Origin of the sequence: Pararhodobacter zhoushanensis (assembly GCF_003990445.1) — a bacterium.
Lineage (GTDB): Bacteria > Pseudomonadota > Alphaproteobacteria > Rhodobacterales > Rhodobacteraceae > Pararhodobacter > Pararhodobacter zhoushanensis.
The window spans coordinates 1-99,927 of sequence record NZ_REEZ01000017.1 but is presented as its reverse complement, the minus strand read 5'-3'; the positions used below and the strand labels follow the sequence as shown (position 1 = coordinate 99,927).

Annotated in this window: 92 protein-coding genes, 2 tRNA genes and 1 pseudogene; 44 read left to right on the top strand and 51 right to left on the bottom strand. The window is 65.1% G+C overall.

Features of this window, described 5'->3' with window-relative positions:
• The first annotated feature begins 255 nt into the window (after window positions 1–255).
• A pseudogene (locus EAE28_RS22875) lies at window positions 256–1,241 on the top strand (IS481 family transposase).
• Window positions 1,242–1,272: 31 nt separating this feature from the next.
• Here the strand turns inward: EAE28_RS22875 and EAE28_RS22870 are convergent.
• The 7 genes from EAE28_RS22870 to EAE28_RS22840 form a co-directional block, all read right to left on the bottom strand.
• Window positions 1,273–1,938 (bottom strand): response regulator, encoded by a 666-nt coding sequence (locus EAE28_RS22870; protein ID WP_127110667.1) that lies wholly within the window; start codon window positions 1,936–1,938, stop codon window positions 1,273–1,275.
• A 117-nt stretch (window positions 1,939–2,055) separates the two neighbouring features.
• Window positions 2,056–2,820 carry a sensor histidine kinase gene (locus tag EAE28_RS22865; RefSeq protein ID WP_164736756.1) on the bottom strand — a complete coding sequence of 255 codons (765 nt, stop codon included), beginning with the start codon at window positions 2,818–2,820 and terminating at the stop codon, window positions 2,056–2,058.
• A gap of 92 nt (window positions 2,821–2,912) precedes the next feature.
• Window positions 2,913–4,118: a sensor histidine kinase gene (locus tag EAE28_RS22860; RefSeq protein WP_127110665.1), complete on the bottom strand. Its 1,206-nt coding sequence runs from the start codon at window positions 4,116–4,118 to the stop codon at window positions 2,913–2,915.
• Window positions 4,115–4,756: a SpoIIE family protein phosphatase gene (locus EAE28_RS22855; protein WP_127110664.1), complete on the bottom strand. Its 642-nt coding sequence runs from the start codon at window positions 4,754–4,756 to the stop codon at window positions 4,115–4,117. Before EAE28_RS22855 ends, EAE28_RS22860 begins: the two co-directional genes overlap by 4 nt.
• Entirely contained in the window at window positions 4,744–5,160 is a 417-nt protein-coding gene (locus EAE28_RS22850) for an anti-sigma regulatory factor (RefSeq protein WP_127110663.1), read from the bottom strand. Before EAE28_RS22850 ends, EAE28_RS22855 begins: the two co-directional genes overlap by 13 nt.
• Window positions 5,157–5,519, bottom strand: a complete 363-nt coding sequence (locus EAE28_RS22845) for an STAS domain-containing protein (RefSeq protein ID WP_220443989.1) — start codon at window positions 5,517–5,519, stop codon at window positions 5,157–5,159. The genes EAE28_RS22850 and EAE28_RS22845 overlap by 4 nt, the downstream gene beginning before the upstream one ends.
• A 3-nt stretch (window positions 5,520–5,522) precedes the next feature.
• Complete coding sequence (locus EAE28_RS22840) at window positions 5,523–6,437, bottom strand: protoglobin domain-containing protein (RefSeq protein ID WP_127110661.1); 915 nt, start codon at window positions 6,435–6,437, stop codon at window positions 5,523–5,525.
• A gap of 257 nt (window positions 6,438–6,694) precedes the next feature.
• On the opposite strand from EAE28_RS22840, the gene EAE28_RS22835 reads away from it, so the two are divergent.
• The 9 genes from EAE28_RS22835 to EAE28_RS22795 all read left to right on the top strand — a co-directional run bounded on the left by EAE28_RS22835 (window position 6,695) and on the right by EAE28_RS22795 (window position 17,133).
• Window positions 6,695–7,270, top strand: a complete 576-nt coding sequence (locus tag EAE28_RS22835) for a hypothetical protein (protein WP_127110659.1) — start codon at window positions 6,695–6,697, stop codon at window positions 7,268–7,270.
• Window positions 7,271–7,366: 96 nt separating this feature from the next.
• Window positions 7,367–8,683, top strand: coding sequence for a coiled-coil domain-containing protein (locus EAE28_RS22830; protein ID WP_127110657.1), 1,317 nt, complete (start codon window positions 7,367–7,369; stop codon window positions 8,681–8,683).
• 66 nt (window positions 8,684–8,749) lie between these two features.
• Entirely contained in the window at window positions 8,750–9,616 is an 867-nt protein-coding gene (locus tag EAE28_RS22825; RefSeq protein WP_127110655.1) for an O-fucosyltransferase family protein, read from the top strand.
• Between the two features lie 309 nt (window positions 9,617–9,925).
• Entirely contained in the window at window positions 9,926–11,050 is a 1,125-nt protein-coding gene (gmd, locus tag EAE28_RS22820) for a GDP-mannose 4,6-dehydratase (protein ID WP_127110653.1), read from the top strand.
• A 138-nt stretch (window positions 11,051–11,188) separates the two neighbouring features.
• The gene (locus EAE28_RS22815) at window positions 11,189–11,761 is read left to right on the top strand and encodes a hypothetical protein (protein WP_127110651.1); all 573 of its coding nucleotides are present in this window, start codon (window positions 11,189–11,191) and stop codon (window positions 11,759–11,761) included.
• Window positions 11,758–12,732: a GDP-L-fucose synthase gene (fcl, locus tag EAE28_RS22810; protein WP_181954515.1), complete on the top strand. Its 975-nt coding sequence runs from the start codon at window positions 11,758–11,760 to the stop codon at window positions 12,730–12,732. The genes EAE28_RS22815 and fcl overlap by 4 nt, the downstream gene beginning before the upstream one ends.
• Before the next feature lie 337 nt (window positions 12,733–13,069).
• Window positions 13,070–14,509 (top strand): mannose-1-phosphate guanylyltransferase/mannose-6-phosphate isomerase, encoded by a 1,440-nt coding sequence (locus tag EAE28_RS22805; RefSeq protein WP_127110649.1) that lies wholly within the window; start codon window positions 13,070–13,072, stop codon window positions 14,507–14,509.
• Entirely contained in the window at window positions 14,506–15,864 is a 1,359-nt protein-coding gene (locus EAE28_RS22800; protein ID WP_127110647.1) for a phosphohexomutase domain-containing protein, read from the top strand. Before EAE28_RS22805 ends, EAE28_RS22800 begins: the two co-directional genes overlap by 4 nt.
• 102 nt (window positions 15,865–15,966) lie before the next feature.
• Window positions 15,967–17,133 carry a nucleotide sugar dehydrogenase gene (locus EAE28_RS22795; RefSeq protein ID WP_127110645.1) on the top strand — a complete coding sequence of 389 codons (1,167 nt, stop codon included), beginning with the start codon at window positions 15,967–15,969 and terminating at the stop codon, window positions 17,131–17,133.
• On the opposite strand, the gene EAE28_RS22790 is transcribed toward EAE28_RS22795, so the two are convergent.
• From EAE28_RS22790 to cysD, 8 genes are all read right to left on the bottom strand, one after another.
• Window positions 17,116–17,445 carry a hypothetical protein gene (locus EAE28_RS22790; RefSeq protein ID WP_127110643.1) on the bottom strand — a complete coding sequence of 110 codons (330 nt, stop codon included), beginning with the start codon at window positions 17,443–17,445 and terminating at the stop codon, window positions 17,116–17,118. The genes EAE28_RS22795 and EAE28_RS22790 overlap by 18 nt on opposite strands.
• Window positions 17,442–17,759, bottom strand: coding sequence for a hypothetical protein (locus EAE28_RS22785; protein WP_127110641.1), 318 nt, complete (start codon window positions 17,757–17,759; stop codon window positions 17,442–17,444). Before EAE28_RS22785 ends, EAE28_RS22790 begins: the two co-directional genes overlap by 4 nt.
• 10 nt (window positions 17,760–17,769) lie before the next feature.
• Window positions 17,770–19,362, bottom strand: a complete 1,593-nt coding sequence (locus EAE28_RS22780) for a DUF2793 domain-containing protein (RefSeq protein ID WP_164736755.1) — start codon at window positions 19,360–19,362, stop codon at window positions 17,770–17,772.
• 99 nt (window positions 19,363–19,461) lie between these two features.
• Window positions 19,462–20,346, bottom strand: coding sequence for a transglutaminase family protein (locus EAE28_RS22775; protein WP_127110637.1), 885 nt, complete (start codon window positions 20,344–20,346; stop codon window positions 19,462–19,464).
• Between the two features lie 9 nt (window positions 20,347–20,355).
• Complete coding sequence (locus tag EAE28_RS22770; RefSeq protein ID WP_127110635.1) at window positions 20,356–22,782, bottom strand: circularly permuted type 2 ATP-grasp protein; 2,427 nt, start codon at window positions 22,780–22,782, stop codon at window positions 20,356–20,358.
• A 15-nt stretch (window positions 22,783–22,797) separates the two neighbouring features.
• Window positions 22,798–26,247, bottom strand: a complete 3,450-nt coding sequence (locus EAE28_RS22765; protein ID WP_127110633.1) for a transglutaminase family protein — start codon at window positions 26,245–26,247, stop codon at window positions 22,798–22,800.
• A gap of 193 nt (window positions 26,248–26,440) precedes the next feature.
• Window positions 26,441–28,342 (bottom strand): sulfate adenylyltransferase subunit CysN, encoded by a 1,902-nt coding sequence (gene cysN, locus EAE28_RS22760; protein WP_127110631.1) that lies wholly within the window; start codon window positions 28,340–28,342, stop codon window positions 26,441–26,443.
• A gap of 47 nt (window positions 28,343–28,389) precedes the next feature.
• Window positions 28,390–29,337 carry a sulfate adenylyltransferase subunit CysD gene (gene cysD / locus EAE28_RS22755; RefSeq protein WP_281279620.1) on the bottom strand — a complete coding sequence of 316 codons (948 nt, stop codon included), beginning with the start codon at window positions 29,335–29,337 and terminating at the stop codon, window positions 28,390–28,392.
• 70 nt (window positions 29,338–29,407) lie between these two features.
• Here cysD and EAE28_RS22750 point away from each other — a divergent pair, with 70 nt between their 5' ends.
• From EAE28_RS22750 to EAE28_RS22715, 8 genes are all read left to right on the top strand, one after another.
• Window positions 29,408–30,418, top strand: a complete 1,011-nt coding sequence (locus EAE28_RS22750) for a helix-turn-helix transcriptional regulator (RefSeq protein ID WP_127110628.1) — start codon at window positions 29,408–29,410, stop codon at window positions 30,416–30,418.
• 175 nt (window positions 30,419–30,593) lie between these two features.
• Complete coding sequence (locus EAE28_RS22745) at window positions 30,594–31,568, top strand: KpsF/GutQ family sugar-phosphate isomerase (protein WP_127110626.1); 975 nt, start codon at window positions 30,594–30,596, stop codon at window positions 31,566–31,568.
• Window positions 31,569–31,647: 79 nt separating this feature from the next.
• Window positions 31,648–32,211: a dTDP-4-dehydrorhamnose 3,5-epimerase gene (gene rfbC, locus EAE28_RS22740; protein ID WP_127110624.1), complete on the top strand. Its 564-nt coding sequence runs from the start codon at window positions 31,648–31,650 to the stop codon at window positions 32,209–32,211.
• The gene (gene rfbB, locus EAE28_RS22735) at window positions 32,208–33,245 is read left to right on the top strand and encodes a dTDP-glucose 4,6-dehydratase (RefSeq protein ID WP_127110622.1); all 1,038 of its coding nucleotides are present in this window, start codon (window positions 32,208–32,210) and stop codon (window positions 33,243–33,245) included. Before rfbC ends, rfbB begins: the two co-directional genes overlap by 4 nt.
• A 79-nt stretch (window positions 33,246–33,324) precedes the next feature.
• Window positions 33,325–34,173 (top strand): dTDP-4-dehydrorhamnose reductase, encoded by an 849-nt coding sequence (rfbD, locus tag EAE28_RS22730; protein ID WP_127110620.1) that lies wholly within the window; start codon window positions 33,325–33,327, stop codon window positions 34,171–34,173.
• Entirely contained in the window at window positions 34,170–35,075 is a 906-nt protein-coding gene (gene rfbA, locus EAE28_RS22725) for a glucose-1-phosphate thymidylyltransferase RfbA (protein WP_127110618.1), read from the top strand. Before rfbD ends, rfbA begins: the two co-directional genes overlap by 4 nt.
• Before the next feature lie 64 nt (window positions 35,076–35,139).
• The gene (locus EAE28_RS22720) at window positions 35,140–36,021 is read left to right on the top strand and encodes an N-acetylglucosamine kinase (RefSeq protein WP_127110616.1); all 882 of its coding nucleotides are present in this window, start codon (window positions 35,140–35,142) and stop codon (window positions 36,019–36,021) included.
• The gene (locus tag EAE28_RS22715; protein WP_127110614.1) at window positions 36,018–36,896 is read left to right on the top strand and encodes an N-acetylmuramic acid 6-phosphate etherase; all 879 of its coding nucleotides are present in this window, start codon (window positions 36,018–36,020) and stop codon (window positions 36,894–36,896) included. Before EAE28_RS22720 ends, EAE28_RS22715 begins: the two co-directional genes overlap by 4 nt.
• Window positions 36,897–36,931: 35 nt before the next feature.
• Here EAE28_RS22715 and EAE28_RS22710 read toward each other — a convergent pair whose 3' ends face one another.
• The 3 genes from EAE28_RS22710 to EAE28_RS22700 all read right to left on the bottom strand — a co-directional run bounded on the left by EAE28_RS22710 (window position 36,932) and on the right by EAE28_RS22700 (window position 40,374).
• Complete coding sequence (locus EAE28_RS22710; RefSeq protein WP_127110612.1) at window positions 36,932–38,767, bottom strand: M3 family oligoendopeptidase; 1,836 nt, start codon at window positions 38,765–38,767, stop codon at window positions 36,932–36,934.
• 110 nt (window positions 38,768–38,877) lie between these two features.
• A complete protein-coding gene (gene bmt / locus EAE28_RS22705; protein ID WP_127110610.1) occupies window positions 38,878–39,921 on the bottom strand; it encodes a betaine--homocysteine S-methyltransferase in 1,044 nt (347 codons plus the stop codon).
• Window positions 39,922–40,059: 138 nt separating this feature from the next.
• Window positions 40,060–40,374, bottom strand: a complete 315-nt coding sequence (locus tag EAE28_RS22700; protein ID WP_127110608.1) for a DUF1476 domain-containing protein — start codon at window positions 40,372–40,374, stop codon at window positions 40,060–40,062.
• A gap of 219 nt (window positions 40,375–40,593) precedes the next feature.
• Here EAE28_RS22700 and purC point away from each other — a divergent pair, with 219 nt between their 5' ends.
• Together purC and purS are read left to right on the top strand one after the other, a co-directional pair.
• On the top strand, window positions 40,594–41,355 hold the full coding sequence (gene purC, locus EAE28_RS22695) for a phosphoribosylaminoimidazolesuccinocarboxamide synthase (RefSeq protein ID WP_127110606.1): 762 nt from the start codon (window positions 40,594–40,596) through the stop codon (window positions 41,353–41,355).
• Between the two features lie 11 nt (window positions 41,356–41,366).
• A complete protein-coding gene (gene purS / locus EAE28_RS22690; RefSeq protein WP_127110604.1) occupies window positions 41,367–41,606 on the top strand; it encodes a phosphoribosylformylglycinamidine synthase subunit PurS in 240 nt (79 codons plus the stop codon).
• A gap of 233 nt (window positions 41,607–41,839) precedes the next feature.
• On the opposite strand, the gene EAE28_RS22685 is transcribed toward purS, so the two are convergent.
• The 21 genes from EAE28_RS22685 to EAE28_RS22585 all read right to left on the bottom strand — a co-directional run bounded on the left by EAE28_RS22685 (window position 41,840) and on the right by EAE28_RS22585 (window position 63,098).
• Entirely contained in the window at window positions 41,840–42,202 is a 363-nt protein-coding gene (locus EAE28_RS22685) for a hypothetical protein (RefSeq protein ID WP_127110602.1), read from the bottom strand.
• 74 nt (window positions 42,203–42,276) lie between these two features.
• Entirely contained in the window at window positions 42,277–43,926 is a 1,650-nt protein-coding gene (gene recN, locus EAE28_RS22680; RefSeq protein WP_127110600.1) for a DNA repair protein RecN, read from the bottom strand.
• A gap of 18 nt (window positions 43,927–43,944) precedes the next feature.
• On the bottom strand, window positions 43,945–44,790 hold the full coding sequence (locus EAE28_RS22675) for an outer membrane protein assembly factor BamD (protein ID WP_127110676.1): 846 nt from the start codon (window positions 44,788–44,790) through the stop codon (window positions 43,945–43,947).
• Between the two features lie 181 nt (window positions 44,791–44,971).
• Window positions 44,972–45,886 (bottom strand): UDP-3-O-acyl-N-acetylglucosamine deacetylase, encoded by a 915-nt coding sequence (gene lpxC / locus EAE28_RS22670; protein WP_342773131.1) that lies wholly within the window; start codon window positions 45,884–45,886, stop codon window positions 44,972–44,974.
• Window positions 45,887–46,126: 240 nt separating this feature from the next.
• Complete coding sequence (gene ftsZ / locus EAE28_RS22665) at window positions 46,127–47,908, bottom strand: cell division protein FtsZ (RefSeq protein WP_127110596.1); 1,782 nt, start codon at window positions 47,906–47,908, stop codon at window positions 46,127–46,129.
• 247 nt (window positions 47,909–48,155) lie between these two features.
• Entirely contained in the window at window positions 48,156–49,490 is a 1,335-nt protein-coding gene (ftsA, locus tag EAE28_RS22660; protein WP_127110594.1) for a cell division protein FtsA, read from the bottom strand.
• Window positions 49,487–50,770 carry a cell division protein FtsQ/DivIB gene (locus EAE28_RS24285; protein WP_246022573.1) on the bottom strand — a complete coding sequence of 428 codons (1,284 nt, stop codon included), beginning with the start codon at window positions 50,768–50,770 and terminating at the stop codon, window positions 49,487–49,489. Before EAE28_RS24285 ends, ftsA begins: the two co-directional genes overlap by 4 nt.
• Window positions 50,758–51,636, bottom strand: coding sequence for a D-alanine--D-alanine ligase (locus tag EAE28_RS22650; protein ID WP_246022568.1), 879 nt, complete (start codon window positions 51,634–51,636; stop codon window positions 50,758–50,760). Before EAE28_RS22650 ends, EAE28_RS24285 begins: the two co-directional genes overlap by 13 nt.
• Window positions 51,637–51,770: 134 nt before the next feature.
• Window positions 51,771–52,697 carry a UDP-N-acetylmuramate dehydrogenase gene (murB, locus tag EAE28_RS22645; protein ID WP_246022576.1) on the bottom strand — a complete coding sequence of 309 codons (927 nt, stop codon included), beginning with the start codon at window positions 52,695–52,697 and terminating at the stop codon, window positions 51,771–51,773.
• Window positions 52,698–52,929: 232 nt separating this feature from the next.
• Window positions 52,930–53,235 (bottom strand): hypothetical protein, encoded by a 306-nt coding sequence (locus tag EAE28_RS22640; RefSeq protein WP_127110588.1) that lies wholly within the window; start codon window positions 53,233–53,235, stop codon window positions 52,930–52,932.
• 64 nt (window positions 53,236–53,299) lie between these two features.
• Window positions 53,300–54,709 (bottom strand): UDP-N-acetylmuramate--L-alanine ligase, encoded by a 1,410-nt coding sequence (gene murC, locus EAE28_RS22635; protein WP_127110586.1) that lies wholly within the window; start codon window positions 54,707–54,709, stop codon window positions 53,300–53,302.
• An 8-nt stretch (window positions 54,710–54,717) separates the two neighbouring features.
• Window positions 54,718–55,830, bottom strand: a complete 1,113-nt coding sequence (locus EAE28_RS22630) for a UDP-N-acetylglucosamine--N-acetylmuramyl-(pentapeptide) pyrophosphoryl-undecaprenol N-acetylglucosamine transferase (RefSeq protein WP_127110584.1) — start codon at window positions 55,828–55,830, stop codon at window positions 54,718–54,720.
• A 2-nt stretch (window positions 55,831–55,832) separates the two neighbouring features.
• Window positions 55,833–56,999 carry an FtsW/RodA/SpoVE family cell cycle protein gene (locus EAE28_RS22625; protein ID WP_127110582.1) on the bottom strand — a complete coding sequence of 389 codons (1,167 nt, stop codon included), beginning with the start codon at window positions 56,997–56,999 and terminating at the stop codon, window positions 55,833–55,835.
• Between the two features lie 120 nt (window positions 57,000–57,119).
• Window positions 57,120–58,025: an EamA family transporter RarD gene (gene rarD, locus EAE28_RS22620; RefSeq protein ID WP_127110580.1), complete on the bottom strand. Its 906-nt coding sequence runs from the start codon at window positions 58,023–58,025 to the stop codon at window positions 57,120–57,122.
• Between the two features lie 54 nt (window positions 58,026–58,079).
• Window positions 58,080–59,468 carry a UDP-N-acetylmuramoyl-L-alanine--D-glutamate ligase gene (gene murD / locus EAE28_RS22615; protein WP_127110578.1) on the bottom strand — a complete coding sequence of 463 codons (1,389 nt, stop codon included), beginning with the start codon at window positions 59,466–59,468 and terminating at the stop codon, window positions 58,080–58,082.
• Between the two features lie 228 nt (window positions 59,469–59,696).
• Window positions 59,697–59,773 (bottom strand) — tRNA-Asp (locus tag EAE28_RS22610).
• Between the two features lie 385 nt (window positions 59,774–60,158).
• Window positions 60,159–60,235: transfer RNA gene (locus tag EAE28_RS22605), tRNA-Asp, on the bottom strand.
• A 58-nt stretch (window positions 60,236–60,293) separates the two neighbouring features.
• The gene (gene pssA, locus EAE28_RS22600) at window positions 60,294–61,052 is read right to left on the bottom strand and encodes a CDP-diacylglycerol--serine O-phosphatidyltransferase (protein WP_127110576.1); all 759 of its coding nucleotides are present in this window, start codon (window positions 61,050–61,052) and stop codon (window positions 60,294–60,296) included.
• A 6-nt stretch (window positions 61,053–61,058) separates the two neighbouring features.
• On the bottom strand, window positions 61,059–61,769 hold the full coding sequence (locus EAE28_RS22595) for a phosphatidylserine decarboxylase (protein WP_246022566.1): 711 nt from the start codon (window positions 61,767–61,769) through the stop codon (window positions 61,059–61,061).
• 301 nt (window positions 61,770–62,070) lie between these two features.
• Window positions 62,071–62,514 (bottom strand): GFA family protein, encoded by a 444-nt coding sequence (locus EAE28_RS22590; RefSeq protein WP_127110574.1) that lies wholly within the window; start codon window positions 62,512–62,514, stop codon window positions 62,071–62,073.
• Window positions 62,514–63,098 carry a (d)CMP kinase gene (locus EAE28_RS22585; RefSeq protein WP_127110673.1) on the bottom strand — a complete coding sequence of 195 codons (585 nt, stop codon included), beginning with the start codon at window positions 63,096–63,098 and terminating at the stop codon, window positions 62,514–62,516. The genes EAE28_RS22590 and EAE28_RS22585 overlap by 1 nt, the downstream gene beginning before the upstream one ends.
• 94 nt (window positions 63,099–63,192) lie before the next feature.
• On the opposite strand from EAE28_RS22585, the gene EAE28_RS22580 reads away from it, so the two are divergent.
• Window positions 63,193–64,170, top strand: a complete 978-nt coding sequence (locus tag EAE28_RS22580; RefSeq protein ID WP_127110572.1) for an MBL fold metallo-hydrolase — start codon at window positions 63,193–63,195, stop codon at window positions 64,168–64,170.
• Between the two features lie 125 nt (window positions 64,171–64,295).
• Here EAE28_RS22580 and EAE28_RS22575 read toward each other — a convergent pair whose 3' ends face one another.
• From EAE28_RS22575 to EAE28_RS22555, 5 genes are all read right to left on the bottom strand, one after another.
• Complete coding sequence (locus tag EAE28_RS22575) at window positions 64,296–64,790, bottom strand: hypothetical protein (protein WP_127110571.1); 495 nt, start codon at window positions 64,788–64,790, stop codon at window positions 64,296–64,298.
• Window positions 64,791–64,794: 4 nt separating this feature from the next.
• Entirely contained in the window at window positions 64,795–66,141 is a 1,347-nt protein-coding gene (gene aroA / locus EAE28_RS22570; RefSeq protein ID WP_127110569.1) for a 3-phosphoshikimate 1-carboxyvinyltransferase, read from the bottom strand.
• Between the two features lie 51 nt (window positions 66,142–66,192).
• Window positions 66,193–67,437 carry a chromate efflux transporter gene (gene chrA / locus EAE28_RS22565; protein WP_127110567.1) on the bottom strand — a complete coding sequence of 415 codons (1,245 nt, stop codon included), beginning with the start codon at window positions 67,435–67,437 and terminating at the stop codon, window positions 66,193–66,195.
• A complete protein-coding gene (locus EAE28_RS22560) occupies window positions 67,419–67,691 on the bottom strand; it encodes a hypothetical protein (protein WP_127110565.1) in 273 nt (90 codons plus the stop codon). The genes chrA and EAE28_RS22560 overlap by 19 nt, the downstream gene beginning before the upstream one ends.
• A 103-nt stretch (window positions 67,692–67,794) precedes the next feature.
• A complete protein-coding gene (locus EAE28_RS22555) occupies window positions 67,795–68,247 on the bottom strand; it encodes an Lrp/AsnC family transcriptional regulator (RefSeq protein ID WP_127110563.1) in 453 nt (150 codons plus the stop codon).
• Between the two features lie 93 nt (window positions 68,248–68,340).
• Here EAE28_RS22555 and EAE28_RS22550 point away from each other — a divergent pair, with 93 nt between their 5' ends.
• On the top strand, window positions 68,341–68,943 hold the full coding sequence (locus EAE28_RS22550; protein WP_127110561.1) for a LysE family translocator: 603 nt from the start codon (window positions 68,341–68,343) through the stop codon (window positions 68,941–68,943).
• A gap of 192 nt (window positions 68,944–69,135) precedes the next feature.
• Here the strand turns inward: EAE28_RS22550 and rpoH are convergent, their stop codons facing one another.
• The 3 genes from rpoH to EAE28_RS22535 form a co-directional block, all read right to left on the bottom strand.
• Window positions 69,136–70,026, bottom strand: coding sequence for an RNA polymerase sigma factor RpoH (rpoH, locus tag EAE28_RS22545; protein ID WP_127110560.1), 891 nt, complete (start codon window positions 70,024–70,026; stop codon window positions 69,136–69,138).
• A 156-nt stretch (window positions 70,027–70,182) separates the two neighbouring features.
• Entirely contained in the window at window positions 70,183–71,607 is a 1,425-nt protein-coding gene (gene cls / locus EAE28_RS22540; RefSeq protein WP_127110558.1) for a cardiolipin synthase, read from the bottom strand.
• A 21-nt stretch (window positions 71,608–71,628) separates the two neighbouring features.
• A complete protein-coding gene (locus tag EAE28_RS22535; protein WP_164736754.1) occupies window positions 71,629–72,828 on the bottom strand; it encodes a cupin domain-containing protein in 1,200 nt (399 codons plus the stop codon).
• A gap of 139 nt (window positions 72,829–72,967) precedes the next feature.
• Here EAE28_RS22535 and EAE28_RS22530 point away from each other — a divergent pair, with 139 nt between their 5' ends.
• Both EAE28_RS22530 and EAE28_RS24000 read left to right on the top strand, forming a co-directional pair.
• Entirely contained in the window at window positions 72,968–73,270 is a 303-nt protein-coding gene (locus tag EAE28_RS22530; protein ID WP_127110554.1) for a hypothetical protein, read from the top strand.
• 196 nt (window positions 73,271–73,466) lie between these two features.
• Window positions 73,467–73,805, top strand: coding sequence for a hypothetical protein (locus EAE28_RS24000; RefSeq protein ID WP_181954514.1), 339 nt, complete (start codon window positions 73,467–73,469; stop codon window positions 73,803–73,805).
• A 9-nt stretch (window positions 73,806–73,814) separates the two neighbouring features.
• Here EAE28_RS24000 and EAE28_RS22520 read toward each other — a convergent pair whose 3' ends face one another.
• Window positions 73,815–74,846, bottom strand: a complete 1,032-nt coding sequence (locus EAE28_RS22520; RefSeq protein WP_127110552.1) for an RluA family pseudouridine synthase — start codon at window positions 74,844–74,846, stop codon at window positions 73,815–73,817.
• Here EAE28_RS22520 and EAE28_RS22515 point away from each other — a divergent pair.
• Window positions 74,845–75,147, top strand: coding sequence for a DUF6476 family protein (locus EAE28_RS22515; protein WP_127110550.1), 303 nt, complete (start codon window positions 74,845–74,847; stop codon window positions 75,145–75,147). The genes EAE28_RS22520 and EAE28_RS22515 overlap by 2 nt on opposite strands.
• On the opposite strand, the gene EAE28_RS22510 is transcribed toward EAE28_RS22515, so the two are convergent.
• Complete coding sequence (locus EAE28_RS22510) at window positions 75,148–78,747, bottom strand: hydantoinase B/oxoprolinase family protein (RefSeq protein ID WP_127110548.1); 3,600 nt, start codon at window positions 78,745–78,747, stop codon at window positions 75,148–75,150.
• Between the two features lie 78 nt (window positions 78,748–78,825).
• On the opposite strand from EAE28_RS22510, the gene EAE28_RS22505 reads away from it, so the two are divergent.
• The 17 genes from EAE28_RS22505 to EAE28_RS22425 all read left to right on the top strand — a co-directional run bounded on the left by EAE28_RS22505 (window position 78,826) and on the right by EAE28_RS22425 (window position 96,658).
• Window positions 78,826–79,320 (top strand): winged helix DNA-binding protein, encoded by a 495-nt coding sequence (locus EAE28_RS22505; RefSeq protein WP_127110546.1) that lies wholly within the window; start codon window positions 78,826–78,828, stop codon window positions 79,318–79,320.
• Window positions 79,321–79,381: 61 nt separating this feature from the next.
• Window positions 79,382–79,774 carry a YbaN family protein gene (locus EAE28_RS22500; protein WP_342773129.1) on the top strand — a complete coding sequence of 131 codons (393 nt, stop codon included), beginning with the start codon at window positions 79,382–79,384 and terminating at the stop codon, window positions 79,772–79,774.
• A gap of 66 nt (window positions 79,775–79,840) precedes the next feature.
• The gene (locus tag EAE28_RS22495; RefSeq protein WP_220443988.1) at window positions 79,841–80,332 is read left to right on the top strand and encodes a TRAP transporter small permease subunit; all 492 of its coding nucleotides are present in this window, start codon (window positions 79,841–79,843) and stop codon (window positions 80,330–80,332) included.
• Complete coding sequence (locus tag EAE28_RS22490) at window positions 80,329–81,870, top strand: TRAP transporter large permease (RefSeq protein ID WP_127110544.1); 1,542 nt, start codon at window positions 80,329–80,331, stop codon at window positions 81,868–81,870. Before EAE28_RS22495 ends, EAE28_RS22490 begins: the two co-directional genes overlap by 4 nt.
• Before the next feature lie 11 nt (window positions 81,871–81,881).
• Window positions 81,882–82,943, top strand: coding sequence for a TRAP transporter substrate-binding protein (locus EAE28_RS22485; RefSeq protein WP_127110542.1), 1,062 nt, complete (start codon window positions 81,882–81,884; stop codon window positions 82,941–82,943).
• A gap of 93 nt (window positions 82,944–83,036) precedes the next feature.
• Window positions 83,037–83,813: an exodeoxyribonuclease III gene (gene xth, locus EAE28_RS22480; protein WP_127110540.1), complete on the top strand. Its 777-nt coding sequence runs from the start codon at window positions 83,037–83,039 to the stop codon at window positions 83,811–83,813.
• 370 nt (window positions 83,814–84,183) lie between these two features.
• Window positions 84,184–84,921: a GntR family transcriptional regulator gene (locus EAE28_RS22475; RefSeq protein WP_127110538.1), complete on the top strand. Its 738-nt coding sequence runs from the start codon at window positions 84,184–84,186 to the stop codon at window positions 84,919–84,921.
• Entirely contained in the window at window positions 84,918–85,337 is a 420-nt protein-coding gene (locus EAE28_RS22470; RefSeq protein ID WP_220443987.1) for a rhodanese-like domain-containing protein, read from the top strand. Before EAE28_RS22475 ends, EAE28_RS22470 begins: the two co-directional genes overlap by 4 nt.
• A 3-nt stretch (window positions 85,338–85,340) precedes the next feature.
• Window positions 85,341–86,294, top strand: coding sequence for an ABC transporter permease (locus tag EAE28_RS22465; RefSeq protein WP_127110536.1), 954 nt, complete (start codon window positions 85,341–85,343; stop codon window positions 86,292–86,294).
• The gene (locus tag EAE28_RS22460) at window positions 86,291–87,166 is read left to right on the top strand and encodes an ABC transporter permease (RefSeq protein ID WP_127110534.1); all 876 of its coding nucleotides are present in this window, start codon (window positions 86,291–86,293) and stop codon (window positions 87,164–87,166) included. Before EAE28_RS22465 ends, EAE28_RS22460 begins: the two co-directional genes overlap by 4 nt.
• A gap of 42 nt (window positions 87,167–87,208) precedes the next feature.
• Window positions 87,209–88,819, top strand: a complete 1,611-nt coding sequence (locus EAE28_RS22455; protein ID WP_127110532.1) for an ABC transporter substrate-binding protein — start codon at window positions 87,209–87,211, stop codon at window positions 88,817–88,819.
• Entirely contained in the window at window positions 88,816–89,841 is a 1,026-nt protein-coding gene (locus tag EAE28_RS22450; RefSeq protein ID WP_127110530.1) for an ABC transporter ATP-binding protein, read from the top strand. Before EAE28_RS22455 ends, EAE28_RS22450 begins: the two co-directional genes overlap by 4 nt.
• Window positions 89,831–90,790, top strand: coding sequence for an ABC transporter ATP-binding protein (locus EAE28_RS22445; RefSeq protein WP_127110528.1), 960 nt, complete (start codon window positions 89,831–89,833; stop codon window positions 90,788–90,790). Before EAE28_RS22450 ends, EAE28_RS22445 begins: the two co-directional genes overlap by 11 nt.
• A 21-nt stretch (window positions 90,791–90,811) precedes the next feature.
• The gene (locus EAE28_RS22440) at window positions 90,812–91,666 is read left to right on the top strand and encodes an alpha/beta fold hydrolase (protein ID WP_127110526.1); all 855 of its coding nucleotides are present in this window, start codon (window positions 90,812–90,814) and stop codon (window positions 91,664–91,666) included.
• 20 nt (window positions 91,667–91,686) lie between these two features.
• Window positions 91,687–93,354, top strand: a complete 1,668-nt coding sequence (locus EAE28_RS22435; protein ID WP_181954513.1) for an acetate--CoA ligase — start codon at window positions 91,687–91,689, stop codon at window positions 93,352–93,354.
• Window positions 93,351–95,255 (top strand): CocE/NonD family hydrolase, encoded by a 1,905-nt coding sequence (locus tag EAE28_RS22430; protein ID WP_220443986.1) that lies wholly within the window; start codon window positions 93,351–93,353, stop codon window positions 95,253–95,255. Before EAE28_RS22435 ends, EAE28_RS22430 begins: the two co-directional genes overlap by 4 nt.
• Before the next feature lie 2 nt (window positions 95,256–95,257).
• Window positions 95,258–96,658 carry an amidohydrolase gene (locus tag EAE28_RS22425; RefSeq protein WP_127110524.1) on the top strand — a complete coding sequence of 467 codons (1,401 nt, stop codon included), beginning with the start codon at window positions 95,258–95,260 and terminating at the stop codon, window positions 96,656–96,658.
• A 4-nt stretch (window positions 96,659–96,662) separates the two neighbouring features.
• On the opposite strand, the gene EAE28_RS22420 is transcribed toward EAE28_RS22425, so the two are convergent.
• Window positions 96,663–97,832: an alpha-hydroxy acid oxidase gene (locus EAE28_RS22420; RefSeq protein WP_127110522.1), complete on the bottom strand. Its 1,170-nt coding sequence runs from the start codon at window positions 97,830–97,832 to the stop codon at window positions 96,663–96,665.
• Between the two features lie 147 nt (window positions 97,833–97,979).
• On the opposite strand from EAE28_RS22420, the gene argC reads away from it, so the two are divergent.
• Complete coding sequence (gene argC / locus EAE28_RS22415) at window positions 97,980–98,897, top strand: N-acetyl-gamma-glutamyl-phosphate reductase (RefSeq protein WP_127110520.1); 918 nt, start codon at window positions 97,980–97,982, stop codon at window positions 98,895–98,897.
• Window positions 98,898–98,915: 18 nt separating this feature from the next.
• Window positions 98,916–99,200, top strand: coding sequence for a DUF427 domain-containing protein (locus EAE28_RS22410; RefSeq protein WP_127110518.1), 285 nt, complete (start codon window positions 98,916–98,918; stop codon window positions 99,198–99,200).
• A 7-nt stretch (window positions 99,201–99,207) separates the two neighbouring features.
• Here EAE28_RS22410 and EAE28_RS22405 read toward each other — a convergent pair whose 3' ends face one another.
• Window positions 99,208–99,849: a DUF3742 family protein gene (locus tag EAE28_RS22405; protein ID WP_164736753.1), complete on the bottom strand. Its 642-nt coding sequence runs from the start codon at window positions 99,847–99,849 to the stop codon at window positions 99,208–99,210.
• Between the last annotated feature and the right edge of the window lie 78 nt (window positions 99,850–99,927).

The window sequence follows — 99,927 nt, the reverse complement described above, 5'->3', positions numbered from 1 at the left end:
TCATTGCCCCCATCAGTTCGCGAGCATGAATCACGCAGCCAAGCAGTCCGCAAGACGATTAATGGGTCCTGAGCCTAAGAATTAGCCCCGGCTGCGTCGGTGCACGCGAACCGGGGCCAGTTGCCCTTGGCACCAGGTGTCTGATCCCACGGTTTGATGGTGCGATCCCTTCTCAGGAATGGAAGGAAGCAACAAGGGACAAGTTCGTCACGGCTGCGCCACGCACTGTTACCCGGCAGGCGATTTGCAAGGCAAATCTGCCGAGAGGGCACGCACGCTGGCCGAGCAGCAATACAGCGATCGCAAGCTTCGCTCGCGCAGCCGAGCCGGGAATTGGGCATCAATCCCAAGACGGTTGCGAAGTGGCGCAAGCGCGTGACAGTCGAGGATATGAAGACCGGGCCGACGGAACCGCGCTCAACGGTGCTGACGCAAGCCGAGGAGGCGGTGGTCGTCGCGTTCCGGCGCCAAACGCTGCTGCCGCTGGACGACTGCCTCTATGCCCTGCAACCGTCGATACCGCATCTGACGCGGTCTGCACTGCACCGTTGCCTTCAGCGTCATGGGATCTCACGATTGCCGGACGTGGAAGGTGACAAGCGCAAGCGCCAGAAGTTCAGGCGCTACCCGATAGGCTTCCTCCACATCGATATTGCTGAGGTGCAGACCGCCGAAGGCAAGCTCTACCTGTTCGTCGGCATCGACCGGACGTCCAATTTCGTCGTCACTCAACTCGTTGCTACAGCTGACAGAAAGTCGGCCTGGGAGTTCCTGCAGCACATGCTCGAGGCCGTGCTCTATTAGGTCCACACCATTCTCACCGATAACGGTATTCAGTTCGCAGAGCAGCTGCGGAACCGCAACACCATTACCTCCCGGCCGATGCGCTTCGACATGATCTGTGAGGCCAACGGCATCGAGCACCGCCTGACCAAGCCCAACCATCCTTGGACCAACGGCTAGGTCGAGCGGATGAACCGCACGATCAAGGACACAACCGTCAAGCGATTCCACTATGACAGCCACGACCAGCTCCGCACACACCTTGCCGACATCAACTTGCGTCGGGGGCAACAGTCCACAGGACTGTCGCCTGTTCCCTCCTCACCTACAACTTCGCAAGCAGGCTGAAGACGCTGAACGGCCTCACGCCCTACGAATACATCTGCAAAATCTGGACATCAGAGACAGATAGATTCATCCTAAACCCGATCCACCAGATGCCGGGACTAAACACTTAGATCGACAATTCGAAAAAACTTCCTTTCTCCCTTACCGAAACAGAAAACTGTCTGGTTGTTCGGAATCGAGCAAAAACTGAGTCATATCCGCACCAGGGGGCAGACCGAAGTTCACGCCAATGGCGCGCACAGCGTCGCGCAGGCCTTCCTGAAGTGTCTCCCGCAAGATTGAGCGAACATATGTATCTTCAAGCGCGATCTGCATGAAACTTCGAATCTCCTCCAGATTCAAAACGGGTTTTGGGTCACCAAAGTATTGAGAGAACTGGCGCAAGCCCCTTAGTGCAGAAAGGACGGTCCCCCGCAAGTAGTCTGGTGAAATATCTGATTTCAGAATGAAATCCTGGCATCCGCTTTTCATCGCACTCACGGCGATGCGTTGATCGGCCTGCCCCGATATCATGATGGAAACGGCCTCTGACTGGTTCTTGTGGCTGCGAATTACGTCAAGCGCAGCAAGTCCATCCGATTCTGGCATCTTGTAGTCAATGAGAAACAGGTCAAAATTCTGCCGATCTAAACACTCCTTCAAGCCAGCAACCGAGGCCGCCTCTTCGATGCGCAGCTTAAAGTCGAGGCCATTTCCCATTCGGCAGATGCGTTTGCGATCAAAACTGCTGTCGTCCAGCACAAGTGTGCGGATTTCGGGTAGCTTTGCCAGGTTAGCAGAGGAGAATTCAGGTGATTTTGGCGCCACGTTGATTGCTCCCTCTCGCTCTTACTTCGCCTCGAGTCTGTGCAAAATGTCCTTAAGAACCGTAAAGAAGTCCGCCGACTGCCGCGTATCTTCATCCATCGATCCGACAGGTTTTCCTCAAATTCGCGGCGCTTCTTCGCAACCCGTGTCCGAAAACCACAGTTCGAAACCCACACCACGCCCGTCCGGCTGATCGACCCAGGCAAGGCGACCGCCATGGACTTTCAAAATCTTCTGGACATGCGCCAAGCCCATGCCGCTGCCCTCCACCTCATCGCGCGACTTTAATGTTGTCATTACCTGAAAGATTTTTTCGCGGAACTCAGGCCGAACGCCGGGACCATCGTCGCGAAACGACAGAACGGTTCCGCCCCCCTCTGCGCGGGAACCGATCGTGATATGGCGCATGTCAGCGTCGCGGTGGCGCAGGGCGTTGGATAGCAAGGCGCCCAGCAAGGTTAAAAGGTCACCGTCGCGCATGACTATTGTCGGCGTCTTCAAGACAACGTCCATCCGCACGTCCGGCGGAATTTTCTGTTCGGAACAGACAGTGGCAATCGCTGCCGCCAGATCATTTTTGCAGATTTCTTGCCCTCGACCGATGCGCGAATAGACCAAGAGATCGTGAAGCATCTGATCCAACCGCCTTGCGTGCGCATTCAGAAGATCCAGATTTTCGCCGAGCGTGCCTTCAACGCTGTGTCCGGCAGCTTCGAGATCCTCAGCGATCCATTGCGGCACCTCGATCAAAGCGCGGATGGAATTGCGCAGGTCATGGCTGATCACATAGACGAAGTCATCGAAGTCGCCGCTCTCATTTGCGGGCGGCCCTGCCCCATAACTGACGCTCGATTTGCTGTGCACGGTCGAAACCTTATTCAAGCTTTCGTCCCGGTATACGCTGGAAAGTGTTATGAAACCATTACCAGGAACGATGCGCTTGAAGCGCGCAGCGGTTCGATTAAGCCGCTGGCTTATTCCACCCATCTTTTCAAGGCTATCGAAAAGGAACTTCCGACACCCTGTCGCGACGTAAGACTGAGTTCGCCGCCTAGGTTGGCTGCAATTCGCTTGCACAGGGCAAGCCCGATGCCGCTTCCCGGATAGGCGTCATAGGTATGCAGGCGCTGAAACAGGGTAAAGATCCGCTCGAAATGTTGCGGGGCTATGCCGATGCCATTGTCACTGACCGTCACCCTGACTTGCGTGGGCTGAATCTTTGCCGTGATCAGGACGCGTGGCGGCCGACCGGGAGAGCGATACTTTATCGCGTTTGAAATCAGGTTCTGAAACAAAAGCTTGACCTGCATCGGGTCGCCAATGATCGACGGAACGTCGGCTACAGTGACTGTCGCCTCCGACCGGATGATGTCGAAACGCAGATCTTCAAGTATATCGCGCAGGACTTTGTTAACATCGACCCGCGCCAGAGGCGCTTGATGATCGAGGCAACGCGAATACGCCAGAACGTCATCGACCAGCCTGCCCATCCGCACAGACGTCATGCGGATCAGCGACAAGAGTTCTGCCGCATCCGCATCCAGGCGCTCGCTCAAGGAAATTTCCAGTTCATCCGAGAGCATGGTGATGGTGTTGGAGGGCGATTTCAGATCGTGGGAGATCGCATAGGTGAACTCGGCCTGCTCACGGTTTGCCTGCCGCAAATGGTCCAAAGTCTTGTCCAGAACTTCAGTTTTTTTCAACAAATCGCGCGTACGGTCGGCGACGAGCTTGTCGAGCGTATCTCGCTGGGCGGCCAGTTGTGCCGACGCCTGTCGCAATTCGGCCTCTGCCTTCTGGCGGTCGGCGACCTCTTGCAGCAATCGTGGGACGCTCGTTTTGTACCCTTTCAGGGCCATGTCATACACTGACAGAAATTCGACCACGAAACTCTCGATCTGGTCGCGGCATTGTTGTGAGTGACCGTGGTCGACAAGAAGCGCCTGGGAGGCCGCGAAATGTATGTCCATGATTTCCGTTAGCTGGATATCCAGTGGCAGGGCTTCACGCGCCAGCGAATAGGCTGCCATCAGCCCGGCTTCGCTGTCCTCTTCAACGCACCCGCGCAACGCCTCCTCATACCGCCGGGCAATGGCCTGCGGCTCGGCACCTGTTGGATCGAGGCGCGCCGGGTCGGTCGCGTCCGCAAAGGCCTCGTGTGGGGGCTGTGACTTTGTCATTGCAGGGCCCGCAGTTCGATCGCCAGAACGAGGGAATCATCGTCGGGGCGGCGGAACGCGTGCAGGATCTGCTCGGCGGCCGCTGCGGCCGTCAGGTCGGGGGCAATGTCCTGCGCGAACTCACGCCGCACCCCGTCGGTTGTCAGCACGATCAGAGAACCGGGCCTGAGCAACTGCGATTGCGGCGCAGCTCCGTTGAAGGTGAGACCCAGCGTGCCACCGATCCGGGTAAGCCCGCCTGCCGGTGTCCGACGGCCAGCCGTGTGAGCAAACAGCGTGCCGTCAACATCGCCCACCGCGGCCCATGTCATCATGCCCGTCTCATCATTGATCCTGATCAAGGCCAGCGCGGCGCCGCGGCCGCGTTTGAGAGCCTGATGGCAACGCTGAAAATCCGCGTCCAGATGCCCGGTCGATGCTTCCAGCGTTTTCAGACACAGATCGGTTGTCTCGGCCGCCTTTTGCCCACTCCCCGAGCCATCGGCGACGGCGACCAACAGACCATCCGGTTGTCGCCAGATGCCATAGCCGTCACCGCTGGGCTCATAAGTTTTCCTGGCGATGGCCATCACCGCCCAGCTGAGCATCAAACCACAGCCGGCAAGCTTGATGTCGCCCCCGGCGTTCAATGCAACCATTTGACAACCGTCACCCTGACGCCTTTGCCCGGCTCCGAGACGATATGGAAGTCATCGACCATCCGCCGCGTCCCCGGCAGACCAAGCCCCAGTGATCTGGTGGTCGAAAACCCGTCAGTCATGGCGGCTTCGAGGTTTTCGATCCCCGGCCCGTTGTCATTGGCGACGACCTGCAAGCCACGCTTGCGGCCGCGGTCCACCAGCGACAGTTCGATTGTTCCGGTTTTGGCGTAGTTGACGATGTTGCGCGCCAGCTCGGAAATGGAGGTGGCGATCAGCGCCTGATCCGGTCGGCTGAAGCCCATATCGGCAGCGACCGTGCGCCCCCGTTGGCGGGCCGAGACGACATCGGCATCGGACGTGATCTGACAGGCCATGACGATATCGCTTTCTACCGTGCTCATGCGACATGCCTTTGGCCCAGCAACGCCATGCCCGCCTCAAGGTCCAGCGCAGTGGCCACCCTCGGCAGCGACAACCCCAAGAGCACCATGGACATGGCGACATCGGCCTGAATGCCGACGATCACGGTCTTTGCCCCGCGCAACTGGATCGCGGCGGCAATATCGGACAAGGTCCGCGTGCCAAAACTGTCGAGCACGTCCAACGCGCTCACGTCGATGACGACCCCTGTGGCGTTGACCGAAAACACCTTGTCCAGAAGGTCCTGTTGCACATTCAGCAGGTCGCTGTCTGACAGCGCATCCTGCACCGACACGATCAGCACCTTTCCTTGCTGCAAAACCGGCACACGGATGGTCATGTTCTACCTCACCAGGATCGCTTCGGCTGCGATAATGCCGGATTCCAGATCGCCGGCGGTGTTCAGATCAGCCCCCGTCACGCCAATCTTGACCAAGGATTGCGCCACATCTGACGACACCCCGGTCAGGATCGAGCGCGCGCCCATCAACCGCGCGGCCTGCATGGACTGGATCAGGTGGTTGGCCACCGAGCTGTCCACGTCGGCCACCCCGGTAATGTCGAGCACCACCGCGCGGGCATGGAACTGGCGTATACCTTCAAGCAGCGACACGGTCAGACTGCGCGCCCGTGATCTGTCCAGCATCCCGACGACGGGGATCAACAGCAGCCCCGGCTTGAGTTTGAGCACCGGCGTGGGCAGTTCGCTCATCTGGCGTTGTTGCCGCTCGATCGTTGCTTCGCGCGTCTCGACATAGCTTTCGAGCGCCAGCGCCATGTCGAAATGAGCGATCTTGGCCAGCGACAGGAACAGCCGGAAGGCCGTTGCCGGATCTTCGGCCATCATGTCGCCGATCAGGGTGCCCAGCCGGTGCAAGTAATAGGCGTAAGAGCCGATATAGAGTGTGGGGGTGATCCCCGCCACCTCATGGATTCCGCCGATGCGGCGACGGTCGGCAACGTAGGCGTCGTCAAGTTCGGCCGAGATCAGGTCAGTGAAGTACTTTTTCTGCCCCGCCTTCACCTGATCGATCTGATCTTTGGACGAGAATTTCTGTGCTGCGTGGTCAAAGCGCAGAATATGGGCATAGAATTCCTCAATGATCTGGTCGGCCACCTGATCGCTGATCGGACCGAGCCTTGCTGCCTGATCCCGGTCGACCTGCCCCAGATCGAACCACGCCAACGCATCATGGGTGGCGTTGCTTGTCGCGCTGCTGCGGTGAGCCCTGTGAGACCCGGAGAGGAGTTCATTCATCTGCTTACCTGTCTTTGCCGAAAGCCTCGGTTCACGCACAGAGTTTAGACGCCGTTCATGAACACCCGCTTAATTCCGGTCAGGTTTTGACAGCGACCCCGTGCCCGGGGCCAGTTCGTGTCACCCTGCCCGCTCTGACCGCCCCACCCATCGGCGCGCAGCCGCCAAGGGCCCGCCACGCAGACCAAAAGAGCGTGTACGCCGCGCCCCGGGCTGATAGTGTCCAACTCATCCGACCGCTCACAGGTGAGGTCACCGTGTCCGACATTTTCGACGTCTTCACGCGCGGCCCGCTGGCCGCCCTGCGCGCGGCAGAGCTGAGCGAGACGTTGGTGAATGACGCTCAGTTCACACCGAAAATCTATCCCAGCTGGGACAATGAGGCTGCGCAGGTCACCCTGACTGCGACAAGCGCCCGAGACGAGCTTGTGCAGATTGCCGGTGCCGTGACCGGGGCACCGCGCTGGTTGACGCTCAATTTCGATCTTGGTTCCACGACGCTGCAGGTCGGAGACGTGCTGTGTCTGCTGGTCGAAGGCAGCATGGATCAGACAACGGACGTCGCGCTCTTTCTGCGCAGCGCGACCTCGTGGGGGACGGAAGACACGCCATGGCTGGAACCCTTGCGCCTGAACACCGAGAACCGCGTGACAGCAGCGTTTCACACGCTGGCGCCCTTCGACGCGATCTGCGGGAACGAGGGGTATCACACCCTTGCCTTCGACCTGCCAGCCGCCGATTTCTCACTGCATCTGCGCGCCATGCGGCTGTTTTGCATTCCGGCAAGCCGCGGGTTGGCGAGCGTACCCTATACCCTTTCCAGCGAGGCCTGACACTGCCACCTCAGCCGCACGGCTTCGTGGCTGGATTAAGCGAGTCGGATGTGTTTCAAGATATGATTGTCAGAATTTTGGTACCTTGATCTCTGGATGAAACGGACACGCAGCGACACGCCGACATCGGCGCAACCGGCGGTTTTCTTCCTGGATACGCCGGGACGTGCCACCCTGACCCGCATTTGCGACGCGCTTGGACCGGGAACGCGGCAAGCGCCTTCGCTTGACGGGTTGCTCGACGGTGACGGTCCGGTGCTTGTTGTTACCCTGAACCCGCTGGACAGTCTGGCGCTGGCGCTCGGCGAACACCAAGACACGGCACAGGCCTATCAGAACTGGCTGGCCACGCGCCGCGATCTGGCCGCGCATCTGCGCAAGGCACGTCGGCGACTGACGCTGATCGATCTGAGCAGTCTGACACAACCCGATGCCACCGCACTGTGGTCCGAGATCGCGCGGCGCTGTGGCCATGATGGCCCCGTTGCGGCACCTGCGATCGACCCGCCTGCCCTGCCGGATGCGATTTATCGCGTTGCAGCCCAAGCCCTGCTGCAAAGCGACGAGACGGTGACGGCGCTGATCGAAGAGCTCTCGGCCGGCACACTGGCCCCCGCTGCCCCCACCGATACCCTGAATACCGTGATCAGCGCGCTGACCCAGCGGCGCGCGCTTGAGGCGCAGTTCCGGCACTTGCAGGCAACCGTCGCACAGCAGACCGAAGCCGACCGCCACATTCGGGACAGCCACGACCACGCCCGGTCAGAGATCGGGCAGTTGAAGAAAGACAGCGCCGGGCAGCGGGCCGCGCTGGAAAAAGCGCGCGAGGCACAACGACAGAGCGCTGCAGACCTTGACGGCAAGACCCGTGCGCTTGGCGATGCACTGGCGCAGTCGGACCTGCTGACCCAACAACTGGTGCAGCTTGAAACGGCCCTCGTGCAAGCAAGCCGCGACACCGACCAAGCCCGCGCCAAGGTAACTGCGCTGGAAAAAGCCCTGACGCAGCACCGAAAAGAGCTGGCGCAGCACGCCGAGCAGGACCAGCAGATGGAGGCCGATGCCGCGCGTCACCGCGCCCGGATCGCCACGTTGACGGACCGGTTGGCTGATCGGCTGATGCTCAAGGCTACGAACGAGGCGCTCGAGCGTGCGCTGACCGAAGCGCATGACAGCGAACGGCGCAAGATCGCGCTGCTCTCCGCGCAGCTCCTTGCCGATTCAGCCACCGCTCAGGCCAGTGCCGATGCGCTTGCGGCAGCGCAGGCCGAACGTGACCGTCTGCGCCTCCAACGCCGCGAGCTGAGCGACGAGCTGACGCGCGTCTACGGCTCGGCCTCGTGGCGGGTGACGGGGTTGGCGCGGGCCGCACGCCATCATCTCGGGCCGAAATCGCCCGGCGCAAAAGGCTGATCGCCGGTGCGTCGTTCGGCATCCCCCCCTGACGGTGGCCCCAAGAGACCGGGCGCACCGTCTCTTGTGCGACGACGTCGGCCCCGCCTGTACCTTGACGCCCAGCATGGGCTTTGCAACCGGCTGCGCGCGCTCGCCTCGGGCGCGGTCATTGCGCACAACACCGGGCGCGATCTGGTCACCGTCTGGCACCGTGACGAGCATTGCAAAGCGACCTTGCACGATCTGCTCGCCTATGACGGCACCGTCATCGACGGCGAAGCGGGCGCGCTGATGCGCGAACGGGCTGCCCGGGTTTACAACTACATGGAAATCGAACCCGGCTCGCAGTTCCGCGAGGTGTTGAATGCCCGCGACTGGCCCGACGATGGCGATGTCTATGTGCGTTCCGCCTATACGCTGCACAGCCCCCACCGGACGATTCAGGCGGAAAACCGCTTCCTGCGCGCGCTGCGCCCCTCGCCCGAGGTGCGCGCGCTGGTCGCACGCGTTGATCATCCGGTCGATGTTGCTGCACATATCCGCATGGGCACCGGCCCGGAATTCGACCATCTGCCCTATGAAGCCCCCGACAACTGGCCACAAAGCCGTCACGCCGAACTGGTCGCATGGCGGCGGAAAAGCGATGTCAGCCGTTTCATCACGCGGCTTGACCGGATGCTGATCATCAAGCCCGACCTCAGCGTGTTTGTCGCCGCCGATCTGGCCGCAACCTATGGCGCACTACACCAACGCTACGGCACGCGGGTGCGGTTCTTGCGACGCGAGCGGTTCGATCGTTCGCCACAGCAAATGCAGTATGCGCTGGCCGATCTGATCCTTCTGACCGCCGCGCCACATTTTCTGGCAAGCGAATGGAGCTCGTTCTCCGAGGTCGCACAGCGTCTGGCGCGACCGTGGCGAACGCTGGAACGCAGCGGGATAGATTTTTGAGTGCGATGCGCAAAAAGGTGGCCGGAACGCCCACCGGGACGGCAGGTGCGGACCGGGTCGGCCCGGCCGATCCGGGAGGCCGCGCACCGCCACTTCGCGGTTGCACTGACCCTCGTTCCGCGCCACGATTGCTGCACCTGCATCCCCGCAGCGTCATGCGGCCAAACGGGCTGCAAAAGACGCCAGTATTTAGCTTCAATATAGGATTTCCAGCCGATCCCATCCTTTGTTGCACATGCAGCACCCCACCTGTAAAACGGCGCAAAGCGAAAAATTTCATGTTCGCCCGCCTCAAGGTTGCGTAGGAAAATGACAGTCAAAAAAGCGCTTATCACCGGCATCACCGGCCAGGACGGTTCATATCTGGCCGAATTTCTTCTTGAAAAAGGCTATGAAGTTCACGGCATCAAGCGCCGGGCTTCTCTGTTCAACACCCAGCGTGTCGACCACATTTACCAAGACCCGCACATCGACAACGCACGGTTCAAGCTGCACTACGGCGACCTGACCGACACCTCGAACCTGACGCGCATCCTGTCCGAGGTGAAGCCGGACGAGGTGTATAACCTCGGCGCCCAGAGCCACGTCGCGGTCAGCTTTGAAGCCCCCGAATACACCGCCGATGTCGACGGCATCGGCACGCTGCGCCTGCTCGAAGCCATCCGCTTTCTGGGGCTGGAGAAAACCTGCCGGTTCTATCAGGCCTCGACCTCGGAACTCTACGGGCTGGTGCAGGAAATCCCGCAGCGCGAGACGACGCCGTTCCACCCGCGCAGCCCCTATGCTGTGGCCAAGATGTACGCCTACTGGATCACGGTAAACTACCGCGAGGCCTATGGCATGTATGCGTGCAACGGCATCCTCTTTAACCACGAAAGCCCGCGCCGCGGCGAGACCTTCGTGACGCGCAAGATCACCCGTGGTCTGGCCAATATCGCGCAGGGCCTCGAGAACTGCCTGTATATGGGCAACATCGACAGCTTGCGCGACTGGGGGCACGCCAAGGACTATGTCCGGATGCAATGGATGATGCTGCAGCAGGACGCGCCGGACGACTTCGTCATCGCGACCGGCGTGCAGTATTCGGTGCGCGAGTTCATCACCTGGTCGGCCCGCGAGCTGGGCATCGAACTGGCCTTTACCGGCACGGATGTTGACGAGACAGCAACCGTGGTGTCGGTCACCGGCGACAAGGCTCCGGCCGTGAAACCCGGCGATGTGCTGGTCCGCATCGACCCGCGCTATTTCCGCCCGGCCGAAGTGGAAACCCTGCTGGGCGATCCGACCAAAGCCAAGGAAACATTGGGCTGGGTTCCTGAGATCACTGCTCAGGAAATGTGCGCCGAGATGGTCGCCGAAGACCTCAAAACCGCCAAACGCCACGCGCTTCTCAAGGCACATGGCATGGATCTGCCGGTATCGGTGGAAAACTGAGGTCCTGAAAGCTATTGTCCCTCCGGTGCTCGGTTAACCCAAGAGCATCTGAGGGACTTTTCAGAACTGAAGGTCGTTGCAGAAGGAAATCGTGACCTCAGATGTCTTGTCGTAAAGATAAAAGGATAGCGAATTCCAATGGATATTGCCCGTTTTGAGAGCTTAAGCGACAACTGCGAGTTCGGGTTTGTCATGGCGCGCCATCTGTCCGAAAATCTGGAACCGACCAGTCCCAAGATGTTGCTGGACCGGGGTACGGGTGTCCGGTTTCACACAGACAAGGTCCGCGACAGTGTCTTCATAGAGGATCACAAAGCGGTCTACTCAAAAGAGATCCACAAGGTGTCGCATCTGCGGCAATGTCTGGAAGAACAGCTGCAGAACCCGGATATGATCTTTGTCTACAAGGGTCGCCAGGAGCTGCCCAAGGCAGAGCTTCAGACCCTTGCCGATCTGGTGTCCAGGCGGGGAGGCGCGCAGCTTCTCTATGTGACTGACAAAGGCAATCTTCTGCCGGGGACCGTCGAAGCCTATGGCGACAATTTACACATCGCCCGGATCGATCGATTTGCCGATTATGCGACCGCCAATGTCACATCTGAGGCAGTCTGGGATCAGATCCTTGAGAATGCATCCAACAAGATCGCCCCGCGTACACGCTCAGCCAGCGACATGCCCGGGAGCAAGCCAGCAGGACAGGAAACTTCGTGAAAATCTACATCGCCGGACATCGAGGCATGGTTGGCGGCGCGATTTTGCGTCGGTTGAAGGCACGGCAGGAGGCAGGTGAGGATCTGACGCTGATCACCCGCACGTCTTCAGAACTTGACCTGACCGACCAGCCTGCCGTGCGCGACTTCATGCAGGCCGAGCGGCCCGACGTGGTGATCCTGGCCGCCGCCAAGGTTGGCGGGATCATGGCCAACAACACCTACCCCGCTGATTTCATTTACCAAAACCTGATGATCGAGTGCAACGTGATCCATCAGGCTTTTGCTGCCGGGGTCACGCGTCTGCTGCAACTGGGCTCATCGTGCATCTACCCCCGGGCCGTGCCGCAGCCCATGCGGGAGGATGCGCTGCTGACCGGCGTTCTCGAACCCACCAACGAGCCCTACGCCATCGCCAAGATTGCCGGGATCAAGCTGTGCGAAAGCTACAACCGCCAGCATGGCACCGATTACCGGTCGGTAATGCCGACCAACCTGTACGGACCGGGCGATAATTTCCACCCGCAGAACAGCCACGTCCTGCCCGCCCTGATCCGCCGCTTCCACGAAGCCGCACAGGCCGGGACCGAGGTGGTGACGATCTGGGGCTCGGGCAAACCGATGCGCGAATTCCTGCATGTCGACGACATGGCCGAAGCCAGCCTTTTTGTGCTCGACCTGCCGCAAGACGTTTACGCCGCGAACACACAGCCGATGCTGAGCCATATCAATGTCGGCTCGGGCACCGATGTGACGATCCTTGAACTGGCGCAAACCGTGGCGGCGGCGACCGGGTTCAAGGGCCGGATCGACACCGATCCAAGCAAGCCCGACGGCACCATGCGCAAATTGATGGATGTCAGCCGTCTTGCCGATATGGGCTGGCGCGCGCGGGTCGGCTTGGACGAGGGGATCGCCGGGACGTATCAGTGGTTCCTTGAGCAGGATTCTGGTAGCATCCGGGACAAGTAAGATGCGTCTGACCGCCCCAAGATCCTGCAATGATCGGGACCGCAAGGCGCTGAGGAACGACACGATGGGACAGACACCCAGTTTCTGACCGGCATGTTCAGGAGGCTACTTTTTGGGCAAAACCAGCGACAATTGCGTTCGAAGGGCCCGGCACCGTTCACGGACACCCCTCAACGGCCGACCCATCACCACGCGCGCCGGCGAACGCGACCGAACATCTGCAAATTTCGTCTGATTTCTTCCACCGCTCAGACACTTAGTTCTCTGAGTGCATCGGATAAGGCTCTCTTCGGATCACTCGGGCACACCACCAATTCTTTTTGAGGCTGCAACTTCCATGATTCATCCTGTTCTTCTGTGTGGCGGCTCGGGTACGCGCTTGTGGCCCCTGTCGCGCAAATCATACCCCAAGCAATTCTCGTCGCTCGTCGGGGACGCCAGCCTGTTTCAGACCTCGGCGCAGCGCCTGTCCGGCGACGGGTTCGCGCAACCCGTGGTCGTGACCGGCTCGGACTTTCGCTTTATCGTCACCGAGCAGCTGACCAGTGCCGAGGTAACGCCCGCCGCCATCCTGATCGAACCCTCGGCGCGCAACACTGCCCCGGCGATTCTGGCAGCCGCGCTGCAGATCAGCGCCAGCAATCCCGACGCGCTGATGCTCGTAGCCCCCTCGGATCATGTCATCCCTGACGCGAAGCATTTCCGCGATACCGTGCAGGCTGCGACTGAGGCGGCGCGCGCCGGGCAACTGGTCACCTTCGGCATCCGCCCCGACCGCCCCGAAACCGGCTATGGCTGGCTGGAGCTGAGCACCGCCCCCGACGCAGGATTTGCCCCCGTCGTGCAGCCGCTGGTGCGCTTTGTCGAAAAGCCGGACCTTTCCACGGCGCAAAGCATGCTCGACGGCGGTTTGCATCTGTGGAACGCCGGGATCTTCCTGTTCGAGGCCCGCACCCTGATCGCCGCTTTCGAGGCTTATCAGCCCGCCATTCTGGCACTGGTACGCGACGCGCTGGACCAGGCGCAGGCGGATCTGGGCTTTACCCGCCTTGCCCCTGATCCCTGGGCCGCGATCGAGGATATCTCGATCGACTATGCCGTGATGGAAAAGGCCGACAACCTGTCGGTCATCCCCTATGGCGGCGTGTGGTCGGATCTGGGCGGCTGGGAAGCCGTCTGGCGCGAGGGCGGGCCGGATGCGACGGGCGTCGTAACCTCGGGCGCGGCACTGGCGATTGATTGCCAGGATACGCTGTTGCGGTCGGAATCCGACGCGGTAGAGCTGGTCGGCATCGGCCTGAAGGACATCGTTGCCGTCGCCATGGCCGACGCTGTGCTGATTGCCCACAAGGACCGCGCGCAGGACGTCAAGAAAGCCGTCACCGCGCTGAAAGCCAAGGGGGCCAAGCAGGCCGAAAGCTTCCCGGTCGATCACCGCCCCTGGGGCTGGTTCGAAACGCTGGTGCTGGCCGACCGCTTTCAAGTCAAGCGCATCCACGTCCACCCCGGCGCGGCCCTGTCGCTTCAAAGCCACCATCACCGTTCCGAGCACTGGATCGTGGTGTCGGGCACGGCCAAGGTGACGGTCGATAGTGAGGTCAAGCTGGTGACGGAAAACCAGTCGGTTTATATCCCGCTGGGCGCCGTGCACCGCATGGAGAACCCCGGCAAGGTGCCGATGGTGCTGATCGAGGTGCAGACCGGTGCCTATCTGGGCGAGGATGACATCATCCGCTACGAGGACGTCTATTCGCGCGGTCAGGGGGCCAAGGGATGAGCCTGACCTGCTTCAAAGCCTATGACATCCGTGGCAAGCTGGGCATTGATCTGGACGAAGAGATCGCCTTTCGCATCGGTCGCGGCTTCGCCCGTGCGCTGGGGGCCAAGAAGGTTGTGCTTGGCCGCGACATCCGCGCCAGCTCCGAGGCCTTGGCGGCCTCGGTCGCCAAGGCGCTGGTGGCCGAGGGGTGCGAGGTTCTGGACCTTGGCCTTTCGGGCACGGAAGAGATGTATTTTGCCACCACGCAGTTCGGTGCGGATGGCGGGATCTGCGTGACGGCGTCGCATAATCCCATGGATTACAACGGCATGAAGATGGTCCGCGCAGGCTCGGCCCCGCTTGACGCCGCGACCGGCCTGTCGTCGATCAAGGCACTGGCCGAGGCGGATGATTTCGGCCCTGCCCTGCCCGGTGGCAGCGTCACCGACATCGCGGGGCCCGCCCGCGCGGCCTATGTCGAGCGGGTGCTCAGCTTTGTCGACGTCTCGGCGCTCAAGCCGCTCAAGATCGTGGTGAACGCTGGCAACGGCGCCGCAGGTCCGACCTTTGACGCAATCGCCGAGGCACTGGCCGCCAAAGGCTCGCCGCTGACCTTCATCTGCATGCACCACACGCCGGATGGCAGCTTTCCCAACGGCATCCCCAACCCCTTGCTGGTCGAAAACCGCCCGGTCACTGCCGACAAGGTGCTGGCCGAGGGGGCCGACATGGCCGTCGCCTGGGACGGCGATTTCGACCGCTGCTTCTTCTTCGACCACACGGGCGGCTTTGTGGACGGCGAATACATCGTCGGCCTGCTGGCCGAGGTTTTTCTGACCAAGGAACCCGGTGCCAAGATCATCCATGACCCGCGCGTGATCTGGAACACGCAGGACGTAGTTGCCAAGGCAGGCGGCACGGCGGTGCAATCGCGCACCGGACATGCGTTCATCAAGCAATCCATGCGCGATGAGAACGCCGTCTACGGCGGCGAGATGTCGGCGCACCATTATTTCCGCGACTTCGTGTTCTGCGACAGCGGCATGATCCCCATGGTGCTGATGGCCGAGCTGGTCAGCCGCAAGGGCGCGCTGGCCGATCTGGTGGCGCAGCGCCGCGCGGCCTTTCCGTCCTCGGGCGAGATCAACTTTCACCCGACCGACCCCAAAGCGACCATCGCCGCCGTGCGCGCCCGCTATGAGCCCGACGCCCGCGGCGTGGATGAAACCGACGGTATCAGTCTGGATATGGGCGACTGGCGCTTCAATCTGCGCTCGTCCAACACCGAACCGGTGGTGCGGCTGAACATGGAAAGCCGGGGCGTTCCGCTGGACGCATCGCTGGCCGCGATTACCGCAATGCTACAGGACTGACGCGGACCAGCCTTGCATTTGCCCGATTGAACCGGCAGGTCTGCCCCTGTTCTCAAAGGGTCAGACCTGTCGGGTGTGGCGCACAAATGCAGGTACTGTGCGATGAAAATTGCTGTTGCGGGACTTGGCTATGTCGGCCTGTCGAACGCCATTTTGCTGGCGCAGGGCAATGAGGTCTGCGCGCTGGATATCTCGGCCGAGAGGGTGCGCGCCGTCAACGAGCGCCGCTCGCCCCTCGTGGATGCCGAGGTTCAGGCGTATCTGTCGCATCACGCGCTGGACCTGACAGCGACCACCGATCCGGCGCAGGCCTTCACCGGCGCGGCCTATGTCGTCGTCGCCACTCCCACCAATTACGACACGCTGACCAACGCTTTTGACACCGCCAGCGTCGAGGCCGTAGTCCGCGACGTGCTGCGCTATGCGCCGCAGGCGGTTGTGGTGATCAAATCGACGATCCCGGTGGGCTATACCCTGCAATTGCGCGCCCGGACCGGGCATGACGCAATCCTGTTCTCGCCCGAATTCCTGCGCGAAGGCCGCGCGCTGTATGACAACCTGCACCCGTCGCGCATCGTCGTCGGCGAACGCAGCGAGCGCGCGCGGGTTTTTGCCGGTCTGCTGCGCGACGGGGCGATCAAGCAGGATTGCCCGATCCTGTTCACCGATCCGTCCGAGGCCGAGGCGATCAAGCTCTTCGCCAACACCTATCTCGCCCTGCGCGTCGCCTATTTCAACGAACTGGACAGCTACGCCCTGTCACGCGGGCTGGATACGCGGCAGATCGTCGATGGCGTGGGGCTGGATCCGCGTATAGGCGGGCATTACAACAACCCGTCCTTCGGCTATGGCGGCTATTGCCTGCCCAAGGATTCCCGGCAGTTGCTGGCCAATTATCAGGATGTCCCGCAAAACCTGATCGCCGCCGTAGTCGAGGCGAACCGCACCCGCAAGGACTTTATCGCCAACCAGATCATTGCCCGCGCCCCGCGCGTTGTCGGCGTCTACCGGCTGGCGATGAAAGTGGACAGCGACAATTTCCGCGAAAGCGCCGTGCATGGCATCGTGGAGCGGCTGCAAGAGAGCGGCATCACTGTCATCATCCACGAACCGGCGCTTGCGCAGGACAGCTTCAACGGCGCGCGGGTCGAGCGCGATCTCGCCGCGTTCAAGGCGCAGTCCGATGTCATCATCGCCAACCGCCACGCCGCCGATTTGAGCGACGTGGCGGACAAGGTTTTCACCCGTGATCTATTCGGGGTCGATTGAGCCCCAGACCGGCAAGTCAGCGAGCACTGCGTCCAAGCTCAGCGTCCCGCCTTCCTGCACCAATTGATCCTGTGCCTGATACATCGCTAGCCAGACGGCATCGCGCCACGCGATGAACGCCTGCGCTTCGGCGGCCCACTGCCCCACTGTTGAATTGGCATACCCGGCGCAGGCGGCGGCATCGTTGTAGCCCAAGGCGCGCGCTTGCGCCTCAACCCGGGCGTCCACCGCCGCGACGATCTGCGCCTTGAGCATTGCCAGAGCCTCGGCTGCGCGGTCTTCGGCGGTCTTTATGGTCAGGGTGAAAGTCATTGGCCTGCCTCCACCCGCACCGCCGGAAGGGCAACGGCCCCCGCCGACGCGCTCAGGCTCCAGCCGCTTTCCGGCTGATCGCGGGCAGCATCATCGCCCAAGATCACCCGCACCGTGCATCGGATCTCACCGCCCTGTCGGGTCACGACACCGATAAAGGGATGATCGCCGCCCACGGGCCTGCCTTCGCCACCTTCGGGCACGCCTGAAAGGTCATAAGCCACGCCGTCAACGGTCAGAACCTCGTTCATCACCGAGACAGTTGTTTCAGCGGCACCGGGCAGACCCTGACAGGGAGAGAGTGTGATATGCATGCGTTCCTCCTTAGAACCACAGACCAAGGGCAAAGACATCCGCCGCTACGGCCGTCGCATCGGTGCCACTGCTGGCGCGGTGCGCGCGGATGTAGGTCACGGCGGTTGTCGTGAGCGTCGCGTAGCTGATGTTGAAAATGCGATCACCGATCGGCGCCGGTGCCCCCTGACACGCAAGGCCCATGAATTTGGGCGCCACCGCAAAAGCTGCAGGCAAACTCCAGTCGGCGCTGTTGGTGTAGAACGGTGCAGCACGCGTGCCCGAGCCGTTGGCGGTTGGCCCGCCAAGGCTCAGCGTATGCCAGCAAAGCTGCAATCCGTTGGCCAAGCGGACATATTTGCCGTTGGCATTGCTGCCATACTCCATCACCGCCCCCGTCGGCACCCCGCCGACCTGCGAGACCGCACCCGCGATGTTGCGGGTATGCAGCAAACGCGCCCAGGCGCCAAAGACGCTTGACCCTCTGTTGCGCACGAAGGCCTCGGTTGCATCGGCGCCATTGGCCCGAACGGCAAACTGTGCTCCCGAGCCAACGGACGCCGGCATGTACTGGATCGCCATCCCGCTATAGGCAGCGGGCAGTCCCGTCGCGCCGCTGTTCGCCCCGTTCGTGGCAAGGCCACCATAGAGAAAGGCGTCCAGATCCGAAATGGTCGGTGCCGTCGCGCCCAGCACCCCGGCATCCCCGGTCTTGAGCAAACGCCCCGCCGTTGTGTCGACCGCGCTCTGCGTCACCGCCGTCCCGGTGACGCCCGTGTTGATCACCGGCGCGCTCAGGGTCTTGTTGCCAAGCGTCTCGGTCCCGTCGCGGGTCGCCAGCGTGCCCACAGTCGGCAGTGTCAGCGACGTTGCCGCCGTCGTGGTCAGCGTCACGGCATGATTGCCCACCCGCGTCAGGGTTGCGGCCAGATCATTGGCGACACCGGTGCCGCCTTGAGCCGGGGACAGAGCGCTGCCCAGAAGCAGCTGGGCCACCGTCGTGGCATTGGTGGCGGCATCGACGCTGAGCGCGGTTGTCCAGGCCGTGCCGTCCGGGCTGACCTTGACGCCGAAACTGTCGTCACCCAGCGTTCCCATCTCGGCACGGCCTGAAAAGCCGGTCTGGAACACCAGCGATGCCGTGTCGCCACTCGCCGCCTTGTTGACCTTCAGCTGGTGGCCCGCGCCGTCATGGGTCATCAGCGTCGCTGCTGCCGCCACGGCCAGCTTGTTGGTGCTGTCATAGCTGGTGTTGACGCCCACACCCGGCACATTCTGCAAATCAGGCAGATCGGGCGCAACCCAGCCCGCGCCGTCCCAGACCCGGATCTCGGTCTCTAGGGTCGCGCGCCAGCCTGTCTGGGGTGCCAGAAACAGCCAGCCGCCATTGGCATAGGCTGCCAGGACACCCGCCTGCCCCGCCCAGTCGTTGACCGGCGCCGGGCCGACAGCCCAGACCTGCCCTTCTTGAGGCGTCAGCGGCGGCGTGTTTTCGGAAAAACTTTGCACGCTCAACTGGACGATCACGTCCAGTTTTTCCAATGCAGCATTGTGGGTCAGGTGCTTTTGCGCCTGCGCGGCCTGCAAATACGGCAGGCTCAGATTGGTGGATGTCTCGTCCATGTCGGCCTCCTTGTCGAAGGCGGACCATAGGGTCAGACCCGCTAGGAAGCGTGGAGTGCCCGACCCGACGCAACACGGCCCCATGCAACAGACCGGATGTCAGCTTTCGTCAGCTGGCACCACATCGACCGAATGGCGGCTGTCCTGCCCGCCCGTGGTGCGCATCACCCCCATAACCGGCGACACATCGCGGTAGTCCCGCCCGCGCGCAACGGTGATGTAATCCACGCCGGCGGGCTGGTCGTTGGTCGGGTCAAACTCGATCCAGCCGGTCACCGGCCCGGCCCAGGCCCGCACCCAGGCGTGCATCGCATCCGCGCCCTCCAGCCGGGGTTCACCGGGCGGCGGCAAGGTGCGCAGAAAGCCCGAGACATAGCCCGCGGGGATCCCCAGCGCGCGCAGCCCGGCGATCATCACATGTGCAAAGTCCTGACAAACCCCGCTGCGCTGCGCGAATGCCTCGGCCGGGCCGGTCTCGACCGAGGTTGCCTCGGCGTCGAACGCCATCGCTTGATGCAGCGCACCGCCCAGCGCCTCGATTGCCTGCCGCGTTGTCATGCCCTTGCCGACGGTCTTGCGTGCAAAGGCCGAAATCTCAGCCACTTCAGGCACCCGGGCAGACGGACCACGAAAATGATGCGGCGAGTCGGGCCCGAGATCTGTGCACCCCGCCAAGGCGTCATCCAGATCGCGCAGCAGCGGCGACAGGTCTGCGCCCTCGACAGGGACCAGTCGCTCGATCTTCAGGGCCAGAGTCAGCGCCAACGCCCCGATCGGGCGGTGCCAGACGGCCGTCGTCGTGGCGTTGCCGAAAAAATCTTCCATCTCCCGCTGTTCGTCGGGCCGGGGCTCAAGCGTCAGGCGCTGCGACAGCACCTGCTGTTCGCCCGGCAGGCTGGGTGCCATCAGCCGCACCAGGGTGCGCGAGCGGTCCGACGGAGCCGCATAGTCATAGTCAATCGTCAGGGCGATGTCATAGATCATGACGCATACTTAACGCAGATACGCCGCCGTGATCAGGTCAGAAATGCCTGCCAGCTCGGCGCGAATGTGCAAAAGCTGATCCGCGTCGATCTTATCGGGGCTGACCACGCTGAGCAGCGAGTCCAGCGGCACGATGCCGCGCAGAAGCGGCGACAAACGCCCGTTATCCATCGCGTTCGGCAGCGCCGACGCCTGCGCACGCATCACCTGCATCTGAAACAGCACCGAGCGCGGGTTATCCGCATCCAGCGCCAGCAGGTCGATGACCGTATCGCGCGAGGTTTCCACCGAATAGCGCCGCCGGTGGGTGATCACGCTGTCAGCCACCTCGACCGCCAGATCCAGCGCCCCCTCAGGCGCCTCGGCATCGGTCAGCCCGTGCAGCAACGCGGTCAGCGCATCGGCCCGCTCCAGCGCACGGCCCAGCGTCAGGAACCGCCAGCCCTGAAAGCGGTACATATTGTCCTGCACCAGCCCCGAGAAGCCCGAGAGCTTGCGCACCAGAACGCCCATCGCCCGCGCCGCGTCATCGCCGGGCTTGATATCACGCAGTGTCGTCTTGGCCGTGCGGTCCAGATCGACCACTGCGGCCCAGCCATCAACCGAAAAGCGATCACGCACCTTGGCCGCACACGACCGCGCCACGCTGATCCGGTCCAGCAGCGCATCGGGCATGGGTTGCGCAATATCGACACCGTAGCCGCCCAGAAATGCCCTGAGCCGCCGCAGCAGCGGGTCCGCCGAGTTGTCCGTGGCCGCCAGCCGCAGGTGATAGGCACGGATCAGCCGCGCCGCATCCTCGGTCCGCTCGATATAGCGGCCCAGCCAGAACAGATTGTCCGCCGCCCGCGCCGGCACCACGCCGGGGCTGGCCCGTCGGAACGGCGCCCCTGCGCTGGGTTGCAGCGACACTTTGGGCACCAGCCGGTCCGAGACGATCCACACATCGGCGACCGAGCCACCCTTTTGCATCGCCAGCGCCGTCGCATCGCCCGAACGCCCGATCCGCGCATAGCCGCCCTTCATGAACCGCCAGCCCTGCGGCGTGCGCGTGGCAAACACCCGCACCGTCATCGGGCGCGGTTGCAGGCGTCCTTCGGCCAGCGTCTCGCCCGGCTCGGTCACCCAGGCGGGCGTCGTGGACAGCGCTACCGCTTCTTGCCCGACCAGTGCCGCGCCCTGCGCCTCGATCCAGTCGGCCAGTTTGCCCTCGACCCCGCCCGCGAACTGCCCGCCCAGCGCCGAACGCGCGGTGACATCAAACGGCAGGTCAATGGTCGAGGCCGGACCGATCAGCATCTTGTGCGCGTTCTGGCGCACATAGGCGCGCTCCTTGGCCCCGCCGCACCACCATGTCGCGATGTTGGGCAGCGCCAGCGGCTGCCCCAGCAACACCTGCGCAATGCGCGGCAAAAACGCCATCATCGCGCGCATCTCCAGCACGCCCGAACCCAGCGCATTGACCATCGCCAGCTTGCCCTGCCGCGCGGCCTCGACCAGCCCAGGCGTGCCGATGTGGCTTTCGGCGTTCAACTCAAGCGGGTCAGCAAAGCTGGCGTCAATACGCCGCCAGAGCACGCCCAGGGGCTTTGGCCCCTCGATCGTGCGCACCATCGCCTCGCCGTTCTCGACCAGCAGATCCTCGCCTTCCAGCAGCATCAGGCCGAGATAGCGCGCGATATAGGTATGCTCGTAATAGGTATCGTTCGACGGCCCCGGCGTCAGAATTGCCGCCCCGGCCAAGGGGTTACCCCCAGCCGTCGCCAGCCGGTCCAGCGTCGCGCGGAAATCGAGGAAGAAACTGGCCAGCCGGTGAATATAGGCGCGCGGGAACCGCTCAGGGAAGATCCGCCCGGTCGCCATGCGGTTTTCCAGCGCAAAGCCAGCCCCCGACGGCGCTTCGAGCCGGTCACCTAGCACCAGCCACGAGCCATCCGGCGAGCGCCCGATCTCGAAGGCCAGATGATGCAGGAAATGCCCGCCCGCAGGCTCGACCCCGACCATGGGCCGCAGCCATTGCGGCGATCCGGCGATCAGCGAGGCTGGCAGATGCCCCTCGCTCACCAGCCGACCGGGGCCGTAAAGATCCGCAACGACCGCTTCAAGGAGATCGGCCCGCTGCTCCAGCCCAGTGCAGATCTCGTCCCATTCGCTGTCGTGCAGGATCACCGGGATGGGCGCGAGCGGCCAGTCCCTCTCGGCCAGCGGGTCGCCGGTGTATTGCCGGTAATAGACCCCGGTGTCGCGCAGATACGCATTGCCACGCTCGAACCGAGCGGCCAGATCCGTCACGCTCAGCCGGGCAAACCGTTCGACAAAACGCTGCCAGACCGGGCGCATTTGCCCGGCCCCGTCAAACAGCTCATCGGCGACGCCGGGCGTCAGCCCGTAATCGGCAAAGATGTCGCGCGTCTTTTTCACAGCGGACGGTGGCATAGGGCACCTGACGTGTCAGTGCAGACCCGCTGGACGGCGCAAGTCCAGCGTGAGTGGGAATTCCGGATGCGGCGTCTCGGGCGCCGGGCGATACGATCCTGCGGTGTGCCCGAAGGGTTCGAACCGCGCAAGACGCCGCGCTTCCGCCTCATAAGCATTGACCGGGAACGTGTCATAATTACGCCCCCCCGGATGCGCCACATGATAGGTGCAGCCCGCCAGCGCCCGCCCGGTCCAGTCATCGTAGATGTCAAACACCAAGGGCGTATTAACGGGCAACACCGGATGCAGCGATTCCGCCGGTTGCCACGCCTTATAGCGCACCCCGCCGACCGACACGCCCGAGGTCTGCGTGCGCGCCAGCGGCACCGGCCGCTGGTTCACCATCACCCGGTAACGGTCCTGATGCAGCGTCGTCAGCTTGACCTGCAGCCGCTCGACCGAGCTGTCGGTATAGCGCACCGTGCCGCCAATCGCGCCCGTTTCGCCCAGCACATGCCACGGCTCCAGCGCCTGACGGACCTCCAGATGCACGCCCTCGACTTCCAATTGACCGCAGAACGGGAAGCGGAACTCGGATTGCGCCTCGAACCAGACGGGATCGAAATCGAACCCGTTCTGGCGCAGGTCGCCCAGCAGGCTGAGCAGGTCTTCCCACAGGTAATGCGGCAGCATGAAGCGGTCATGCAGCACCGTGCCCCAGCGCACCGGCTTGCCCACCACCGGGCTGTTCCAGCAGCGCGCGATGATCGCCCGCAGCAAGAGTTGCTGCGCCAGCGACATGCGCGGATGCGGCGGCATCTCAAAGCCGCGGAACTCGACCAGACCCAGCCGCCCCGTGGGACCGTCGGGGGAATAGAGCTTGTCGATGCAGATCTCGGCGCGGTGGGTGTTGCCGGTCACATCGGTCAGCATGTTGCGCAGCAGCCGGTCGATCAGCCAGGGCGGCGGCAGATTGCCGCCCTGCACCGGATCGCCGATCTGGTTCAGCGCGATTTCCAGCTCATAGAGCGTATCGTGCCGTGCCTCGTCGATACGCGGGGCCTGAGAGGTCGGCCCGATGAACAGCCCTGAGAACAGGTAACTGAGCGACGGATGCCGCTGCCAGATCAGGATCAGCGATTTGAGCAGATCGGGCCGCCGCAGGAACGGCGAATCCGTCGTCACCGCACCACCCACGACCACATGGTTGCCGCCGCCGGTGCCGGTATGGCGCCCGTCGATCATGAATTTATCCGCGCCCAGCCGCGAGTTGCGCGCTTCCTCATAGATCGCCTCGGTCGTTGCCACGCAATCGTCCCAGCTGTGGGCCGGGTGAATGTTAACCTCGATCACGCCCGGATCGGGCGCGACACGGATCACGTTCAGGCGCGGATCATTCGGCGGCGCGTAGCCTTCGATATGGATCGGCAGGTTCAGCTCCTGCGCAGTCACCTCAGCCGCGGCCAACAGCTCCAGATAATCCTCAAGCGTATCACAGGGCGGCATGAACAGGTTGAGCCGCCCGTCGCGCGGCTCAATCGCAATCGCCGTGCGCACAGCGCCCGTCACCGGGTCCACCCCCTGCTCGTTGACCGCCTGCTTGTCGCTGTCATCCTCGGCGCTGCGCGTCACCTTCTGGTCATGCTGGTCGGTAACGCCGGGCAACATCGCCTTGCGCTCGGCGGCTTCCAGCGCGTCGCGCTCGGCCTCTTCGGCGGCCAGCCGGTCGATTTCCTCCTGCACCTTGCTGCGCCGCGCCTGAATCGCCTCGTGGAAATCGGGCAAGGCGGCATAGGGCAGCGTGGTGTCGGCGGGATAGGAATAGGGATACTGCGCGGGCGGCACATAGGGCAGCGCGCCCAGCGGCAGGCGGAAGCCGACAGGGCTGTCGCCGGGCACCAGGAACAGCTTGCCGCGCCGGGGTTTCCACATCTCGGAGCGCCAATGCGAGGCCGTGGCCTTGCTCTGCCAGCGCTGGATCGGCAGCACATAGCCCGACGCTTCGGTCAGGCCCCGGTCAAACACCCGGGCATAGCGCGCGCGGTCCTCGGGGTTTTTCAGCTTGGAGTTCTCGGGCGTCACGTTCGGCGGCAGCTGCGCTTCCTTCAGGATCCACTCGGCCGGATCTTCATAGGCGGGCTGCGCGTAATGCTTCTGGATGCCCAACTGCTCGGCAAAGCGCTCCATGAACTGCCCCGCCTCGACCGAGCCATGCGGCTTGGGCTGGCTTTCGCGCGCCACCAGCTCGGGGTTCTTCCACACCGGCTGCCCGTCGCGCCGCCAGTACAGCGAGAAGGTCCAGCGCGGCAGGCTTTCGCCCGGATACCATTTGCCCTGCCCGTAGTGCAGGAACCCGCCCGGCGCGAACCGCCCGCGCAGCCGGCGGATCAGATCATCGGCCAGCGCGCGCTTTTGCGGGCCGACGGCGTCGGTGTTCCACTCGGCGCTCTCGAAATCATCGACCGACACGAAAGTCGGCTCACCGCCCATGGTCAGGCGCACATCGCCCTTGGTCAGGCTTTCATCGACCTGCTTGCCCAGCGCGTTCAGCCGGTCCCAGCTTTCATCCGAGAACGGCTTGGTGATACGCGGATGCTCGGCCACGCGGGTGACGGTCATGTCAAAGGCGAAATCGGTCTTGAGCGTCCCTTCCGCCGTATACCCGCCACTGATCGGCGCGGCGTTCTGGTAATGCGGGGTCGCGGCCAGCGGGATGTGGCTTTCGCCGGTGAACAGGCCCGAGGTCGGATCAAGACCGATCCAGCCCGCGCCGGGCAGGAACACCTCTACCCAGGCATGCAGGTCGGTAAAGTCGTTTTCGGTGCCCGAAGGACCGTCCAGCGATTTCACATCCGCTTTCAGCTGGATCAGATAGCCAGACACAAACCGCGCCGCAAAGCCCAGATGCCGCAGCACCTGCACCAGCAGCCACGACGAGTCGCGGCACGAGCCCGAGCCGATCCCCAGCGTCTCCTCAGGCGTCTGCACCCCCGGCTCCATGCGGATGGTGTAATTGACCACCCCGGCGATCTTGGCATTCAGCCCGACCAGCATGTCCACCGTGCGCTGGCGCGAATAATCCAGGCCCCCGATCAGCTGCGCCAGCAGCGGGCCTTCCGGCTCAGGCTGACGGTAGATCGACAGATCGGCGCGCAGTTCTTCGGGATACTCGAACGGCCAGTGCTCGGCGCTTTCCTCAACGAAAAAGTCGAACGGGTTGTAAACCGTCATGTCGGCGGTCAGATCAACCTCGATCTTGAACTCGGTCACCGGCTCGGGGAACACGAACCGCGCCAGCCAGTTCCCATAGGGGTCTTGCTGGTGGTTCACGAAATGCCCCGCCGGGCTGACCTTGAGCGAATGCGAGATTACCCGCGTGCGCGAATGCGGCGCGGGCCTGAGCCGGATGATCTGTGGCCCCAATGTGACCGGACGGTCATAGGTGTAGTGGGTCAGATGGTGGATGGACGCGTAAATGGCCATGTTTCAACCTTGTCGGTGATTTGCCTTTACCTTAGGCCCCCACGCGCCCTGTGCCACCGGGAAACGCAAAACTCGGCCCGTTACCGCCAACTTCCCGGGCATTTGCGCAGAATTGCGGCATGTCCACAGCCCCCACCGAACGCAAAACGCCGCCGGGGCGTAACCCGGCGGCGGTTCTTGCAGTGTGCAATCCTCAGGGGATCAGGCGTTCGATGATCTTGTCCGCAGCCTCATCCGCCGTCATCGCGGTCGTATCAATGCGGATTTCAGCATTGTCGGGCGCTTCATAGGGCGAATCGATGCCGGTGAAGTTCTTCAGTTGACCCGAGCGGGCCTTGGCATACAGCCCCTTCACGTCGCGCTCTTCCGCCACGCTCAGCGGCGTGTCGACGAAGACCTCGATGAATTCCCCCGGCTCCATCATCCCGCGCACCATGTCGCGCTCGGACCGGAAGGGCGAGATGAAGGCCGTAACGACGATCAGCCCCGCATCAGTCATCAGACGCGCCACTTCCCCGACACGGCGGACGTTTTCCACCCGGTCGGCCTCGGTAAAGCCCAGATCCTTGTTCAGCCCGTGCCGCACATTGTCGCCGTCCAGCAGGAAGGTATGCCGGTTCATCCGCGCCAGCTTTTTCTCCAGCGCGTTGCCGATAGTCGACTTGCCCGACCCCGACAGACCCGTCAGCCAGACCACCGCCGGTTTCTGGTGTTTCATCGCCGCGTGGTGATCACGGCCGATGTCCGTCGCCTGCCAATGGATGTTCGACGCCCGGCGCAGCGAGAAGTGGATGATCCCGGCAGCGACCGTGTGGTTGGTGATCTTGTCAATCAGGATGAACCCGCCCAGATCGCGGCTTTCAGCATAGGGCGCAAAGGGGATCTCGCGGTCGGTGGTGATCGTCGCCACCCCGATCGAGTTCAGATCCAGCGTCTTGGCCGCCAGATGCTCCTGCGTGTTGACGTCCACCTCATACTTGGGCTGCGCGACCTTGGCCGAGACCATCTGCGCGCCGATCTTCAGCCAATAGGCCCGACCGGCGACCATCTCGTGCTCGTCCATCCAGACGACGCTGGCCTCGAACTGGTCGGCCACTTCCAGCGGAGCCTTAGACGCCACAATGACCTGCCCACGCGAGCAGTCGATCTCGTCGGCCAGCGTCAGCGTGACGGATTCGCCCGCTACCGCCTCATCCTTGTCACCGCCGAAAGCCACAACGCGCGCGATGGTCGATGTCTTGCCCGACGGCAGCACCCGCACCGCATCGCCCGGTTTGACCGTCCCGCTGGCAATCATCCCCGAGAAACCCCGGAAATCGAGGTTCGGCCGGTTCACCCACTGCACGGGCATGCGGAACGGCTGTTCCTGATCGGCGGTGATGTTGACCTCGACCGCCTCAAGATAGGGCAGCAGCGACGGGCCGCTGTACCACGGCGTATTCTCGCTGGACGCGGTGATGTTGTCACCCTTGAAGCCCGAAATCGGAATCGCGGTGAAGTCCTTGATGCCAATGCTGGTGGCAAAGGCCCGGTAGTCGGCAACGATCCGGTCATAGGTAGCCTGATCATAGTCCACCAGATCCATCTTGTTCACCGCCAGAACGATGTGGCGGATGCCCAGCAGGTTCACCAGATAGCTGTGACGCCGGGTCTGCGTCAGCACGCCCTTGCGCGCGTCGATCAGGATCACCGCCAGATCGGCTGTTGAGGCACCGGTCACCATGTTGCGGGTGTATTGCTCGTGGCCGGGCGTGTCGGCGACGATGAATTTGCGCTTTTCGGTCGCGAAAAAGCGGTAGGCCACGTCAATCGTGATGCCCTGCTCGCGCTCGGCGGCCAGCCCGTCAACCAGCAGAGCAAAGTCGATCTCTTGGCCTTGCGTGCCCACCCGCTTGCTGTCGGCTTCGAGTGCTGCCAGCTGGTCCTCAAAGATCATCTTTGAATCGTAGAGCAGCCGCCCGATCAGCGTCGATTTGCCGTCATCCACCGACCCGCAGGTGATGAAGCGCAGCATGGTCTTGTGCTGGTGGGTTTCCAGATAAGCGTCGATGTTTTCCGCGATCAGCGCGTCGGTCTTGTAGATAGGATCGGTCATGTAGTCACCTCAGAGGGTGTTGAAATTGCTAAGAAGAAAGCGGCGGCTCAGAAATAGCCTTCCTGCTTCTTCTTCTCCATCGAGGCGGCCTGATCATGGTCGATCGCCCGGCCTTGCCGTTCCGAGGTGGTGGTCAGCAGCATCTCCTGAATGACCTCGGGCAGCGTCTTGGCCTCGCTCTCGACCGCGCCGGTCAGCGGGTAGCAGCCCAGCGTACGGAACCGGATCGAGCGCATCACCGGCACCTCGCCTTCACGCAGCGGGAAACGTTCGTCATCAACCATCAGCGTCAGCCCGTCGCGGACCACCGTCGGACGCGGCGCGCTGAAATAAAGCGGCACGATTTCAATGCCCTCCAGGTGGATGTATTGCCAGATGTCCAGTTCGGTCCAGTTCGAGATCGGGAACACCCGCATGCTCTCACCCTTGGCCTTGCGGGCGTTGTAGAGGCGCCACAGCTCGGGCCGCTGGCTTTTCGGATCCCAGCGGTGGTTGGCCGAGCGGAACGAGAACACCCGCTCCTTCGCCCGGCTCTTCTCCTCATCGCGCCGCGCGCCGCCAAAGGCCGCATCGAACCCGTACAGATCCAGCGCCTGCTTCAAGCCTTCGGTCTTCCACATATCGGTGTGCAGCGCGCCGTGGTCGAACGGATTGATCCCGCGCTCTTTGGCCTCGGGGTTCTGGTACACCAGCAACTCCATGCCCGCCTCGGCCGCAGCCTTGTCGCGCAGCTTGTACATGTCCTGAAATTTCCAGGTGGTATCGACGTGCAGCAGCGGGAACGGCGGCGGCGACGGATAGAAAGCCTTCTTCGCCAGATGCAGCATGACCGCGCTGTCCTTGCCGACGCTATACAGCATCACCGGCTTGTCCGCCTGGGCGACGACTTCGCGCATGATGTGGATGCTTTCGGCTTCCAGCCGCTGCAGGTGGGTCAGAGTCTTCGCGGGCATTGCCGGATCCTTGTCGTTTGACGCATCGTTGTTGACCCCCACCTAACAGCGGCACTACAAGGCGGAACCCCCCATATGGGAGGCTTGCCTTCACAAAAGCGAAAACCCCCGCATGCTGGGACGCAGCCTAGACGTCGAAACCCTGCGCCTGCTCTATTCTTGTGCAGCGCAACCCGCCGAGACCGCGCCCCCCTGGGGCGCGTTTCTTGATGCGCTCATCGCCCTGACCCGTGCGCATGCCGCCCATCTGCGGATCGCGGCCGGCAGTGACACGCTCACCTACAGCACCGACCCCACCGCCACGGTGCCGCCACTTGAGGGGCTGCGCACGGACCGGGTCTATGGGCAGGGAGAGATCGCAGGGGCAACCACGCCCCTGCGCGCCCTGCGCGTCTCGCCGCGCGGGGACGTGCAGGTGTGGCTGGTCATCACCACTACCCGGCCCGAGTTTGACGCGATCGACGGCGTGAAACTCAGCAATCTCGCGCCCCACCTTGCTCAGGCGGTAGAGACATGGCTGGCACTGGCGGGCGAACGCGCCCGCGCCCACCAAAGCGCCCGCGCCGCGCAGGATCTTGGCGCGGGTTGGCTCTGGCTCGATGCCACCGCCCGCATCAGCGCCAGCGACGACGGCGCGCGCGCGCTGATCGCCGCCTCGCCCGCGCTGCGCCTGACGCTCGACAACCGGCTGGACTTTCGCGACGCCACGCTTGCCCGTGACCTGCGTCGCAGGATCGACAAGGCGCTGCTCCCAGACGCCGACCCGCAGATCCTGACACTGGAACGCGCCCCGCTGTTGCAACTGTCGCTGCTCCCCGGCCTTTCGCCCCGCGCCCCGGGGCTCGAGCCGACCCTGCGCGCGTTGTTGCGCTTGGCTCCCAGCGCCCGGCACCTCGCGCAGCCTGCCCTTGGCGCTGCCTTCGACCTCAAACCCAGCGAAACACGGCTGGCGGCCCTGCTCTGTGACGGGCTGTCACTGGCGGAATGCGCCGCCCGGCTCGGCTGGACCATCGAGACCACCCGCAGCTGCTCGAAGTCGCTCTTCGCCCGCACCGGCACGCGCAGTCAAAGCGATCTGATCCGACGAATGCTCAACAGCGCGGTCTGGTTCAGCCCGGACTGACAGCCGCCGATCGCGCCCTGCGCGCACCGCAGCCTCTACACCTCGTCGCTCAAACATGCGAGGAACAGCAGGCCGTCGCCCGTCGTCATCGCCCGGAAGCCCGGGCGGGACTCTGAAGGCGTCCAGACAACGCAGGCCCCACCCGGGCCTTCGTTCTCGCTGTAAGGATTGAGAAATGGCTTTGAACACGATTGTTTCGGTTGATACCGCTGCCGTCGCGCGGCGCGTCCTTCAGGTCGAAGCCGAGGCCCTGATGGCCCTCTCGACCGACTTGCCTGCGGACCTGCCAGCCGCTGTGCAACTGATCCTGGACCGCACGGGCCGAGTGATCGTGTCGGGGATGGGCAAATCCGGCCATATCGGCCGCAAGATCGCCGCCACGCTTGCCTCGACCGGAACGCCGTCCTTCTTTGTCCATCCCGCCGAGGCCAGCCACGGTGATCTGGGCATGGTGACGCCGCAGGACACCTGCATCCTGATCTCGAACTCGGGCGAGACCTCGGAACTGGGCGATATCATTGCCCATTGCGTCCGCTTCAGCATCCCGATTGTCGGCATCTCAAAGCGCGACGACAGCTCACTGATGCGCACCGCCACCTGCAAGCTGACCCTGCCTGATCTGCCCGAGGCCTGCTCGATCGGCATGGCCCCCACAACCTCGACCACGCTGACGCTGGCCCTGGGCGATGCGCTCGCCGTCGCCCTGATGGAGGCCCGCGCCTTCAAACCTGAACATTTCCGCACCTATCATCCCGGTGGCAAACTGGGTGCCCGGTTGGCCAAGGCCGCGCAGCTGATGCACGGTGCCGACAGCCTGCCGCTGGTGAACACCACCCAACCGATGACCGAAGTGATCCTGACCATGACGTCACGCGGGTTTGGCGTTGCCGGGGTGGTCGATGCCGCCGGCGCGCTGACCGGCGTGATCACTGACGGTGACCTGCGCCGCAACATGGACGGGCTGATGGGACGCACAGCGCAAACCGTGGCCACCCGTAACCCGATCACCGTGCGCCCCGAGACGCTGGCAGCCGAGGCACTGGCGGTGATGAACGCGCACAAGATCACCGCGCTTTTTGTCACCGATGCGACTGGCACGCCGCTGGGCATTCTGCATCTGCACGACTGCCTGCGCGCCGGGGTCGTCTAGTGCTCACCGATCACCATCGCGCCTTGTTCACACGCGTGCTCTCGCGGTAGACTTAAGCGCCCAAGCCAAAGGCCTCCTGATGCAGATTGAAGAAACCGCGCTTCCCGGCGTCCTCATCCTGACCCCACGCCGCTTTGGCGATGCCCGCGGCTGGTTCAGCGAAAGCTGGAACCGCAAGACGCTGCGCGCCGCAGGGCTGGATCTGCCAGAGTTCGTGCAGGACAATCATTCGCTGAGCGCCCGCGTCGGCACGTTGCGCGGCCTGCACTATCAATCCCCGCCGCATGCGCAGGGCAAGCTGGTACGCTGCGGTCGTGGGCGGCTGCTGGACGTAGCGGTGGACGTCCGCCGCGGCTCGCCGACTTACGGGCAATCGGTGAGCGAAGAGTTAAGCGCCGAGAATGGGCGCCAGCTGTGGATCCCTGCAGGCTTTCTGCACGGTTTTGTCACGCGCGAACCCGACACCGAGATCATCTACAAATGCACCGACCATTACGCACCCGAGTGTGACGGCGCCGTGCATTTTGCCTCTGTCGGCGTGGATTGGGGCTTTAAAATGTCAGATATTCAATTGTCTGACAAAGACAGCGCCGCCCCCACCCTCGCTGACTGGACCTCACCCTTCACCTGGGAGCCCGCATGAAACTGCTTGTAACCGGGGGTGCGGGCTTTATCGGCTCTGCTGTTGTTCGGCGGGCAATTGAACAGGGCCACGGGGTGGTCAATGTCGATTGTCTGACATATGCGGCCTGCCTGGAGAACGTCGCCAGCGTCGATCAGAACCCGGCGTATTCATTTGAAAATGCAAACATTTGCGACGCCGAAGCGCTCACGGATATTTTCCAGCGCCATCGCCCTGATGCCGTGATGCACCTTGCAGCCGAGAGCCACGTGGACCGATCCATCGACGGCCCCGGCGCGTTTATCGACACCAATGTGACGGGCACCTACGCGCTGCTGCAAGCGGCTCGGGCCTATTGGCAGGAAAGTAGAAAGTCAGACAATTTCCGTTTCCACCACATCTCTACGGATGAGGTGTTCGGCTCGCTGGGGCCGACAGGGATGTTCACGGAAACCACCCCCTACGACCCACGCAGCCCCTATTCCGCATCCAAGGCCGCCAGCGATCATCTGGTCCGCGCCTGGGGTGAGACCTATGGCCTGCCGGTCGTGCTGACCAATTGCTCGAACAACTATGGCCCGTTTCACTTCCCCGAAAAGCTGATCCCCGTGGTGATCCTGAACGCCATCGCCGGGCTGCCGATCCCGGTCTATGGCGCCGGAGAGAACGTGCGGGACTGGCTTTATGTCGAGGATCACGCCGAAGCGCTGCTGCTGGTTCTGCAACAGGGCAAGACCGGGCGCAGCTATAACATCGGTGGCGAGAACGAGGCGCGCAACATCGACATCGTACGCCTGATCTGCGCCCTGCTCGACGAGATGCGCCCCGCCGCGCAGCCCTATGCCGAGCAGATCACCTTTGTCACCGACAGGCCGGGCCATGACCTGCGCTATGCCATCGACCCCTCGCGCATCCGCGACGAGCTAGGCTGGCGTCCGTCCGTCACGCTCGAAGAAGGGCTGCGCCGGACGGTGCGCTGGTATCTCGACAACGATGCGTGGTGGCGGCCGCTGCAGGCGCGGCAAGGGGTCGGCAAACGGCTCGGCACAGCGTAACGCCGCCCTGTCGCCCCGCCCCGGCCTCAGCGCTGCCGCTTTCGCGCGCGACGCTCAGAACAGCAAGAAAGGTCATACGATGCGCATCCTTGTTTTCGGCGAAACCGGTCAGGTCGCGCGGGCCCTCGCCCCGTTGCTGCCCAAGGACGCGGTCTGCCTGAACCGGGCGCAGGCCGATCTGCTGGACCCTGCCGCCTGCGCCGCGGCGATCCATAGCCACGCCCCGGATGTGGTGATCAACGCCGCCGCCTGGACCGCCGTGGACAAGGCCGAGAGTGAAGAGACCGACGCGCTGACCGTCAACGCGCTTGCCCCCGGCGCGATGGCGGCGGCCTGCGCGTCGCGCGGCATTCCCTTTCTTCACGTCTCGACCGACTATGTCTTTGACGGCTCAGGCGATGCGCCCTGGCAGACAGACGCCCCCACCCGCCCGCTCAACGCCTATGGCCGCACCAAACTGGCCGGCGAACAGGCGATCCGCGCCGCCGGAGGCCGCGCTGCGATCCTGCGCACCTCGTGGGTGTTCTCGACCCATGGCGCGAATTTCCTCAAGACCATGCTGCGCCTGTCCGAAACCCGCGACGCGCTCAGCATTGTCGATGACCAGATCGGTGGCCCCACACCAGCCGAGGCCATTGCGCGCACGCTGATCACCATGGCCGAAGCCCTGTTCAACGGCCATCCTGGCGGGACATGGCACATCGCCGGCGCGCCCTTCGTCAGCTGGGCCGATTTCGCCCGCGAAATCTTCGCCGCCGCAGACCGCAGCGTGACCGTGACCGGCATTCCCACCGCCGACTACCCAACCCCGGCGCCGCGCCCGCTGAACTCGCGGCTCGACGGCACCACGCTTTTGCGCGACTTTGGCCTGCCCCAGCCCGACTGGAAGGCCCAGACCCGTGCCGATGTCAGGAGATTGATCCCATGACCGCCGCAACGCCCCGTCAACGCAAGGGCATCATTCTGGCCGGAGGATCGGGCACCCGCCTGTTTCCGATCACCATCGGTGTCTCGAAACAGCTGATGCCGATCTACGACAAGCCGATGATCTATTACCCGCTGTCGGTCCTGATGCTGGCCGGGATCCGCGAGATCGCGGTGATCACCACACCGCATGATCAAGAGCAGTTCCAGCGCGCGCTAGGGGATGGGTCACGCTGGGGCCTCAGCTTCACCTATATCGTGCAGCCCTCGCCCGACGGTCTGGCGCAGGCCTTCATTCTGGCCGAAGAGTTCCTTGATGGCGCCCCGTCGGTCATGGTGCTGGGCGACAACATCTTTTTCGGCCACGGCCTGCCGGAATTGCTGGCCGAAGCCAACGCGCGCCCAAACGGCGGCACGGTGTTTGGCTACCGCGTCTCGGATCCTGAACGCTATGGCGTCGTCGGGATGGATGACACCGGGCGCGTCACGCAGATCGTTGAAAAGCCCACCGTCCCGCCGTCGAACTATGCCGTCACCGGCCTGTATTTCCTTGACGACACCGCGTCAGAGCGGGCCCGCGCGATCAAACCCTCACCGCGCGGCGAGGTCGAGATCGTGGACCTGCTGCAAACCTATCTCGACGAGGGCGCGCTGGATGTGCAGCGCATGGGCCGGGGCTACGCCTGGCTCGACACCGGCACGCATGGCAGCCTGCTGGACGCGGGAAATTTCGTGCGCACGCTGCAGGCCCGGCAGGGCTTGCAGACCGGCTGTCCCGAGGAAATCGCCTTCCAGCAGGGCTGGATCAGCGCCGAAGACCTTCAGATCATCGCCCGGCCGCTGGCCAAGAACGAATACGGCAAATACCTGCTGAACCTGATCGCCGAAGGCCGCGCCTGGGACTGATGCAGGCTGTTGGCGCGGACGGGGCACCGGTCTATCGTCGCCCGATGAAAGCAGGAGCGCGGGCATGAGCTGGCTGGGCGTAGACATGGGCGGCACCGCGACGCGCTGGGTGCTTTGCGATGGGCCTGGTGCGGTGCTCGCGCGCGGCAAGACATCGGGCGCGAACGGGATGGTCTTTGATCCCGCCGAGCGTGCCGCCTTTGACGCGGCCCTGACCGGCATCCGGGCCGCCACCGGTCCCTTGTCCGGTGCGTATCTGGGCGTCACCGGCGCGGGATTTGCCAAGGATCCCGCCCTGTTGCACGCAGCGGCGCAAGCGTTGAGCCTTACCCCGGACCGCGTGCGCGTGGTCAATGACATGGTGCTCGCCTGGCACGCGGTCTGGCCGCGTGGTGGCGGGCATGTGGTGACGGCGGGCACGGGATCGGTCGGCTTTTCGCTGGCGGGGGGGACGACCACGCTGGTCGGCGGACGCGGCATGTTGCTCGACGATGCGGGCTCGGGCGCTTGGATCGGCTTGCAAGCCGTGCGCGCGCTCTGGCGACTGGTTGAGGATTACGGCAAGCCGCAGGGTGCTGAAACCCTCGCCCGGCTGGTGTTTGACGCGATGGGCGGCAGCGACTGGGAAGACACGCGCCGCTATATCTATGGCCATCACCGCGGAGGCATTGCCGCCCTCGCCCGCCCGGTGGCCGAGGCCGCCGCACAAGGCGACCCGCTGGCGCTGGACCTGCTGACCCGCGCAGGCGATGAGATCGCGCGCCTGTGCCGCACCATCGTCACCCATGCAGGCCCCGGTCCGGTCGCGGTCTTTGGTGGCATCATCGCGCTGCACCCGAGCATACGCGCAGCGATAGAAGCGGGGTCACCCGGCCTGACCCTCAGCTTCCCCCATCCTGACGCGGCGCTCGCCGCCGCCGCCCTCGCCCGATCGGAGATCGCATGAGCAGCACCGAACACGCCGCCGCCCGCTTCGCCGGGATCGAGGACTGGCCGACCGCCGACCTCGCCAGCGCTCTGCTGGAAACCCAGCTTGCCGCCGTTTCCGCCGCTGCCGGCGCGCAGGCAGCCCTCGCGCAAGCCATTGACGCCGCTGCCGAACGCCTCGCGAAAGGTGGGCGGCTGATCTATCTGGGGGCTGGCACCTCGGGCCGTCTGGCGGTGCTCGACGCCGCCGAATTGCCGCCCACCTTCAACTGGCCGCCCGAGCGCGCCATCGCCCTGATGGCGGGCGGTCCCGGTGCGGTGGTGAATGCCGTCGAGGGAGCCGAGGACAGCGTCACCGAGGCCCCGGAGGCACTCAAAGCCTTGCACCTCACCGCTACGGATGTTGTCATCGGCGTCGCCGCCTCGGGCCGCACGCCCTATGTCCGCGCGGGCCTCGCTGCCGCCAAGGCCATCGGTGCGCTGACCCTCAGCATCACCAATGCCCCCGAAGCGCCGCTCGCAACCGAGGCCGACATTGCCCTGACCGCCGCCACCGGGGCCGAGATCATCGCAGGCTCGACCCGCATGAAAGCGGGCACCGCGCAAAAGGTGCTGCTGAACTGCCTGAGCACCGGGATCATGATCCGGCTGGGCTTCGTCTACCGGGGCCGCATGATCGAGATGCGCCCGACCAACGTCAAACTCCACGCCCGCGCTGTCGCCATGATTGCCGACCTCACGGGCGAGAGCCTTGAGGCCGCCGAAAAGGCGCTGAAGGCCGGGGGCGACATCAAGACCGCGGTGGCAATGCTGGTGCTGACCCTCGACGCCGAGGCCGCAACAGCCCGCCTGACGGCCACCGGCGGAAAGCTTTCGGCCGCGCTCAAGGACTGAGCGCGGCCGAGCAAGCCGTTCAAAAGCCGGGAAGATTACTCTTCCATCGCCTCCAGCTCGTCGATGAAGCCCGAGATCATGTTCAGCCCCTTGTCCCAGAACGCGGGGTCCGAGGCATCCAGACCAAAGGGCGCCAGCAGCTCCTTGTGGTGCATCGAGCCACCCGCCGAGAGCATGGCGAAATACTTGTCCTGGAACCCTTCGGGCGCGTCGCGGTACGCGGCATAGAGCGCGTTCACCAAGCCGTCGCCGAAGGCATAGGCATAGACGTAGAACGGCGAGTGCACGAAATGCGGGACGTAGGACCAGAAGGTCTCGTACCCGTCCATGAAGGTGAACACCGGCCCCAGACTTTCCGCCTGCACCGACATCCACAGTACGTTGATGTCATCCGGCGTCAGCTCACCTTCACGGCGGGCGGCGTGCAGCTTGCACTCGAAATCATAGAACGCGATCTGCCGCACGACCGTGTTGATCATGTCCTCGACCTTGCCGGCCAGCAGCGTCTTGCGCTCGGCCTTGGTGGTCGCCTTGGACAGCAGGCGCTGGAAGGTCAGCATCTCGCCAAAGACCGAGGCCGTCTCGGCCAGCGTCAGTGGCGTCGAGGAGAGCAATTCGCCCTGCCCGGCTGCCAGCCGCTGGTGCACGCCATGCCCCAGCTCATGCGCCAGCGTCATCACGTCGCGCGGTTTGCCCAGATAGTTGAGCATCACATACGGGTGCACGGTGGTCACCGTCGGATGCGCAAAAGCCCCCGGCGCTTTGCCCGCTTTCACGCCCGCGTCGATCCAGCCGTCCGAGAAGAACGGCTTGGCCAGCTCGGCCATGCGCGGGTCGAAATCGGCATAGGCCGAAAGCACGGTTTCCTGCGCCTCAGGCCAGCTGACCAGCCGCGTCGTCTCCATTGGCAGCGGCGCGTTGCGGTCCCAGACTTCCAGTTCCTCCAGACCCAGCCACTTGGCTTTCAAGGCATAATAGCGGTGCGACAGGCGCGGATAGGCGGCAACCACGGCGTCGCGCAGGGCCTGCACGACCTCGGGCTCGACATGGTTGGACAGGTGCCGTCCGTGTTGCGGCGTCGGCATTTTGCGCCAACGGTCGCTGATCTCCTTTTCCTTGGCCAGCGTGTTGTGCACGCGGGCAAAGAGCCGGATGTTGGCCTGAAACACCGCCGCCAGCGCATGCGCTGCGGCCTCGCGCCGGTCGCGCGACGGATCGGTCAGCAGGTTCAGCGTCGATTCCAGCGGCAGCGGATCTTCCTCGCCCGGTACCTCGAACGACAGGCTCGCCATCGTCTCATCGAACAGCCGGTTCCACGCCGCAGCACCCACGGTCGACTGGTCGTGCAGGAATTTCTCCAACTCGTCCGACAGCTGGTGCGGGCGCATGGCGCGCATCCGCTCGATCACCGGGCGATAGCGGTTCAGCTCGTCATTGGCCGACAGCATCGACTCCATCGCCGCGTCGTCAATCCGGTTCAGTTCCAGCGAGAAGAACACCAGCGGCGTCGTCGCCACCGTTACCCGGTCCTGCGCGTCGGCCATGAACTTGGCGCGGCTGGAATCGGTGGTCATCTGGTAATAGCGCAGGCCCGCGTAGCTCATCAGGCGGCCCGCGGTGATGTCGATCGCCTCATAGTCACGGATGCAGGCCAGAAGCCCGCTCGCGTCCAACGCCGCCAGCTTGCCCTCATAGGCGCTGGCGAAGGCGGCGCAGGCACTGTCGAGCCAGTCAAAATCGCGGGTGATCTCGACGCAATCCTCAGACGGATACAGATCGCTCAGATCCCATTCCGGCAGATTGCCCAAGCCCTTGCCCGATGCGTTGATGTCAAAGCGGCGAAGGTCGGTCAATGCAGGCAGTCGGAACATGGGTCACCTTTTCTCTTGTCGACCAAGATGTAATCATACCGGTCCGGCGGTGCAAGTTGCGCCCCCAAGCCAATGAAAACGCCCGGTCCTGAGGACCGGGCGCAAAACTCTCAGCTGGCAGGACGCCGACGACCGCGACGCTCGCGCCCGTGGTTGTGCGAGGGATCGCCGCAGCCCGCCTCGGTCCCGTCCGAGGCCGACGACAGCGGCCCCAGCGCCGCGGTGATCTGCTCCAGCGTCGGACGCTCGCCCATCGGACGGGTGTCCAGTGCCTCGCGCATGGCGCGCAAATGCTCGGGCATGGTGCCACAGCAACCACCGATGATCTTCGCCCCGGCGTCACGGGCCAGCATCGCATAATCGGCCATCAGCGCGGGCGTGCCATCATACTGGATCGCGCCGTCGACGTATTTCGGGATCCCCGCGTTGCCCTTGGCAATCACCGGCAGTTCCGGCCCTTGGGCCATGAAGCCCAGAATGGTGCGCATCAGATCCGACGCCCCCACCCCACAATTCGCCCCGAAGGCCACCGGCGCATGCTTCAGCTTGCCAACCAGCTTGACGAAATCGGCCGAGGTCACGCCCATCATCGACCGCCCCGCCGTGTCAAAGCTCATCGTCCCGGCCCAGGGCATGCCCGCCAGCGCGCAGGCCTCGGCAGCGGCGCGGTATTCCTCGGGGGCTGAGATCGTCTCGACCCAGAGCACATCCGCCCCGCCCTCTTTCAGACCTTCGGCCTGCTCGTGGAACATCTCGACCGCCAAGGCATGCGTCAGCGCGCCGATCGGCTCGAAAATCTCGCCCGTCGGGCCCATCGAGCCGGCAACCAGCACCTTGCGGCCCGCCTTGTCGGCCACCGCGCGGCCAATCTCGGCCCCGAGGCGGTTTAACTCCCGCACGCGGCCCTGCGCCTCGTGCAGTTTCAACCGGCTGGCGTTGCCGCCGAACGTGTTGGTCAGGAACAGATCCGACCCCGCCTCGACCGCGTCGGCGTAGAGCTTGGTGATCCGGTCCGGGTGATCGACGTTCCAGAACTCGGGCGCATCGCCCGAGGAAAGCCCCATGTTGAACAGGTTCGTGCCCGTGGCCCCATCGGCCAACAGCACACCGCGTTCGGCCAGAAGAAGGCTCAGAGGATCGGACGGGCTCGTCATGGGGGAAACCTCGGTAAATGCAAAACGCGCCGCAAAGCGCGGCGCGTCGATCTTTTCGCATATCCCGAGGCGCGGCGCAAATGCAGCCCGCTCATCATGGTTATGCAGCCGGTAACAAAGCGGCTAGCAAAGGGGCGTTCAGCCCTCTTTGACCATCTTGTCTTTGACCTCGAGCATCACGGCGGCCATCTTGGTGCGGATCTCGGCTTCGGTCGCCTTGCCGTCCAGATCGCGGACCAGCTTGCGGATCACATCCTCGTCGCCTTCTTCTTCGAAGTCGGCAGAGATCACTTCCATCGCATAGGCGTCGACCGCATCGCCGGTCTTGCCCAGCAGCGCAGCGGCCCATTGGCCAATCGCCTTGTTGCGGCGTGCCGAGGCCTTGAACGCCATTTCGGCATCATGGGCATACTTGGCTTCAAAGGCATTTTCGCGTTCGTCAAAGGTCGACATGGGGCTGGCCTCTCGTGCAAATCCGTGGGGTCGTTTCCGCCTCAGATATGGGGGGAGACGCCGCGCGCTGCAAGCCTTGTTTGCACGCACACAGTGCCGCAGGGCCGGGCAACGCAGGCATTCGGGGGCTGCGCTTGCGGGTTGCGACAGCTTGGCGTATAGCCAGCGCTGACTTCAGCAGCCCGCGCCAGCAGCGGGCCCTTCGGGGAATCACCTGACATGGCGAGACGCACCAAGGTTTACGAGGGCAAGGCCAAAATCCTTTACGAAGGCCCGGAACCCGGAACCTATATCCAGTATTTCAAAGACGACACCAGTGCCGGCGACGGCGCCAAAAAGGCGCAGATCGAGGGCAAGGGCGTTCTGAACAACCGGCTGTCCGAATATTTCATGACCGGCCTGAACGAGATCGGCGTGCCGACGCATTTCATCCGCCGGGTGAACATGCGCGAACAACTGATCCGCGCGGTCGAGATCATCCCGCTCGAGGTTGTCGTGCGCAACGTCGCCGCTGGCTCGATCTCGAAACGGCTGGGCATTGACGAGGGCACGCCGCTGCCCCGCCCGATCGTGGAATACTACTACAAGAATGACGAGCTGCATGACCCGATGGTCAGCGAGGAACATATCCTCGCCTTTGGCTGGGCCACGCATCAGGATCTCGACGACATCATCGCGCTTGCGCTGCGCGTGAACGACTTCCTGTCGGGCGTGATGATGGGCGTCGGCATCAAGCTGATCGACTTCAAGATCGAAATCGGCCGGATCTATGAAGGCGACTTCCAGCGTCTGGTGATCGCCGACGAGATCAGCCCCGACAGCTGCCGGCTGTGGGACGTCAAGACCGGCGAAAAGCTGGACAAGGACGTGTTCCGCCGCGATCTGGGCAACTTGTCGGAAGCCTATACCGAAGTGGCGCGGCGTCTGGGCGTGATGCCAACCAACGCCACGCCGATCACCAAGCCGAAACTGATGAACTGAGGGACGATCCTATGAAGGCGCGCGTGCATGTGATGCTGAAAACCGGCGTTCTGGACCCCCAGGGCGAAGCCATCCGCCACGCTCTGGGCGCTCTGGGCTTCGCCGGGGTCGAGGGCGTCCGTCAGGGCAAGATGATCGAACTGGATCTGACCGAGACTGACCGCGAGGCTGCAGAAGCGGCGGTCAAGGCGATGTGCGACAAGCTGCTCGCCAACACGGTGATCGAACGCTACGAGATCGAACTGCTCTAAGCGCAGCGCGGGATCACGGATCGGACAAAGGGGGGCTTTCAGCCCCCCTCTTCGCTTTCAGCGAATTCACCCCCTGAGGATATTTGAAGAGCAAAGAAAGCGCGGTTAACCCTTCGTTAACGCCCCTCTTTGCTCCGTAAGTATCCCGGGGGGCGGGCCGGAACGGCCCGGTGGGGGGCAGCGCCCCCCGCGCGCGATGAGGGGGCTCGATGCCCCCGAAGCGCGCCGCCTGCTTACAGCGTCATGATCCGCGCCGAGGCCGTGTCATAGGCATAGCTGCAGCGCACCTGCAGGCTCTGCCCGCTGCGGTCGACATCCAGCATCACATCGCGCGACACGGCCATGCCATCGGCCCCTGTCACCTCATGCGTCCCCACGACCCCCTGCACGTTGAAGCCCGCGTTGCTGCCCGCCGCCATGCAGGCCTGCTCGGCGTTGCTTGACGCGGGGGCCATCGTCGTCGGCCCTGCGCTGATCGGCTCGGACATCCCGCCGCCGCCCAGATGAGGCATCCGCCCCCGCATGTCGGGCATTTCCCCGCAACCCGCCAGCGTCAACCCGGCCAATACCGCGCCTGTCGTGATGATCTTGTTCATTGTCCCTGCTCTCCAGCGTTTTTGACCTAACGCGCGAAACAGGCACCAGTTCCCCGATCCCTGCCGCCGCCGGCTCAGGCGCCGATAAGCGCCCGCGCCGCGCCGCGCGCTGCGTCGGTGATGGTATCACCCGAGAGCATGCGGGCAATCTCATCCACGCGTTGATCGGCGGAAAGCGGCATCACATCGCTGAGGGTCTGGCCATCCTTCACGCGCTTTTCAACGCGCCAATGGTGCGCACCCAGCGCCGCGACCTGCGGCGAGTGAGTCACGACCAGCACCTGCGCCCCCTCGGCCAGCGCCCGCAGACGCCGACCGACGGCATCGGCTGTCGCCCCGCCCACACCCCGGTCGATCTCGTCGAAGATCATCGTCACGCCGGTGACACCCCGGCTCAGGCAGACCTTCAGCGCCAGCAGGAACCGCGACAACTCACCGCCCGAGGCGATCTTGTTCAGCGCCCCCGCCGGTGCACCAGGGTTGGTGGCAACCTCGAAGCTGACCGCATCGGCACCCTCGGGCCCCGGATCCGCCGGGGTCAGCACGGTCTGGAACACCGCGCGCTCCATCTTCAGCGGTGCCAGTTCAGCCGCCATCGCCTCATCCAGCGCCTTGGCCGCCCCACGCCGCAGCGCGGTCAGCGCATCGCAGGCTGCATCGTAGCGCGCCCGTGCTGCGGCCTCGGCCTGTGCCAGCTTGGCCACGCCATTGTCGCCCGCATCCAGCGCTTCCAGCCGCTCGCGCAGACCGTCGGCATGGGTGCCCAGATCATCGGCCTGCACACCGTGCTTACGGGCCAGCGCACGCAGGGCGAAGAGCCGCTCTTCGACCCGCTCCAACTCACCCGGATCCGTGTCCAGCGCGCCCAGACAGGCCTCGACCCCCGCCGTCGCCTCGGCCAGTTCGCCCATCGCGCGACCCAGCGCCTCGATCGCCGCGTCCAGCCGCCCCTCGACGCCGTCCGCCGCGTCCTCAAGCCAGCGCAGCGCGTCAAGTGTCAGGCGCTCGACCCCATCCTCGCCCAAGGCGGCGCGGGCCCGGTGGATGTCGCCGGTCAGGCGCACGGCGGCCTGCATCAGGCGGCGGCGACTGTCGAGGACGGCCTCTTCACCCGGTTGCGGGTCCAGCTGGTCCAGTTCCTTGACCGCGTGACGCAGAAAGTCTTCCTCGGCGCGCAGCGTGTCAAGCCGCGCCGCCGCGCCCTCACGGGCGCGCCGCGCCTCGGCCAGCGCGCGCCAGTGGCCACGCACCTCGGCCAGCAGGGTCTCGGCCCCGGCATAAGCATCGAGCAACTGGCGGTGGCCGCGCGGGTTCAGCAGCCCGCGGTCGTCGTGCTGGCCATGCAATTCGACCAGCGTTTCCGACAGCAGCCGCAACACCTCGCCCGAGGCGCGGCGGTCATTGATCCACGCCGTCTTGCGCCCCTCGGCGGTGTTCACACGGCGCAGGATCAGGTCGTCTTCAAAGGGAATACCGGCCTCGGCCAACACCGCGCGTCCGGGATGATCCTCGGCCAGTTCGAAAACCGCCTCGACCTCGCCCTGCGCAGCCCCTTGACGGACCAGTTCCGCCCTGCCCCGCCAGCCCAGCACAAAGCCCAGACTGTCGAGCAGGATCGACTTGCCCGCCCCGGTCTCGCCGGTCAGCACATTGAGCCCCGGATGAAACTCCAGGTCCAGCCGCTCGATCAGCAGCATGTCGCGGATCGCGAGGCTACGCAGCATGGAGGCTATCCTATCGGATCAGATCCACTCGCCGCGCACTGTCCGGCGATAGATCTCGCTCAGCCAGCTCTCGCCCGAGGCTTCATCGGTCAGACCTGCGCTCGACAGCAGACGGAAGCTGTCCTCGTAGAACGGGTTCGAACGGAAGTTGTGGCCCAGAATGGCCCCCGCCGTTTGCGCTTCACCGCGCAGACCCAGCGCGAGATACGCCTCGACCAGACGGTGCAGGGCTTCGGGGGTCTGGCTGGTGGTCTGGTAATCCTCGACCACCACGCGGAAACGGTTGATCGCCGACTGATAGTTGCCGCGCGCCAGATAATAGCGCCCGATCTCCATCTCTTTGGCGGCCAGACGGTCAAAGGCCAGATCGAATTTCAGCACCGCCGAGCGGGCATATTCGGTGTTCGGGTATTGCTCGATCACGTAGCGCAACTGCGTCAGCGCCTGAAAGGTCAGGCCCTGATCGCGGCCCACGTCTTCAATCTGATCGTAATAGGTCAGCGCGACGATATAGGCAGCCCAGGCCGCATCGGGATCGCCGGGGTACTGATCAAGGAAACGCTGCGCGGTGGCGCGCGCTTCTTCATATTGCTGGTCACGGTGCAGCGCATAGGCCTGCATCACGATCGAACGGCGCGCCCAGTCGGTATACGGGTAAAGGCGCTCGACCTCGCGGAAATAGCGCAGCGACGCATCCGTGCGTGCGCTGTTTTCCAACACGTATTCACCGCGGGCAAAGATCTCTTCTGCGGTGAAGGCGTCCAGCGGCTCATCCGCGCCGACGTTATTGGAGCATGCCGACAGCGCCAGAACCAGCGCCCCCGTCACCGCCAGCGAAGCGTATTTGCGCCCGGTGCCGCCCATGCCGTCCCTCATCTTTCACTTCAACAATGCGGGCCATGGTCGCGCCATCGCTCCGAATCCCACCCACCCCTCTTGGGGGCTTCAGGGCGTCTGTTAGCACGTTTGCCAAACGCACGCAAAACGGCAATGCAGGGAAAATCGCGCGGCGTGTCGGGGAGTTGACGGCTGCGCGGAGCCTTGCTCAGGCCGCAGGCAGCAGGTCGGCGGCGCAGACCCCGGCGCCCGGCATCGAATGCGCCTGCTCGCTGTCCACGGTGACCCATTCCCAGGCCAGCGGATCAGCCATCAGCGCCCGCACCAGACGGCCCGTGACGGTATGTCCCGCCCGGTGGCCGATGTAGCGGCCCAGAATCGGCGCACCGGCGACAGCCAGATCGCCCATCGCATCGAGCATCTTGTGGCGCACCGGCTCATTGGCGCGGCGCAGGCCGCCGGGGCTGAGAACAGCGTCGCCCTCAACCACCACGGCATTCTCATAGGTGCCACCCAGCGCCAGCCCGTTGGCGCGCATGAAATCGACATCCGCCTGACGGCAGAAGGTGCGGCAATTGCTCAGCTCACGCACGAATGTGCCATTGCGCAGTTCCAGATCATAAACCTGATGGCCGATGGCCGCATCGGGGAAGTCGATCTCGAACGCGATCGACAGCGAATCCGCCGGCTCCAGTCGGGCCCAGGCGTCGTTCATGCGCACTTCGACAGGCTTGAGCACCCGGATCGCGCGCAGCGGTGCGTTCAGCGTGGTAAAGCCAGCCGCGACAAAAGCCGCGACATAGGCACGCGACGACCCGTCAAGGATCGGTACTTCCGGCCCGGTCAGCGTCACCAGCGCATTGTGGATACCGCAGCCCGCAAAGGCCGCCATCAGATGTTCGATGGTTGCCACAGTCGTGCCATGATCGTTGCCGATCTTCGTGCACAGATTCGCCTCGATCAACGCATCCGGCGTTACCGCCACGCGACGCGCCGCGACCGGCAGATCCAGATCGAGGCGCTCGAACACGATGCCATGCCCGGCCGGGGCCGGGTACACCGTCAGCGTCACGGCATCGCCTGAATGCAGGGCGGTACCGTCGAAGCGCGTAAGAGTGGACAAAGTGGTCTGCACGAGGGGTCCTCGGGACGTTAGGCATATCTTCACAGGGTATCTATGGAGCGAGCCTTCAGAGGTAAAGTCACGCTTTGTAACACGATGTAACAGACAGATCACCGCTGCGCGACATTCCGCGCACGTAAAGTGAACAGGTCTAAATGCCTTGAAAACAAAAGAAAAGAACCGGCTCTCGCCGGTTCTTTACGTCTTGGTCATCGGTGCGATGTGATCACCACCGTGATCTTAATTCGCCTGACGACGCAGGAACGCCGGGATCTCGATCTGATCCTGAGCGCGGTGATGCGGGTCATCATCATAGGCCTGAACAGCAGGCTGCTGGCGCACGGCGCGGGCCGTCTGTTCACCATGACCACCATGCGAGGCCTGCGCGCCGGTCATCCGGTTGATCAGGCCACCGACAAGACTGCGGCGCTGTTCGGGCTGCTGGGCAACTGGCTGCGGCGCGGGCGCCGGGACCGGGCGACGCTGGGTCGCCTGCTGCTCGGGCTGCTTTTCGACCACACGACGCAGACGGGCCAGAACCTCGGGCGACGGCTCACCGACTGGGCGGCTGGGCCGCGGCGCGGTGTATTGCGCTTCGGGCTGTTGCTGCACGGGTTGCTGCTGAACCGGCTGCTGTTGCACCGGGGGGGCCATGCGGGCCGGCTGCGGTGCCGGGCGCTGCTGGGCGCGCGGCTGTTCGCGCAGGATGTCTTCCAGGAAGAAATCGTCCTGCACCGGTGCCGGAGCGGAAGGCGCTTCACGCATCTGCTCGTGACGCGGTTCCTGGCGCTGTTCGTGACGGGGTTCTTCGCGATAGGCGGTCTGCTGACGCGGCTCGGGCTGCGGCTCGTAGCGCGGCTCATAAGCCTGTTCGTCATACTGCGGCTCATAGGCAGCCTCTTCGTAGCGCTCTTCGCGATACTGCGGCTCCTGCGGCGCTTCGAACATCGGCGGCTCATAGGCGGCGGGCTCTTGCACCGGTGCCGGAGCAACCGGAGCGGCCTCAACCGTGAGCGGCTCGGCCAGACGACGCCGCGGGACTTCAACGGTCTGCTCGCGCGCTTCGATGCCGGTCGCGACGACCGAGACACGGATCGCGCCTTCCATCGTTTCGTCCAGCGTCGAGCCGACGATGATGTTGGCCTCGGGATCGACCTTTTCGCGGATCAGGTTGGCGGCTTCGTCCAGTTCGAACAGGGTCAGATCGTGGCCACCGGTGATGTTGATCAACACACCCTTGGCACCATGCAGGCTGATCTCGTCCAGAAGCGGGTTGGCAATTGCCTTTTCAGCGGCCTGACGCGCGCGGTCTTCGCCGGTCGCTTCGCCCGTGCCCATCATGGCTTTGCCCATCTCGTCCATCACCGCGCGAACGTCGGCGAAGTCGAGGTTGATCATGCCCGGACGGACCATCAGATCGGTCACACCCTTGACGCCCTGATAGAGCACGTCATCGGCCAGCGCGAAGGCTTCGGTGAAGGTCGTACGCTCGTTCGCCAGCCGGAACAGGTTCTGGTTGGGGATGATAATCAGCGTGTCGACGACCTTTTGCAGCTCTTCGACGCCCTCTTCGGCCTGACGCATGCGCTTGGCGCCTTCAAAGGCGAAAGGCTTGGTCACGACGCCGACGGTCAGGATGCCCATCTCACGCGCGGCATGCGCGATGATCGGCGCCGCGCCCGTGCCCGTGCCACCCCCCATACCGGCGGTGATGAAGCACATATGCGCGCCGGTCAGATGATCCATGATCTCTTCGAGCGTCTCGGCAGCGGCGGCAGCCCCGACCTCGGGGCGCGCACCGGCCCCCAGACCTTCGGTCGCCTGCACACCCAGCTGAACCCGGATCGGCGCGCGCGACTGCTGAAGCGCCTGCGCATCCGTGTTGGCGACGACGAAATCAACGCCCTCGAGGTTCTGCTCGATCATGTTGTTGACGGCATTCCCGCCCGCTCCGCCCACACCGAAAACGGTGATCCGCGGAGTCAAATCTTTCTTCTCGGTCGCGATAAAGGTGAGTGCCATGCCTGTCCGCCTGTATTTTTCTGCCGGATTTTCCGGTCCGATGTGCTCGGGTTCGTCATCCGGTCGTTGGTGATTTGCCAGATTTATAACAATCTTAACCCGGCTGCGACTCCTCGTCATCAAAAAAACGAATCGGAACAGACAACTGGGCGATTTCCGTGCGGGAAATCGCCTGTCGCCGGGCGCAGACGCCTGAATTCAGAGCAAATTTATTGGGCTTTTCGGCGCACACGGGCTGTCGAAAGGCTTACCAGTTATCGCGGAACCACTTCATCGCGCGCTTGAGGGGACGCGCCGCAAAGCGCTGTGCGGGAATGTCGAAATCCCACCATTCGTCCTGCGGATGCGCCGCAAACTGGCACAGCCCGACGATGGCGGCATATTCCGGCCCGGTCGCGGCCTGCGGCAGCCCCGGCACGCGGATCGGACGGCCCAGCCGCACCTGCGGCCCCAGAATGCGCGAGGCCATGCCGTCCAGTCCCGGCACCTGGCTGCCGCCGCCGGTCAGCACGATCTGTTGGCTGGGCAAATGGTCGAACCCGGCAATGTCCAGCCGCGCGCGCACCTCTTCCAGAATCTCGGCCATGCGCGGACGCATGATGCCGATCAACTCGCTGCGCGTCACGGTGCGACGGTCCTTGTCCCAGTCGCCGCTGTCGCCGCCGATCTCGATGCGCTGACGGTCATCCTGACCCGTGGCATGCAAGCCGCCGTAGAAGGTCTTGATCCGCTCGGCGGTCGAATAGGGGATCTGCAAGCCTTTGGCGATGTCGCCGGTGATGTGGTCCCCGCCCAGCCGCACCGCGTCCGAGAAGACCATGTGACCCTTGATGAAAATCGACAGGCTGGTGGTGCCGCCGCCCATGTCGATGGCCGCAGCGCCCAGCTCCTGCTCATCCTCGACCAGCGACGACCGGCCGGCCACATAGGACGCAGCGGCCAGCCCGGCGACTTCGACGTCGCAGCGCTTGAGGCAATGCACAAGGTTCTGCACGACATCCGTATCGACGCTGAGCAGATGCATGTCGCAGCCCAACTGCCGCCCCGCCTGACCGCGCGGATCGGCCAGACCTGAGCGGTGATCAAGCATGAAGTTCACCGGCTGTGCGTGCAGCACTTCGCGGCCCGAGCCCAGATCCGGCACCAGACAGCTGTCGAGCACCTGCGCGATGTCATTTTCGGACACGCGCTCGGACTCCAACTCAACCAGACCCTCCAGCCCGTAGCTGCGCAGATCCCCGCCCGAGAAGGTCAGGATCGCATGATCTACACGGGTCTGCGCCATCTTCTGCGCGTTCTGCAACGCGGTGCGCACAGCGCGCTCGGTCTCGCGCATTGCCGCGATCTCGCCAAAACGCACCCCGCGCGAGCAGGTCGTGCCCGCCCCGATCACCCGGAACGCCGCCTGCCCGGCCATCGCGCCGACGCCCGAGCCTTCGCGCGGGCCGTCGGACACGCCGAATTTCAGGATCAGACAGGCAACCTTGTGGGTGCCGATGTCCATCACCGCGATAACGCCCCGCTGCATGGCTTGGCTCCGCATGCTCCGCATGGCGCGCTGCGATTGGTAGAGGTCGGTCATCGTGTGGGGGCTCCTCTTGCCAGGGTGCGGTTTCGGGTCAGTTCGGCCATCGCGTCTTCGGTCAAACGCAGGGTCGGCCGGTCGGGGTTGCGCATGTCGACAACTGTGACATCGCGTGAAAGCAGTTGCTGGGCGCCTTCGGTCATCGCCACGACCAGCTCCAGCGCCGGGACAGCGCCCGTCGCAGGCAGCTGGATACGCTGGTTGCGGTCCAGCACCACATCCCAGCGGCGGTTACCAACGCGGACCAGCCCGCGAATGCGCGGCAGGATCGGCGCGGCCGAGGCCAGCAGCGCGCGGGCTTCGGCGATGGCCTCGGGCGCACCGTCACCGGCAATCAGCGGCAGATCGGCACGGGCCGCACGCGTCGCCAGACGCGCCACGCGGTGCCCGGTCGCATCGACCAGATCCAGCCCGCCGGCATTACGCCAGACCATCGCCGGCACGCGCTCGGTCACGCGCACTTCCAGCACGCCGCCGGTGCGGACCTGTAGCCAGGCGCGCTCGACCGCGTCCAGTTCCTCGGCCCGGGCGCGCAACGCCCCCAGATCGAGATCCCAGCTCGACACCGGGAAACTGACCCCCAACATCTGTGCCACCCCCTCGGCCACTTCGGGCGAGCGGGCCTGCACATCCATCGACGAAACTTCGAACATCGGCTGGTTCTGGATCGTGGTCTTGACCCCCTCGACCCACGTCACCAGCGCCGTCCGGTTCTCTTCTTGCGAGAACCATCCCCCGGCAAAGGCAGCGATCAGCATCACCGGCAAGCCGATGCGCACGAAATGCCGCACCATCGGCGTCAGCCACAACCGGTTCAGCCGGTACGACAGACGGCTCGGCGACGGATCGTTCACCGGACCGCGCGGCTCGGCCGCGTCGGGGATCGTCCACTCAAGCGACGCAATCGTTGGCGCTTCGGCCCGGTGGTCAGGCTCCAGCAGATCGGACTCGGGCTGCACGCGGCGCGCAGGCCCCGGCGCCGGACGCACAGGCCCGCGCCCAGTCACCGGCGGTGCAACCGGATCATTCGCGGGCAGCTCCGCACGGCGCGGCGCGCGCGCGTGGCGCTCGGCGTCGGGCAGCGGCGGCCAAGAATATTCCGGCATCTCATCGGGCCATTGCGCGGGCATCGGCTTGGCCGCCCGCAACACCCGCCCCGCCGCAACCGGCGGCGGCATCATTTCGTGGCGGTCGGGCCATTCACGCTGGCTGGTGTCGGCGCGACGCGGCGTGGCATCGACCCGCTCGCCCCGTGCATCCCGGATCACCGTTGACATGAGGCATCCTCGACCAACCAGCGCATCAGCTCGGGAAAGCTGATGCCGCAATACGCGGCCTGCTCGGGGCTGAGCGATGTCGGCGTCATGCCGGGCTGGGTGTTGGTCTCCAGCAGCACCAACCCTTCCAGGCCGCGCGTCTCGTCCCAGCGGAAATCGGTGCGGCTCAGGCCCCGGCACCCCAGCGCCTGATGGGCACGCAACGCATAGTCCATGCAGGCATCGAAAATCTCTTGCGGCAGCTGCGCCGGGATCACATGCGACGAGCCGCCGGGCTTGTATTTCGCGTCGTAATCATACCAGCCCTCGGTCACGATATCCGTCACCGTCAGCGCCCGGTCGCCCAGCACGCTGGTCGTCATCTCGCGCCCCGGCGCATAGGCTTCGACCATCACCACCTCGGGCATGGCGTCATCCAGCTGCGGCGGGCCGTTGTTCTCTTCCATCACCAGCCAGACGCCGACCGATGAGCCTTCGTTGAAGGGTTTGACCACATAGGGCGGCGGCAGCACATGCCGCGCGCGCACCTCGTCCTTGCAGGCCAGACGGCTCTCGACCACTGGCAACCCGGCGGCGCGGTACGTGTCCTTGGTGCGCTGCTTGTCCATCGCCAGAGCCGAGGCCAGCACGCCAGAATGCGTGTAGGGGATCTTCAGCCATTCCAGCAGACCCTGCACACAGCCGTCTTCGCCCCAACGCCCGTGAAGGGCGTTGAACACGACATCCGGCTTCATCGCGATCAGCTTCTCAGCCAGATCGCGGCCGGCATCGACCTCAACCGTTGTGAATCCGGCCTCCCGCAGCGCGATGGCGCACATGTGCCCCGACGACAGGGAAACCTCGCGCTCAGCCGAGGGTCCGCCCATCAAAACCGCTACTGTAGGGGGCGTCCTGCTCGACGTGCCCACCAACTCTGCCTCTCGTGGGGCTTTTTGCCCCATTTTTATACGTGGAGGGCTGCTCAGGCCCCTTGATCCACGGTGCCGGGTCTATCGCCCGGTCAGTCCTGCGACGGGGCTGCTTCGCCCAACCGCATGATTTCCCATTCTAGCGTAATCCCGCTGTTTTGGAACACCCTTTTTCGGACCTCCTCACCCAGTCCCTCCAGATCGGCGGCCGACGCCCCCCCGGTGTTGACCAGAAAATTCGCGTGCATCGGCGACATCTGCGCCCCGCCCCGCGTCGCGCCGCGCATGCCAGCCGCGTCGATCACAGACCACGCCTTGAGGTCATGAACGTCATCGGCCCTACCGGTAGAGCTGAACCCCGCCGGATTGCGGAAGGTCGACCCCGCCGTGCGGTCCTTTGTCGGCTGCGAGGCATCGCGTTTTGCCAGCTGTTCGTCCATCCGCGCGGCCAACGCAGCGGGTTCCCCCTGTGGCGCATTGAACACGGCTTCGACGATCACCCAGCCGTCGGGCAACGTCGTCTGGCGGTATTGCATCGCCAGTTCAGCCGCTTTGAGGCTGCGCGCCTCGCCGTTCCGCGTGATCACCCGCACCGACTCGAGCCGGTCGGCGACATACTGCCCGTAGCAACCCGCGTTCATCCTGACCGCGCCGCCGATGCTGCCCGGAATGGTGCGCAGGAAGGTCAGATCGCGCCCCGCCTCTGCCGCCTTTCGCGCCACATGCGCGTCGAGCGCCGCCGCGCCTGCAAAGACCTGTCCGCCCTCGACCCGGATGCCGTTGAACCCGCGTCCCAGCCGGATCACCACCGCCCGTATGCCGCCATCGCGCACGATCAGGTTCGATCCCACGCCCATCGGGAACACCGCCACATCAGCGGGCAATGCCGCCAGAAACGCCGCCAGATCCTCTTCATCCGCCGGTTGAAACAGCCAATCTGCCGGCCCACCAACGCGCAGCCATGTCAGATCGGCAAGCGCCCGATTGGGGGTCAGCGCGCCGCGGGGGGTGTAGCTCAGTTCTTTCACGCAATGGCCTCATTCGTCGGAACCAGCGCTTCACAAACGCGTTCCTTCTGCAAAACACTCATAAAAGCGGTAAACATTATGCAAACCCTCCACCCAGTTTTGCGCGCAGCGATGCCCACTCTCGTTGCGGCAGCGGTCGCTTGCTCTGTCGTTCTTATCGGCCTGAATGCCGGTGTCTATGATGGCCGGCTCATGGCCGTGGCCGTCGTCATCGGCCTGTCAGTCAACGCCGCTCTGGATCTGTGGCGCGTCTGGCAGCAGCGCGTGCCCGTCGCCGCCCAAACCACGCAAGCGCGCCAACCGCTGTCGTCGCCAGCGCCATAGGGGCGAGCAACAGCGCGCCCACGATGGTATAGCCCATGCCATCCCATCCCTGCTGCCCCGCGCCGATCAGCAGCGATACCGCCGCCGCCACAGCCAAAGCCAGCCCGCCGATCATCGCGGCGCGCGGCGAGGCGAACCGCGCCAACAGACCGCCCAGGATGCCCCCGCAACACAGCGCGCCAAAACCAAAGACCAGTATTTCCATGCGTCCTCCTCAGGTTGCCGTTGGCTGAGTATGCCCGGCTCCCCCTTAAAAACAAGGCAGACGCTCACCCCTCGGCCAGCCGCCCCGGCAGCGCCTGCGCCCAGGCGCTGATCGTCCCGGCGCCCAGACAGACCACCATGTCACCCGGTTGCGCCTCGGCCCGCACCAATGCCTCCAGATCCGCCTCGCGCAGAAGCGCGTGGGCGGATTTGTGGCCATGCGCCGTGATCGCCGCGACAAGGCTGTCGCGATCCGCCCCGGCAATCGGCTCTTCGCCCGCCGAATAGACCTCGGCGATGGCCACGACATCGGCACCGTCAAAACAGGTGGTGAAGTCAGAGAAAAGCGCGCTCAGCCGCGTGTAGCGGTGCGGCTGGTGCACGGCGATCACCCGCCCCGTGCCCCCCAGCGCCTGCCGTGCGGCCTTGATAACAGCCGCAATTTCCACCGGATGATGGCCGTAATCGTCGATCACCGTGACGCCGTTCACCTCACCGACCCGCGTAAACCGCCGCCCGACCCCGGCGAACCCGGCCAATGCGGCGCGGATGGCGTCGTCGCTCATCCCCAGATGCAGCCCCACCGCCACCGCGCTCAGCGCGTTCGACACGTTATGATCACCCGGCATCGGAAGTGTCAGACTTTCAATTTTCCGACATTCGGCACCATGTCCCAGCGCAATATCGAAAACGGCCTGTCCCTTTTCGTACCTTAGCCCCTCAGCCCGCACGTCAGCACGGGCGTTGAAACCAAAGGTCACAACCCGCCGGTCATGCACCCGTTCGGCCAGCGCAGCGACTTCGGCATGATCCGTACACAGCACCGCCAATCCATAGAACGGAATACCCTGCACAAAGCGGTCGAACCCGGCGCGCAGGGCGTCGAAGCAGCCCCAGTGTTCAAGATGTTCCGGGTCGATGTTGGTCACCACGGCAATCTGCGTCGGCAACAGGTTGAACGAGCCGTCGCTCTCATCCGCCTCGACCACCATCCACTCGCCCGCCCCAGCCCGCGCGTTCGAGCCGTACGCGTGGATCACCCCGCCGTTGACCACCGTCGCATCGAACCCGCCCGCGTCCAGCATCGCCGCCATCATCGTGGTGGTCGTCGTCTTGCCATGCGTCCCGGCGATGGAAATATTGCGCCGCAAGCGCATGAGTTCGGCCAACATTTCCGCCCGCCGCACCACCGGCAGACCCAGACGCCGCGCCTCGGCCATCTCGGGGTTGCTGGGCTTGATGGCGGTCGAGGCGACGATCACCGCCGCCCCCGCCACGTGCGCCGCATCATGCCCGACATGAATCACCGCACCCAGACCGGCCAGCCGTTCGGTGATCGCACTGCCCTTGGCGTCCGAGCCCTGTACGGCGAAGCCCTCGCCGAGCAGGATTTCGGCGATACCGGACATGCCGATCCCGCCAATGCCGATGAAATGGATCGGGCCCAGACCCGGCGGAAGCATCAAGCGCGTCATCGGAACTCTCAGTGTTCGGGGGGACCGGCGAGGCGCTCGGCCAGATCGGCCAGCGCCATCGCAGCGTCGGGCAAGCCCAGCCGCGTCGCGGCGCGCGCCATGCGCGCGGCAGCCTGCGGGGTGGTCAGGATCGTCGAAATCGTCGCCGCCAGCGCCTCGGGCGTGAACATGCTTTCGGGCATCAACACCGCCGCCTCGGCCTCAACCAGACCGCGCGCGTTGGCCTCCTGCTCACCGCGGATCGCGGCGGCATAGGGCACCAGAATCGACGGCCGGCCGATCACCGTCAGATCCGCCACCGTCGACGCGCCCGAGCGTGAAATCACCAGCTGCGCTTCGGAAAACCGGCGCGGGATGTCAGCGAAGAACGGCTCGACCTCGGCCGGAATGCCCGCGGCCTCATAGGCCGCCGCCACCCGGTCCAGATCCTCGGGTCGCGCCTGATGCGCCACGCGCACATGCTGGCGCAGACTGTCAGGCAAACCGGCGAGCGCCGCCGGCACCACGTCCGACAGGACGCGCGCGCCCTGAGAGCCGCCAATGATCACCAGCGACATCGGATAATTGCCCGGCTCGATATAGGGCGACGCCGCGCGTTCACGCACCGCGCCCCGCACCGGGTTGCCGATCTGGTGCCCGGCAACGCCCTTGGGCAGTACCGTCGGCCAGGTGCCGCAGGCGACAGCCGAAACACGCTTGGCGAACAGCTCATTCACCCGGCCCAGCACGCCGTTTTGTTCGTGGATCAGCCGTGGAATGCGCAACACGGTCGCTGCTGTCAGGGCCGGGATCGACGGATACCCGCCGAACCCCGCCACCACAGCGGGCCGGTCGGAAACCATGCCCGCGACCGCCTTGACCACGCCGCCCAGAATACGAAAGGGCACCGCCAGCTTCGCCACCGCGCCACCGCGCGCAAAGGTCGCCGAGCCGACGACGCGGCGCTCGACCGCATCGGGAAACCCGCCCGCGTACCGCGCGCCGCGCGCGTCGGTAGACAAAACGACGCGCCAGCCGCGCGCCAGTAGCTCTTCGGCCAATGCCTGCGCCGGGAACATATGCCCCCCGGTCCCACCTGCCGCGATGACCGCAAGCGGGGCCTTTCCTGCCGGGTTAGCCATGATTATCGCCCCCGTGTTTGCATCAGATCGCCGATTTCACCCTGCGGCCGTGTGCGCGTCAAGGCCAGCAGCATGCCCACCATCAGCCCCATCGCCAGCAGCGACGAGCCGCCCTGACTGACAAACGGCAGCGTCATCCCCTTCGCAGGCAGCAGCCGCACGGCCACGCCCATGTTGATCATCGCCTGCGCCGAGATCATCGCCACCAGACCGGTTCCGGCCAGCCGGATGAACGGATCGCGCTCACGCGTCAGGCGCGACAGGGCGCGCAGGCAGATCACCGCGTAAAGCGTGATGATGATCAACACCATCATGAAGCCGTATTCCTCGGCCGCGACGGCGATCACAAAGTCGGTATGCGCATCGGGCAGCTGCCATTTCACCTGCCCTTCGCCCACGCCCAGCCCGAACAACCCGCCCTCTTGAATGGCCGAGGTCGCATAGCCCAGCTGTGAGCGTGCATCCAGCTCCGACGACAGAAAGGCGTCAATCCGGCGCGCGAAGTGCTCCGAGAACATATAGGCGACGAACCCGCCGCTCACCGCCGCGGCGGCCAGCCCCAGAATGATCACGATCGACGCGCCCGAGACGAAATACATCGCACCCCAGCCAAACAGCACCAGCACCGACTGGCCGAAATCCGGCTGGATCACCAACAGACCGACGGTGGTCAGCACAACGCCCAGCGACAGCAGCCGACCCGGCGGTCCGTTCAGATCCTGCCCCGCCGCCAGCAGCCAGGCGGCCGTCACCGCCAGACAGGGTTTGACAAATTCCGACGGCTGGACGCTTGTGAACCCAAGGCTCAGCCAGCGCACGGCGCCCTTGCCAAAGTCGGTGCCGATCACGGGCAACGCCAGCAGCGTCGCAAATCCAAGGCCAAAGCCCAGCACACCCCATCGGCGGATCGTTTCTGGATTACGCATCGAGACGAAGAGCATCACTGTGACGCTCAGACCCGCGTAGATCGCGTGTCGCTCGAAATAATGGAACGGGGGCAAATGGTTGCGCGCGGCCAGCGGCGGCGACGAGGCCAGAGCCAGCAGCAATCCAACTGCGACAAGCAACAGGACGCTCGAAATCGTCCAACGATCTACCGTGCGCCACCAACGCGACAGCACCGGCTCGCCCACATGGGCGGGCATGCTGCCATGAACCATTTCCGTCATGGGGGTCTGCTCACTTTGCCTGTTATAAGCCCGTTTGCCGGGTCTTCAGGCAAGAATAGCGCGAATGCGGAATCTTGGCCAGAGACTTGCGATCACATCGGCGAGTCTCGGCGTTGCGGATCAGCGGCGGCGGCGCAATGTGTCGATGGTATAGACCACCAGAGCCGCCCAGATCATCGGAAACGCGATCAGCTTTGCCCCGTCGAACGTCTCGCCGAACACCCACACGGCCGCCAGAAACACCAGCGTTGGCACGATGTATTGCATCAACGCCATCGTGCTCAGCGTAAGCCGTTTCGCCCCGTTGGCATAAAGCATCAGCGGCACCGCTGTGATCACACCCGCGCCCATCAGCAATGCGGTCAACCCAGCACCCGCGTACCCAAAGCTCATCGAGCCTTGCGACCACAGCCACGCCAGATAGGCCAGCGCCACCGGGCTGAGCAGGATCACCTCCAGCGTAAACCCTTGATTTGGCCCGATCGGCAGCGCGCGCTTGAAAAAAGCATACAGCCCCCAACTGCCCGTCAACGCCAAGGAAATCAGCGGCAGACGCCCCGCCTCGACTGTCAGGACAACCACCGCCGCGACGGCCAGCGCCACGGCCAGCCCTTGCCACAGGCTCAACCGCTCGCGCAGGAAAACGGCGGCCAGAAAGACCGAGAACAGCGGGTTGATGTAATAACCCAGCGCCGCGTCCAGGACCTGATCGGTCTGGATCGCGTAAAGGTAAACGCCCCAGTTCACCGTCACCAGCATTGCGGTCAGCCCGGCCATGGCCAGCAGCCGCGGCGAGACCAGCGCGCGCCGCAGATCGCCGGTTCGGCCCAGTCCTAACAGGATCATCAGCGCCACTGGCACCGACCAGATCACCCGGTGCGCCAGCACCTCGACCAGCCCGACGCTGTCGAACAACGACAGGTACAGCGGCAGGATGCCCCACAGCAGATAGGCCGAGAGCGCCAGAAGAAAGCCTTTGAGGCTGTCGCCCTCTTCGGCCAGACCCGTTTCCGCCTCAACCGCCATGCGCCCGCCCCTGATTGCCGGAAAATCCGCAGGCTTCACGCCCCGTCCGCCGCCTTAGCGCCCCAGCAGGTCCTGCACAAGCGCTGCAAAAGCCTCGCCGCGTTTCTCGAAATTCGGGTATTGATCAAAGCTTGCCGCGGCTGGGGCCAGCAACACAACATCCCCCGGTTCGGCCTCTTCGGCCGCGCGCGCCACAGCACGCTCCATCGTTTCGCAGATCTCATGCGGCGTGTCGCCCAGCTGAAGCGCAAAGTCGCGCGCCGAGTGGCCGATCATATAGGCCTTGCGCACCGCGCCCAGATGCGGGGTTAGCGCGGCAATGCCGCCCTCTTTGCCCAGACCGCCGGCAATCCAGCGGATCTTGGGGAATGCCTGCAGCGCCTTGGCCGCCGAGTCCACATTCGTCGCCTTGGAATCGTTGACGAAAGCCACGCCATCCTTTTCGCCAATCAGCTGGCTGCGATGCGGCAGGCCTTGGAAGCTCGCCAGCCCCGCCTCAATCTGACGCGGGGCCAATCCCAATGCGCGCACGGCTGCGTAGGCGGCACAGGCGTTCTGGTGGTTATGAGCACCCGGGAGTCCCGCCATCGGCCGCAGGTCAATCGAATGCGCCTGTTTGCCGCCGCGCCATTCCGACAAGAACCCCTTGCGCGCCGAGACTGACCAGCCCGGCCCGTTCAGTTTTTGCCCTGACGACACCCGGATCACCCGCGTATCATCGACGCTTTGCGCCAGTTGGGTGGCCAGGTATTGCCCCTCCACCTCATCAACGCCAATCACCGCCCGTGCGGGTGCTCCCTCGGTGAACAGCCGCTTTTTGGCAGCGAAATAGCCGCCCATACCACCGTGGCGGTCCAGATGATCGGGGCTCAGATTGGTGAACACCGCTACATCCGGGGCCAAGCGACGCGCAAGGTCGGTCTGGTAGCTGCTAAGCTCCAGCACCACCACGCCCCCCTCGCCCGGCAATTCGATCGACAGCACACCTGTCCCGATGTTGCCCGCCATCCGCACATCGCGTCCCGCCACCGTCAGCAGATGCGCAATCAGCGCGGTGGTGGTCGATTTGCCGTTCGAGCCGGTGACGCAGATCACCTTGGGCGGCTCATCGCGATTCTCAAGCGACTGGAAGAACAACGATATATCATTGTCCACCGGCACACCGGCCGCCAAGGCGGCTGCGATCACCGGATGCGGCGCGGGATACAGATGCGGGATCCCCGGCGAGGTGATCAGCGCATCCAGCCCCTCGACCGTGCCCTGCTTGGTCAGATCGACCGTGCCGTAGCCCTCGGCATTCGCCTTGTCGCGTGCCTCGGGGCTGTCATCCCAGGCGCAGACCTCGGCTCCGCCCTCCATCAGCGCCGCACAGGTCGCCAAACCCGACCGTCCCAGCCCCAACACGCCCACGCGCAGCCCCTGGTATCCCTCGACAGCGATCATGTTCGTCCCCGACTAGCCGTTTCGCCCGCACGCTATCCCAGCGTCGGATCAAGCGAAAGGTCTGCCCTGCGGGGCTGCGGCTGCCAGCTGTTTGAAACGTCCTCCTTTCTATACGCAAGCGTCACCCAAGGCTAAGGCCCGACGGTTAAGAATGCGTTGAAGGAAGAAGGATCCCAGAACGAAAAAATCCCCCCAGAGGGGAGGATTATCATTCAAATCTAAGGAAAGTGGCGCGGTTGACGGGGCTCGAACCCGCGACCCCCGGCGTGACAGGCCGGTACTCTAACCAACTGAGCTACAACCGCGCGATGAGGGTGATCTATGGGGTCCGGCGCAGGGCGTCAAGCGCGAAAACGGCAAAACTTGCGCAAAGTTTTCTGACGTCGCGGTCCCACACGCCCGACAGCCCTGGTGCATGCCAAACCCCGGCCATGACTGGATAATTCCTGCGATTGCGCTGCAACTAGACGCCCATGGCCCTGCCCTGTCGGCCTGCAACCATGGCGCGGGCTTGGCGGTGCGAGAGCCCCGGGTCCACAGCGTCCCCGACAGTCCCCGGTCGAACGTGGGACGGGATCGTAGGTCCGTCGACGCAGCCGCGCACAACGCGCGCCATACCTTTGATTTTACGCAACCCAGCGGGAAACAGCGCAAAAAGAAAGGCCCCATAAGGGGCCCTGAGGAAGAAAGTGGCGCGGTTGACGGGGCTCGAACCCGCGACCCCCGGCGTGACAGGCCGGTACTCTAACCAACTGAGCTACAACCGCGCATGAGGGGTGCAATACCGACACCCATCGGTGAGGTCAAGCGCCTATGTGACGGTTTTTACGCCAACGCACGACGGTCGCGCCAACTGCCCCAGGCCAGCACCACCAGATAGGCCAGATCGGTCAGCACCAGCACAGTCCACGGCTTGGTCGCCAAAGCGCCGGCAAAAACCGCGACGCCTACCAATACCAGCACCGCGCGCTTGCGCGGCACGCGCCAGGCCTTGGGCGACGGGGTTGGCAGGCGCGAGATCATCAACAAACCGATTGCCGCCATATAGAGCGACGACAGCACCGGCCAATGTTCGGTCTGAACCCAGCCTGAAAGCGAAAGATAGACCGGCAACAGCCCCAACAGCGCCCCGGCGGGTGCCGGAACCCCGATGAAATGCGCCCGGCCCGGCGGTGGCGGCGCGTTGCGGTTCACGTTGAAACGCGCCAACCGCAGGCAGGCGCACAGCACGTAAACCAGCACCAAAAGCCAGCCGGTGCCCGGCCAGTCCTGCGCAACGAAGTGAAAGACGAAGATCCCCGGCGCGACCCCGAAGCAGACGAAGTCGCTGAGCGAATCAAGCTCGGCTCCGAAATGGCTGGACGCGTTCAGCTTGCGCGCCAACAGCCCATCCATCCCGTCCATCAAGGCCGCCAGAACGATCAACGCCGCGGCGGTCTGATACCAGCCGTCCAGCGCGTAGCGAATCGAGGTCAGTCCGGCGCACAGCCCCAGCAATGTCACCAGATTGGGGATCAATTGCACCAGCGGCAGCGAGCGGCGGTCCGCCACCTCGCCGTCATCGTCAAGGCGTGGCTCATCCATCATCGCTCAACGCACCTCGGCCAGACGTGCAGGCTCGCCCAGCATCAGGTCCGCCAACACCGTTTCGCCCGCAACCATGGTTTGGCCAAGAGAGACCATGGGTTGCACGCCCTCGGGCAGGTAAACATCCAGACGGCTACCGAATCGGATCATGCCGAACCGTTCGCCGGCCTCCAGAACCGCGCCGGGCTTGACGTCACAAACGATGCGCCGCGCCACCAGTCCGGCGATCTGCACCACGGCGATCTGCCGCCCGTCGGCGATCCGCACCGCGACCGAGTTGCGCTCGTTATCGGCGCTCGCCTTGTCCAGCGAGGCATTGAAGAACTTGCCGGGACGATAGCTGACCGCCGTGATTTCACCAGCGATCGGCAGGCGGTTCACGTGGCAATTGAACACATTCATGAAGACACTGACGCGGGTCATCGGCGTTTCGCCCATGCCCAGCTCGACTGGCGGCACCGCCGGTTCGATCAGCGAGATGACGCCGTCCGCCGGGCTGATGATCAGCCCGCTGCGCTGCGGCGTATAGCGGTCAGGATCACGGAAGAAATAGTAGCACCAGATGGTGAGCACCACGCCGACCCAACCCAGTGGCTGCCAGATCAGGAACAACACCAACGTCACGGCGGCGAACAGCCCGATAAACGGATAGCCTTCGCGGTGAACCGGCTTGATCACCGTAGAAAGCATGGAATCGTGCGAGAGGTCGGGCATCGGGTCTCCTGTGGGCTGGCGCTTGCACCGCTATAGCCTGCATTGGGGGGCAAGGGAAAGCTCGGCGACAGCAGGGTCTTGCCTCAGAGAACGTGTCAGGTGCCGATCGAGTTCCCCGCCGTCGCGTCCCATCGTTTTGCCGGCGAACACCGGGGGCACAGCCAGTGCCGCGGCCGTCGCAGCGGGTCACGCAACCGGGGCCGGGCAGGATCGCTGCGTCGTGCAACCTTGAACGTGCCGACAGGCAGCCCGCCGTTCTCAACCCGCCGGAACCTCCGCGCCCTGCTGCCCCGCCTAAGCGTCAGCCGCTCAAACCGCGTCCATCCAAACCGCTCTCATCTTCGATCTCTCGCCAACCCTCTACGCTATCAGGGCTTTCCCGGTTCCGCGGTATCTGAACCATGTCCGGAAACTCCGGCAACCATGGTAACCGACGCACAGTCCAAAGCTCATACTGCGGCACCAAGGACTCAGCCGCCTCCATCGCGCCCAGATGAAGGTCGATCTCATCGCCGCTTTGCGCAAACACCGACGAGCCGCAGCGCGGACAGAAATGCCGCCCCTCATAGGACTTGGTCTCTCCAGCGACCGTCACCGCCGCCTGCGCAAAGATCGCCGCCGCGAAAAACAGCGTCCCGTGATGCCGGCGGCAATCGAGGCAATGGCAGATCCCCACGCGCACAGGCTCGCCCAGCGCCGTCACGCGCACCTCCCCGCACAGGCACCGCGCGGTCCACCCTCCCATCAGCCCAGCCGCGCCGCCACCAGCGTCGCCGCCTGCGCCACGGCCTCGTCGATGCTCAGCGCCGACGTATCAACCCGCACCGCATCGGCTGCCGGTCTCAGCGGAGCGTCGGCCCGGCCCATATCCCGCTCATCACGCGCGACCACTTCGGCCAACACCTGCGCCGCATCGCCGCCCACCTCCAGCCAGCGCCGATGCGCCCGCACCTCGGCACTGGCGGTGACGTACAGCTTCACCTCCGCCTCAGGGCAGATCACCGTCCCGATATCGCGCCCGTCCAGCACCGCCCCGCCCTCACGCCGGGCGAAGTCGCGCTGAAACTGCGTCAGCGCCGCGCGCACGGCGGGAATGGCCGCGACCCTGCTCGCCGCTTCGCCCGCCGCGAGGCTGCGCAAATCATCCCGCGCCAGATCCTCCGGCGTCAGGCCCTGCGCCGCCGCCACCGGATCGCCGCCTTTGGCCCCGACCGCCCGGTACAACAGCCCCGTATCCAGATGCGCCAACCCGAAGCGGTCGGCCAAAGCCTTGCTGATCGTTCCCTTGCCCGCCGCCGCCGGGCCATCCACTGCGACTGTGAAGATCATCATCACCCTCATTCGTTTCGATTTGCCTAACGCAGCCCCTGCGCGGTTGAAACCCCCGGTGCCAGCCCAATATAGCACCAACAGGAGGGACCACATGCCCCGCAACCCCTATTACGCCGGCCCGATCACCGACCATTTCGACGGCACGCGGTTTTTCAACCCGCAGGGTCAGGGCCCGACCGGCATTCGCGATGCGCTGCGCTGGCAGTTCGGCGGCACCCGCCAGAAATGGCCCAAACGCCTCCCCGCGCCCGCGACGGCCCGGCCCGAGCCCGCCGTAGACGATCTGACCATCACCATGGTCGGCCACGCCACCCTGCTCATCCAGACCGCCGGGCTCAACCTGCTCACCGATCCGGTCTGGTCACCGCGCGCCTCACCGACCCAGCTGGCCGGTCCGCGCCGGGTCATCGACCCCGGGATCGGCTTTGACGATCTGCCGCGCATCGACGCGGTGCTGCTCAGCCACAACCATTACGACCACCTCGACCTCGCCACCCTCAAACGCCTCAAGGCCGCGCATGATCCGGTGGTCATCACCCCTCTTGGCAATGACACCATCCTGCGCCCTACCGGCCTGCGCTGCCTGACCGGCGACTGGGGCGAGAGTGTCTCGCTCGGCCCGCTCAGCGTCGATTTCGAACCCTGCCACCACTGGTCGGCGCGCGGCACCCGCGACCGCTCCATGGCGCTCTGGGCCAGCTTCGTGATCAAGGGGCCAGCGGGGGCGATCCTGCATATCGGGGACACCGGCTTTGACGGTGGCAAACCCTACGACAGCCTCTCCGCCCGCCACGGCAAGCTGCGCGCCGCCATCCTGCCCATCGGCGCGTACGAGCCCCGCTGGTTCATGCGCGCCCAGCACCAGAACCCGGCCGAAGCCCTGCACGGCTTCCAGCTCTCGGGGGCCAGCTGGGGCATCGGCCACCACTGGGGCACCTTCCAGCTCACCGATGAAGCCCGCGAAGCCCCCCTCGCCGCCCTCGACGAGGCCCTTGCCGAGCAGAACATCCCCGCCGACCGCTTCCGCGCCCTCGCCCCGGGCGAAGCCTGGGCCATCCCGCCAGCCTGAGCTATCAACTTTATGCTGAAAATATCCCACAGGGGGTGAGGCCGAAAGGCCGAGGGGGGCGTGAAGCCCCCCTGCGCGGGCACCGCGCACCGGCGCGAGGGGGCTCGACGCCCCCGAGCACGGCCCTACCCGCGCAGCCGCCGCACACTCTGCCGCACCGCCAGCACCGCTGCCAGCGCCGCAACCGCGAACTTGCTCAAAGTGAACGCACTCCCGCCCCACACATCGCGCGGGTTCACCCAGTCACCGCCGCTGTCGAGCAAACGCTGCACCCACATGTTCTCGCCCCAGTCCAGCGCCACATAGCTCATCGCCACCAGCACGCAGACCATGCCAAAGGCACCCCGGAACGGCCGCATCCACCACATAAAGCACGCGCCCATCAGCGCCGGAAACACCGTATCGACCCAGAAGACCGGGCCTTGATACAGCGCATACCCCGCCGGTCGCAGCGTGTGCAGATAGCTGCGCGTGTCGTGCAGATCATAGCCGAAAACCCGCAGATCGAACGGCAATTGCCCGTCCGCCAAGGCACCCAGCTGTCGACCCAGATACACCGCCAGATAAAGATACACCGCCAGCGTCAGCAGCGGCAGGCCCCAGCTGATCGCGCGGTTCATACGCTTAGCCGTTTGCCCGGCTGATCGCGGCACCCAGCCCCGCCATCAGCGGCTCGAACAACGGGAAGGACGTGGCAATCGGCCCGCCATCATCCACCGTCACCGCCCGCTCCGACACCAGCCCCAGCACCAGAAACGCCATCGCAATGCGGTGATCCAGCCGGCTCTCCACCGTCGCCCCGCCCGGCACCGACGCCATCCCGTGCACGATCAGCGTGTCCTCGTCTTCCTCGATGCGCACGCCGCAGGCTTCAAGCCCGCGCGCCATCGCGTCGATGCGGTCGCTCTCCTTGACCCGCAGCTCTTTCACACCGCGCATTACCGTCGTGCCGCCCGCCAGCGCGGCCACCACCGACAGCACCGGGAATTCGTCGATCATCGAGGCCGCGCGCTCGGGCGGGGTCTCAACCCCCTGCAGCCCCGGCGAAAAGCGCACGCGCAGATCCGCCACCGGCTCACCGCCCTCGACCCGCGGGTTCTCGAACACGATATCCGCGCCCATCTCCAGCAAAGTCACATACAGCCCGTCCCGCGTCGGGTTGCGCGACACGCCCGGCACAGTGATCTCGGACCCCGGCACCAGCAGCGCCGCGCAGACCGGAAACGCCGCCGAGGACGGATCGCGCGGCACCGCCACGCGCTGCCCCACCAGCTCGGGCTGGCCTTTCAGCGTGATCACCCGGCCCTCCGCCGTCTCCTCGACCGTCACCTCAGCCCCGAAGCCGCGCAGCATCCGCTCGGTATGGTCCCGCGTCGCTTCCGGCTCGATCACCACCGTCTCACCCGGCGCGTTCAGACCGGCCAGCAGCACCGCCGATTTCACCTGCGCCGAGGGCATCGGCAGCGTGTAGCGCACCGGCACCGGCTCGTCCGCGCCGACCAAAGTCATCGGCAGACGTCCGCCCTGACGCCCCACCGCCCGCGCGCCAAACAGCGCCAGCGGATCGGTGATGCGCGCCATCGGCCGTTTGTTCAGGCTGGCATCGCCGGTAAAGGTCGCCGAAATCGGCGTCGTTGCCATCGCGCCCATGATCAGCCGCACCCCGGTGCCCGAGTTGCCGCAGTCGATCACCTGCGACGGCTCGGCGAAGCCGCCGACGCCGACGCCTTGCACGGTCCACTCGCCTTGCCCCAGTTGCGTGACCGTCGCCCCAAAGGCCCGCATCGCACTGGCCGTATCGAGCACATCCTGACCCTCCAGCAGCCCCGTCACATGGGTCTCGCCCACCGAAAGCGCACCCAAAATCAGCGCGCGGTGGCTGATCGACTTGTCGCCGGGGATCTGCGCCTCGCCCTTCAGCGGGCCAGAGCGGCGCGCAACCATCGGAATCGGGGTGTCATGGGCGGACATGGGGGAGCCTCCAGCGCAAATTTCGCCCGGGTGATAGCGCAGCCGCTGCGTTCACGCCAGCCCCGCCAGGCGCAACACCACCCCCGCCAGCGCTGCCCCAAGGATCAGCGCCCCCGGCCCGGCTTTCAGCCCGATCGCCGCCAGCAGCGCCAGCGCTGTCAGCCCGGCGGCCCACAGGTCCAGCGTCGCCCAGACCGGCCAGCCGCTTTCGACCTGCCCGAACAGCGCATGGATCGCGAACCACAGCGCCAGATTGGCGATCACGCCGACGACCGCTGCCGTCACCGCCGCCAAGGCCCCGGCCAAAGCGGGGTTGCCGCGCAGCCGCTCGGCATGCGGCGCGCCCGCGAAGATCCATAGAAAACACGGCGCAAACGTCGCCCAGACGCTCACCAGCGCCGCCGCCGTCGCCATCGCCAACCCACCCGCGCCCCAGCCTGCCATGAAGCCGACGAACTGCGTCACCATGATCAGCGGGCCCGGAGTCGTCTCGGCCATCGCCAGCCCGTCCAGCATCTGCGGTGCGGTCAGCCAGCCGAACTGTTCGACCGCCGCCTGCGCCACCCAGGCCAGCACGGCATAAGCCCCGCCAAAGGTCAGCACCGCCATCTGGCTGAAATACACCGCCACCTGGGCCAGCACATGATCGCGCCCCAGCACCAGAACCAGCGCCAACACCGGCCCCAGCCACAGGCCAAGCCAGACCAGCGCCACCTTTGTTGTCGACACCCGTGCCGGGGGCAGCGCGACCGCCTCCCCCTTGGCGGTCAGGAACCCGACCAGCGCCGCCGCCAGCACCACCAGCGGAAACGGCACACCGAACACGAACAACGCGCCAAACGCCGCGACAGCAATCGCCCGCGCGCCCCATGTTTTCAACGCCTTGCGCCCGATCCGCACCAAGGCCTGCGCGACAATCGCAATCACCGCCGCCTTCAGGCCAAAGAACACCCCCTCGATCCAGCCGACATTGCCCGCCAGCACATAGACCCAACTCAGCGCCATGATCGCCACGATGCCGGGCAGCACAAACAACCCGCCCGCCAGCATCCCGCCGCGCCACCCGCTGCGCAGCCAGCCAATGTAGGTGGCCAGTTGCATCGCCTCGGGTCCGGGCAACAGCATGCAGAAATTGAGCGCATGCAGGAACCGCGCCTCATCAATCCAGCCGCGCGTCTCGACCAGTTCGCGGTGCATCAATGCGATCTGACCCGCAGGCCCGCCGAAACTCAGCAGCCCGATCTTCGCCCAGACCGCCACGTCGCGCTCGCCCGCGCTCACCGTTTGACCGTCCATGTCTGCAGCTCGCCCCGTGCGTCGCGCGCCCGGCGATAGCGCGCGTCAGAAGCCACCTCGGCCGCGTCAGGCTGCGCCAGATCATCGGTGTGCATCCGCGACCGGCCCAGCGAGACGCCCAGCAACCCGGCGACCTCGGGCACACGATCAGGGTGCGCGGTATCGGCCCAGCGGAAAACCCTGATCACCGGCGCGCGCGGCGTGCCGATCAGCGTTAACGAGGGGTCTGGTAAAGAGGCATGCGGCGCCAGCATGGGCGTTCCCTCATGGTTGATGACTTGGAACGCGGTATTTCGGCTGGGGACTCGTGACGAAATCGCCCCCATGCTCAAGGCAGGGAGTGTTTGGCCGTATCCGTCAAGCGCGTTCATCCTTGGGCGACCCCATGACGACAAAACTGGTGATCGACGAGACTTGCGGCAGTGTGCCCAGAATCTCGGTGTGGAAATGCTTGTAGGCGGCCAGATCGGCCACCTCGACCCGCAACAGATACTCGACATTCCCTGTCACATTGTGACACTCGATCACTTGCGGCGCGGCGCTGATCGCGCGCTCGAACCCCTCCTGCGCGGCCTTGGTGTGCAGCCCCAGCCCGACGTTGATATAAGCGACGAAGCCTATGCCGGTCTTGGCCGGATCGAGCACCGCGCGGTAGCCCCTGATCACCCCGCGCCGCTCAAGCTCCTGCACCCGGCGCAGGCAGGCGGACGGCGAAAGCCCCACGCGATCCGCCAGCTCCAGATTCGAGATCCGGCCGTCGCGCGTCAGCTCGCGCAATATCTTGTCGTTGAGGGGATCGTTCTCGGTCATGGATTGCGGAATTATCGCATGGAAAGCCCAATAAGCAATCCCATGCCGTGAAAGACGCGATATCGTTGCGCAAGACTTTCAAGAGCCCGAACCATGCCCCTTCCCGCCCATCTGCTCACCGCCCTCGCCCTTTACGCCTTTGTCGCTTCGATCACGCCGGGACCGAACAACCTGATGCTGCTGGCCTCGGGCGCAAATTTCGGCTTTGCGCGCACGATCCCGCATATGCTGGGCATCGCGCTTGGCTTTACGGCGATGACGGCGATCGTGGGGTTTGGGTTGGCGGGGTTGTTCCTGACCTTTCCGCTCGCACGCGCGGTTTTGACCGTCGCTTCCGTCGCGTATCTGCTTTGGCTTGCGTGGAAAATCGCCAACGCCGCCCCGCCGGATGCCCGCGCCCCGGCGACCGGCAAACCGATGACCGGATTGCAGGCTGCGGCGTTCCAATGGGTCAATCCGAAAGCCTGGAGCATGACGCTTACCGCCAATACCCTCTACGCGCCCAACGCCGACTGGCCGTCGGTCGCGGCGGTGGCGGTGGTGTTTGGACTGGTCAACCTGCCGTGCATTTCCAGCTGGGCACTGATCGGCACCGCCCTGCGCGGCTGGCTGCGCAATCCGCGCACGCTGCGGCTGTTCAATCTTGGCATGGCCGCGCTTTTGGTCGCCACGCTCTATCCGGTGTTGGCCGGGTAGCAAGAAGGGGGGCCTTGCCCCCCTCTGCGCGTGCCGCGCATTCACCCCCCAGGATACTTGGGGACAGATGATAAGGTCTTGTTAACCAAGCCCATTTTCTGTCTGAAAATATCCACGGGGGAAGTCCAGAAGGGGGAGCGTGCTTCCCCTTCTGGCGAGGGGGGTTCGGGGGGGCGCGCAGCCCCCCCGAACTTACGCGGGGATCATGCCCTTTTCGCGGGCGATTTCGGTCATGCGGGCCTGCAGCTTTTCGAAGGCGCGGACTTCGATCTGGCGGATACGTTCGCGCGAGACGCCATATTTGCTGCTCAGGTCTTCCAGCGTCACCGGCGGTTCGGCGAGCCGCCGTTCGGTCAGCACGTCGCGCTCGCGCTCATTGAGCACGTCCATCGCTTCCATCAGCATCGACTGCCGCGCTTCGAATTCGTCACGCTCGGCATAGTCGCCCGCCTGATCGGCGTCGGTATCCTCAAGCCAGTCCTGCCACGAGGCCGCGCCCTCTTCGCCGCCCACCGTCACGTTGAGCGAGGCATCCGAGCCCGCCAGACGGCGGTTCATGTCGACGACTTCTTTTTCGGTGACCGACAGATCTTCGGCCAGTTTCGTCACGTTCTCGGGGCGCAGATCACCCTCTTCGATCGCACCGATCCGGGCCTTGGCCTTGCGCAGGTTGAAGAACAGCTTTTTCTGCGCCGAGGTCGTGCCCAGCTTCACCATCGACCACGAGCGCAGGATGTATTCCTGGATCGAGGCGCGGATCCACCACATCGCATAGGTCGCCAGGCGAAAGCCCTTTTCGGGGTCAAAACGTTTGACCGCCTGCATCAGGCCGACATTGGCCTCAGAGATCACCTCGGCCTGCGGCAGCCCGTAGCCGCGATAACCCATCGCAATCTTCGCCGCCAGACGCAGGTGCGAGGTGACCAGCTTATGCGCCGCCCCGGTGTCCTGATCTTCGACCCAACGCTTGGCGAGCATGTATTCCTCTTCCGGCTCAAGCATGGGGAACCGGCGGATTTCCTGCAGATAGCGGTTCAGACCCTGTTCGGGACTGGGCGCTGGAAGGCTGGCATACTCGCTCATCGGTTCTCCTCAGAAGGCGGTGAGATCAGCACATAGGGTGACCAAAGCCGCGATTCAACACTCTGGCAGGCAAGTGTTAAGCGTTCGTGAACGGCTGAAACACGCTGCCTGCTGTGCCCTGTTCAACGGGCGCGCCCGGTTTTTCCGTCGCTGGTCTTATAAGACCGGACTGATCGTCGCCGCACTGTTGTAGATCAGCCGCCGCCCCAGGGACCAGCGCGCAACCACATCCGCCCGCACGGCCACGCTCTGCGCAAGATAGGCCTGCTGGCGCGCGCGGATCTCGCCGCTCACCCCGGCATCCGCCAGCAGCAGCGAGTTCTCGAAATTCAGCTCGAAACTGCGGCGGTCCAGATTGGCCGAGCCGATCAGGGCCAGCCCGCCATCCACCGTCAGCGTCTTGGCGTGCAACAGCCCCGGCGTGAACTCGTGAATGTCCACGCCCGCGCCGATCAGCGACGCATAGGCCGCGCGGCTCGCCCAGCCCACCATGCGCGAATCGTTGCGCGCCGGCAGGATCAGCACCACCCGCACCCCGCGCAGCGCCGTCGCCCGCAACTGCTCTTGCAACCCTTGGGTCGGCACGAAATAGGGCGTCGAGATCACCACCTCGTCCTGCGCCGCCGCCAGGAGCAGCCCGACCACGTCCGGCACCGCATTGACCGACAGATCCGGCCCCGAGCCGAACACCAGCGCCGGAAATCCGCCAGCGACCGGGCGCGCGGGGGCGGCCAGCATGTCGGCCATGTCATCGCCGCCCTGCCCCATCCAGTCGGCGGCAAACAGCGCCTGTGTCTGCCAGACCACAGGGCCCTCGAACCGCAGCATGATGTCCACCCAAGGCGCAAAGCGCGCCTTGATGGCAAAGGCGGGATCGGCGCAGTTCTGGCTGCCGACATAGGCGATCCGCCCGTCGATGACGAAGAGCTTGCGGTGGTTGCGGATGTCGATCCGGCCCAGCAACAACCGCGCCGCTGCCCAGCGCGTACTGAACGCCACGCCGGTCTTCACACCGGCTGCCTGCATCGCGCGAAACCTCTCGCTGCGCAAAAGGTGGCGCGAGCCCAGACCGTCGACCATGACCCGGCACACCACCCCGCGCTGCGCGGCGCGCACCAGCGCGGCCATCAGCTTGCCGCCATTGGCATCGTCAAGCCAGATGTAGACCAGCACATGCACGCTGGAGCATGCGGCATCGATATCGGCGACCATCGCGTCAATCGCCGCATCGGAATCGCCCATCAGTCGCGCGGTATTCCCCGGCACCGGGGCAAACCCGTTGACCACCGCACCGCGCGCGAAGGCGCCGCGCGCCGCGGCAGGCAGTACCGCTGCCTCGTCAACGCCCGGCACCATAACCGGCAACGCTTTGCGGACCTTCTGCATCAGCGCCGTGCGGCGGCGGCCCGGCGAGACTTCGCCCAGCATCAGATACAGCAGCGCCCCGGCCACCGGGACGCCCAGAATGACCAGCATCCATGCCAGCCGCGACGCAGGCTCGCGGTCTGGCCGGGTCAGCGCGCGCAGCAAGACGCCCAGCTGCAGCGCGTAATGCAGCGTCAGTGTCAGCCAGACACTCATCGGGTCTCCCATCTCCGCGCCTTAACCCGCGATGGCGAAAACACCTTCGCGCACCAGACGGCGCATCATCACCGCCTGCCCCGCCTCGTCCAGATCGGCTTTCAGATCGCCGACGACGAAGTCGGGCAGCAACAAGGCTTCACGCAACGCCCCCTCGACATGGGCGGGGAAGACGATCTCGGCCCCGTAGACCGACAGCGCCACCTCGTCACCGTCAACCTTGATCGCATAGATCAGATCGGGGCGGCGCTGTACGGGGGTGCCGGGTTCGATCGCCTCGGACTCGAACAGCTGGAAAAGCTGGCCGGGCACCACGGGCACGCGCCGACGTCGGTATTCATGGGCGAAACCGTCCAGCGTGCGGTCGGGGTCGATCCCGGCCATGGCGCGGGTCAGCAGGTTCTGAAACACCGTGCGCGCCTCGGCCCGCTCGAACCCTTCATTGGCATAGCCCGGCGGGACCGAGTGGCGGAACGCCGGATCCTCCAGTGCCAGCTCGGACACCGCCTCGACCAGCAGGTCGATCCAGCGCGGGGCCAGCAACCCGGTGGTGATGTGCAGGGAAATCTCATCCGTGGCGCGCGCATCATGCACGACGCCGCGCGGGACATAGGCCATGTCGCCTGCATGCAGCGTAAAGCTGTCGATCAGCGCCCCGGCTTCGAACCCTTCGGGCTTGAACGCCTGACTGCGCAGCGGCAGCTTGAGCGGGCTTTCATAGATGTTCCAGGTCTTGGACCCGTGCACTTGCAGCACGATCACGTCGTGGCTGTCATAATGGGTTTTGAAGCCCTGCGCGTTGTCGGGGGTGAAATAGATATTGGTCTGCAGATCACAGCTGAAAACCGTCTCAAGCGCCCGGCAATAGGCAGCCAGCGCGGGCACGCGCTTTTGCAGCCCCGGCAGCACCATTGTCGAGCCTTCATCGAAATGCCGGACCACGCGCACCGGGTCGATGAACCCCGAGGGCATGACGTAATCATCGGCCTCGAGCGCCTTGCCCAGTTTGACCAGCTGCATCTCGTCACCGCCGACCATCGTCTGGGTCAGCACCCGGTCAATGTCCGCAACCGTAAGCAGATCGGCGTAATAGGCCGGGTCCTGCCGCCGCACGACGAGATGCTTCTTTTCAAAATATTCGGCAAAAAATGTCTCTGGGGTAATCGGTGCGATGGCCCGGACAAAATCCGCCGGACTGGGCGCGGCCGCAGTATCTTTCATCATAAAACTCCCTTTTTCCCCGCCGTCTGCGGACTAGAGCTTGACCGACATTACGCCATGACCATAGCGTGACGCGCATTGATCCGTAAATGGGAGGCAAGCCACGATGACAGACGAAGCTAAAAAATCCCGAAAAACTTTGAGCGAAACCGAAATCACCACACGACGCGGCATTGGTCGCCGCTCGCTGCTGCTGGGCGCCTTCGGCGGGGCCGCTGCCCTGACCGCAGCGACCTCGGCGATGGCAGCGTCCGACAGCGACGGCGGCAGCAGTGCCGATCCGGCAGGCCGGGGCCGTTCGGGCCTGACCGACAACGACGACGGCTCGTACGCCGACGCCGCTGGCCGGGGCCGTGGAGCTGGCGGCAACTATTCGGGGATTACCGACAGCGACAACGGCTCGGTCTATGACCAGCCGAACAATGGTCGCGGCGGCACCTGAACCGGGCTGCGACCGCACCCAATCAACACGGTAAAAGCCCGCGCCCCTGCGCGGGCTTTTGTCCAGCAGGCGGGCCCGTCAAAGACAGCAACGGTCGCCGCCCGATGCTGCGCAGCAGCAAGTTAAATCCTTGACTGAATGCGTGAACTGAGGCCAAACTTGGCCAGTTGATTCACGTTATTGAAAGACAAGAAACATGTCAGACGAAGCCAAGAGCAAGAAAGCCACGCTGACCGACGCCGACATCAAGACCAGCCGCGGCATTGGCCGTCGGGCGTTCTTGCTCGGCACACTCGGCGGAACCACCGCCCTGGCGGGCTGTGTCACCACCGGCATCACCGATTCGGACGTCGGCGCCTATTCCGATCCGGCCGGCGGCGGGCGTGGGACCGGGTATCGCACTTCGGGCATCACCGATTCCGACCGCGGCTATGGTGCCGATCCGGCGGGCAACGGCCGTGGCCGCCGCTCGTGCACCGACAGCGATGTCGGCCCGCGCTTTACCGATCCCGTTGGCCGTGGCCGCCGCTGCTGAGCCTTTGGCTCAGCGCGTCAGCACATCTAGCAACGCTTGAAAATCCTGCGGGAGCGGCGACTGAAAGGTCAGCCGCTCTTTGCTTGCCGGGTGGATGAACCCCAGCGTCGCCGCATGCAGCGCCTGACGCGGGAAAGCCGCCACGGCCTCGGCCCCGCCCGCAGGCAGCGCGTTGGGCGAGACCTTGCGCCGCCCGCCATAGACCGGATCGCCGACCAGCCCGTGCCCGACATGCGCCATATGCACGCGGATCTGGTGCGTGCGCCCTGTCTCCAGCCGGCACTCCATCAGCGATACCTGCACCGGATCGCCGAAGCTTTCGATCACCTTCGCCCGCGTCACCGCATGGCGGCCCCGGTCGAAATACACCGCCTGTTTCTGGCGGTCGTGGCGGTGACGGTCCAGCCGCGTGGTGATTTTCAGCACGCCGCCCGGCTCAAAGTTGATCCCCTTGATGCCCTTCAGACGCGGATCGCCCGCATCCGGCACCCCGTTGACCAGCGCGCGGTAGAGCCGGTCGACCGTATGCGCCTCGAATTGCGCGGCCAGCCCGTGATGCGCCCGGTCGGTCTTGGCGACGACCAACAGCCCCGAGGTCTCCTTGTCGATCCGGTGAACGATACCGGGCCGCTTTGCCCCGCCGATCCCCGACAGCGTGTCGCCGCAGTGATACAGCAGCGCGTTCACCAACGTGCCGCGCGGTGTGCCGGGTGCGGGATGCACCACCATACCCGCCGGCTTGTCGATGACGATCAGCTCACCGTCCTCATAGACAACGCTCAGCGGAATATCCTCGGCCAGCGTCTCCAGTTCCTCGGCAGGCTCAACCGCGATGACGATCACATCGCCCTCGGCGACCTTCGCCTTGGTATCCGTCAGCACCACGCCCTCGCGCGACACCGAGCCCTCACCGATCAGCTTGACCAGCCGCGAACGCGACAGCGAGGCCTCCTCTGGCACATCGCGCGCCAAGGCCTTATCAAGTCGGTCGGGCGGGTTCGCGCCGATGATCACTTCGATATCCAGGGAATCCCCGTCCATGTCTTCTGATGACGACATTCCACCGCTCCCCGCAGACCTGCGTTTTCTGAAATTGCTGGTCACCACGCTCGCGGGCGTGATGATCGTCGGGCTTGTAACCATCGTCGGCCTGCTTGTCACGCGGCTGTCCACACCCGCGCCGCTGCCCGTGCTGCCCGATACGATCACGCTGCCCGACGGCGCGACTGCCGCCGCCGTCACCTTCGCCCGCGACTGGCTGGTTGTGGTGACCGAGGGCGGCGAGGTGCTGCTTTACGGCGCGCAAGGGGGCGCGCCGGTCAGCATCACCCCCTTGCCCTGATCAGCTGCCGTAGCCGCCCGAGGTCGGCGTGACCACCGTCACCGCCTCGCCCGCCTCCAGCACCGTCTGCGCGCAGGCGGGCAGGATTTCGCGCGTGCCATCGCCACGCCGCACCACCGTGCGCCCCGGTTGCCCGTCACCGCCCCCCGCCAGCCCCTTGGGCGCGCGCGCCCGGTGCGACGACAGGATCGCGCAATCCATCCGCTCAAGGAACCGAATGGTGCGTGTCGTGCCCTCACCCGCCGACCAGCGCCCGGTGCCGCCCGAGCCATCGCGCAGCCCGAATTCCTCCAGCAGCACCGGAAAGCGCAGTTCCAGCACCTCGGGATCGGTCAGACGCGAGTTGGTCATGTGCACATGCACCCCCGACGTGCCGTCATAGCCGCGCCCGTCGTTCATCACCCCCGCAGGCGAGCCCGAGCAGATCGTCTCGTAATACTGATACGTCTCGTTGCCGAAGGTCAGGTTGTTCATCGTGCCCTGGCTGTTGGCCATCGCCCCTAGCGCGCCGAACAGCGCGTTGGTCACATGCTGCGAGGTCTCCACATTCCCCGCCACCACCGCGCGCGGGTATTTGGGCGCCAGCATGCAGCCCTCAGGGACGATGATGGTGATGGGCCGCAGGCAGCCCGCGTTCATCGGGATCGGCGCTTCGACCATCACCCGGAACACATAGAGCACCGCCGCCCGCGTGACCGGCTCAGGTGCGTTGAAGTTGTTCTCCCAAGCCTCTGACGTGCCCGTGAAATCGACTGTTGCCTGACGTTTCTCGCGGTCCACCGTGATGGCGACCTTGATCACCTGCCCGGTGTCGGTCTGGTATTCATAGCTGCAATCGCTCAACCGGCCCAGCAGGCGGCGCACTTCCTCGGCGGCGTTGTCCTGCACGTGCTGCATATAGGCTTGCACCACATCCAGCCCGAAATCGCTGACCATGCGGCGCAGCTCGGTCGCGCCGCGCTCGTTGGCGGCAACTTGTGCTTTAAGATCAGCGATGTTCTGGCCGACGTTGCGCACCGGATAGGGGTGATCGAGCAGCAGTTCGCGCAGCGCGTCCTCGCGGAAACCGTCCTCATCGACCATCAGGAAGTTGTCGATCAGCACGCCTTCCTCATCCACCGTGGTGGCCAGCGGCGTCATCGACCCCGGCGCGGTGCCGCCGACATCGGCGTGGTGCCCGCGCGAGGCGGACCAGAACAGCACCGTCTCGCCCGCATCGTCAAAGACGGGCGTCACCACCGTAATGTCAGGCAAATGGGTGCCGCCATTATAGGGCGCGTTCAGCGCGAAGACCTGCCCCGGTTTGATCACCGGATTCTGCCGGATGATCGATTCAACCGAGCGATCCATCGACCCCAGATGCACCGGCATATGCGGCGCATTGGCCACCAGCGCGCCGGTCGCATCAAACACCGCGCAGGAAAAATCCAGGCGTTCCTTGATGTTGACCGAATGTGCTGTGTTCTGCAGTGCCAGACCCATCTGTTCGGCGATGTTCATGAACAGGTTGTTGAACACCTCCAGCAAGATCGGATCGGCCTGTTCCGAGCCCGCCACCTGCGCGCGCTCTGCCGCGCGGTAGCGATGCATCTCGATGTGATCACGCGCGGTGATCTGCGCCCGCCAGCCGGGTTCAATCACCACCGTCTGGTTATCCTCGATGATCAGCGCAGGCCCTGTGATCACAGAACCACGGCTCAGATCAGCCCGCCGGAACACCCCCGCCGTATGCGCGGCACCGCCCGAGAAGATCTCGACCGTCGCGCCCGCCTTAGGCTTGCTCTCGACCGCCTCTTGCGCGGCTTCGTCGCCGCCCTGCTCGCGCCCGTCTTCGGCTTGCAGATCAATCGCTTCGACGGTGATCTCGCGCCCGTGCTGGACAAAGCCGAACTGCGCCTTGTGGATCGCCTCGAACTCGGCCTGAGCCGCACCCAGATCGCCGTCGAACACCACCGGCAACGCCGTATCCGTGCCCGCATAGCGCAGCATCAGCACCGGCCGCCACGCAATCGCGTCCTCGGGCACGCCCTGGCCGACCATCTCGGCCCCGACCTGCGCGCGCAGGCTGTCGATCAGCCCCTCGATCGCGCCACGCGACCCCTCGCCCAGCGGCTCCAGCAGCGCCTGCTGACGGCTCACCGCCACCTTGGCCAAGCCGATCCCATACGCCGACAACAGTCCCGACAGCGGGTGGATCAGCACCCGCTCCATGCCCAGCGCATCGGCCACCAGACAGGCATGCTGCCCCCCGGCCCCGCCGAACGAGTTCAGCAGATACCGCGTCACGTCATACCCGCGCTGCACGCTGATCTTCTTGACCGCGTTCGCCATGTTCTCGACGGCGATCTTGAGGAAGCCCTCGGCCACCTCCTCGGCGCTCTTGCCCTCTCGCTCGGCGATCTCGGCGAATTTCTCCACAACGACCGCCCGGTCCAGCGGCTGATCCTGCCCGGGCCCAAAGATCGGCGGGAAGAAATCGGGGTTCAGCTTGCCCAGCATCACATTGGCATCCGTCACCGTCAGCGGCCCGCCGCGCCGGTAGCAGGCTGGCCCCGGATCGGCCCCGGCGCTATCGGGCCCCACGCGGAAGCGCCCCGGCTCGGCATGCAGGATCGAGCCACCGCCCGCCGCCACCGTATGAATGCGCATCATCGGCGCACGGATGCGCACGCCCGCCACCTCGGTGTCGAACGCCCGCTCATAGGCCCCGGCGCAATGGGCGACATCCGTGCTGGTGCCGCCCATATCAAAGCCGATCACCTTGTCATGCCCGGCCAGCCGCGCGGTCTGCACCATGCCGACCACGCCGCCCGCAGGCCCCGACAGGATCGCGTCCTTGCCCTGAAACGCCTCGGCCGCGGTCATCCCGCCCGAAGACATCATGAATTGCAGCACCGGCCCCGGCTCGCCCGCCGGAGTCGCCCCCAGCGCGCCCGCCACCCGCGCCACATAGCGCCGCAGGATCGGGGACAGGTACGCGTCCACCACCGTGGTGTCGCCGCGCCCGACCAGTTTAATCAGCGGGCTGACCTCATGGCTGACCGAGACCTGAGCAAAGCCCATCTCACGCGCCTTGGCGGCAATCGCCGCCTCGTGCTCGGGGGCTTTCCAGCTGTGCAGGGTGACAATCGCCAGCGCCTCGAACCCGTCGGCCTTCAGCTCGCGCAGCGCCGCCTCAACCCCGTCCATATCCAGCGGGATCTCGACCGCGCCATCCGCCCGCAGCCGCTCGTCGACTTCGACGACGCGGGCGTAAAGCTGCTCGGGCAGGATGATTTCCTTGGCGAAAATATCGGGCCGCGCCTGATAGGCGATCTTCAGCGCATCGCGAAAGCCGCGCGTGATCAGCAGCGCCACGCGGTCACCCTTGCGCTCCAACAGCGCATTGGTTGCGACCGTCGTGCCCATCTTCACCGTGCCGATGCGCGCCGGGTCAATCGTACCCCCCAGCAGGCGGCGGATGCCTTCGATCGCGGCATCCTCATAGGCGCCCGGATTTTCCGACAGCAGTTTCAGCGGCTTGAGCACGCCGTCCGGGTCACGCCCGACCACATCGGTGAATGTGCCGCCCCGGTCGATCCAGAAATCCCAAACGCTCATGACTGTCCCTCGCTGTTTACCGACAAATCGTTGACAAATTGTCAGCGTCACGTCAAGGGTTCTGTACAGGAGGCACCCATGACCCAACCCCTCGGCCCCGTCGTCAGTTCGGCCCATCTGGCCGGTGATGCCCCCGCGCTCAGCGAGCTGGAGTTCGCGCTGACCATGGCCAACCACGCCTTTCAACGCTGGATCGTACGCTGCATGGGCGCGGCGGGCGCACAGCTGTCGCCGATGGAGGTGCTGATCCTGCATCAGGTCGCCCACCGCGACCGGGCCAAGACGCTGGCCGATCTGTGCCTTGTGCTCAACATCGAGGACACGCATCTGGCCAATTACGCGATCCGCAAACTGACTGCGCAAAAGCTGGTGACGACCGAGCGCAAGGGCAAGGAAAAGGCGGTCCGCGTCACGCTTGAGGGCGCGGCGCTGTGCCAGCGCTACGCCGAGATCCGCGCCAGCCTGCTCAACCCCGGCACTCTGCAGACCGAGGCGATGAGCGAACTCGCGGCGCTTCTGCGCACCCTCTCGGGCAGCTACGATCAGGCCGCCCGCGCCGCCGCCGCGCTCTGAGCCGACTGGTCAAGCCCCTGTCCGCGCCCTATCTGAGCGGCCAGAACCAAAGGGGGCGGCGATGCTGCGGCTATTCTGGATGATCGCGGGCGGGCTTTCGCTTGCCGTGGGCGTGGCGGGGATCGTGCTGCCGCTGGTGCCCACAACACCCCTGCTCTTGCTGGCCGCCTATTGCTTTGCCCGCTCCAGCCCGCGGCTTGAGGCCTGGCTGCTCGACCACCCCCGCCTTGGCCCCCCGATCCACCACTGGCGGGCCGAGGGCGCGATCTCGTCGCGTGCCAAGACCTTCGCGATGATCGCCATCGGCGCGACCGTCGCGCTCAGCGTGTTCTTGCACCTGCCGGTCAAAGTGTTGGCCATTCAGGGCGTGACGCTGGGCGCGGTGATCGTGTTCATCCTCACCCGCCCGACGCCGCGCCTGTCCACACATCACACCCCCGACGCTAAACCTTGACAGCAGCGTGACATTTGGGTTTCGTGGCCCCCAAGAACCGCCTCGCGCGGCGACGGGGGACAATCTGTGATCAAAGCCTTTCTTGCGCTGGCGCGCCTGCTTGACCGGCTCACGCTATGGTTGTGCATGGCGGCAGGCGGGACGCTGGTCGGCATGGTGCTGATCAACGTCGTGCTGCGCTATGGCTTTGGGTCGGGATCGATCAAGATGCAGGATCTGGCGAGCTACGCCTTCGCCGTCTTCCTGATCCTCGCCGTGCCGCTCTGCCACGCGCGCGGCGGCCATGTCCGGGTCGAGGTGCTGGCCGAACGCATGCCCGCCCGCTACCTGCCGACCGCCGATGCGGTGGCCTGGGCGTTCTTCCTGACGCCGATATTCGGCCTGATCATCTGGGCGGGCTGGGGCGATATCGCCTTTTCGTGGCAGATCGGTGAAGGATCAACCACGCCGGGGGGCCTTGGCGGCATGTATCTGGTGAAAACCGCCCTGCCGCTGGCCGCGGCGCTGATGATCATCCAGGGCCTCGCCAACCTGCTGCGCAAGGAGACACTGGCATGAGCGGTCAGGAATGGATGCTGATCGTTCTGTTTGTCGCGCTGTTTGGTGGCATCCTGTCGGGCATTCCCGCCATGCTGGCCATCGCCGGGGTGCCATTCGTGCTGGCGGTGATCGCGGGGCAGTTCGACCTGTTCAACCTCGCCTTCCTGTCCAATTATCCCTCGCGCGTTCAGGGGGTTATGTCGAACACCCTACTCATGGCCGTGCCGCTTTTCGTGCTGATGGGTGTGTTTCTGGAACGCGCCAATCTGGCCGAGAACATGCTGCGCGTCCTCGCCCGACTGCTGGGCGGCTCGCCACTGGGCATGGCGCTGTCGGTGCTGGCGTTCTCAACCATCATCGCCGCGTCGACCGGGATCATCGGCGCCACCATCGTCATGCTGGTGCTGATCGCGCTGACGCCGATGCTGGAATCGGGTGTGCCCAAACGGCAGGCCGCCGGGCTGATCTGCGCCTCGGGTACCTTGGGGCAGATCATTCCGCCGTCGATCCTGCTGGTCCTCTTGGGCGACCAGATCGGCAACACCTATCTTGAGGCGCAACAGCGCGCCGGAAACTTCGCCCCGCAGCCCGTCTCGGTTGCCGATCTTTTCGCAGGCTCCATGCTTCCGGGCCTGCTGCTCGTCGGTCTCTACGCCCTGTGGCTGCTGATCACCCTGCGGCCCGGCCGCACCAAGCGGGTTGGCGTCAATGAACCCGTCTCGGGCAGCGAGATCCTCTATACCTTCCTGCCCCCCGTCCTGCTGATCCTCGCCGTGCTCGGCTCAATTCTGGGTGGTATCGCCACCGCGACCGAGGCCGCCGGTCTGGGCGCTGTCGGCGCGGGCCTGATGGCCGCCTTCGCGATCAGCAAACACACCTGGGAACGCGCGCTGATTGCCATCGCGGGTCTGTCCGCCTTTGCCCTCGTCGCGCTCAAGGTCGCAGGCTTTGGCCGCGCCGACCTGAACACGCTCGCCGGGATGGCCGGCGTCGCCGCCGCCCTGCTCATTGCGCTGGGTGTCGTCGTCGCGCTCTGGCGGCTGATGGCCGGACGGCTTGTCCACGGCGCGATGGTTGAGACGATCAAGATATCCGGCATGGTCTTCGGCATCGTCATCGCCGCCTCGATGCTGTCGCTGGTGTTTCGCGGCTTCGGCGGCGAACGCGCGGTCGAGCACCTGATGCGCGAATTCCCCGGCGGCGAAATGGGCGCGATGCTGGCGGTGATGGTGATCGTGTTCTTCCTTGGCTTTATCCTTGAGGCCGTGGAAATCATCTACATCGTCGTGCCGCTGCTTGGCCCTGCCGTGCTGGCCGGTGACATCTCGCCGGTCTGGTTCGCGGTGATGATGGCCATGAACCTGCAGACCAGCTTCCTGACCCCGCCCTTCGGCTTTGCGCTGTTCTATTTCCGATCCGTCGCGCCGCCGGGCATCACGACGATAGACATCTATCGCGGCGTGGTGCCATTTGTACTGATCCAGATCCTGGCGCTGGCGCTGGTGTTTTTCTTCCCCCAGATCGCCACCTGGCTGCCCACCCTGATGTTTAACTAGGAGGACCACCCATGAAACGCAGACTTTTCCTGAAAAGCGGCGCGGGCCTTGCCGCTGCCACCACCCTCGCCGCCCCTGCCATCGCGCAAGAGCGTATCGAATGGGACATGCCGTCCAGCTTCCCCAAAGCGGCACCCGGCGTCGGCACCAACTCGACCCGCTTTGCCGAACTGGTCGAGAAACTCTCCTCGGGCCGGATGGTCATCACCGTCTACGGCGCGGGCGAGCTGGTGCCGCCCTTCGCGGTCGAAGATGCCGTGCAGGCGGGCAACGTGCAAATCGGCCACGGCACGCCCTATTACGCCGCGTCGAAAACCGCTGCGGCCCACTGGTTCACAGGCGTGCCCTTCGGCCTTACGGCGAACGAGCATTACGCCTGGCTGAAATGGGGCGGCGGTCAGGAAATCTGGGACAGCATCTATGCCGAGCGGAACCTGAAACCCTTCTACTCGGGCAACTCGGGCACGCAGGCGGGTGGCTGGTTCAAGAACCGCATCGAATCGCTGGCTGACCTGCAAGGGCTGAACATGCGCATCGCCGGTCTGGGCGGCGAGATGATGCGCAAACTGGGCGTTAACGCCATCCTGATGCCGCCGACCGAGATCTTCCAGTCGCTGCAATCGGGCGCCATCGACGCCGCCGAATGGGTCGGCCCGCTGCTCGATCAGGCCTTCGGCCTGCAGCGCATCACCAACCTGTGCTACACCCCCGCCTATGCCGAGCCCTGCGCGGCGCTGCAGGTCGTGGTGAACACCGAAGCCTGGGCCGGTCTGAGCGACGATCTGAAAGCGATCGTGGAAGCGGCGGCGCTGCAATGCTCGATGGAGACGCTGGGTCAGTTCGACTATTACAACGTCGGCGCGATGGCCTCGCTGGAAGAGGCGGGCGTCGAGTTCCTGAACTTCCCCGATGACGTCATCGCCGGGATGAAATCGGCCTGGGGCGAAGTCGTTGAAGAACAGCGCGCTGCCAGCCCCGATGCCGCCCGCGTGCTGGAAAGCTACGAGGCCTATCAGTCCGGTGCCGTCGGCTATGCCAACGCCTTTGTTGGCCGCTACCTCGCCGCGCGCTAAGATATAGGCTATCCACGAGTCGGGGGCGCAGGATCACCCTGCGCCCCCGATGCCATTACCGATGCTATGAAAGCTCTTGAGCAGGACGCGCCGATGAAACTGGTTACTTTCAACATCAACGGCGTCAAGGCCCGCACCCCGGTCATCGAACGCTGGCTGGACGAAGCCAAACCCGATGTCGCGGTGTTTCAGGAAATCAAATCGGTTGACGAGGCCTTCCCCCGCTCGATCATCGAAGATCGCGGTTATCAGCTGGAAACCCACGGCCAGAAGGGCTTCAACGGCGTCGCGATCCTGTCGAAACTGCCGCTGACCAACGTCACGCGCGGGCTGCCGGGTGATGAGAGCGACGAACAGGCCCGCTATATCGAGGCCGATGTGGGCGACACCGGGTTCCGCGTCTGCGGGCTGTATCTGCCCAATGGCAACCCGGCACCGGGGCCGAAATACGACTACAAGCTGGCCTGGATGGAACGGCTGGAAGCACGGGCACGCGACCTGCTGGCACTTGAGACCCCCTTTGCGCTGACCGGCGACTTCAACGTCATCCCGCAACCGGCGGACGCCGCGCGGCCTGATGCGTGGCGCGAGGACGCGCTGTTCCTGCCGCAAACCCGCGCGGCGTTCCGGCGGCTGGAGATGCTGGGGCTGTATGACGCGGTTCGCCTGCGCCATCCGGGACCAGGGATCTATTCGTTCTGGGATTATCAGGCCGGTGCGCGCCAGCGCAACGATGGCATCCGCATCGACCATTGGCTGCTGTCGCCGGGGGCGGCGGACCGGCTGCAGGACGCCTGGGTCGAGGGCGCGCCCCGCGACTGGGAGAAACCGTCGGATCACACGCCGGTCTGGGTGGATCTGGCGCTTTGAACGGGTAGGTGCGGCGCTCGCGGGCATCGAGCCCGCTCGCGCCGCGCGGGTTGCCACCCGCCCCCGCTTCAAGGGGTGCGCGCACCCCTTGAAAATCCCCATTTGCGCCTTGCCCGACGCGGGGTCTGGCTGACCCGGTTCTGTGCGTATTTTTGGCAAGATGAAGCGGCATCGGTTGCCGAGTCGGCCTGTCTGCCGCAGCTAGCACGTCGTGCAGGTGATGAAAATTTCACCAAACCGTCACGTAAGCTCTTCTTATGTTGCCAATTTCCTCCCGCGCCCGGCGCGGGCTTTTTTTTGTTGAAAACTGCGGGGAATCTTGCATTCATATCTTGCATGCAGATCTTGCATACAAGATTGGAGCCCGCCTTTGGCCAATGCCAACACCATCAGTTCGCAGGTGATTGACGCCATCCTGTCACAACGTCTTGCCCCCAACACGCGGCTGGGCGAGCAGGATCTGGCGGCACTGTTCGGCTGCAGCCGCACCATCGTGCGCGAAGCGCTGGTCGATCTGGCGGCGCGCGGGATCGCCACGGTCAGCCCGCGCCGCGGCTGGTATCTGACCGAGGTCGACACCGAAAAGGCCCGCGAGCTTTACGTAGCGCGCGAGATCATCGAGACCGGGCTGCTACGCCACCTCGCCCGCCGCAAGCAGGCGCTGCCGACAGCCGCGCTCGATCAGATCGCCCGCCATCTGGACGCGCAGGCCGAGGCCGTCGCGGGCGACGACATCCCCCGCCGCAGCTATCTGCTGGGTGATTTCCACGTCTGTCTGGCCAACAGTCTGGGCAATTCGGTGCTCGCCGCCAATCTGCGTGACATGACCGTGCTGACCACGCTGTTCACCATGCGCCACCAGACGCCGCATGACGCCCAGCGCTCGTATGAGGAGCATGTCGCGGTCTTCGAGCCGCTGACGCGCGGCGATGCGCTGGCGGCCGAGGAAGCGATGCGCTGCCATCTGAGCACCTGGGAAGAGAAGGTCAACAAGGCGCGCGATTACGCCCCTGTCTCGGCGTTGCACACGGCCTTGACGCCTGCCGCCGACCTGCGCGGCGTCAACGCCTCGCTCACCGACACCGCCAAAAAGGAACCGCTGCTATGACCATCCGCAACACCATGGGCTGGGTCGACAGTCTGCGCGACCGGGTTCCGACGCTGGACGCCGCCGGGCTGCAGGCGCGCCGCGATCAGGGCGAAGCACTGACCGTCATCGACCTGCGCGAGCTGCAGGAGCGGCTGGACAAGGGCGCGATCCCGGACTCGCATCACGTCCCGCGCGGCATGCTGGAATTCTGGGCCGACCCCGCCATGGGCTATCACCGCGAGTTCTTCACCGAGGACGCCGAATACGTCGTCTATTGCGCCGGGGGTGGCCGCTCGGTGCTGGCCGCGCTGGCACTGATGGAAATGGGCTATACCAAGGTCTGGCATCTGGACGAGGGGTTTGCGGGCTGGACCAAAGCCGATCTGCCCGTTGAAGACGCCGCCGCCACCGCGCGCTGGCAGCGGACGCGCTGAGCCATGCTCACCTTCGCCCTTCGCCGCGCGGTTCTTGGCGTCATCGTGCTGATGGCTGTGTCGGTCATGCTCTTCGTTGCCATCCGCTTTGTCCCCGGTGACATCGTCAACCAGCAGCTGTCCGAGGCCGGCGCGGTCACGCCTGAACTGCTGGCGCAGAAACGCGCCGAGATGGGGCTGGATCAGCCGGTGCTCACCCAGTTCGCGCATTGGGCGGCGGGGGTGCTGCACGGCGATCTGGGCAATTCGCTGTGGACCGGGCGGCCGGTGTCCGACCAGATCCGCACCGCCATCGTACCGACGTTGCAACTGTCGATCCTCGCCATCGCCTTTGGCTCGGTGCTGGGCATCGGCGCCGGTGTCGCCGCCTCGCTGTGGATCGGCACGCCGGGCGATGTGGCGCTGCGTATGGCCTCGACGGTGTTTCTGGCCGTGCCGCAGCTGTGGCTGGGGCTGCTCACCCTCTCGGGTCTGGCCGCCATCGGCTATTACATCCCACTGCCCTATCGCCCCTTTACCACCGAACCTTGGGCGAATGTGCAGCAGGTGATCTTCCCCGCACTCGCCCTGTCGCTGGGCGTCGCGGCGGCGCTGTCGCGCCTCACGCGTTCGGCGATGCTTGAGGTGACAGGCGCCGATTTCATCCGCGCCGCCCGCGCGCGCGGCGTGACGCCGGGGGGCATCTATGTGCGCCACGGGCTCAAGAACGCGCTGATCCCGGTGATCACCCTGCTTGGCACGCAATTTGGCAACCTGCTGTCGGGCACCGTGATCATCGAGCGGATCTTCAACATCCCCGGCCTTGGCAACCTGCTGTTCGAGTCCGTCGATAACCGCGATTACCCCACCATCCAGGCCGCTGTGCTGACCTATGGCTTCATCACCATCGTCGTGAACCTGCTGGTCGATCTGTCTTACGGCGCCGTCGATCCCCGCATCCGGGAGGCCCGCTCGTGACCCTCGCCCCCTCGCCCGACGTGGTCGAGCGCCGCCCCAACCGTTTCCTCGGCATCCTGCGCGCGTTGCTGCGCGAGCCGATCGGCTGCACGGCGCTGGTGATCCTTACCACGGTGCTGTTGCTGGCCCTGCTGGCCCCGCTGATCACCCAGTACGACCCGCTGTTTCAGGACCGCCGCGCGGTGCTCAAGGCCCCCTCGCTGGCGCATTGGTTCGGCACCGATGACATCGGGCGCGATGTGTTTTCGCGGGTGCTTTATGGCACGCGCATCTCGCTGCTGGTCGGCCTGCTGGTGGTCACCTTCACCATGATCATCGGCGGCATGATCGGGCTGATCTCAGGTTATTTCGGCGGCTGGACCGACATGATCATCCAGCGGATTGTCGAGGCGCTTGATACCCTGCCCTCGCTGGTGCTGTCGCTGTTCATCGCCGCCATGCTCGGGCCCAGCGTGCGCAACGTGGTTATTGCCGTGACGCTGGCGCAGATCCCGCGCTTTGTGCGGGTGGTGCGCTCGGAGATGATCAAGGTCCGCGCGCAGGATTTCATCGCCGCCTCGCGGGTAATCGGCGCATCAAGCCTGCGCATCATGCTGACCCATGGCGTGCCCAACCTGATCCCGACGATGCTGGTCATGGGCTCGCTGTCCTTCGGCATCGCCATCATGACCGAGGCCGCGCTCAGCTTTCTGGGTGTCGGCACCCCGCCGCCGAACCCGTCGCTGGGCACCATGCTGGCGCAGGGCACGCGGTTCATCGGCATTGCCTCGTGGCTGATCGTGTTTCCCGGCCTGATGCTGACGATCAGCGTGCTGGCGCTGAACCTGATCGGCGACGCGCTGCGCGATGTGCTCGACCCGCGCCGCCGCTAACCCACTACCCATAATCATAATTCCCCCAACAGGAGCCCCGATATGACCCGACATTTCACCCCTCCCACCCGCGCCGCGCGCTTTGCGCGCAGCCTGTTGGCGGGGGCGCTTCTGGCCCTGCCGCTGGCCGCCACCGCTCAGGAGACCCCGCAATACGGCGGTCTAGTGCGCATCAACGTGCACGCCGATGCGCCCAATTTCGACCCGCTCGCCAGCACCGAATTTGCCGTGCATTCGCGGCTGGGTCTGGCGCTGAGCCAGCTGGTCGCGTGGGGCACCGGCCCCGATATCGCGTATGGCGAGTTCGTGCCCACGCCGTCTCTGGCCGAAAGCTGGGAAATCTCGGACGACGGGCTGACCTACACCTTCCATCTGCGCCATGACGTCGTCTGGCAGGATGTCGCCCCGGTCTCAGGCCGTGGCTTCACCTCGGCAGATGTAGTCGCGACCTATGAAGCGATGCGCGCGGGCGGTGTGCAGGGCGGGTTGTTGTCGGCGGTCGATACGATCACCGCGCCCGACGATTACACCGTCGTGCTGACCCTGTCGTCGCCCAACGTGGTCCTGCTGCAGAACCTTGCGCATCAGAACATGTGGATTCTTCCGACCGAGGCCTTCGACGGCGGCTATGACCGCAACACCACCGTGATCGGCACCGGCCCGTTCATCCTGACCGGCGATGAGGCGGGCGTGGCCACCACCTATGTGCGCAACCCCACCTATTTCGGCCATGACGCGGCGGGCAACCAGCTGCCCTATCTCGATGCGGTCGAAATCACCCCGATCCGCGATCTGAACGCGCGCATCATCGCCTTCCGCTCGGGTCAGATCGACATCTGGTTCGGCCCGCTGAACCTGACGCAAATGGCGCAGATTCAGGCGCAGGTGCCCGGCCTGCAAGACATTCAGACCATTTCGAACACGCAGACCGAGATGTACCTGAACCCGGCGTTCGAGCCTTTCTCGGACATCCGCGTGCGGCAAGCGATCAACATGGCCATCGACCGCATGGCGATGGGTGAGGTGATCCGCGGCGGCGGCGCTGTCGGCGGCGTGGTCGGCCCGGCGCTGTCCACCCAGACCCTGCCCGACGATGAGCGTATCGCGCTCTATGGCACCCCCAACCCGGAACGCGCCCGCGAATTGCTGGCCGAGGCGGGCTACCCGGACGGTTTCACCTTTCAGTTCACCTTGCTGAACTACGGCGAGGAAATGGTGCGCGAGGGCGAATGGATCCAGCAGGATCTGGCCGATATCGGCATCACCGCCGAGATCAACATCGTTGACCGCGCAGCGGGCATGGCGCTGGGACGTGAAGGCAATTTCGAGGCGCTCTACATGGTCATGAGCCCGTTCGCCGAGGCGGACGAGTACCTCTCGACCCACTATATCCCCGGCGCGATCCGCAATTATGCCGGTGTCGATGACCCCGAGCTGACCGCGATGATCGAAGAGCAGCGCACCATCGGCGATCCGGCGGCGCGTCAGGCGATGCTCTGGGACATCCAGCGCTATATCGCGGAGAACGTGCAGACCACCCTGCCCGGCTGGGCCTCATTGCTGCTGCATCCGGCGCATGCCCGCGTGCATGGCTGGCACCCGATGATGACGCAGGGCTTCCCCAGCCTGCGCGAAGTCTGGGTCAGCGAATGAGCCTCGCCCCGGTCAACACCCTCTCACCGGCCGCGCAGGCCGGTGACGACGCCCCGCTCCTCAGCGTTGACGGCATGGCCGTGCGCTATGGCGCGCTTGAGGTCTGCTCGGACATCTCGCTCTCGGTCCAGCGGGGCCGCGCGCTGGCGCTGATCGGCGAGTCGGGCTCGGGCAAATCGGTGACGGTGCTGGCGATCACCGGCCTCTTGGGCGCAGGCGGAGCCATTGACCGGGGCACCGTAACCCTGGAGGGCGCGGAGATTTCGCGCCTTTCCGAAAAGGAACGCCGCCGCCGGGGCCTCATGGGTCGCAAGATCGGCATGATCTTCCAGAACCCGTCCCGCGCGCTGGACCCGGTGCATACCATCGGCCAGCAGCTGAACGAATCCCTCTCGCTGACCGGGCTGACGAGCCGCGAGGCCCTGCGCGCCAAGGGCACCGAATGGCTGCGCCATGTCGGCCTGCCCGACCCCGAAGAAGCCCTCGACCGTTACCCGCACCAGCTGTCGGGCGGCCAGCGCCAGCGCGCGATGATCGCCATCGCGCTGGCCTCGGAGCCTGAGTTGCTGATCGCGGATGAACCCACCACCGCGCTGGATGTGACCATTCAGGCGCAGGTGCTGACCCTGATCCGCCGCTTGCAGCGCGAGCTTAATCTGGCGCTGGTGCTGGTGACGCATGATTTCGGCGTCGTCGCCGCAATGGCCGATGATGTGGCGGTGATGTACGCAGGCCAGGTGGTCGAAAGCGGCCCCGTCGCGCAGATCATCCGCGACCCGCGCCACCCCTACACCCGCGCGCTGCTCTCCAGCATCCCCACCGGCCTTCCGGGCGCGCGGATCGAGGCGCTGCCGGGTTCCGTCCCCTCCGCCGCCGCGATGCCCACCGGTTGCCGCTTCCACCCCCGCTGCCCACTCGCCGACGCGGGCTGTGCGCAGACCGAACCGGCGTTCCAAACCGCGTCCTATGGCCGCCTCCTGCGCTGCCTCAAAGCCGAGGAAATGACCGCCCATGTCCGCTGACCCGCTGTTTTCCCTGCGCAATGTCTCGGTCCGCTACCCCATCCGCAGCGGGTTCTTTCAGCGTGTCACCGGCCATGTCGGCGCGGTCGAGGACGCCAGTTTCGAACTGAAACGCGGTGAAACCCTCGCACTGGTCGGCGAATCCGGCTGCGGTAAATCCACCCTTGGCCGCGCCATCCTGCGGCTGGAACCCATCGCCGGTGGCAGCATCGACGCCGACGGTGCCAAGGACCGCAAGGCGCTGGCCCGCAAGGCGCAAGTGGTGTTTCAGGACCCGCTCGGCTCGCTCGACCCGCGCTGGACCGTGGGCAGCCTGATCGCCGAGGGGCTGGTCGTTCACGGCATCGCGCGCGGGGCCGAACGGGACAAACAGGTCCACGCCCTGCTCGCGCAGGTCGAGCTGCCGCCCAGCACCTTCCACAAATTCCCTCACCAGCTGTCGGGCGGCCAACAGCAGCGCGTCGCCATCGCCCGCGCGCTGGCCATGCGGCCCGAACTGATCGTGCTGGACGAGGCGACCTCGGCCCTCGATGTGTCGGTACAGGCGCAGATCCTTAACCTGCTGGTCGATCTGCAACGCGATTACGGCCTGACCTATCTGTTCATCAGCCATGACCTCACCGTTGTCGGCCAGTTCGCCGACCGCGTCGCGGTGATGTATCTGGGCCGCATCATGGAGCTGGGCAGCGCCGCCGATGTGCTGACGGCGCCGCAGCACCCCTATACCCGCGCCCTGCTCGCCTCGTCCCTCAAGGTCGATCCCGACGCAAGGATCGAGGACGTGCCCCTGCTCACCGGCGACGTCCCCAGCCCCCGTAACCCGCCCAGCGGTTGCCGCTTTCGCAGCCGCTGCCCGCTGGCCACAGCCCCCTGCGCCACGCTGACCCATCGCATGACCGGGTCCGCCTCGCGCGAGGTTGCGGCCTGCATCGCCAATGGCGACACCTAAGTTCTACAGGAAAACAACGACATGATGACCGAAACCCTCGCCCGCATCTGGACCTCGAAGATCGTCGATCTGGACGGCGTGAAGATCCGCTATCTGGACAATGGCGGCACCGGCCCGGTGGTGATCTGCCTGCACGGCACCTCGATGACCGCCCATGCCTGGGGCCATCTGGGCGCCAGCCTGAAAGACGCCGCCCGCGTCATCGCCGTCGATATGCGCGGCCATGGGGCCTCGGACCGACCCGCGACCACCTATGCCATCGCCGAAATGGCCAGCGACATCACCAAACTGGCCGAAAAGCTGGACCTGACCGGCATCACCCTGATCGGCTCGTCGGTCGGCAATCAGGTCGCCGTGTCCTTCGCCGCCGCCAACCCCGACCGCATTGCCGGGCTGATCCTGTCGGACCCCAGCTTTTTCTGTTCCGACAGCGAGATCGTCAAATACCTGCGCTCGCACCACACCCGCAAGCGTACCTATGCCACCCGGGCCGAGGCCGAGGCCTACGCCATGGCCCTGCCCCAGCGCAAAGGGTTGAGCGAGGCTATGCACCACATGGCGATGGAGGGCGACTTCCGGCAAGAACCCGACGGCCAGTGGAGCTGGGCCTATGATCTGCCCGCGATCACCAAGGTGTTCCTGAACCTGTCCACCGACCAGAGCGCCGATGTCGCCGCGATCACGGCCCCGGTCCTGATCCTGAACGCCGACCGCTCTAACGTGCTGTCGGGCACGCAGGCCTCTGACCTGACCGCCGCCTTCGCCAATGCCCGGCTTGAGGTGATCTCGGACTCAAACCACACCATCTGGGGCGATCAACCCGATGTTCTGGCGCAGAAAACCCGCGACTTCCTTGCCGCCTTGCCGCGCGTTTGATGGCGGTCGGGAGGAGCCTTATGGACCGCTACGAAACCCTGCGCGCGGGCTATGACCCGCGCACACCGCCGACCTTCAACTTCGGCACCGATGTTGTTGACGCCTTCGCCGCCGACACGGCCCGCAACGCCGCCGCGCCCGCGCTGATCTGGTGCAACGCGGCGGGGGTCGAGCGGTCCTACAGCTTTGCTCAGATCGCTGATCTCAGCGACCGCCTCGCCGCCGCGCTCAAGCGGCGCGGGGTGCAGCAGGGCGACCGGGTGCTGATCATGCTGCCCCGCGTGCCCGCGTGGCAGATCGCCATGGTCGCCGCGCTCAAACTCGGCGCGATTGCCATTCCCTGCGTGACCATGCTGACCGAGAAGGACATCGCCTACCGGCTGGAAAACTCGGGCGCGCGGGCGGTGATCACCACGCAGGCCGAGATCGGCAAATTCGCCGCCACCGCCCCCGGCACGCTCTGCATCGCCACCGACCCCGCGCTGCCGCCCGATGTGCCCGGCACCCGCGCCCCCGCGCCTGAAGGCTGGGAAGCGCTGGAGCCGATGCTGACCGAAGACCCCGGCACCTTCCTTGCCGCCACCGTCGCCGCCGAAGACCCGGCGTTGATCTTCTACACCTCAGGCTCCACCGGGCTGCCCAAAGGTGTCACCCATTCCGCCCGCGCCCTGCACGCATGGCGCGGCTCGGCTGAGCATTGGCTCGACCTTGGCCCGACCGACGTGATGTTTTGCACCGCCGACACCGGCTGGTCCAAGGCTGGCACCGCTATTCTGTTCGGCCCGTGGAGCCGGGGCGCGACCGTGCTGTTTTTCGACGGCCCCTTCGATCCGGCCTACCGTCTCGATCTGCTCACGCGCCATGGCGTCACCGTCTATTGCGCCGCCGCGACCGAACTGCGCCGCCTCGTCGCGCTCGACCTCTCCCAGCACCCGCTGCCCGCCCTGCGCCTGACGGTTTCCGCCGGTGAAAGCCTCAACCCGCCGGTGATGGACGCCTGGACCGCGATGACCGGCCGCCCGGTGCTGGAAGCCTACGGGCTGACCGAGACCCTGATGCTGGTCGCCAATTACCGCGACACGGACATCCGCGCCGGGTCCATGGGCCGTCCGCTGCCGGGGATCGCGCTGGACCTGATCACCGCCGAAGGCACCTTCGCCGCCCCCGGAGAGACCGGCCAGATCGCCCTGCGCCTGCCCAGCGCGCATATGATGCTGGGCTACTGGCAAGACCCCGAACGCACCGCAAAGACGCTGCAAACCCTTGACGGCGTGACCTACTTCCTGACTTCGGACAACGCCCGCGCCGATGCAGACGGCTACCTCTACTATGAGGGGCGCGGCGATGATGTGATCAACTCGGCGGGCTACCGGATCGGCCCGCAAGAGGTGGAAAACGCCCTCATCTCGCACCCCGCCGTGCGCGAAGCCGCTGCCGTGCCCAGCCCCGACCCTGAGCGGGGCGAGGTGGTCAAAGCCTTCGTTGTCCTGCATGACGGCCACAACGGCAGCCCCGATCTGGCCCGCGCGCTGCAGGATTTCGTCAAATCCGCCACCGCCCCCTACAAATACCCCCGCCGCATCGAATTTGTCTCGGACCTGCCGAAAAACGCCGTCGGCAAGATCCAGCGCCGCGTCCTGCGTCAGCAAGAACTCGACGCCGCCCAAGCCCCCGAGGTTCCCCAATGAAAGACACCCCCATGATCAGCGACCCGGTCCATGACGTTGTGATCTCGCGGTCGGTCAAGGTGAGAGCCCGCGACGGCGTGCTGCTGTCGGTCGACATCTACCGCCCCGCCAAGGATGGCGAACCGCTGCCCGGCCCCTTCCCGGCAGTCGTCACCCGCTCGCCCTATGACACGCGCTCGGGCAAGGGCCCGTCCGGTCAGGCGGGCAACGGCGAGTATTTTGCCAAGCGCGGCTATCTGTATCTCGTGCAGGACGCCCGGGGCCGCTACGAGTCTGAGGGCGATTTCATCCTGCTCGATCAGGACGGCGAGGATGGCTATGACGTCATCGAATGGCTGGCCGAGCGCCCCTATTGCGACGGCAACATCGGTACGCAGGGCTCGTCGCTCAGGGCATGGAACCAGAACGCCACCGCCCTGCTGCGCCCGCCGCATCTGAAAGCAATGTGGGTGAACCAAGGCGGCTCGAACGGGTTGACCTCGGCCATCCGCCACAATGGCGCGTTCGAGATGCGCTGGTTCGGCTGGGCCGTCACCAACGGCATCCATGCGCAGGAAGCCCACGCCGACCCCGCGATCCAGACCGCCATGGTCCGCAATGCCGAACAGATGTACGACTGGTTCTGCCGCCTGCCGTGGTCCGAGGGCAACTCGCCCCTCGCCCCCCTGCCCAAATGGGAAAAATGGGCGCTGGATATGTATCGCAACGGCGACGATGGCCCGTTCTGGCGCAACCCCAGCCGCAATTTCGCGCCCTACCGCGACCGCTCGGCCGACATTCCCACCGTCTACGCAGGCGCTTGGTACGACAGCTACGCCCGCGCCTCGATCGAGAATTTCCTCGCCATGGATGCCCGCGCCAGCCACCAGTACCTCATGATGGGCGCGGGCGTGCATGGCGGGCCGAATTTCGACAACCGCCTGACCGGTCAGGTCGATATGGGCCCCGGTGCGACGATCAAGGGCAACCTTGAGCGTGACCGCAAACAGATGATGCTGCGCTTCTTTGACCGCTTCTTGAAGGGGGATGAAACCGCCTGGGTCGACCAGCCCAAGGTGCGTTATGTCCGCATGGGCGGCGATGGCGGCAAGAACGCCGCCGGGCAGTTGCTGCACGGCGCCAAATGGGTCGCCGATACGCAATGGCCCCCCACCGGCACCCAGCCGCAGGACTGGTTCCTGCAGCCCGATACCACGCTCAGCCGTGACACGGCCCCGGCCTCGGCCCCCAGCACCCTGACCTATGACCCCGCGCACCCGATGCCGACGGTGGCGGGCAACGTCTCGTCCATGACGCAGAACCTGCCACCCTTCGCCCGCATGATGCGCACCGGCGATCCGATCACCCTGCGCCAGAGCATCGTGCTGCAAGGGGCGGCGGACCAAGTCACCCATGACGGCATGTTCGCCGAACCGCCCTACGGCGATCTGGCCGACCGCCCCGACGCGCTGGTCTTCACCACCGCGCCGTTCGAGCAGGAAACCGAAGTCACCGGCGTGCCCGAGGTGGAGATTTTCCTGTCCTCGGACGCACCCGACACCGACATTTTCATCATGCTGCAAGACCTCTACCCGGTGTCCGACACATGGCCCACCGGTTATCGGCTGAACCTGTGCGACAGCATCTTCCGCGTCCGCTACCGCGACGGGTTCGACAGCCCGACGATGATGGAACCGGGCAAGGTGGTGCGCGTCCGCTTCCCGCTCTACCCGATTTCCAACGCCTTCCAGCCCGGCCACCGGCTGCGGGTGCTGGTGTCGTCCTCGTCCTTCCCGCGCTTTGACCCCAACCCGAACACCGGTGAGGCGATTGGCCGTCACACCCACACCCGCATCGCCGTCAACGCCATCCACCATGACCCGGCGCATCCCTCGCGCCTTATCCTGCCCATAAGAGGCTGACCATGCAGGCGCTCACCTCCCAGGTCACGCGGCTCGCGCCGACCTTCACCGCGGTTTCCGACGCGATCTGGTCCACGCCCGAGCTGTGCTACGCCGAGCACCGCTCGGTCGCCGCCCAGATCGACGCCTTGGCGGCGCAGGGCTTTGCCATCACCCGCAACATCGCCGGGCTGGACACCGCCTTTACCGCTGACTGGGGAACTGACGGGCCGGTGATCGCCTTTCTGGGCGAGTTTGACGCCCTGCCCGGCCTCAGCCAGCAGGCTGGTCTGGCAACCCCCCTCGCGGTCGAGGACGGCGGCAATGGTCACGGCTGCGGGCATAATCTGCTGGGTGCGGCCTCGATGCTGGCCGCCTCGGCACTGGCGGCCCGACTGCGCGACACCGGCATCGCCGCGCGCGTGCGATACTACGGATGTCCAGCGGAGGAAGGCGGCTGGGGCAAGGTGCGCATGGTCGCCGCCGGGGCCTTTGACGACGCGCAGGTCGGCATCGGCTGGCATCCCGGCACCTATAACGCCGTGCGCGCCCGCGCCACGCTGGCCGTCGCCAACCGCCGCTACCGCTTCACCGGACGCGCCGCCCATGCGGCGATGTCGCCGCATCTGGGCCGCTCGGCGCTGGATGCGGTCGAATTGATGAACGTCGGCGCGAACTACCTGCGCGAGCACATGCCGCAAGAGGCCCGGCTGCATTACGCCACCACCGACGCGGGCGGCAGCGCGCCCAATGTCGTGCAGGCCCGCGCCGAATCCCTCTACATGATCCGCGCGCCCGAACTGGATGACCTGCACGCACTGATCGCCCGCGTCGATGACGTGGCGCGCGGGGCCGCGCTGATGACCGGCACGCAGGTCGAGATCATCGGCGAGGGCGGCGCGGCCAATGTGCTGCCCAATGCGGCACTCTGCGTTGTCATGCATCAGGCGATGCTGGCCTTGGGAACGCTCAACTTTGCCCGCGACGAGATCGCCTTTGCCCAAGCCATCCGCGACAGCCTCGGCGACACCGCCGCCGCCGACCGCCGCGCCCAGACTGAAACCGACGCGCTGCTGCCGCAGGGCCACGGGCGGCTGCCGCTGCACAGCGGCTTGCGCTGCTTCAGCGGGCGGATTGAACAGGGCACCGGCTCGACCGATGTCGGTGATGTCAGCTGGCAGATCCCGGTGGTCGAGGCCGCGCTGGCGACCTGGGCCGTTGGCACGCCCAGCCACACATGGCAGGCCGTCGCCCAGGGCCGCAGCTCGGCCGCACACCGCGCGATGATCCGCGCCGCCAACGTCATGGCCCATACCGCACTGACGCTGATCCAGCAGCCCGACGCGATCGCACAGGCACAAGACGAACTGGCCCGGCGGCGCGGCGGACGGCCCTATGTGCCCGTCCTGCCCGACGCCGCCTGAGGTCTCAGATCACCGCCGTCGGGTCTTCAAACCCCTGCGGCACGATCAGGTTGTGGCGGCCCAGCGCCTTCACATCGCGCTCGCCGCACAGCGCCATGGTCTTGTCCAGCTCGGTATGGATGATCTCCAGCGCCTTGGTCACGCCCGCCTCCCCCATCGCGCCCAGCCCGTAGACGAACGAGCGCCCGATGAACGTCGACTTCGCGCCCATCGCCACCGCCTTGAGCACGTCCTGACCCGAGCGGATCCCGCTGTCCAGATGAACCTCGGTGGTATCCCCCACCGCGTCCAGAATCGACGGCAGCATGCGGATCGACGAATGCGCGCCGTCCAGCTGCCGCCCGCCGTGGTTCGACACCACGATCGCCTCGGCCCCGATCTTCTGCGCCATGATCGCGTCTTCGGCGTCGTTGATCCCCTTCAGGATCAGCTTGCCGCCCCACATGTCGCGCAGTTTCTCGATCTTGGCCCAGGTCAGCTGCAAATCGAACTGCTCGGCCGTCCATGCCCCCAGCGACGCCGGATCGCCCACCCCCGTCGCATGGCCGACGATATTGCCAAAGAACCGCCGCTTGGTGCCCAGCATACCAAGGCCCCATTGCACCTTGGTCGCCAGATTGATCATCGTCGGGATCGTCAGCTTGGGCGGCGCGCTCAGCCCGTTTTTCAGATCCTTATGCCGCTGGCCCAGCAGTTGCAGATCCAGCGTCAGCACCAGAGCCGAGCAGCCCGCGTCCTTGGCCCGCTGCAGGATCCGGCGCACGAAATCCTCGTCCTTCATCACATAAAGCTGAAACCAGAACGGCTTGGTGGTGTGCTCGGCCACATCCTCGATCGAGCAGATCGACATCGTCGACAGCGTGAAGGGCACGCCGAATTTTTCCGCCGCCTTGGCCGCCAGAATTTCCCCGTCCGCGTGCTGCATGCCGGTCAGGCCCACCGGCGCCAGCGCCACCGGCATCGCCACCTTTTCGCCGATCATCTCGGTCTCGGTCGTGCGGTTGGACATATCCACCGCCACGCGCTGCCGCAGATGGATCTTGGCGAAATCGCTGGTGTTTTCGCGGAAGGTCTGCTCGGTCCAGCTGCCGGATTCGCAGTAATCATAGAACATCCGCGGTGCCCGCCGCTGGTAGATCTGGCGCAGATCCTCAATGGTGGTGATGACGGGCATGGCGCAGTCCTCCGCAAATTGGTCAAAATTTCTTACCGCCTCAAGGCGAGTCGTGCAAGCAGAGACGATAGTTCACAGGCAAACGAATCTTGCCCCAAGCCCCCCTTTGCCCTATCTCACGCGTACTTCAGGAACGGGAATTTTCCAATGGCACACAAGGTCTTCATTGATGGCGAAGTCGGCACCACCGGCCTGCAGATCCGCGAGCGGCTGCAAGCGCGGGGCGACATCACGTTGATTCAGGTCGACCCCGCGCGCCGAAAAGACCCCGCCGCCCGCGCCGACGCGCTGGCCGAGGCCGATGTGGCGATCCTGTGCCTGCCCGACGACGCCGCGCGCGAAGCCGCGGCGCTGGCCGCGCCGCATGGCACAAGGCTGATCGACGCCTCGACCGCGCACCGCATCGCCCCCGACTGGGTGTTCGGCTTCCCGGAAATGGCCCCCGGCCAGCGTGCCGCTGTGGCAAAGGCTGCCCGCGTGTCGAACCCCGGCTGCTGGTCCACCTGCGCCATCGCCCTGATCCGCCCGCTGGTTAAGGCCGGCCTCATCGACCCGGCCAATCCTCCGGCGATCTCCGGCGTTTCGGGCTACACCGGCGGCGGCAAGGCGATGATCGCCGAGTATGAAAGCGGCGAGGTCACAGGCTCGTTCCTTTACGGCGCGACGCAACAACACAAGCACCTGCCCGAGATCCAGACCCACGGCCTGCTCTCGACCGTGCCGGTCTTCGTGCCCTCTGTCGGTCAGTATGCGCAGGGCATGGCCGTCGCCGTCCACCTGCGCGATCTGGGTGAGGCCGGGTTCAAAGCCGCCGAAGACGCCCTGCAAGCCGCCTATGAGAAGGAGCGTTTCATCGCCCTCGTCCCGGCGGAAACCCACGAACCCCGCGTCTGGCCCGAGCGTCTCAATGGCACCAACCGGCTGGAACTCTCGGTCCATGGCAACGCGAAAACGGGTGCCGCTACGCTGATCGCGGTGCTCGACAACCTCGGCAAAGGCGCGTCGGGGGCAGCAGTGCAGAACCTCAACATCATGCTCGGCGTGGACGAAGCCGCCGGGCTTTAACCTAAAAGGGCAAAGACGATGGCACGCGCAATCTGGCAAGGGCAGGTTATTGCCCAGACCGACACGCCTCTGATGTTCGACAACAACGTCTATTTCCCGCCCGAGGCGCTGAACCAAGCGTTTTTCAGCGCCTCGGACCACACCTCTTTGTGCCCGTGGAAGGGCACCGCGTCCTATTACACGCTCTCCCACGGCGGCACCGTCAGCGCCAACGCCGCCTGGGTCTACCGCGACCCGCTGCCCAAGGCCGAGGCGATCCGCGATCACGTCGCCTTCTGGCGCGATGTGACGGTCGAGGGGTAACGCAGGCTCACACCGCCCCCAGCGCCCGCGCCAGCGCTTCCATCGCCGTCAGATACCCGGCACCGATCGCCCCGAACAGCGGGAGGCCCAGCCACCAGACCCCCGCCAGCAGCGCGCCGACCCCGGCCAGCGGCACAAACCACAGCACCGCCACGCCCAGCATGGCCCCGGTCGCCGCCCCCGGATCCGTGCCGGCGCCCCGCACCCACCCCGCAACCCGCCGCCGCCACGCGCGCGGCCACACGCCCTGCAACCCCAGCAGGGCCAGCGTGGCATGCGCCGCCGTCGGCAGCAGGGTCGAGAACAGCATCAGGTACAGCCACCAGTAGTTCTCAGGACTATTCCTCAGACCGATGAACAAAGCGTCAAGATCCAGCCAGGGACTCCCCGACAGCGCATTCATCCCCGCCACCGCCAGGAGCAGCGTGGCCGCCAGCAGCAAAAAGATCACCGCCGCCACCGCCAGATCCGCCACTCCCATCCACACCGGATATCGCGCGAGGCCGCGACGCATGAACCCGAGGGTGGCAGCGTATGAGAGAGTATCGAAGGCGCCGTTGAGAATCGGAAACAGGCCAACAAAGAGCGCTAGATTGACCATTTCGTCAGGAAGTAAGGTTGGATTCACCAGAAAGGCCAAACCTGACATAGCTAGGTTCCAGACTCATTGATTTTCAAAGCCAGAAGAGAACGGTCGCAGCGAGGGCGATGGCCGAGAGGAACACCT

Excerpts from the sequence above, each read along its gene's own strand:
- EAE28_RS22860 (WP_127110665.1), bottom strand. The coding sequence starts at position 4,118 with ATGACAAAGTCACAGCCCCCACACGAGGCCTTTGCGGACGCGACCGAC.
- EAE28_RS22855 (WP_127110664.1), bottom strand. The coding sequence starts at position 4,756 with ATGGTTGCATTGAACGCCGGGGGCGACATCAAGCTTGCCGGCTGTGGT.
- EAE28_RS22850 (WP_127110663.1), bottom strand. The coding sequence starts at position 5,160 with ATGAGCACGGTAGAAAGCGATATCGTCATGGCCTGTCAGATCACGTCC.
- EAE28_RS22845 (WP_220443989.1), bottom strand. The coding sequence starts at position 5,519 with ATGACCATCCGTGTGCCGGTTTTGCAGCAAGGAAAGGTGCTGATCGTG.
- EAE28_RS22840 (WP_127110661.1), bottom strand. The coding sequence starts at position 6,437 with ATGAATGAACTCCTCTCCGGGTCTCACAGGGCTCACCGCAGCAGCGCG.
- EAE28_RS22830 (WP_127110657.1), top strand. The coding sequence starts at position 7,367 with ATGAAACGGACACGCAGCGACACGCCGACATCGGCGCAACCGGCGGTT.
- gmd (WP_127110653.1), top strand. The coding sequence starts at position 9,926 with ATGACAGTCAAAAAAGCGCTTATCACCGGCATCACCGGCCAGGACGGT.
- EAE28_RS22815 (WP_127110651.1), top strand. The coding sequence starts at position 11,189 with ATGGATATTGCCCGTTTTGAGAGCTTAAGCGACAACTGCGAGTTCGGG.
- EAE28_RS22805 (WP_127110649.1), top strand. The coding sequence starts at position 13,070 with ATGATTCATCCTGTTCTTCTGTGTGGCGGCTCGGGTACGCGCTTGTGG.
- EAE28_RS22800 (WP_127110647.1), top strand. The coding sequence starts at position 14,506 with ATGAGCCTGACCTGCTTCAAAGCCTATGACATCCGTGGCAAGCTGGGC.
- EAE28_RS22795 (WP_127110645.1), top strand. The coding sequence starts at position 15,967 with ATGAAAATTGCTGTTGCGGGACTTGGCTATGTCGGCCTGTCGAACGCC.
- EAE28_RS22790 (WP_127110643.1), bottom strand. The coding sequence starts at position 17,445 with ATGACTTTCACCCTGACCATAAAGACCGCCGAAGACCGCGCAGCCGAG.
- EAE28_RS22785 (WP_127110641.1), bottom strand. The coding sequence starts at position 17,759 with ATGCATATCACACTCTCTCCCTGTCAGGGTCTGCCCGGTGCCGCTGAA.
- EAE28_RS22780 (WP_164736755.1), bottom strand. The coding sequence starts at position 19,362 with ATGGACGAGACATCCACCAATCTGAGCCTGCCGTATTTGCAGGCCGCG.
- EAE28_RS22775 (WP_127110637.1), bottom strand. The coding sequence starts at position 20,346 with ATGATCTATGACATCGCCCTGACGATTGACTATGACTATGCGGCTCCG.
- EAE28_RS22770 (WP_127110635.1), bottom strand. The coding sequence starts at position 22,782 with ATGCCACCGTCCGCTGTGAAAAAGACGCGCGACATCTTTGCCGATTAC.
- EAE28_RS22765 (WP_127110633.1), bottom strand. The coding sequence starts at position 26,247 with ATGGCCATTTACGCGTCCATCCACCATCTGACCCACTACACCTATGAC.
- cysN (WP_127110631.1), bottom strand. The coding sequence starts at position 28,342 with ATGACCGATCCTATCTACAAGACCGACGCGCTGATCGCGGAAAACATC.
- EAE28_RS22750 (WP_127110628.1), top strand. The coding sequence starts at position 29,408 with ATGCTGGGACGCAGCCTAGACGTCGAAACCCTGCGCCTGCTCTATTCT.
- EAE28_RS22745 (WP_127110626.1), top strand. The coding sequence starts at position 30,594 with ATGGCTTTGAACACGATTGTTTCGGTTGATACCGCTGCCGTCGCGCGG.
- rfbC (WP_127110624.1), top strand. The coding sequence starts at position 31,648 with ATGCAGATTGAAGAAACCGCGCTTCCCGGCGTCCTCATCCTGACCCCA.
- rfbB (WP_127110622.1), top strand. The coding sequence starts at position 32,208 with ATGAAACTGCTTGTAACCGGGGGTGCGGGCTTTATCGGCTCTGCTGTT.
- rfbD (WP_127110620.1), top strand. The coding sequence starts at position 33,325 with ATGCGCATCCTTGTTTTCGGCGAAACCGGTCAGGTCGCGCGGGCCCTC.
- rfbA (WP_127110618.1), top strand. The coding sequence starts at position 34,170 with ATGACCGCCGCAACGCCCCGTCAACGCAAGGGCATCATTCTGGCCGGA.
- EAE28_RS22720 (WP_127110616.1), top strand. The coding sequence starts at position 35,140 with ATGAGCTGGCTGGGCGTAGACATGGGCGGCACCGCGACGCGCTGGGTG.
- EAE28_RS22715 (WP_127110614.1), top strand. The coding sequence starts at position 36,018 with ATGAGCAGCACCGAACACGCCGCCGCCCGCTTCGCCGGGATCGAGGAC.
- EAE28_RS22710 (WP_127110612.1), bottom strand. The coding sequence starts at position 38,767 with ATGTTCCGACTGCCTGCATTGACCGACCTTCGCCGCTTTGACATCAAC.
- bmt (WP_127110610.1), bottom strand. The coding sequence starts at position 39,921 with ATGACGAGCCCGTCCGATCCTCTGAGCCTTCTTCTGGCCGAACGCGGT.
- EAE28_RS22700 (WP_127110608.1), bottom strand. The coding sequence starts at position 40,374 with ATGTCGACCTTTGACGAACGCGAAAATGCCTTTGAAGCCAAGTATGCC.
- purC (WP_127110606.1), top strand. The coding sequence starts at position 40,594 with ATGGCGAGACGCACCAAGGTTTACGAGGGCAAGGCCAAAATCCTTTAC.
- purS (WP_127110604.1), top strand. The coding sequence starts at position 41,367 with ATGAAGGCGCGCGTGCATGTGATGCTGAAAACCGGCGTTCTGGACCCC.
- EAE28_RS22685 (WP_127110602.1), bottom strand. The coding sequence starts at position 42,202 with ATGAACAAGATCATCACGACAGGCGCGGTATTGGCCGGGTTGACGCTG.
- recN (WP_127110600.1), bottom strand. The coding sequence starts at position 43,926 with ATGCTGCGTAGCCTCGCGATCCGCGACATGCTGCTGATCGAGCGGCTG.
- EAE28_RS22675 (WP_127110676.1), bottom strand. The coding sequence starts at position 44,790 with ATGGGCGGCACCGGGCGCAAATACGCTTCGCTGGCGGTGACGGGGGCG.
- ftsZ (WP_127110596.1), bottom strand. The coding sequence starts at position 47,908 with ATGGCACTCACCTTTATCGCGACCGAGAAGAAAGATTTGACTCCGCGG.
- ftsA (WP_127110594.1), bottom strand. The coding sequence starts at position 49,490 with ATGACCGACCTCTACCAATCGCAGCGCGCCATGCGGAGCATGCGGAGC.
- EAE28_RS24285 (WP_246022573.1), bottom strand. The coding sequence starts at position 50,770 with ATGTCAACGGTGATCCGGGATGCACGGGGCGAGCGGGTCGATGCCACG.
- EAE28_RS22650 (WP_246022568.1), bottom strand. The coding sequence starts at position 51,636 with ATGGGCGGACCCTCGGCTGAGCGCGAGGTTTCCCTGTCGTCGGGGCAC.
- EAE28_RS22640 (WP_127110588.1), bottom strand. The coding sequence starts at position 53,235 with ATGGAAATACTGGTCTTTGGTTTTGGCGCGCTGTGTTGCGGGGGCATC.
- murC (WP_127110586.1), bottom strand. The coding sequence starts at position 54,709 with ATGACGCGCTTGATGCTTCCGCCGGGTCTGGGCCCGATCCATTTCATC.
- EAE28_RS22630 (WP_127110584.1), bottom strand. The coding sequence starts at position 55,830 with ATGGCTAACCCGGCAGGAAAGGCCCCGCTTGCGGTCATCGCGGCAGGT.
- EAE28_RS22625 (WP_127110582.1), bottom strand. The coding sequence starts at position 56,999 with ATGACGGAAATGGTTCATGGCAGCATGCCCGCCCATGTGGGCGAGCCG.
- rarD (WP_127110580.1), bottom strand. The coding sequence starts at position 58,025 with ATGGCGGTTGAGGCGGAAACGGGTCTGGCCGAAGAGGGCGACAGCCTC.
- murD (WP_127110578.1), bottom strand. The coding sequence starts at position 59,468 with ATGATCGCTGTCGAGGGATACCAGGGGCTGCGCGTGGGCGTGTTGGGG.
- pssA (WP_127110576.1), bottom strand. The coding sequence starts at position 61,052 with ATGGATGAGCCACGCCTTGACGATGACGGCGAGGTGGCGGACCGCCGC.
- EAE28_RS22595 (WP_246022566.1), bottom strand. The coding sequence starts at position 61,769 with ATGCCCGACCTCTCGCACGATTCCATGCTTTCTACGGTGATCAAGCCG.
- EAE28_RS22590 (WP_127110574.1), bottom strand. The coding sequence starts at position 62,514 with ATGGGAGGGTGGACCGCGCGGTGCCTGTGCGGGGAGGTGCGCGTGACG.
- EAE28_RS22585 (WP_127110673.1), bottom strand. The coding sequence starts at position 63,098 with ATGATCTTCACAGTCGCAGTGGATGGCCCGGCGGCGGCGGGCAAGGGA.
- EAE28_RS22580 (WP_127110572.1), top strand. The coding sequence starts at position 63,193 with ATGCCCCGCAACCCCTATTACGCCGGCCCGATCACCGACCATTTCGAC.
- EAE28_RS22575 (WP_127110571.1), bottom strand. The coding sequence starts at position 64,790 with ATGAACCGCGCGATCAGCTGGGGCCTGCCGCTGCTGACGCTGGCGGTG.
- aroA (WP_127110569.1), bottom strand. The coding sequence starts at position 66,141 with ATGTCCGCCCATGACACCCCGATTCCGATGGTTGCGCGCCGCTCTGGC.
- chrA (WP_127110567.1), bottom strand. The coding sequence starts at position 67,437 with ATGGACGGTCAAACGGTGAGCGCGGGCGAGCGCGACGTGGCGGTCTGG.
- EAE28_RS22560 (WP_127110565.1), bottom strand. The coding sequence starts at position 67,691 with ATGCTGGCGCCGCATGCCTCTTTACCAGACCCCTCGTTAACGCTGATC.
- EAE28_RS22555 (WP_127110563.1), bottom strand. The coding sequence starts at position 68,247 with ATGACCGAGAACGATCCCCTCAACGACAAGATATTGCGCGAGCTGACG.
- EAE28_RS22550 (WP_127110561.1), top strand. The coding sequence starts at position 68,341 with ATGCCCCTTCCCGCCCATCTGCTCACCGCCCTCGCCCTTTACGCCTTT.
- rpoH (WP_127110560.1), bottom strand. The coding sequence starts at position 70,026 with ATGAGCGAGTATGCCAGCCTTCCAGCGCCCAGTCCCGAACAGGGTCTG.
- cls (WP_127110558.1), bottom strand. The coding sequence starts at position 71,607 with ATGAGTGTCTGGCTGACACTGACGCTGCATTACGCGCTGCAGCTGGGC.
- EAE28_RS22535 (WP_164736754.1), bottom strand. The coding sequence starts at position 72,828 with ATGAAAGATACTGCGGCCGCGCCCAGTCCGGCGGATTTTGTCCGGGCC.
- EAE28_RS24000 (WP_181954514.1), top strand. The coding sequence starts at position 73,467 with ATGTCAGACGAAGCCAAGAGCAAGAAAGCCACGCTGACCGACGCCGAC.
- EAE28_RS22515 (WP_127110550.1), top strand. The coding sequence starts at position 74,845 with ATGTCTTCTGATGACGACATTCCACCGCTCCCCGCAGACCTGCGTTTT.
- EAE28_RS22520 (WP_127110552.1), bottom strand. The coding sequence starts at position 74,846 with ATGGACGGGGATTCCCTGGATATCGAAGTGATCATCGGCGCGAACCCG.
- EAE28_RS22510 (WP_127110548.1), bottom strand. The coding sequence starts at position 78,747 with ATGAGCGTTTGGGATTTCTGGATCGACCGGGGCGGCACATTCACCGAT.
- EAE28_RS22505 (WP_127110546.1), top strand. The coding sequence starts at position 78,826 with ATGACCCAACCCCTCGGCCCCGTCGTCAGTTCGGCCCATCTGGCCGGT.
- EAE28_RS22500 (WP_342773129.1), top strand. The coding sequence starts at position 79,382 with ATGCTGCGGCTATTCTGGATGATCGCGGGCGGGCTTTCGCTTGCCGTG.
- EAE28_RS22490 (WP_127110544.1), top strand. The coding sequence starts at position 80,329 with ATGAGCGGTCAGGAATGGATGCTGATCGTTCTGTTTGTCGCGCTGTTT.
- EAE28_RS22485 (WP_127110542.1), top strand. The coding sequence starts at position 81,882 with ATGAAACGCAGACTTTTCCTGAAAAGCGGCGCGGGCCTTGCCGCTGCC.
- xth (WP_127110540.1), top strand. The coding sequence starts at position 83,037 with ATGAAACTGGTTACTTTCAACATCAACGGCGTCAAGGCCCGCACCCCG.
- EAE28_RS22470 (WP_220443987.1), top strand. The coding sequence starts at position 84,918 with ATGACCATCCGCAACACCATGGGCTGGGTCGACAGTCTGCGCGACCGG.
- EAE28_RS22465 (WP_127110536.1), top strand. The coding sequence starts at position 85,341 with ATGCTCACCTTCGCCCTTCGCCGCGCGGTTCTTGGCGTCATCGTGCTG.
- EAE28_RS22455 (WP_127110532.1), top strand. The coding sequence starts at position 87,209 with ATGACCCGACATTTCACCCCTCCCACCCGCGCCGCGCGCTTTGCGCGC.
- EAE28_RS22450 (WP_127110530.1), top strand. The coding sequence starts at position 88,816 with ATGAGCCTCGCCCCGGTCAACACCCTCTCACCGGCCGCGCAGGCCGGT.
- EAE28_RS22445 (WP_127110528.1), top strand. The coding sequence starts at position 89,831 with ATGTCCGCTGACCCGCTGTTTTCCCTGCGCAATGTCTCGGTCCGCTAC.
- EAE28_RS22440 (WP_127110526.1), top strand. The coding sequence starts at position 90,812 with ATGATGACCGAAACCCTCGCCCGCATCTGGACCTCGAAGATCGTCGAT.
- EAE28_RS22435 (WP_181954513.1), top strand. The coding sequence starts at position 91,687 with ATGGACCGCTACGAAACCCTGCGCGCGGGCTATGACCCGCGCACACCG.
- EAE28_RS22430 (WP_220443986.1), top strand. The coding sequence starts at position 93,351 with ATGAAAGACACCCCCATGATCAGCGACCCGGTCCATGACGTTGTGATC.
- EAE28_RS22425 (WP_127110524.1), top strand. The coding sequence starts at position 95,258 with ATGCAGGCGCTCACCTCCCAGGTCACGCGGCTCGCGCCGACCTTCACC.
- EAE28_RS22420 (WP_127110522.1), bottom strand. The coding sequence starts at position 97,832 with ATGCCCGTCATCACCACCATTGAGGATCTGCGCCAGATCTACCAGCGG.
- argC (WP_127110520.1), top strand. The coding sequence starts at position 97,980 with ATGGCACACAAGGTCTTCATTGATGGCGAAGTCGGCACCACCGGCCTG.
- EAE28_RS22410 (WP_127110518.1), top strand. The coding sequence starts at position 98,916 with ATGGCACGCGCAATCTGGCAAGGGCAGGTTATTGCCCAGACCGACACG.
- EAE28_RS22405 (WP_164736753.1), bottom strand. The coding sequence starts at position 99,849 with ATGTCAGGTTTGGCCTTTCTGGTGAATCCAACCTTACTTCCTGACGAA.